This is a genomic window from Bradyrhizobium sp. MV1.5 (genome assembly GCF_055807615.1).
This window is the reverse complement of sequence record NZ_JBVVPL010000013.1, coordinates 3,593-104,743: the sequence shown is the minus strand read 5'-3', so window position 1 is coordinate 104,743 and position 101,151 is coordinate 3,593. Positions and strand designations below refer to the sequence as shown.

Below are 101,151 nucleotides of genomic sequence, written 5' to 3'. Positions count from 1 at the left end.
CCCCTCCGGGTTTTGGGGGTGCGTGCTTCTCCCGGGGGGCGCCCCCCCCCCCCCCGCCCCCCCCCCCCGCGCCCCGGGGGCGGGGGGGGGGGGGGCCCCCCCCCCCCCCCCCCCCGACGCATTGGACGCGCGCAAGGAGACTTGCAAGGAGACTTGGATGACAGACCCTCACGTCGCAGACCACGAACTGGACGTAGCCGGACGCCCGTCCACCGGCTTGCTGTCCCGGATCAATGCTCCCGTCGCTCGGCTAGGGATGTATCTGTCGGTGACCGGGCTGCTCGTCATCGTCACCATCGTCTTCTACCAGGTGTTCGGACGTTACGTGCTCAATTCCAGCCCGACCTGGACGGAGAACCTTGCGTTGGTTCTGATCCTGTATGTCACGTTGATCGGCGCCGCCGTCGGCGTGCGCGATGCCGGGCATATCGGCATGGATAGTTTGCTGGTGATGCTGCCGGACCACGCGCGGGAGAAGATCGAGCTTGTGATCCACGTCCTGGTGGCCGGGTTCGGCCTCGCTATGGCCTATAACGGCTGGATCCTCGGAGCGTCGGTCGGAACCGTGAAGATCCCCAATCTCGGGTTGCCCGAGGTCATCCGTTACGTGCCGCTGATCGCCTCCGGCGTCCTGATCGTCTCCTTTTCAATCGAGCACATCATCGCTCTCCTGCGCGGCGAAGAGGTCGTCCCCTCATGGAACTGATCATCCTCGGCGCCACTTTTTTCGGCTTCCTGGTCCTCGGCGTCCCCGTCGCCTTCGCGATCGGCCTCTCGGCGATTTGCACCATCCTCTACGAAGGCCTGCCGGTCGCGGTCATCTTCCAGCAGATGATGTCGGGGATGAACATCTTCTCCTTCCTCGCCATCCCGTTCTTCGTCTTCAGCGGTGAGCTGATGCTGCATGGCGGCGTCGCCGACAAGATCGTGCAGCTCGCCAAGAATCTCGTCGGACACATCCGCGGCGGGCTCGGCATGTCGAACGTGGTCGCCTGCACGCTGTTCGGCGGCGTGTCCGGCTCGCCAGTTGCCGACGTGTCGGCGATGGGGGCCGTGATGATCCCCATGATGAAGAAGGAAGGTTTCGACACCGACTACGCCGTCAACGTCACCACCCATGCTTCGCTGGTCGGAGCACTGATGCCGACCAGTCACAACATGATCATCTATGCGCTCGCCGCCGGCGGCAAGGTCTCGATCGGCGCGCTGATCGCCGCCGGCCTCCTGCCGGCGCTGGTGCTGATGGTGTGCATGCTGGTCGCCGCTTACGCGGTGGCGGTGAAGCGCGGCTATCCGGCCGGCAAGTTCCCGGGCTGGCCCGCGGTTTTTCGTTCGTTCGCCGCCGCTCTGCCCGGCCTTCTGATCGTCGGCATCATCCTTTCAGGCATCCTGTCGGGCGTGTTCACGGCGACCGAGTCCGCGGCCGTCGCGGTCACCTATACGATCCTGCTGACGTTCTTCATCTACCGCACGATGACCTTGCCGAACTTCCTGGGCGCCGCGGCCAAGGCGGTGAAGACGACGGGCGTGGTGCTGCTGCTGATCGGCGTCTCCACCATGTTCCAGTATCTGATGGGACTTTACGAGGTGGCCGACTTCGCCGGCGAGATGATGAGCAGGGTCTCGACGCAGCCCTGGGTCATCTTCCTGCTCATCAACGTCATCCTGTTCGTGCTGGGCACGTTCATGGACATGGCAGCGACCATCCTGATCTGCACGCCCATCTTCCTGCCGATCGCGATGAAGGCGGGCATGGATCCTGTGCAGTTCGGAATGCTGATGCTGATCAACTGCGCGCTGGGGCTGAACACTCCGCCGGTCGGGACCACCCAGTTCGTGGGCTGCGCCATCGGCGGCATCTCGGTGGGCGCGGTGATGCGCACCATCCTGCCGTTCTACGCCGCCCTGATCGCAGCTCTGATGTTCGTGACCTATGTCCCCGCCTTCTCGCTGTGGCTGCCCCGCCTGCTGATGGGCTACAAGGGCTAGCTGCAACGCAGGGAGAATCTATCCGTGACTGACTATCGCAAGCTCTTCGATCTCACCGGCAAGACGGCCGTGGTGCTCGGCGCCGCCTCTGGAATCGGCAAGTCGTCGGCCGAGGCGCTGGCCGGGCTCGGCGCCCGTGTCGTCTGCGCCGATCGCGCGCTTGACGCCGCCGAAGCGACCGCCGCCGGCATTCGTGAGAAGGGCGGCTGGGCCGAGGCGGCTGGGTGCGACGCGGCGAACGCCGCGGAGGTCAATGCGCTGGCCAAGATCGTGATGCAGAAATTCTCGCGGCTCGACATCGCGGTGACGACGCCCGGGCTCAACATCCGCAAGACCATCCTCGACTACACCGAGGAGGATCTCGACCGCGTCCTTAACCTCAACATCAAGGGCACGGTCTGGTTCTTCCAGGCCTTCGGCCGCATCATGGTCGAGCAGAAGGGCGGCAGCATCATCGCCTGCTCCTCGGTGCGGGCGGTGACCATCGAGCCGGGCCTGGGCGTCTACGGCTCGACCAAGGCCGCGATCGGCCTGCTGGTGAAGGGCTTTGCGTCTGAGGTTGGACGCTCCGGCGTGCGCGTCAACGCGATCGCGCCGAGCATCGCCGAGACCGCGCTGACCGGCCCGTTCAAGCAGCGTCCCGACATCTACAATCTCTACGCCGGCCACACCGTGTTCAACCGCTGGAGCAGCGCCGACGAGGTCGCGACCGCCGTCGACGGTCCGCCGACCGGCCTCACCCAGTTGCACACATAGGGCGGTTATCTAGCCTGTAAATCCGACGCGCTGGCGCAGATCCTTGCGGTCTGCGCCGGTCAGCAAAGCGATCAGCGCCGCCGCCTCTTGCGGATGTGCGGCTCGCATGGTCACGCCGGCCGTGTACATCGTCACGAGCTCGCAGCCCGGCGGCAACGCCCCTGACAGCACGATACCGTCGGTCGCGATGATCTCGGTCGCCTGCGTGCAGCCGATCGGATGCGCGGCGGTGGATGCCGCAAGCTCCCGCATCGAAGTCGCGCCGTTGGGAAAGATCTTGAGGCGCGAAGCGACCTCGTAGGCGATGCCGAGCTGATGCAGCACCTTTGCAACGTGCTGTCCCGCCGTGGAGGCTTTCGTGTCCGGGACGTAGATCGCGTCGGCGCTGCGCAGCGCCTCGCGCAGGTCAGTCTCGGTCTTCACCGTCACCTTGGGATCGCGGCTACGGACCGCCAGCGCGGTCTCGACCCGTCCGACATCCGAGATCGAGGCGGGACTGACGAGCTTCTCCTCGGCAAGCTTTGCAAGCAGCGCCCGCGTCAGGATGACGAGATCGGCCGCCGTTCCCGCGCGCAGCTTGTCGGCCATGACGCCGACCGCGCCGAACTCGCCGTCGATGCCGAAGCCGGTCTGCGTCTTGAAGGGTTCGCTGAGGCCGCGCACCAGGCCTTGCGCCGCGCCTCCGCTCAAAATGCTCACTGTGGTCACGATGCCAGCTCCATGGCTGCAATGATCTTGTCGCGGGTGATCGGCAGGTCGCGCACGCGTACGCCGAGGCAATCGTAAACGGCATTCGCGATCGCGGCCGTCACCGGGCCGTGCGCGGCCTCGCCGGCGCCGACCGGCTCGATCTCCGGCCGCTGGACGATCTCGACATCCACCATTGGCACCTCGCTGAAGGTGAGGATCGGATAGTCGGTCCAGGACGTCGATGTGATGCGCGTGCGGTCGAAGCGGACACGTTCCTTCAGCACCCAGCTCGTCGCCTGGATCGCGCCGCCCTCGATCTGGTTGATGACGCCGTCCGGGTTGATGACCTCGCCGACGTCGACCGCCAGCGTCAGCCGCTTGACGCGGATGTCATCGCTGCCTTCGATCTCCGCAATCGCGGCGCAATAGGCCCCCGTGTTCTTGTAACGGGCGAAGCCGACGCCGTGACCGATGCCGGACTGCTTCTGCGGCTTCCACTGCGCGCGTCGTGCCGCGGCCCGGATGACGTCCTTTGCGCGCTCATCGCGCAGATGACGCAAGCGGACCGCGATCGGGTCTTCGCCGCGCAGGGCGGCGATCTCGTCGAGCAGGGACTCGATGGCGAACACATTGCCTTGTCCGCCGAGTGTGCGCAGTGCCGAGGTTCGCACCGGCATGGTCAGCAGCCGGTGACTCGTGACCGTCCAGGCCGGGAAGTCGTAGAGCGGAACGGAGTTGCGGTCGCCGCCGCCGCCACTGGCCGCGGGCGGATTGGTCGAGATCATGCGCGGCCAGGGGGTCGCAATCTCGGTTGCGGCAAGCAGCGCGGGCTGTGCCGCGCGCCCCGGCCGCGCCGCGTGGCCGTTGCTCCAGATCGCATGGCGCCAACCGACGATCTCGTTGTCCGCATCGAGGTCGGCCTCGATCTCGATCGCCATCGCCGCGCCGAGCGGCGCATGGGACATCTCGTCGTGGCGCGACCATTGCACCCGCACCGGACGGCCGCCGGCAGCTTTCGCCAGCAGCACGGCATCGAGCGCGACGTCGTCGGCGGCATTGTGTCCGTAGCAGCCCGCGCCTTCCATGTGCTCGACGACGATATTTTGTGCCGGCAGCTTCAGCACGATCGCGAGATCGGCGCGCAGCAGATAGACGCCCTGGCTGTGCGTCCAGATATGGACGCGATCGCCACTCCATTGTGCCATCGCACAGGACGGTGCGATCGAGGCATGCGCAATGTAGGGACGGATGTATTGCCGGCGGAGGGTGCGAGCAGCCTTCTTTATCGTTGCCGCAGTGGTCCTGGCGTCGATCACGGTGGTCTCGACCGGCTGGCTCTTCAGGAATCCGGCCAGATCATTTTCATCCGGCAGCGGCTCACCGGCCGACCATGTCGCGCCCCTGCGCAAGGCTTTCAGCGCGGCTTCCGCCGCTGACTCGCTGTCGGCAACCACCCCGGCAAAGCTGCCGTCGCGGACGATCGCGACGAGGCGGGGAACGGCTCGCGTCGCCATCTCGTCGAGCGCGATCAGTTTGGCGCCCGAGGTCTCCGGCCGCAGCACGCGTCCGTGCAGCAAGTCCGGCAGCGGACAGTCATGAATGAAGCGCGGCCGTGCGAACACCTTGTCGGGAATGTCGACGCGCTGGACCGAATGTCCGGCGACGGTGCGCTTGGCGACAATCTTCGCCGTCGCGCCCGCATTGGCGTCCTGGTCGAGCGAGATGTCATCGGCCAACTCCCAATAGCTGGTCCTGACATTGCCGGGGCCCGAGATCGTGCCGTCATGGATCTCGAGCAGCGATGCATCGACGCCGAGACGCTCCGACGCCGCGGCGAGGAAGCGCCGGCGGATTTCGGCACAGGCATGGCGTAGCGCGCGGCCGGATTGCTGGACCGAAAGGCTGCCCGAGGTGACGCCCTCGTTCGGGCTGGCCGCCGTGGAGGCGCGGATCATCTCGATGCGACCAATATCGACGTCGAGCTCGTCGGCTGCGATCTGCGCCAGGGCCGTGACGATGCCCTGGCCGATCTCGACCTTGCCGGGCGAGATCGCCACACGGCCGTCGCCGACGAGCTTCACCCAGGATGACAGCTTGGGATTGGCAGCAAGGCTGACCGGCAGTGTCGGGGCAGGGGACGGCGCACTCATGATGTCGCCATCTCCGCGGCCGCCCGCAGCACGGCGCGGACCATGCGGTTGTGCGATCCGCAGCGGCACAGATTGCGATCAAGCGCCGCTTTCACCTCGGCCTCCGTCGGCGACGGATTGCGCTTCAGCAGCGCCGCCGCGCTGATCAGGATTCCCGATACGCAATAGCCGCATTGCATCGCCTGCTCAGAGATAAAGGCACGTTGCAGCGGATGCGGTTGCTCCGCCGTGCCGAGGCCTTCCACCGTAACGATCTCCTTGTCCGCGACCGACCACATCGGCGTGTCGCAGGAGGCCATCGCGCGATCACCGACCATGACATAGCAAGCGCCGCACTCGCCGGCTCCGCAGCCGAAATGCGGACCGGTGACGCCGAGCCGGCCGCGCAACACATCGAGCAGCGTCTGATCCGGATCGGTATCCACGGCCGCCGCCGTGCCGTTGAGCTGGAATTGAATGGTCGGCATTGTCGCTCTGCGGCCTCAGGACTTGTCGAACTTCTTGACCACGTCGGCCCATTTCTCGATGTCGCCGCGGAGGAATTTGTCGAATTCCTCCGGCGTCATCGACATGGGCACCGCGCCCTGCGCAGTCCAGAGCTTGACGATGTCGGGCCGCTTCACCATTGCGTTCACGGCGGCATTGAGCTTGTCGATCACAGGTTTCGGCGTGCCGGCCGGCGCCATCAGGCCGAGCCAGATCGTGGCTTCATAGCCTGCTATGCCCGCCTCGATCGCAGTCGGCACGTTCGCCAGCACCGCTGAGCGTTGTTTGCCGGTGGTCGCGAGCGCGCGGACCTGGTTCTCGCCGATGTTCGGCGCCATCGCCGGCACCGCGTCGATCATCATCTGCACCTGCCCGCCGATCACGCCACTGCGCGCCTCGCCACTGTTGCGGTAGGGGACGTGGACGAGATCGATGCCGGCCATGGCTTTGAACAGCTCGCCGGCCATGTGATAGGGCGTGCCCTGGCCGGAGGAGGCGTAGTTCAACTTGCCCGGCTGCGACTTGGCGAGCGCGACGAACTCCTGCAGCGTCTTCGCGGCGACTTGCGGGTTCACCACGATGACGAGATCTGAGGAGTTGACCGGCGCGATCGGCGCGAGGTCACGCATCAGCTCGTATTTGCGCTTGTCCGGCGTCAGCAGGGATTCGTTCGCTGTCTGGGTGTTGGACATCATCAGCAGCGTGTAGCCGTCGGCGGGCGACTTCGCCGCTTCGACCGTGCCGATGACGCCGCCCGCGCCGGTGCGGTTCTCGATCACGAAGGGCTGGCCAAAACTCTCCTGGAGTGCATTGCCGATCTGCCGGGCCGCGACATCGGCCGGTCCGCCCGCACCGAAGGGCACGACGATCCGGACCGCATGATTGGGATAGTCTTGCGCCAGGGACGGGGCTGCAGAGCATGCGCTGAGCAGGCCGGCAGCCAGCGCCAGCATGAATTGTCGGGCCGTCACACCCACCTCCCTGATGTCGTTCTTGTTGGCGGCACTGTAGCGGCAGGGGAGGCGGACTGTCGACGCCTCACAAGGCCGATCGTGCCTGGAATATCCTGCGGTTTTCGGTGTGGCGGCGCGGCTTTTCGCGGTCGCGGCAGGAACCGGCGGCGCGCGATTTGAGCAAATCGCATGGGCGTTGCCGGATAAATACCCTCGGCTGACAGGTATTTTGGTGTTACCAAATTGGACATGAACCAGCACGCCAAGATCGAAATCCGCCATTCGACCTGTCCGCATGATTGCCCGTCTGCCTGTGCCCTCGATATCGAGGTGGTCGAGGGACGCAGCATCGGTCGTGTCCGCGGTTCGAAAAAGCAGACCTATACGGCCGGCGTGGTCTGCGCCAAGGTCGCCCGCTATGCCGAGCGCATCCATCATCCCGAAAGGCTGGTGTATCCGCTGCGCCGAACCGGGCCGAAGGGCTCCGGCCAATTCGCCCGGATCACCTGGGACGAGGCGCTGGACGAGATTGCGGATCGCTTCAACCAGGCCGAGCGCGAATTCGGCGCGGAGTCAGTCTGGCCCTATTATTACGCCGGCACGATGGGGCTGGTGATGCGCGACGGCCTCAACCGGCTCACGCATGTGAAGAAATATTCGCGGTTCTATCAGACCATCTGCGCCAATGTCGGCCGCATCGGGTTCGCGATCGGCACCGGCAAGATCGCCGGCGTCGATCCGCGCGAGATGGCGCTGTCCGATCTCGTGGTGATCTGGGGCACCAACCCCGTCAACACGCAGGTCAACGTGATGACGCACGCCGCCCGTGCGCGGAAGGAGCGTGGCGCCAAGATCGCGGCCGTCGACATCTACGACAACGAGACCATGAAGCAGGCGGATATCAAGATCATCCTGCGGCCCGGCACCGACGGCGCGTTCGCCTGCGGCGTGATGCATGTCCTGTTCCGCGACGGCTATGCCGATCGCGCCTATATGGACAAGTACACCGATTGCCCGGACGAGCTCGAGGCGCATCTGAAGACGCGCAACCCCGAATGGGCATCCGCGATTTCAGGCGTGCCGGTGGCGGAGATCGAGGCTTTTGCCAAACTGGTCGGCGAGACCAAGCGGACCTTCTTCCGGCTCGGCTACGGCTTCACCCGCTCGCGCAACGGCGCGGCGCAGATGCATGCCGCCAACTGCATTCCCGCGGTGACCGGCGCCTGGCAATATGAAGGCGGCGGTGCCTTCTTCAACAATTACGCGCTGTGGCACTTCAACGAATCCATCATCGAAGGCCACGACGCCATCGACCCAACTATCCGCGCGCTCGACCAGTCGCAGATTGGCCGCATCCTCACCGGCGATGCCAAGGCCCTGCACGGCAAGGGTCCGGTCAAGGCGCTGCTGATCCAGAACACCAACCCGATGACCGTTGCGCCGGAGCAGGCGCTGGTGCGGCAGGGTTTTGCGCGCGAGGATTTGTTCGTCGCGGTGCACGAGCAGTTCATGACCGAGACGGCGCAGATGGCCGACATCGTGCTGCCGGCGACGATGTTCATGGAGCATGACGATCTCTATTACGGCGGCGGCCACCAGCACATCTCGGTCGGGCCGAAGCTGATCGACCCGCCCGGGGAATGCCGCTCCAATCACGAGGTGCTGCAGGCGCTGGCGCCGCGGCTTGGCGCCAGGCATCCGGGGTTCGAACTGACGCCGCGCGAGTTGATCGACGCGACGCTGAAGCTGAGCGACCACGGCGACATTGCCGGCCTCGAAGCCGACCTCTGGCGCGACCTGCAGCCGGACTTCCGCACGTCGCATTATCTCGACGGCTTCGCCCATGCCGACAGGAAATTCCATTTCAAAGCCGATTGGGCCCATCCGCCGTTCGGCCAGACGATGGGTGACTTCGACAAGATGCCGTCGCTGCCGGACCATTGGGCGGTGATCGAGCATTCCGACCAGGCCCATCCGTTCCGGCTTGCCACGAGCCCGTCGCGCAGCTTTCTCAACACCACCTTCAACGAGACGCCGTCCTCCCAGGCGCGCGAGGGCAAGGCGAGCGTGATGATCCATCCCCTGGATGCGGCCGCGCTCGACATCGCCCAGGGCGACGCCGTGACGCTCGGCAACACCCGCGGCGAGACCACGCTGATCGCCACGCTGTTCGAGGGCGTGCGGCGCGGCGTGCTGATCGCGGAGTCCGTTCAACCCAACAAGAACCATATCGGTAATCGCGGCATCAACATGCTGACGGGGGCGGACACGATCGCGCCGATCGGCGGCGCCGCGTTCCACGACAACAAGGTCTGGATCAGGAAAGCGGTCGCGGCCTGAGCCGCACACGCGCTTCGGTCGCCTTACAAGTTTGTGTCGAGCCGCTAAAGCGGCGCCGCGCCGCAGTTTGCCCTTGCACCTTCCGCCCGAGCTGCCGCAAATGGCCGCTAAACGGGAGCCAAGGAAGCGAGCGTGCCATGACCGACACCACAGCCGTGATCACCGAGAAACGCGGGCAGGCGCTCTGGATCACCATCAACCGGCCCGAGAAACGCAACGCGCTGAATGGCGAGGTGATCGCCGGCATCACGCGCGGCTATCGCGACGCGCATGACGACAAGGACGTCCGCGTCATCGTGCTGACGGGCGCAGGCGACAAGGCGTTCTGCGCCGGTGCGGACCTGCAGAACTCCGGCGCGGCTTTCGCGATGGATCATTCCAAGCCGAATGTCGACTATGCCGATTTGTTGCGCTTGTCGCAGAACGCGACCAAGCCTGCGATCGCACGCGTCGGCGGGGTCTGCATGGCAGGCGGCATGGGCCTGCTCTGCATGACCGACATGGCTGTCGCCGCCGATCACGTCATCTTCGGCCTGCCGGAAGTGAAGGTCGGCGTGTTCCCGATGCAGGTGTTGAGCCTGTTGCAGTCCATCGCGCCACCTCGCCTCGTCAACGAATGGGCGCTGACCGGCGAGCCGTTCGACGCGAAAGCGGCGCAAGGAGCGGGCCTGCTGAACTACGTCGTGCCCACGGCCGAGCTGGACGCCAAGGTCGACTGGCTGATCGGCCGCATCGTCGACAAATCCCCGACCGCGATCCGCCGCGGCAAATACGCGATGCGCGCGATCGCCTCGATGTCGTTCGACGAGAGCATCGCCTACACCGAAAGCCAGATCGCATTGCTCGCCATGACCGAGGACGCCAAGGAGGGCCTGAAGGCGTTCAGCGAGAAGCGCAAGCCGGTGTGGACGGGCCGGTGAGGCGACGATCTCGTGTCCCGGACGCGCTGCAACGCTCTTGCGTTGCTGCGCAGAGCCGGGACCCATGGTGGTACGGGACACGCGGCACGATGCGCCCCGGCTCAGCAGCGCACCGCTGAAGGAGCGCTGCGCTGCGTCCGGGGCACGAGAGTGCTCTCGACTAGCTCAAATTGAATTTTCAAATAGCAGACGCGCTTCGAGCGGCGATCTCACCCCGCGTTGGCCTTCAACCCCGCCGCCTGGATCCCCGCCACCGCACACGCCTCGTCATTGTCCGAGGTGTCGCCGGAGACGCCGACGGCGCCGAGCAGCGTCGCTCCGTCCATGATCAGCACGCCGCCGGGGACCGGCACCAGCGCGCCCTTGGCCATGGTGTTCACGGCATCGATGAAATAGGCCTGCTCCTGCGCGCGCTGGAACAGGGCGCGTGAACCCATGCCCAAAGCGAGCGCGCCATAGGCCTTGCCGTGCGCGATCTCGGCGCGCATCAGGCTGGTGCCGTCCTGCGCCGCGGCGATCTTGAGCACGCCGCGGGCGTCCAGGATAGTGACGACGAGCGGCTTCAGCTTCAGTTCGCTGGATTTCGCGAAGGCGGCGTCGAGGATCTTGCGGGCGGTGTCGAGGGTGAGGTCAGCCATGACTGGTTTCCTTTGCAAGGGGAGTAGTTGTGGATTGGGTCTTCGCACGATCGAGGCTCATCGCCAGCACGCGAGCAACGTGAAGCGCCTCGCGCTGGGCGCCGTCGTGGATCTGGTGCCGGCAGGAGGTGCCGTCGGCCACGACGAGCGTATTTTGGTCCGCGCGCCGCACGGTGGGTAGCAGCGACAGCTCCGCCATCTCGATCGAGGCATCGTAGGTGTCCGCGCCATAGCCGAAGGCGCCGGCCATGCCGCAGCAGCTTGACTCGATGGTCTCGACCTTCAGGCCGGGGATGAGGCGCAGCACCTGCTCGACCGGCTTGAAGGCGCCGAAGGACTTTTGATGGCAATGGCCATGCACCAGGGCTTTGTCTGCGACGGTGCCGAGCGGCAGTTGCAGCCGGCCGGCCTCGGCCTCCCGCACCAGGAATTCCTCGAAGGTCAGCGCGTGGGCGCCGACGGCCTTGGCGTCGTCGTCCTGGCGCAGCGAGGCGAGCTCGTCGCGCAGGGTCAAAAGGCAGCTTGGCTCGAGCCCGACGATCGGGACGCCGCGCGCGACAAAGGGCGCGAATGCGGCGACCAGACGATCGAGCTCGGATCTGGCTTCGTCGACGAGACCGGCGGACAGGAAGGTGCGGCCGCAGCACAGCGGGCGGCTGCCGCTTGCGGGTTTCGGCAGATGCACGCGATACCCGCCCGCCGCAAGCACGCGTAACGCGGCGTCGAGATTCTCGCGCTCATAGATGCGGTTGAAGGTATCGGCGAACAGCACGACCTCGCGGCCGGTTTCCGGCCCGACCGCTTCGGCAGGCGGCACGAACACGTCGCTGCGGAAGGCGGGCAGCGCCCGCCGCGCGCTGATGCCGGCAAAACGCTCGAACAGCTTTCGCAGCAGCGGGCTGCTATTGCGCAAATTCGCCAGCGGCGCGAAGCGCGACGCGAGGCCGGCATAGCGTGGGAGGTAGCCGACCAGGCGGTCGCGCAAGGTCAGGCCATGCGAGGCCGTTCGCGCGGCGAGCACCTCGATCTTCATCTTGGCCATGTCGACGCCGGTTGGGCATTCGTGGCGGCAGGCCTTGCAGGACACGCAGAGCTTCAGCGTCTCCATCATCTCGTCGGAGGAGAGTGCGCCCGCGCCAAGCTGGCCGGAGATCGCGAGCCGCAATGTGTTGGCTCGCCCTCGCGTCACGTCCTTCTCGTTGTGCGTCGCGCGGTAGGACGGACACATCACGCCGCCCTCGAGCTTGCGGCAGGCGCCGTTGTTGTTGCACATCTCGACAGCGCCCTGAAAACCGCCGCCGGCCCCGGGATAAGCTGACCAGTCGAGTTTTGTCTTGAGCTCAGCGACGCGATACTCGGGCTTGAAGCGAAACAGCGAGCGGTCGTCCATCTTCGGCGCATCGACGATCTTGCCGGGATTGAGCACGCCACCGGGATCGAAGCGCTGCTTCACCTCGCGGAAGTCGGCGACGAGGCGCTCGCCGAACATCGTTGCGTGGAATTCGGAGCGCACCAGGCCGTCGCCGTGCTCGCCGGAATGCGAGCCCTTGTATTCGCGCACCAACTCGAAGGCTTCCTCGGCGATGGCCCGCATCGCCTTGACGTCCTTCTCCAACTTCAAATTCAGCACGGGCCGCACATGCAGGCAGCCTTCGGAGGCGTGAGCATACATCGTGCCGCTGGTGCCGTGCTTGGCGAACACCTCGCTCAGCCGCGCGGTGTAGTCGGCGAGATGCGGCAGCGGCACGGCACAGTCCTCGACGAAGGAGACCGGCTTGCCCTCCTGCTTCATCGACATCATGACGTTGAGGCCGGCGGCGCGGAAATCGGCGATCCCGCTCTGCAGCGCGGGCTCGGTGATTTCCACCACGCCGCCCCATTTGCGCTTGTCGTTGTTCCAGCCGAAGCCGAGATCGCCCATCAGCTCGCCGAGCTGCTTCAGGCGAAGAAGATTGTCCGCCTGATCCTCTTCCGCGAACTCGACCACCAGCACCGCATCGGGATCACCCTTGATCGCGGTGGAGATGATGGGCCGGAACATCGCGATATCACGGCCGAGCGCGAGCATGGTGCGGTCAACCAGCTCGACTGCGATCGGCTTCAGCTTGACCAGATGCTGGGCCGCGTCCATGGCCTCGTAAAAACTGCCGAAATGGCAGATGCCGAGCACCTTGTTGCGGATGAGGGGCCACAGCTTCAGCTCGACCTTGGTGGTGAAGGCGAGGGTGCCCTCGGAGCCGACGAGAAGGTGCGCCATGTTGTTGCGCGCATTGCGCGGCACCAGCGCATCGAGATTGTAGCCGCCGACACGGCGCTGCACTTTTGGAAAGCGCGCCGCGATCTCCCCGGCCTCGCGGGCGCCGAGATCGAGCATGTCGCGGAACAGGGCGCGGGCGCTGTCCTTCGCATCGAGATCGGAGAGATCGCGCGACACCTCGCCGTAATGGCTCAGCGTGCCGTCGGCAAGCGCGGCCTCCATCGACAGCGTATTGTCGCGCATGGTGCCGTAGCGCAGGCTACGCCCCCCGCAGGAATTGTTGCCGGCCATGCCGCCGATGGTAGCGCGCGAGGCCGTAGAGACGTCGACCGGAAACCAGAGGCCGTGCTTTTTCAGTTGGCGGTTGAGGTCGTCGAGCACGATGCCGGGCTCGACCACGCAGGTGCGCCCCTCGACGTCGAGCGACAGGATCCGGTTCAGGTGCTTCGAGAGATCGACCACGAGGCCGTCATTGACGGTCTGGCCGCATTGCGAGGTGCCGCCGCCGCGCGGGGTCAGCTTCAGTCCCTCGTCGCGGGCGATCGACAGCACGTTGAGAGCCTCGTCCATGGTGCGCGGCACCACCACGCCGTAGGGCATGATCTGGTAGAAGGAAGCGTCCGTGGCGTAGCGGCCCCGGCTGAAAGCGTCGAACAGGACGTCGCCGGTCACTTCCCGGGCCAGACGTGCCGCGAGGCCATCCTTTTTGGCCGATTCCTGTGATTTCCCGGGCACTTCCGCCGCCATGGTCCGCTCTTGCCTGTTCGCCGCCCCCGTCTTGCCTACGGTCACGGCCCTTGGCAAGGCGAGCCCTGCTTCTTGTGCATTGACGGACCCCGCCCGGCGAGGGACAAGCCCGGCGAATAGTGATATTCGAGCGGCTCGCGCAGCCCCCTTCAGCCAACAGGCTCGAAGTCGAGCTGGGCTCAAGACAGACTCAAAGACCGGGAAGGACGCCGATGACCGTGCACACTGGAAGGCATTTTCTCCAGATTCCAGGACCGACCAACGTGCCCGACCGGGTGCTGCGGGCGATGGACATGCCGACGCTGGATCACCGCGGTCCGGAGTTCGCCGAGCTCGGTTTCGCCGTCCTCGCCGGCATGCAGCGGTTGTTCCGCACCAAGCAGCCCGTGATCATCTTCCCCTCGTCCGGCACCGGCGCCTGGGAAGCTGCGATGGTCAACGTGCTCGCGCCCGGCGACAAGGTCCTGATGTGCGAGACCGGCCAGTTCGCCGTGCTGTGGCGCGGCATCGCCGACAAGTTCAAGCTCGACGTCGACTTCATCCCGAGCGACTGGCGCCATGGTGCCGATCTCGCCGAGATCGAGAAGCGCCTCGCCGCCGACAAGCAGCACGCGATCAAGGCGGTCTGCGTCGTCCACAACGAGACGTCGACCGGCTGCGTGACGCCGCCGCTGGATGTGCGCAAGCTGCTCGACCGGGTCAAGCATCCCGCGCTGCTGATGGTCGACACCATCTCCGGCCTCGGCTCGATGGAGTATGAGCACGATGCCTGGGGCATCGACGTCTCGGTCGCGGGCTCACAGAAGGGCCTGATGCTGCCGCCGGGCCTCGGTTTCAACGCCGTCTCGGAGAAGGCGCTCGCGGTGGCCAAGGCCAACCCCGGCATGCGCTCCTATTGGGATTGGCAGGAGGTCATCGGCTTCAACAAGCTCGGCACCTTCCCCTATACGCCGGCCACCAATTTGCTCTACGGCCTGCGCGAGGCGATCAAGATGCTGGAAGAGGAGGGGCTCGACAACGTCTGGACCCGCCACAAGCGCCACAGCGCGGCGACGCGTGCCGCGATCAAGGTCTGGGGCCTGGAGACGCAGTGCGCCGACCCTGCCGCGCATTCGCCGGCGCTGACCGGCGTGCGCGTGCCTGATGGCCACGATGCCGACGCCTTCCGCAAGGTGGTGCTGGAAAACTTCGACATGTCGCTCGGCACCGGCCTGAACAAGGTCAAGGGCAAGGTGTTCCGCATCGGCCATATCGGCCATTTCAACGATCTGATGCTGATGGGCACGCTCGCCGGCGTCGAGATGGGCCTCGATCTTGCAAAGATCCCGCACCGGAGCGGCGGGGTGTTGGCGGCCATGGACGTCCTGAAGGGACGCGACGCGGTGCAGATGACCAAGGCCCAGGTGGCTTAAAGGCCTAGGTGGCCTGAAGGCTCAGGTTGCCTGAACCAACCTAGAGAAAAGAGAGCGCGCGATGAACGCACCGACGACTGCCAACGAAGACCTGCTCTACTCCGTCACGGACGGCATCGCGCGGATCACCTTCAACCGCCCGCAGGCGCGCAACGCACTGACCTTCGCCATGTATGAGCGCATGGCGGAGATCTGCCACGAGATCAACGCCGACCGCTCGATCAAGGCGCTGATCCTGACCGGCGCCGGCGACAAGGCGTTTGCCTCCGGCACCGACATTTCTCAATTCCGTGCGTTCAAAACCGCGCAGGATGCGCTCGACTATGAAGCCCGCATCGATCGCGTGCTCGGCACACTCGAGCAGTGCCGCGTGCCCGTGATCGCGGCGATCGCCGGAGCCTGCACCGGCGGCGGCGCCGGAATTGCGGCGTGCTGCGACCTGCGCATCGGGACTGAAACGACGCGCATCGGGTTTCCGATCGCGCGCACGCTCGGCAACTGCCTGTCGATGTCGAACATCAGCCGCGTCGTCTCGCTGGTCGGCCCCGCCCGCACCAAGGATATGATCTTCAAGGCGCGCCTCGTCGAGGCGCCGGAAGCACTGGCCCTCGGCCTCCTCACCGAGGTCGTCCCTGATGTCGAGACGCTGCAGCGGCGCGCCGACGAGACCGCCAGGCTCGTGGCGAGCCACGCCCCGCTGACGCTCGAAGCGACCAAGGAGGCAGTGCGCCGCATTCGCCGCACGCTGTCGCGCGAAGAGGGCGAGGATCTGATCCTCAAGGCCTATATGAGCGAGGATTTCCGCGAGGGAATGGACGCCTTCCTCAACAAGCGCACGCCGAACTGGAAGGGCAGGTAGCGCAGATCCCTTGCTTGGTTGCGCCGCTCCAGACGCGGCGCGAAGGTCGGAAGCGATTGCTGACGTCAATCGTCAGCCGTTCGACGCGTTCACCATTGTCACAAATCTTTCAAGCGGTTCCGTCCTCCGGAACCGCTCTGGCGCGTGAGTGCCTGTGCGTTCACGTTGACGGCACGACAAGCCCGGGCTTAAGATCGTACAGGTTGCATGATGCCGTCTCGCATTTTTCGGGGTGGCAGGCCGGCCAGGAAGCGATTTGAGTATCTCGAATTGAGTGGCGTGAGTTGCGTGAACGTTCTGACCGACCGTGCCGCCAACTGATGTCATCGAACTGAAATTGAACTGAAAGTAATCAACTAGGTTTCGACGACGCGAGCCGCGCCAGAATTTCCATTGCTGCTGACCATCCCGAAGCCATGCGCGGCCTTGCGAATAAGCCAACGCTCTCAAGCCAATACCCTTATTCCAAGATCCATAATCCAAGACCCTTAAGCCAGACTCTTCAAGTCAAGACCGTTTGAGTCTCGTCTGATTTCTCAGACCGATTAGTCACGTCGTCGCACCCTCTGCGGCGGCGCCTTCATGACAACGCAGGCAGGGATTTTTCCATGACCAATCACACGCCGATTTTCACCTCGTCATCCGCGACGGGCAGCTTCACCGAATTCGCCAATCTCAACGATTCAACCACGCTGCACACGCTGTCCGGGACGATGAGCTTCAAGGACAGCGACAAGACCGACACCCATACGACGGCCGCAACGCTGCACTCCGCGGTGCTGTCCAGCGGAACGATCATCCCGGCGGCGTCGCTTGCGCATTTCCAGACCGCGATGCAATCGCAGATCCTGAGCGACTCAAACGGCAACGGCCAGCTCAAATGGAGTTTCAGCGACCAGGACCAGGATTTCGATTTCTTGTCCAAGAACCAGACTCTGGTCCTGACCTACGACGTCAAGGTCTCCGACAATCACGGCGGCTTCGCGATCCAGACCGTCAAGATCACGGTCACCGGCACCGACGACAAGCCTGTCATCAACATGGCGACGGTCGCGACCGTCACCGAGCAGGCCAACCAGACGCTGTCGCTTTCGCCCGACACGGTCCACGTCGCGCTCAACTTCACCGACGACGATCTCACCAACACCGGGCATACCGCGACCGTGATCGGCGTATCCGCCTCCGGCGCCACCGCAGGCCTGTTGCCCGGTTCGCTCGGCGACGCCGAGCTGATGGCGTTCTACCACGTCGACAACGTCGTCAAGACCTCCGGATCCGCGACAGGCACCATCAACACCACCTTCTCGGCGCCCGATTTCGCCTTCGACTATCTCGCGGCGGGCCAGCACCTCGACATCACCTACACGGTGCAGCTCGACGACCACGCCGGCGGCATTTCGACCCAGACGGTCAAGGTGACCGTGGTTGGCAGCAACGACAAGCCGATCTTCCTGTCGTGCCCGGAATCGGCCGCGCTCGTCGAGGATCAAAATGTCGATCCGAGCGGCAATCTTACCGCGCATGACAGCCTGTTCTTCACCGACATCGATCTCGCCGACACGCATTCCGTCTCGACATCAGTCACGGCGACCCGTTCGGGCGGCGGTTCGGTACCCCTGACGAATGCGCAATTGCTGGCCGCATTCGGCACCGGGCTTCATGATTCGACAGGTCATCTGATCGGCGAGGTCGACTGGAATTTCGCGCTGGCCAATTCCTCGACCAGTTTCCTCAACGGCGGCGAGAAGCTGACGCTTGTCTATCACGTCGCGGTCACCGACCCCTCCGGTGCCACCACGATCCAGGACGTCACCATCACGGTCCTCGGCACCAATCATCCCGTCGTGATCACGAGCGGTCCGGAATCCTCGACCGCGGTCGAGCAGGATGCCACCACCGGCTCGGCGGTGCCCGACACCACGCCGACGACGCCGGCGGGCACGCTCACCTTCACCGACCAGGACACCAGCGACACGCATGCCGTGACGGTCACGCTCGGCTCGACCTCTGGGCCGACGCCGCCGGCCGTGACGCAGGCCGATCTCGCCGCCGCGCTGACGACCACGCTGCACGATTCCACCGGCACCGGCACGGGCAGCATCGACTGGAATTTCGCGATTGCCGACAAGGATCTCGACTATCTCGCGTTCAACGAGACGCTGACGGTGAACTACGACATCAAGGTGGCCGACGGTTCGACCAGCTCGACGCAGACCGTCTCCGTCGTCATCACCGGCGCCAACGATTCGGTGGCGATGACCAGCGGACCGCAATCGGCTTCGCTGTCCGAGCAGCCCGGCCAGGCCAATTCGTCAACGTCCGACACAACGGCGGTGCAGACGCTGAATTTTGCCGATGTCGATCTGGCCGATGTCCACTCGGTCGACGTGTCGCTCACCTCTGCGGTATGGTCGGCCGATCCGTCTTTCGTCCCCGGTGAGACGCTGAATGCTCTGCAGTCGGCGCTCACAACGGTGCTGCACGATTCCACGGGCTTTGGCACGGGTGGCATCGACTGGAGCTTCAGTCTTCTCGACCAGGATCTGGACTTCTTGGGAATGAACGACACGCTGACGGTGACCTACGACATCACGGTGACCGACGGTGCGACGACCTCGACCCAGCATGTCACGATCACCGCGACCGGTGCGGCCGACGCCATGATCGTCAATCCGGTCACCGCGACCATCAACGACTCGTCGACCACCGACGCCGGCAGCTTCGTTGCCGTGGGCAACGCCATCCACGACGTGGCCGACAGTCCCGGCGACGGCAGCCTGTCGCTCAGCATCACCGCCGTGAACGGGCAAGCGGCCAATGTCGGCACGTCGATCGCCGCCGCGTACGGCTCGCTGTTGGTCGCATCCGACGGCACCTATCACTACACGGCCTCATCGGCGCTCGATCAGCTCCAGCTCGGAGATAGCGCGACCGAACAGTTCACGATCACGGTCACCAACAGCCTCGGAGAGAGCCACGATACGACGCTGACGTTCAACGCTTTCGGTGCCGACGACGCGCCGATGATTACCGCGGCCAATTCGGTGGGAACCCTGACCGAGGACGCGGGCCCGGCGGTCATCGTCAACGGCGGTTTCGAGGCCGGCAATCTGAGTGGCTGGACGGCGGTGGGAGCCTTTGCCAACCATCTGTTGTTGGGCGGCCAGTATGGCGATTACTCCGCGCTGCTCAGTGACGGCTTCCTGACGCAGAACGTCGCCACCGTCGCCGGACAGCACTATACGCTGAGCTTCGAAATTGCCGGCGATGCCGAAGCGACATCCTCCTCGTTCTCGGTCTTCTGGGATGGCGTGCAGATACTTCCATCGACGCAGGTGGAATTCGGGTTCACCAAATTCACGTTCGACGTCGTTGGCGACGGAGGAGGTGGCTCCACACCCCTGCAGTTCGACTTCTCGACCGACGGCGCCGGCCAGTTGCTCGATGCCGTCTCGGTTTCGCCGACACCTGGACCTGCGGTGGAGAGCACCGACGGCTCGATCTCGTTCTCCGACGCCGAGGCTGCGGATACGCATACGGCGAGCTTCACGCCCCAGGGCGGCGGCTATGTCGGCACGTTCTCGCTCGATCCGGTCTCGGAGGTGCCGGGAAGCGGATCCATCGCCTGGCACTACACCGTCGACAACGCCGACATCCAGTTCCTGGCGCAGGGCCAGACGCTGGTGCAGACTTATGCCGTCACCATCCTCGACAGCAACGGCGGCTCCTCCACCGTGCAGAACATCTCGGTCGCCATCAACGGCGCCAACGACGCGCCGACCGCGGTCGGCGAGACCGTGGTCACCGATGTCGGCGCCAATGGCTCGGTCGTCATCCCCGGCTGGGCTCTGGCGCTGAACGACACCGATCCCGACACCACGGACCACCTCGGACTCGGCGGCGTCACGGCAAGCTCCGGCGGCAGCGCCGGGACTGCGTTCGGCTTTGCCTTCTTTACCGACGATGCGACGCTCGGCGGCTCGTTCAGCTATACGGCCTCCGACGGGACGACGACCTCGTCCAACACCGCAACCGCAACCGTCATCAACAGCGCGGCCAACGCGACCACGCTGACCGGCACCGGCGGCGACGACATCCTGATCGCCACCAACGGGACCGAGACGATGAGCGGCGGCGGCGGCAACGACGTGCTGATCGCCACCGCCAGCGGCAATGTCATGAGCGGTGGCGGGGGCAACGACACCTTCGCCTTCCTCCAGCCGTCCGGACCGAGCGTGGTCGGCGACTTCAACAACACCACCGAGCACGACCATATCGCCGTCTCCGCGAGCGGTTTCGGTGGCGGGTTGGCGGCAGGCGTTGACGTGACGTTCGAGACTTCTAGCGACAATGTGTTCTCGGGCTTCTCCCAATTCCATTTCGATACGGGAAACCAGACGCTCTATTACAGCGCCGACGGCACCGATGGCGCGGCCATTGCCGTAGTCAGCCTCCAGAGCGGCGTCATGCTCAACCAGCACGACATATTGGTGGTGTAAACCGCCGCCAACGAACTGGAAAGGCGACGCGCGGGCCCCGAAAGGGGCCTGCTTTTTTGCATTCTGCCCATCTCAGCCCAAAGTCATAAGGAGGATGACAGCGGATGGCTTGAACTCGGCTGGATTCGCCAGCACAATGGGCGCTGAATTCACCTCTGAATTTCCAATCCGAACAAGAACATAGGCAACAACTTGGGGAAGACGCGCGTGGGACATGGAATGAGGGCCGCGATGACGCTTGCGGCCGCGCTTTGCGGCACGCCGGCCTTTGCCGGCTGGGAGCCGGCCAAACCGGTCGAGATCGTGGTCGCGGCGGGCGCGGGCGGCGCTTCCGACCAGATGGCGCGGATGATGCAGGCCGCCATCCAGAAGAACAATCTGATGAAGCAGCCGATCGTGGTCTCGCTCAAGGGCGGGGCTTCCGGCGCCGAAGCACTGATGTACATGAAATCCAGCGAGGGCGACCCCAACAAGGTGCTGATCGCCTATTCGCTGATCTACATGCTGCCGCTGTCGGCGAAGATCCCGTTCAACTGGCGTGAGCTGACCCCGGTTTCGGTGATCGCGCTCGACCAATTCGTGCTGTGGGACAACAGCGCGGGTCCCAAGACGGTGAAGGAGTTCGTCGCCGCCGCGAAGGCGGCAGCCGCGCCGTTCAAGATGGGCGGCACCGGCTCCAAGCGCGAGGATCACGTGCTGACCGTGTTCCTCGAGCAGAAGACCGGCGCGAAGTTCTCCTATCTGCCCTACAAGTCCGGCGGCGAGGCCGCGACCCAGCTGGTCGGCAACCACACCGAATCCAACGTCAACAATCCATCCGAAAATCTCGAAGTCTGGCGTGCGGGCCAGGTGCGTCCGCTCTGCGTGTTCGACAAGGAGCGAATCTCCTACACCAGCAAGGTGACGGACACGCAGTCCTGGGCCGACATCCCCACCTGCAAGGAGGAGGGCGTCGACGTCCAGTATCTGATGCTGCGCGCGACGTTCCTGCCCGGCAAGGCCACGGCGGAGCAGCAGGCGTTCTATGTCGAGCTGTTCCACAAGGTGACGCAGACCGCGGAATACAAGGACTACATGGAAAAGCAGGCGCTGAAGCCAATCTTCCTCACCGGAAAGGACATGGTGCAATTCCTCGAGGAGGACGATGCAGTCAACAAGTCGCTGATGACGGAAGCCGGATTCGTCGCGAAGTGATTGCTTCACCTCGCCCCGCTTGCGGGGAGAGGTCGGATTGCATCGAAGATGCAATCCGGGTGAGGGGGACTCTCCGCGAGTCCAACTCTCACCGTCCCCCGCCGTGACTCCCCCTCACCCTAACCCTTTCCCCGCAAGCGGGGAGAGGGAATCAGCCGCAGCGGTTGTTGTCAGCTCATGCCCCAAACCGATCTTGAAATCGTCGTTGACGATCCGACCGCGCCCGAAGACGACTCGCCTTCCGTCGTCTCCTCCGGCACGATCGAGATATTCGTCTGTCTCCTGTTGCTCGCGCTGGCCGCCACGCTCGGTTACGACAATTGGCGCACCGGCGCCTCCTGGGATTCGACGGGGCCTGAGCCCGGCTATTTCCCGTTCTACCTCTCCGTCATCCTCGGTGGTGCCAGCCTCTACGGCCTGATCGTGGCGCTGGTCGCGCACCGCGCGGCACCCGAGACCTTCGTCACGCGCGCGCAAGCCCGCCGCGTGATGGCGGTGTTCGTGCCGACGCTGCTGTTCTGCCTGGCGACGCAGTTTCTCGGCCTCTATGTCGCGAGCTTCCTGCTGATCGCCAGCTTCATGCGCCTCGTCGGCAAGATCGCGCCGTGGAAATCGCTGCTCACCGCTATCGTATTCACGGCGATCATGTTCGTTACCTTCGACATCGCCTTCGACGTCATCATGCCGAAAGGGCCGCTCGAAGCGGCCTTCGGCCACTAAGGCAGGCCCGCGATGGAAGCTCTCGGCCTGTTGCTTCACGGCTTCGCCGTCTTGCTGACGTGGAAGACGCTCATGCTGATGATGGTCGGGCTGGTGCTCGGCATCTTCGTCGGCGTCTTGCCCGGACTCGGCGGACCCAACGGTGTCGCGATCCTGTTGCCGCTCACCTTCACGATGGATCCGACCTCGGCGATCGTGATGCTGTCCTGCATCTATTGGGGCGCGCTGTTCGGCGGCGCGATCACCTCGATCCTGTTCAACATCCCCGGCGAAGCCTGGTCGGTCGCGACCACCTTCGATGGCTATCCGATGGCGCAGCAGGGCAGGGCGGCGGAGGCGCTGACGGCGGCGTTCACGTCCTCTTTCATCGGCTCGCTGGTCGCGGTGCTCCTGATCACCTTCCTCGCCCCGATGATCTCGTCCTTTGCGTTGAAGTTCGGCCCGCCCGAGTTCTTCGCGGTGTATCTGCTGACCTTTTGCTCCTTCGTCGGGCTGGGGCGCGAGGCCAAGCACAAGACCGTCATCTCGATGTCGCTGGGGCTGTTGCTCGCCGGCATCGGCATGGACACGGTGTCAGGCAATCTGCGCATGACCTTCGGTTCGTCCGAGCTTTTGCGCGGCATCAACTTCCTCGTCGCCGTCATCGGCCTGTTCGGCATCAGCGAGATCCTGCTGACGATGGAGGAGCGCCTGGCGCTGCGCGGACACGCGGCGAGCATTTCGCTGCGCGTCGTGCTGAGTGTGTGGAAAGACCTGCCGAAATACTGGGTGACGCTGCTGCGCTCCTCCTTCATCGGCTGCTGGCTCGGCATTACCCCGGGCGGCGCGATCGCGGCCTCCTTCATGGGCTACAATTTGGCAAAGCGTTTCTCCAAGGATCCCGAGAGCTTCGGCAAGGGCCGCATCGAGGGCGTGTTCGCGCCCGAGACGGCGGCGCATGCCTCCGGCACTGCGGCGCTGCTGCCGATGCTGGCGCTCGGCATTCCCGGCTCCGGCACCGCCGCGATCCTGCTCGGCGGGTTGATGGTGTGGGGGCTCAATCCCGGACCGCTGCTGTTCGTCGAGCACAAGGATTTCGTCTGGGGCCTGATCGCCTCGATGTATCTTGGCAATGTCGTCGGCCTCGTGCTGGTGCTGACGACGGTGCCGATCTTCGCCTCGATCCTGCGCGTGCCGTTCGCCGCAGTGGCGCCGATGATCGTGGTGTCCTGCGCGATCGGCGCCTATGCGATCCAGAACGCGATGTTCGACATCTGGCTGATGCTCGGCTTCGGCGTCGTCGGCTACGTCTTCAAGAAGATCGGCATTCCGCTCGCACCGTTCACGCTGGCGCTCGTACTCGGCAACCGCGCCGAGGATGCCTTCCGTCTGTCGATGATCGGCGCCGGCGGCGACCTCAAGGTGTTCTGGTCGAATGGCCTCGTCGGCTCGATCACGACCCTGGCGATCGTGCTGCTGTTTTGGCCTGTGATCGACGCCTTGCTTGCCCGTGTCGGATTGACGCAACGGTCGAAATCAGCGTGAGCGAGAATACGACCCCAACCCTGATTTAAAACAGCAATTTCCTTTGCTCCTCGGATATAGCCCGAGGAGCACACCCTCAGCGTAGCATCTGGCAACAACCCTGTCCTATGACGGGAACGATGGGTGTGAGCTAGATAACACGTAAAGTTGTAATTGTGTGATATAGAGTGGCGCGTCCGCGGCTCAGTGCGGCCGCGAGACTTATTCTCATCAAATTTTTTAAATTGGAGCGCGGAAATGAAGAGATTACCGAGATTGCTTGGTGTGTCTTTTGCGATCGTGGGGGCGATGATTGCACTCTCCGTCCTGGCAAGCCCCGCCAGTGCTCAAGCGAGCCGCACCTGGGTGTCTGGTGTCGGTGATGACGCCAATCCTTGCAGTCGTACGGCGCCTTGCAAGACCTTCGCCGGCTCTATTTCGAAGACTGCGGTGAACGGTGAGATCAATTGTATCGATCCTGGCGGCTTCGGCGCCGTGACCATCACGAAGTCGATCACGATCGATTGCCACGAGGTCTTTGCTTCCATCCTCAATGCCTCGACGAACGGCATCATCATCGCGTTCGATTCTTTTGCAGGAACCGATGTCCGCAAGACGGTGAACATCCGCAACCTCAATTTCCAGGGATTTGACACCGGCCTGAACGGTATTCGCATCATTGGTGCGGGGGCCGGAAGCTTCGTCAACGTCGAGGATTGCCTGATCAACGGCAATTTCGGCTCCCCCGGCACGGGGATCGCCGACCAGCGCACCAATGGCACGCTGAACGTCGTGAACACCACGATTCGAGATATGGGAGGCAGCGGCTTTACGATCGCAAGCGCGGCTGCGGGCCTGATCAAGGCAACGCTCAGCAACGTCAGGGTGATCAATTCGGCCAGCGGCGTCGCCGTTGGCGCTGGAGCCGCCGTTCATCTCAGCAATTCGCTCGTGTCGAGTAATTCGGTTGCCGGTATTTCGATCTCGGGCGGCGGCATCAACGTGGACGCGACCACGATTTCTTTCAACTTGGTCGGCGTCAAGCAAGCGGGCGGATCGGTCAACCTGTCCAACAACGACCTTTCATTCAACACCACCGGTGTGACGGGTACGGTCAACTCGCATTCGAACAATCGCTTCGACAGCAACGGCGCCGGCGGGACGATCACGCCAATCGGCAGCACGACCAATCCGACCGGGTTGCAGTAACAATCCGGATCGCGCCGACGCGTAGGTCGACGCTCACGCAAGATGGAAAAGCCCCGGCTCGCCGGGGCTTTTTATTTGCAGGACACAAGAAGCCGGGCTTCTCCACTGGCCGACCTCTAATGAACACTCACACCACTTTGGCGTCCCTGAGCTTGGCAATCTCGTCCGCGCCGAAGCCGAACTCCTTCAGCACTTCGTCGGTCTGCTCGCCGAATTCCGGCGGCCGCGCCACCATCCTGCTCGGCGTGCGCGACAGCGTCACGGGCTGGCCGACCAGACGGATGTCGCGACCCTCGTCATTCGGCACCTCCTGCGCAATGCCGAGATGCTTGACCTGCTCGTCTTCGAACATCTGGTCGATGGCGTAGATCGGCCCGCAGGGCACGCCGGCCTCGTTGAGTTCGCAGACCCAGGTCTCGGTGGACTTCGTCAAGGTACGCTTCTCGATCTCTGCATTGAGCGCGTCGCGGTTCTTGGAGCGGGCCGGCGCGGTCAGATAGTCGGGATGGCTGTAGAGTTCCGGCGCGCCGATCGCCTGCGCGCAGCGCTCCCAGATCCGGCCGCCCGTAGTGGCGATGTTGATGTAGCCGTCGGAGGTCCTGAACACGCCGGTCGGAATGCTGGTCGGGTGGTTGTTGCCGGCCTGCTTTGCCACTTCCTTCTCCATCAGCCAGCGCGCCGCCTGGAAGTCGAGCATGAAGATCTGGGCCTGCAGCAGCGAGGTCTGCACCCATTGGCCCTTGCCAGAGACCTCGCGCTCCAGCAGTGCGGTGAGGATGCCCATGGCACAGAACAGGCCGGCGGTGAGGTCGGCGACCGGAATGCCGACCCGCATCGGCCCTTCGCCCGGCGCGCCGGTGATCGACATCAACCCGCCCATGCCTTGCGCGATCTGATCGAAGCCCGGCCGCTTGTGGTAGGGCCCGTCCTGGCCGAAGCCGGAGATGCTGCCGTAGACGAGGCGCGGATTGATCCTGGCGAGGCCCTCATAATCGATACCGAGCTTCTTCTTCACGTCCGGGCGGAAATTCTCCACCACGACGTCGGCCTTGGCGGCGAGGCGCTTGAACACGGCGAGCCCGCGCTCGTCTTTCAGGTTCAGCGTCATCGCCCGCTTGTTGCGATGCAAATTCTGGAAGTCGGAGCCCCGCCGCGGGCCGCCCGGCTGCTCGCCGCCGGCATCCTCGGTCAGCGCGTCGATCTTGATCACGTTCGCGCCCCAGTCTGCGAGCTGCCGCACGCAGGTGGGCCCGGACCGGACGCGGGTCAGATCGAGCACGGTGAAGCGTGACAGGGCTTCCGAGGCGTGTGGAAAGGGCATCTTGATGGGCTCCGGGACAGATTGCGGGCCTACCATAGTGCCGAAAGACCATGCAGCAAGACATCACGCGGCAGGTCTGGGCCGCGCGGATGCCGCCGGTCGAAATGCAACGCCTGAGGGGCGCCGCGAAGGATCAGCGCGCCAGCTGTTTCAGCTCGGCGCGCGCCCGCTCGGCCAGCGGGTCATCGCCGTGGCGCGCAATAAACAGCTCGAACGCTTCCCGCGTTCCCTTGCGACGGGCGGATTCGTACTCCTCCGCGACCGCAGCCGAGGGGTCGCGGGCCATTGGAACGGAAGGCGCGCGCCCCGCTGTGCCGCCTTGCCTGGCGCTTTCCTTGCCGCTCTCATCCGCATTGGCTTTGCCGACCATGACAGGCAGTCCTCCGAGGGGTAGATGGCCCGGCCCGGCGAGCGCCATCAGGGCGCCGAACAGGCCGGCCGAGAGGGAACGTAGTTTCATGATTTCACTCGCAACACGGCAGCTGGTCGGAACCGACGCTCTTGTCCTGGACCGTATGACTACGGGATTTCATGGCTAACACGGCCTTATGGAAGGAGTCCGGACCGGCTCGCCAAAATTAAACCAAACGTTTTAACTCTCAAGCTAGAATCACATGTCCGCCCCCCGAATCGAACTGGGTTTGCTGCTTCGGAGACTCCCTTGGCCACCGCCGTCAACGTAAGTGCCACCAACAACGCCGAGATCGATGGCCTGCTGTCAGGCTATAAATGGACCGGCACGATCACCTACAGCTTTCCGGACGCTGCAAGCGACTACCCCAATCCCTATAGCGGCGGCGACGGTGAGCCGACGACCTCGGGCTTTGCCTCGGCGCCGAGCCAGATGCAGGCGGCGATCAATTACGCGATTGGGCTGATTCTCGGCTACACCAACGCCAACATCCAGTACGCCGGGACGAACGGCGCCGACATCATGGTGGCGCAGTCGCCGGCGGCGAATCCGACATCCTACGCCTATTACCCCGGCAACTACGCGCCTGGCGGGGACGTGTGGTTCGGAACCGCCTACAACTATTCGCTGGCTGCGCTCGGCAATTACTATTTCACGACCGCGTTGCACGAGTTCGGACACGCCCTTGGCCTGAAGCACAGTCAGGAAGCTGGCGGCCCCGCCAATGTCGCGGTGCCGAGCGCGCATGACGACAGCGAATACACCGTCATGAGCTATCGCAGCTATGTCGGTGCTTCCACGACGAGCGGTTATACCAACGAAGCCTATGGGTATCCGCAGACCTATATGGCCAACGATATCCTCGCGCTGCAGACAATGTATGGCGCGAACTACACCACCCAGGGCGGGTCCACCGTCTATACATGGAGCTCCACCACCGGACAGGAGTTCATCAACGGCGTTGGTCAGCCGGCCGACAATGGCGGTGTCGGTGGCTCGGCCAATCGCATCTACGAGACGATCTGGGATGGCGGCGGCGTCGATACCTACGACCTGTCGAACTACACGACGAACTTGAGCATCAACCTCAATCCAGGTGCGTCGTCTCTGTTCTCGTCGGTTCAACAGGCCAATCTCGGCAACGGTCATTACGCGTCGGGCAACGTCTACAATGCCTATCTCTACAACAACGACGCGCGCTCCTACATCGACAACGCCATCGGCGGCTCCGGCAACGACACGATCATCGGCAATGCCATCGCCAACGCACTGACCGGCGGTTCCGGCAACGATACGCTGACCGGCGGCGGCGGCAACGACGCCATCAACGGCGGTTCAGGCACCGACACGGCGGTGTATTCGGGCAACAGGGCGAACTACGCGATAACCTACAGCACGATCACGCAGAGCTTTACTGTGGTTGATCAGCGATCCGGTTCTCCCGACGGAACTGACACCGTGAGCGGTGTCGAGTCTTTCCAGTTCGCTGATGGTGTGACGGCAAGCTCCGTCCTGATGGGGCCTCCTCGGCCCGATCTGTCCGAGTATATCGCCGTCAGCCAGAGTTCCGTTCCGGCCGGAGGTAGCCTGACGGTCGACGCCTACAACATGAATCTGGGTGATGACGTGGCGGGGCCGACCACCGCGCGGATCTATCTCTCCACCGACGCGACGATCACCACGTCGGATACCCTGCTCGCGACCGTGTCGACCTCAATGACCCTCGCGACGGTGAACCAGCCCGGCTACTACGACCATCAGACGATCCTGGTCGCGCTTCCCGGCAATTTAGCGCCTGGCACCTACTACATCGGTGGTATCGCCGACTACAACAACCAGCTTGGCGAGCGCGACGACAGCAATAACACCTATAATGTGGCGCAGATCACGGTGACGGCGGCAGGTCATCCCGACCTGTCCGAATATGTGGCCGTGGACAAGACGACGGTTGCCGCCGGCAGCGGCCTGACAGTCGATGCCTACAACATGAACCTCGGCAACGCCGCGGCCGGGCCTACGACGGCTGGAATCTATATTTCCGCCGACGCGACGATCACAACGTCGGATACGCTGCTCACGACCATCGCGACGTCGTCGACGCTGGCGACCGTCAGTCTGCCCGGCTATTACGATCACCAGACGGTCGCTGTGACGCTGCCGGGTAATCTTGCGCCCGGTACCTATTACATTGGGGGACTTTCCGACTACGCGAATCTGCTCAGCGAGAGCAACGAGACCAACAACACCTACAACGTCGTTCAGGTCACGGTAACTGCCCCGGCGCAGCCTGATCTGTCCGAATATGTGGCTGTGAACAAGACGACTGTCGCGGCTGGCGACAGCGTGACCGTCGACGCTTACAACATGAACCTCGGCAATGGGGTGGACGCGACCCCGACGACTGCCGGTATCTATATCTCGACCGACGCGACGATCACGACGTCAGACACGCTGCTCACGACGATTTCGACGTCGACCACGCTGGCAACGGTGGGCCAGCCGGGTTACTACGATCATCAGACGGTCACGGTAACGCTGCCCGGCAATCTGGCGCCTGGCACCTACTACGTCGGCGGTATTGGCGACTACAACAATCACCTGACCGAGAGCAACGAGACCAACAACACCTACAACGTCGTGCAGGTCACGGTGACTGCGCCGGCGCAGCCTGATCTGTCTGAATATGTGGCTGTGAACAAGACGACCGTTTTGGCCGGCGACAGTTTGACGGTCGACGCTTACAACATGAACCTCGGCAACGCGGTGGCGGCGTCTCCGAACACTGCCGGTATTTATATCTCGACTGATGCGACGATCACGACGTCGGACACGCTGCTCACGACGATTTCGACATCGACCACGCTGGCAACGGTGAGCCAGCCTGGTTACTATGACCATCAGACGGTCACGGTGACGCTGCCCGGCAGTCTGGCGCCAGGCACGTACTACATCGGCGGCATTGGCGACTACAACAATCACCTGACCGAAAGCAACGAGACCAACAACACCTACAATGTGGTGCAGGTCACGGTGGCTGCCGCGAGCAGCCCGGCCGCAACGCAAGCGACAGCGGCTTCGTCACCGCCGGCGCAGACAACGACGAATGTCCAGGATAATTTCGCGCTATCCCAGACGAGCAGTGGGCCAGCGCTCAGCGGAGCGCATTGGGCTGATCATGGCCAACTCACGCAATTCGTCTCGGCGCTGGCGACCAGCATTCAGCAATTGGCGGATACGACGGATGCTCATTTCGCATTCAACAATCTATCCGACGCCGCGCAGCCCCATATCAGCGATTATCACCTGATCTGATCGATACGCGTTCGCACTGCAGCTCTGGATTCTCCGGTTCCCCTGCACTAGTCTGGCGGCCCGGTAGCAAGCGGGCGAGAGGAAGGCCTTCAATCGGGGGCTTAGCCCAGCGGTTTTGCGGGGACGGATGGGCCGTTTGTCTCGACGAGGACTCTGGACGTTGCTGATGCTCGCGCTTGCGCTTGCTGCTCCAGCCCACGCCCAGTCGTTGCGCCAAGGCGTCTCCACCTTCCAGCGCCATGACTATGTAACGGCCTCCCGCATCTTCATTCCGCTCGCCGAGCGCGGCAATGCGGCTGCGCAATCCTATCTCGGCTTCTTGTTCGAGACCGGCCGCGGCGTGCCGCAGAACTACACGGAAGCCGCGATGTGGTACCGGCGGGCGGCGGAGCAGGGCGACAGCCGCGCCCAGTATTCGCTGGGCCTGCTCTACGATCGCGGCCACGGCGTGCCGCAGGACATCGTCGAAGCCTCCAAATGGCTCAATCTGTCGACGGCTGCGGCTCCCCCGCCAGCGCGCGAGGCGCGGGCCAGGATCCGCGATGCCGTGACTTCGAAGATGACGCGCGGGGAGATCGCCCAGGCCCGCCTGCGGGCGCTCGAATGGGCGCCGAGCCGCGAGCATTGATCCGCGGCAGCTTCTCAGAAAATGGTGCGTGATCGACGGCGCTCAGCTCCGGCGGGAAGCCGCTATCGCCATGATGACATCATGCCAGTGTTTTGCCCGACGTGTCAAAGGGTTTTGTAAAATCCGAAGCTGTTCGCACCCCTATCAAGTTATTGATAACGCTGACCCCGTCTACTGTGCATGGGGTTGTTTTCGCGTTTTTAATGAGAGCGCCGTCGGAATGACGATGCACCGGATCATCCTAGCCCGGCCAGCCGCCGAGCCATTTCGCGTACCAGCTCTCGCCCAACCAGCCGATCCAGATCGCCGGCGCCAGGAATAGTCCGAACGGCAGGAATGCCGTGGCGCGGAGCCGCTCTCGTCGCAGCGCGGCGCTGGCGACATAGGCGCCGATCGCGAGCAGCGCAGCAAGCTCGATCACCGCGGCCACCGTCGCGAGATCGAGCCAGGCCCCGGAGACAGCGGCGAGCTTGACGTCACCAAGCCCAAGCCCGTCACGGCCGCGCCAGCGCCGGTAGAGCAGCATCAGCAGCAGGAGCGGGAGCGCGACCGCACCGGCGCGGACGACGGCCCAGAGCAGCGCCTCGGCGCCCGTCTCCGGCGCGAAGGCGCCGGCGCGGAGCAAGGCGAGCGCGAAGGCCGCGCCCGTCAGCTCGTTCGGAATGAGGTAGTGGCGGGCATCGTTCGCAGCGACCGCGACCATCAGGACGGCGAGAGACGCACCGTACAGGCCTTCCGCGCCCGGCGCGGCGATCAGGCTTGCGAACACGCCCAGCAGCAGCGCGAGGCTGAGCGCGAGCACGGGACCCGGCCCGTCATTCGCGCCCCGATCCGTCACGCCGTCAGCGCGCCGCCTTGGGCGGGCTCACGGTGACCACGGGATTGCTGGTGCCGACCAGGCGGCTGTTCATCTTGCTGCGCATCTCCTCGGCGATGACATGCGCATCGACGCCGTCCTTGATGACGGTCGGGCGAATGAACAGGATCAACTCGGTGCGGGCGCGCGTGTTGCCCTGGTGCGAGAAGGCATCGCCTACGCCGGGAATGGAGTCGAGGATCGGAATGCCCTGGCGCTGCCTGCTCTCGGTCTCGCTGATCAGGCCGGCGAGCAGCACGGTCTGGCCGCTCGTGACCGCGATCGAACTCTTGACCTTGCGCTGCGAGATCGTCGGCGTTAGCGAGCCGGAGCTGCCGGCGGCGACGCTTGAGATCTCCTGCTCGATGTCGAGCACGACGTTGCCGTTGGCGTTGGCGCGCGGCAGCACGCGCAGAATGATGCCGGTGTTCTTGTAGTCGATGGTGTTGACGACGGTGTTGTTGGCGGTCAGCACCGTCGCGGTGCCGGTCGAGAACGGAACCTGGTCGCCGACTTGGAGGGTCGCCGCCTGGTTGTCCAGCACGACCAGTGACGGGTTCGACAACACCTTGACGTTGGTGACGCCGTGCAGCGCGTCGAGAATGACGCGCGGCGAGTTCTCCGAGCCGATCAGAAAGTTGAAGCCCGGCAGCACGCGCCCGAGCAGCGCGCCGGCCGCGGCGTTGACGGCGTTGCTCGTCCCCTCGACGCTGCCGATCGTGCTCGAATTGCTGACACCGGAGATGGTGTTGGAGACCGAACCCTGCTTGCTGGCGATGAAGAACTGGACGCCGTAGTTCAACGCGTCGTTCAGCGTCACCTCGGCGATCGTCGCTTCGATCGCGATCTGGCGCTGCGGCCGGTCGATCTGCCGGATCGTCTGCTCGACGACGCGTTGCGAGTCTGCATTGGCATAGACCAGCACTGCGTTGTTGGTGACGTCGGCGGTGATCCGCACGTTCTGGAGGACCGCGTTGTTGGAGGCTTTCGCGCCCGAGCCGAGCAGCGGGCCGGAGCCGTTGTCCTGGCCGGGCAAGCCTGCCGCCGCGGGAGCGGGACGCGCAGCCAGCGACGAGCCGGGAGCACCTGTGACCGGGGTTGCGGCGCCCGCGCCCGCGGTCGGAAGTGCGCTGAGCGAGGCGATCGGATTGGTCCCGGACGAGGACGTCGCCATGCCCGAACCGGGCGAAATCTGGCTCGCGGAATTGTCGAGCGAGGAGCTGCCGTTTGCGCCCTGGCTGAACAGGATCTCGTTCAACAGCGCCACCACCGCTTTGGAATTGCCATAGCGCAGCGGGTAGGATTTCAGGTTCAGGCCATCGGTGTCGGAGCGGTCGAGCCGCGCGATCCACGTCTGCGCGCGCTTGAGATATTCGGGCTTCTGGCTGACGACCAGGATCGAGTTGAGGCGGCCGATCGGCTGGAATTTCACCACGCTCTGGCTCAGGCCGCCTTCGCCCGAATCCATGATCTTTTCCATCTCGGAGATGAGCGGCTCGGGCGTGGAGTTGCGGACCGGGAAGATGCCGACCGATTGGCCGCGCATCCAGTCGGCGTCGAAGGAGAGGATGGTGTCGACCGCGGTCGCCCGGTCGGTGCCGCTGCCGCTAACGATCAGCGTGTTGCGGGCGCCGTCGGGACGCATGGTCGAGGCCTTCACGCCGAAGGCATCGAGCAGCTTGAAGATGTTCTGGGCCGAGACATAGCGCAGCGGCACCACGGTGATGCCCTGGCCGGCCGCGGCATTGGCGGAGCGATCGATACCGCCGGGACCGGCTTCCGGCGCCGGCAGCAGGCGATAGCCGGTGCGGTCGCGCACCAGCGCCACGCCGGACATGCGCAGCGCGTTCTCCAGCACGTAGATCGCGTCTGCCTTGGGGACCGGGCGCACCGAGGCGAGCGTGACGGTGCCCTGCACGCGGGGATCGATGGTGTAGCCAACGTTGAGTACGTCACCAAGGATGACCTTTGCGACGGTGGCGACCGGCGCGTTCTCGAAATTGAGGTCGTAACCGCTGCCGCCGGTGTCATCGCGCTCGGCCAGCGCGCCGCCTTGCGGCGTTGCACCATCGCCAAGGTAGATCGCGGGCCTTGATGCCTTGGCCTGCGCAATGCCGCTCGCCCCTGCATCGGCGGGTTGTCGCGGCTGGAGATCGAGGGAGCGGATCTTGTCGGCGATGTCCTGCGCGCGCGGATCCCTGGGGTCCGCCTCGATCGACTGATCGGCAGTGACGATGCAGGCCGCGAGCAGGAAGGCGGACGACGACAGAACGAGCGTTCCAGTCAACGCTGAGCGCAGGCGCAAAAGCGGCTGGACCACTTCAAACAAAATACGCCTACCAATACCAAGTGAAATAGGCATCCGATCCCCCCTTGGTTCGGACGCGCAATAATTTGCGCCACGATTATGTTTTTGCTAAGAAATAAGTCAAGGGGAAAGGGCCTGCCTTGACCCGCCGAAGTTGTTGCATTCGGGTAACAAGGTCAAAGCTGTGAATGCGATGCGCGACCGCTCCGCAGATAGCTTCCGGCAGCACCTCCTGGAAAAATATTCATTGCCGCCGCGGGCGCATGCCCACGCCCAATCTCATGCCGACAAATCAGCCAATCCCGCGATCACGCGCCCCTTGCGCGAATTGTGGGAGGCCACCGATCTTTCGGCAGCCGAATTCGCCGACGAAGTGTCCGATCATTTCGGCCTGCCGCGGCTGAGCCTTCCGCAGCTGCTCGCGGCCACGCCACGCCTCGACGGGTTTTCGCGGCGCTTTCTGCGCGAGTCCACCATCTTTCCCTTCAGTGCGTCGAATGATTTTTTTCGGCTGGCTGTTGCCGACCCCTCCGACACGGCGGCCATTCGCGCCGCCGAAATCGTGTTCGGAACACCGGTCGACGTCGTCGTGGCGTCCTACGAGGACATCACGACGGTGCTCGATCAACGCGCTGAGGCCGACGACGCAAATGCCAATCGAGGCGGCGGCAGCGTTGCGCAGCAGTCCGACGACGACATCGAGAGCCTGCGCGATCTCGCCAGCGGCGCGCCGGTGGTGCGCGCGCTCAACGATCTCCTGGAGCGCGCGGTGGACTTGCGTGCCAGCGACATTCACGTCGAGCCGTTCCGTGCCGGACTCGCGGTGCGCATGCGTGTCGACGGTTTGCTGCGCGCGTTGCCGTCGCCGCACGGCATTCCGCCGCAGGCGCTGATCTCGCGCATCAAGATTCTCGCCAGCCTCAATATCGCCGAGCGACGCCTGCCGCAGGACGGCGCGGCGCGCGTGCGGGTCGGGCGCAACGAGCTCGACGTCCGCGTCGCGACGATGCCGACGCAGCATGGCGAGAGCGCCGTCATCCGCCTGTTGCCGCGCGACCGCGGCCTGCTGGAGATGAGCAAGCTCGGGCTCGCGCCGCGCGACGAGAGCGCGATGACGCGGCTGCTCGCTATGCCCCACGGCATGATCGTGGTCACCGGCCCGACCGGCAGCGGCAAGACCACGACGCTTGCGACGATGCTGTCGATCCTCAACGAGCCGACGCGTAAAATTCTGACCATCGAGGATCCCGTCGAGTACGAAATCGCCGGCATCAACCAGTCCCAGGTCAAGCCGTCGATCGGGCTGACATTTGCCTCGGCGATGCGCGCGTTCGTGCGCCAGGACCCCGACGTGATCATGGTCGGCGAGGTCCGCGACGCCGAGACCGCGCATATCGCGATCCACGCGGCGCTGACCGGCCATCTCGTATTGACGACGTTGCACACCGAGACTGCGGCGGCTGCAGTGCCGCGCCTGATCGATCTCGGCATCGAGGGATTTTTGCTGAAATCCACGCTGCGCGCCGTGGTGGCGCAGCGCCTGGTGCGCGTGCTCTGCGACCGTTGCAAGGTGCCGCACGCGCTGACCGAGGCCGATCTCGCCAGGGATCCGCGCTTTGCCGTGATCGGTTTCAAGTGCGGCGAGGTCGTGCACGAGGCCGGCGGCTGCGAACGCTGCGGCGGCACCGGCTATCGCGGCCGGAACGGCGTGTTCGAGATCCTGGAAATGTCCGATGAGGTGCGTGCGCTGATCGGCCCGCAAACCGATTCCCACAGCATCGATGCCGCAGCGATGCGCGGCGGCATGACGACGATGCTGGAGGACGCGGTCGCCAAATGCCGGGCCGGCATGACGACCGTGCCCGAGGTCTTCCGCGTCACGACGGTGCGCTAGAATCATGCCGAACTATCGTTACCGCGCGCTCAATGCCAACGGCGAACTGGTCTCCGGCGCCATCGCCGCGCCAGCGCCCGGCGACGTCGCGCAGCGGATCGAGCGTCTCGGCCTGGTGCTGGTCGACAACGTCACGCCGGAAGAGGGCGGCGCGACCGGCAGTGTGTTGAGCCTCTTCAACAGGCCGAAGCCGGAAGACGTCACCATCCTCACCCGCGATCTCGCGCTGTTGCTGCGCGCTGGCGCCCGCATCAACGACGGATTGGAGCTGCTGGCGACCGATCCCGATCTCGGCCGGCTGCGCCCGGTCGTTGCCGACATCCGTTCGCGCGTCGTCTCGGGCGAGAGCTTTGCCGAGGCGCTTGCGCGCCACGAGGGGCTGTTTCCGCCGATGTATATCGCGCTGGTGCGGGTCGGCGAAGCCTCGGGCTCGCTGGATCAGGTTCTGGAGGTGCTGGCCGGCGAACGCGCGCGCAGCGAGGCGTTGCGGCGCCGGCTGTCGGATGCGATCCGCTATCCCCTGTTCGTGCTGGGCGCGGCGGGTTGCGTGCTGCTGTTCTTCCTCACCTTCGTGCTACCGCAGTTCGCCAGCGTGTTGCAGGATTTCGGCGCCAAGGTCGATCCCATCGTCGGAATCTTCCTCAACATCTCGACCTTCCTGCGCGGCAATTCCGATGCGGTGCTGGGCGGACTCGCCGCGGCGATCGCGCTCGTTTGGCTCGTGCTCCGACAGGAGCGCTTCCGCCGCGGCCTCACCAATGCGATCACGCGGCTGCCGGCGATCCGCAACGTGATGAGCGCGTATCGCACCGCGCTGTTCTGCCGCAATCTCGGCCTGCTGCTCGGCAGCGGCGTCAATCTCACGATCACAATGCGCATCCTGATCGACATGATGGCGACGACCGGCCCGTCCGCGGTCTGGAGCGATGCCGCCGACCGTGTCCGCCATGGATCGAAGCTCTCCGACGCGCTCGCCGAGACGGAAGCGCTGCCCGCGATGGCGGTGCGCATGCTCCGGCTCGGCGACGAGACCGGACAATTGCCGATGCTGTCAGGACGCGTCGCGGAATTCTACGAGGTTAAGTTGCAGCGCACGCTCGACCGTGCCGTCGGCATCGCCGGACCGGCGGCGATCATTGCGATCTCGGTGGTGGTCGGCGGCCTGATCACCTCGGTGATGACGGCCCTGATGTCGGTGAGCCAGATTGTCGGTTAGGCCGGATATTGTTGGGACGGATACTGTCAGGCGATATTTTGTTAGATAGCGGGAGATGCTTCAAGTGACCAAACAGCTATCGTTGAGGCGCGACCGGCGACGCGGAGCCTGCGGCGAGGCGGGCTTCACCCTTGTCGAGATGCTGGTCGTCATCACCATCATCGGGATGATCATGGCGCTGGTCGGCCCGCGGGTCCTGAACTATCTCGGCGAGTCCAAGGCGAAGGCGGCGAAGATCCAGATCGAGAGTTTTTCCAGCGCGCTCGATCTCTATTATCTCGATCTCGGGCGCTATCCGACATCCAATGAAGGTCTCGCGGCGCTGGCCCGCAATACCAGCCAGGCCGGCTGGAACGGGCCTTATTTGCGCGGCGGCGTGGTGCCGAGCGATCCCTGGGGACGCATTTATATCTATCGCTCGCCGGGCGCGGGCACGCCTTACGAGATCATCTCGCTCGGATCGGACGGTCAGGAAGGCGGCAGTGGAACGGCAGCCGACATTGTCAGCGGCGCGCGCTGAGGGCATCTGCGATGCGCGCGGCTTCGCGCTGATCGAGATCCTGTGCGTGCTCGCGATCATTGGCCTGCTCGCAGCGATCATCCTGCCGGCGGTTCCGCGCACGACGACGCGCGCCAGGCTGGAGAGCTACGCGGTAGAGACCGCGGCACTGCTGAAAGCGGACCGCAACGCGGCGCTGCGCCGGCAAGTGCGGGTCGCGACCCAGGTTGACGCGGAAGGGCGCTCGATCCGCTCCGGCGTCACCGGTCGGACAATCCGCCTGCCGGGCGACGTGGTCGTGCAGGCGATGCTGGCCTCTCGCTGTGCCGATCGCGCGGCGGGGCGGTCGATCGATTTCTTTCCTTCGGGGATGTCATGCGGCGGGGTCATCGCGCTGGCGCGCCCGGGCATGGGCTATGAGGTGCGCGTCAACTGGTTGACGGGAGGCGTCGAGATTGTCCCGCAGAAGCTGCTCTGACGCCGCCGGCTTCACCCTGATCGAGGCGCTGGTTGCGCTCGCGATCATCGCGGTCGTGCTCGGCACGATCGGCTCGGTCATTGCCACGACGGTGAAAGGCACGCGTGCGATCGACCAGCATTTGGCGCTATCGGGCACGGCCGAGACCCTGCTTGCGGACCTGCCCGCACGCTCCTTGCTGAAACCCGGCCGGCGGAGCGGCGAACTGGCGGGCAGCCGCTGGCGCGTCGACGTCGCGCCGACGAACGTGGCGGGCGGAAATCCCGCCACCGGCCGCTTCGTGCCGTTGGCCGTCAATCTGCGCCTCCAGCGCGGCGACGGCAGCGCGATCCAGATCACCACCGTGAAGCTGGTGCCGAGGACTTCTCAATGAAGAGCCCGGCGATGAAGCGCCTGCGCCGCGCGCTGGCGGACGAAGCGGGATTCACCCTGCTCGAAGTGTTGCTCGCGACGCTGCTGATGACCGTCATCCTGGCGGCGCTGGCGACCGTGACGGCGCAATGGCTGCCGAACTGGAATCGCGGCATCGCCCGCGTGCAGCAGGCCGAGCGTCTCGCAACCGGCCTCGACCGCATCGTCGCCGACCTCTCGGTCGCCGAGCAGATGACGGTCAACGGCGACGCCAGGGCGCCGCTGTTCGACGGCGCCGAATTGTCGGTGACCTTCCTGCGCACGGCGCTCGGCCCGAGCACGCGTCCGGGGCTCGAATTCATCCGCCTGGTCGAGAAGGCCGACGCACAAGGGCTCGCGCTGGTGCGCGAGCGCGCGCCGTTCCAGCCGATGCCGAGCGACGGGCAGATCCGCTTCGTCGACCAGGTCGTGCTGGTCCGCGCCCCGTTCCGCGTGAGCTTCACCTATGCCGGTCCGGATGGCCAGTGGCTGCCAACCTGGCGCGGCCAGGCCCGGCTGCCGGATCGCATCCGTATCACGGTGCGCAACAGTGCCACCGGCCAGGTCCTCTCGGTCTCGGGCGCGGTGACCCCGCACATCACGGCCCCGGCCGAATGTGCGCGGGCGAAGAATCCGACGACCTGCGTGACGGCCCGCCCGCGGCCGCAACAGGCCGACAAAGAGGAGCAGCAGCTGTGAGCGGAGCGATGCACGACCGTGTGAGACTTCGTGACGGCCGCGGCTTTATCGTCGTCGCGGTGCTCTGGATGCTGGCGGCGCTGGCTGGGCTGGCGCTCATCTATTTGACTTATGTCACCAACACCGCCGTCACGGTCGCCGTCAACGCCGATCGGTTGCAGGCGGATGCGCTGGTGAATGCCGGGCTCGAACTCGCGGCCTACCGGCTGACAGCGCAGAACGAGGCCACGCGCCCGACCAGCGGCACCTTCGATGCCCGTGTCGGCGCCGGACGTGTCAGCGTCACCTTCCGGTCGGAAGCCGCGCGCGTCGATCTCAACATGGCGCCGAAGCCGATGCTTGCAGGGCTGATGATGGCGCTCGGCGTCGCAGCGGCGGACGCCCCCGTTTACGCCGACCGGATCCTCGCCTGGCGAGCGTCGACGGAGCCCGGCCAGGACAATCCGGAGGATTCCTACTATCGCACGCTCGGGGCGTCCTATCTGCCGCGCCACGCGCCGTTTCCGCATAGCGACGAGCTCTGGCTGGTGCGCGGCATTCCGGCCGCCGTCGTGGAACGCGCGCTGCCCTTCGTCACGGTGTTCAGCAACATGCGGACCGTGAACGTGCTCGACGCAGCGCCGCAGGTGGTGGCGGCACTGCCGGGCATGACGCCGGGGATGCTGCAACAGGTGCTGCGCGACCGCGCCGATCCCAACGTTGATCCGCGATCCCTGATCGGCCTCGCCGGCACCGCCAACGCGACGATCGAGGGCTCGAGGGCGTACCGGTTGACGGTCACGGTCGAGGTGCCTTCGCATCGGCGCAGCTCGGCCGAGATCGTCATCCTGCTTCTCGAAAGCGGCGATGAGCCGTATCGTGTATTGTCATGGCACAACGCCTATGACGGCTCCGCCGGAAAGTCTCTGTGAGATGAGTTCGCTCCATTCCCTTCGCGCCATGGTCGATGCATGGACCGGCACCGTCGCCGGCACGATCGTTGCCGGCCTGGAGCGGATAGTATCGCCGCGGGTGGTGCGGGTGGTCGAGATCGAGAGCGGCGCGTTCGCGCTGGAGGCGGCGAAGTCGGAGAATGTCCCGAAGGAAATCGCATTCGAGAATGGCAAGTTCATTGGTGCCGATCTCGCGCAGATCGTCCGCGGCAGCCGCATCGAGATCGTGCTGCGGCCGACGCGTTTCCTGTTCCGACCACTGGAGCTACCGGCGCGCGCGGCCGATTTCCTGGACGGCATCGTGCGGGCGCAGATCGATCGGCTGACGCCCTGGAGCGCGAGCGAAGCCGTCTTCGGTTGCAGCGTTCCGGTAGCGCTCGGCAGCGAGAGCATCTCCACGGAGATCGCGGCGGCGCCGCGCAAATTGGCGATGAGCTATGTCGAGGCTGTGTCGTCCTTCCATCCGACGGCGATCGCGATCGTGACGGAGACGCCCGAGGGCAAGCGCATCAAAGTGTTCGAGCAAAGATCGCGCGGGGCGATCGACCCCGTGCGGCTGGGCCGGACGCTGCAAGCCGTGCTGGTTCTTGCCGCGGTCGCAGCGGTGCTCGGATCGGTCGCGGCAAGTTACCTGGCCGACAGCCTCAGCGCGCGGCAGAGCGAGCTCGAACGGCAGATCACCCAGCGTCGCGCCGTGCTTCGCGGCAACGACGGCGGCGAGCGCTCGCCGCTCGCGCTGCTCGAGCGCCGCAAGTACGAGTCGCCGGCGAGCGTTATCGTGCTGGAATCGCTGAGCCGGCTGTTGCCGGACCACACCTATGTCACCGAGCTGCATCTGGCCGGCAACAAGGTCCAGATCGGCGGCGTCACCCGCGATGCGCCCTCGCTGATCCCCTTGATCGAGCAGTCCCAGCATTTTACCCGCGCGACGTTCTACGCCCCGACGACGCGTAGCCCATCCGATCCAGGCGAACGCTTCCACATCGAGGCGCAGATCGAACCGAGGAACGCGCCATGACCAAGATCATGAGCAGCGCCAAGGTCGCAAACGGAAATGCGGTGGAGCGGGCGCTCGTCGGCTCGCCCTTGATCGCGGTCACGCTCTATCTCGCGATCACGGGCGGGCTGTTGCTGATGGCGGGGCTGTCGATCGCCGACGTCAACGCCCATCGCCAGGCGCTGGCGCAGACCTCCGACCTGCTCGACCAGCTGCGCGGTCGCAAGAGCGGCGCCAAGAGCGCCGCAGCTCTCTCTGCCGAGCATCCCGGCACGCCGTTTCTGGAAGGGCCGACCGTAACGGTCGCGGGCGCCAATCTGTTGCAGCGGGTTGCCGCCGCGGTCGCCGATGTCGGCGGCTCGGTCCAATCCTCGCAGGTCGACGTCACAGGCGCGCAGACCAAGGACGGTTTCGTCGGCCTCGTCGTCAGCTGCGAGCTGGAGCAGCCCGCGCTCCAGAGGCTGCTGTACGATCTCGAAGCCGGCATGCCGTTCTTGTTCGTCGACCAACTCGACGTCCAGGTGCCGCAAACGACGGCGCTGAGTGATGCGGCCACCGGCCGCGTCAGGGTGATTTTGGGCGTCTCCGGCCAATGGCAGGCGGGGAAGTAGGGGCCTCGTCAACTTACGACGTCGGCTCACCAAGCGTACTTGAACACGCCCTTGCCGGAATAGCTGGCGACGTTGCCGGAGAACTCGCCGTCGAAGGTGCCGGCGATCGAAAAGCCGCTCAGCCATTTCATCTCGGCGCTAGCGCTGACGAGCGCGGAGTCGGCGTCGACCCGGGCGCCGTTCACGACGAAGCTGGTGCCCGGCAGGGTCTGGAACAGCGCGGTGACGGCGCGGCCCGGATTGTAGTCGTGGGCCCAGGCGGCGCGACCGCGCAGCGTCAGCACGCCGTTCTGCATCGCGTACGACTTGTCGGTGCGCAGGCCGAGCTCGGAGCGGGTGTCGGTCAGCGATTGCGAGGCATAGTTCAATGCGAACAGTCCGCCGCCATTGAGGCTGACTTCGGAGTAGTTGGGGAGGTTGACGTTCGTCACCTGCGCCGCCGCATAGGGGGTGAGGCCGATCATCGGCGTCGCGAAGCGGTAGCCGCCCTCGAAGCGAGCCGAGAAGGTGTCGGCCTTGAAGCGGCCCTGCAACTGGTCGAAGCCGCCGGGCGCCACGGTGCGGTTGGTGGTGACGTCGTGCCAGCCATAGGCGAGCGCGGCGGAGATATAGGCAGGTCCGAAATTGTGCCGGCCGTAGACGCCGGCCTGGAACAGGTCTGCCGAGCCCGAACCCATCGCATTGGCGAGCGAGTAGCTCAGTCCACCGCCGCCGAGCGCAAACCCGACCAGCGTGTCCACCGAAATCCTGTAGTCGGCGCCGGCCGCGCCGCCCCAGACCCGCGCGGTCAGGTCTTGCGAGCCGACCGGCGCATTGCCGCCGACTTGTGCCGATCCGCCATAGCCGGCAGTCCAGAGGCTCCAGCGGCTCGCCGGCTGCGAGGCGAGCAGCGGTGCCTTGGTCGCCATCGCGTAAGCCTCGCGCTCGCGCGCGTTGGCCGGGCGCATGGACGCATAGGCGGCCGCGTCGTCGCTGTCGGCGAATTGCGGCACGCTGCCCGCTTTGGCGAAACCGCCCGAGCGGCCGATGACGGTCGGGTCGAGCATCAGATTGAGGAACTGCCCGTCGGCATTGATCGCGGACTGGATAATGCCGGTTCCGAGTTCGCCCGAGGCCGTCGTCAGCCCGGCCGGCGTCAGCGCAGCGAAGGCTGCCGGAATGCCGCCGGTCGAGTTGAAGAAGGTGGTCAGCGTGTTCGCAACGTTTTGCTGGTTGACGGTGAGGCCGCCGCCGCTCGGCGCGAAGTTGAGGCCGATGTTGAGGAACACATTGTTGGTGCCGTAGCTCAGCGACGCGTTGATCGTCGGCATGTTGGAGACGACGGCTGGGTTGAAGGTGGTGCCGCCAAAACCGCCGGTCGCCGACAGGATCGTGTACTGCTTCTTGATCGTGCCCGAGGCGAACATCGCGCTCACCGTCGCGTTGCCGAGCGTGGCCGCGCCGTTGACATTGGCGAGGCTGGCATTGCTGGAGGAGACCTGCACAAGATAGGTCGAGGCCGCTGTGAAGCTCAGGGGGCCGTTGATCGTTAGTGGCGCGAACGGGGTCGCCGCGCTGCCTGGGGCGAGCGTGCCGCCATTGACCGCAACGCCGGCGACCGTGCCGCTGCCGGCGAGTGTGCCGCCGGAATTGACGGTGGTCGGGCTCAGGATCGACCCATCGACGACCAGCGTGCCGCCATTCACGGTGGTGGGCCCGCTATAGGTGTTTGCGCCGGACAACGTTTGCTTGCCGCCGGCGATCGTCAGGCCGCCGCCCGCGCCGCCATCATCGATCACGCCCGCGAAATTGCCAATGCCGTTGGTGATCGTCAGCGTGTTGGCCCCGATGTTGACATTACCGGAGCCCGCCAGCGACTTGATCGAGGTGCCGGCGCTCAGGGCCGAGATGTCGAAGAAGCCGTTCGCGATGACATTGCTCGAGGTGGCGATGCTGCCATCGCTGCCGCCGAAATTGATGAGATCGAGCTCGCCGCCGCTCGCGATGGTCGTGGTGCCGGTATAGGTGTTGGTGCCGTAGAGCTGCTGGGTCGCGCCGTTGGCGATCACGACGTTGCCACGGGTGCCGCCTGCAATGCCGCCATCTTGAATGACGCCGCCGAAGAAGCTGCCATTGGTGATCGTCAGTGTCTTCGATCCGAGTGCGACGATGCCGCCAGCGGTCAACGAGAACAGAGCGTTCACCGACGTGCCGGAAGTTGTTTGCGAAATGTCGAACGTACCGCCTGCGCCTGGCGTGAACGTCACGCTCGCCGAGTTCGCGATCGATCCGCTGCCTTTCAGCGCTAACGTCGCGCCGGCATCGATCTGCGTCGTATTGGAGTAAGTGTTCACACCGGAGAGGATCTGCGTTCCACCGAATACCTCAAGCCCGCCCGTGCCCTGGATCACGCCGGCGAATTCAGTCGAACCGTTGGTGATGAACAGCCCGTTGCCGCCCATGTTGACGACGCCGCTCGAGCTGCCGGCGAGTGTCGTGATCAGGTTGAACGCAGCCGAGGATGCAGAAATGTCGAACGTCGCATCTACCGTGACGACGCTGGAGCTCGCGACGCTGCCGAAGCCCGAGATCGCCAGCGTCCCCGCCGAGATTGTCGTCGCGCCCGTGTAGGTGTTGGTGCCAGTCAGCGTCATCGTGCCGGTGCCGACCTTGGTCAGTCCGCCGCCGGTGCCGGAGATCACGCCGTCGACCTGGGTCGAGGCGTTGAGGCTGCCTGTGGTGAGGGTCTTGGCGCCGAGCAAGTAATTGCCGGCGCCTTCGATCGAGCCCGCCGTCATGCCGGTGCTGGAAAGGCCCGACATGTCAAAGGTGCCGCCGGTATTGGTGATGAAGCGGGCATTGCCGCCGGTCGCGGTGCCGGTGAAGCTCGTGGTGGCAAGATTATTCGTGGTGATCGTAGAACTGCCCGCGGTGGCGGAACCGGCGAAGCTCAGCGAGCCGTCATTGCTGATCGTCGCCGTGCCTGCCGTGGCGTTGCTGATGAAGGTCAGGAAGCCGGTGGCGGTGTTGGTGATGGCGGCACTGCCTGCCGAACTCGAATCGCTGAAGTTCATCACCGCGTTGTTGGCGATCGTTGCGGTTCCGGCGTTGCTGCTGCCGTTGAATTCCACGTCGCCGTTGTTGGTGATGTTCGCCGTGCCTGCGGTGCTGGTGTCGTTGAAGATCATCGCGGCGCCGCCGCCGACGCTGAACGTGACGGCATTGGTGCCGCCGCTCGCGGTGCTCGAATTCGTGAACACCGTGGTGGAGCCGAGGTTGAACGTCTGGGCGTGGGTCGAATTGTTCGAGATGCCCGCGCCGTTCACCAGGAAGATATCGCTGGTCGTGATCGTGTAGGCCGGGGCGTCGGGCGAAGCGGTGAAGATCACGCTGCCGATATTGACGACGCCGCTGCTGGCGATGTTGGTGTCGGCCGACGTCGAAAAGGTCGCGATGCCGTCCGGCACGAGCGGAGTGGAGGTCCAGTTCGCTCCATCGGTCCACTCGCTGGTGCCGCCCGCCCAGGTGCCGTCGACGGCTTGCGCAGCGACGACGCCGAGCGCAGTGGTCGCCAGCAAGGTCGCCAAGGAGTGGCGCACGACGGATCGCAGCCCGTATCCGATCCGCCCACCAGCCTTTGTCGGTCCAGCCATCCGGTCTTCTCAAATCAGCAAAGAAATCATCGCAAACGTGCAACAGCGGCACGTGGCGAGCCCTCGCGCCATGCGATGATCCCACGGCGCTGCAGCGTGCCGCAATGAACGGATATCCATCTGCGGCGGTTCCTTCCTGTTCCGGCTAGCATTTTCGGCGATCGTGGCCGTCGGGCAACATATTGATGCATTGCAACATTTGCCGTTAGGATGGACGCTAGGAAGCCTCGCTGAGCGAGGCGGGTTGATGACGCTCCCGATCGGAACTAGTTTGGCGGCGACGCCTCGCGGTTCTTTCGAGCGGCCGGTGGTCTGAGGGATGTCGATGGTCCGGTGGTTGAGACCGACAGGATTGGCCGTGCTAGGCGCGGTTCTCGGTACCGCCGGAACCATGGCCGCCACGTCGTCGCGCATCGACATGCTGCCCGACGATGCGCCGGCGGGTAGCCCCGCGGACAATGTCGAGGTCGGAACGATGCGCCCGATCGCACGGCCCGTGCAGCAGGCTCCCGCCAGGCCCGTTCCTCGTGGCAATCCGCTGTGGTCAGTGCCGTTCTCGGCCCTGACCGTGACCCAGGAGCGCCCGATCTTCTCGGCCACGCGCCGGCCGCTGCCGCGCGCGGTCGCGGCATCGCCGGTCGAAGAGATGTCCGCACCGCCGCCCAAATCGGTCGAGGCACCGCCACCGCTGTTGCTGGTCGGGGCCGTGGTGGGTGAGGGCGACGCCATCGCCATTCTTGTCAACCGCGCCGATCAGAAGGTCGTGCGCCTTCGGCAGGGCGAATCGCTCGGCGGATGGTCGCTGACCTCGGTGCAGCCGCGCGAGGTGACGTTCAAGCAGGGCGAGCGCAGCGAGGTACTGGCGCTCCAGCGGCCGGACGCAGCCGCTCCCGCGGGCCCGCCTGCGGATGCGGGCGGCAGGCCGACGATGCCAGGCCCGGTCGATCCGGCGTTCTCGCCGTCCGTGCCGCGCTCCACGCCAAAGAACGGCGAGTCGGACGGGCTCTGAGCGTGCCTTCCCGGGATCCTGGCAAGCTTCGGGCGGAGCCCTGAAACGCCGGCCGAACGGGTCCGGCCAAGCCGGGCCGGCTGCGGTTCCCGCCGGCTATCGACATTCCGTGAACTGACTGCTAGCCCGAATTCGCGATGCCTTGGGAAGGACCCCGATCGGTGTGGGCAAAGGCTTGCTGAGGTGATGGCCGGGTGGCTGGCATGACGTTGAGAAAAACACCGCCCGATCTACTGGGGAATTCCGCGTGGAATGCGATGGCCTTCGTGGTAGCCGTGGTGCTGAACCTGGCCATCCTGCCTTTCGTGATCACCCATCTCGGCCTCGCCGCATTCGGTGTTGCGGGTCTTGTCACCGCATGCATTGCGCCAGCACTGGTGTTCAGCAACGCGCTCGGACTCTCGACATCGCGCGAGCTTGCACAGCGACTGGAGCCGTCCGACCGCGACGATGCGCGACGCCTGTTCGCGACCGCGGTCATGCTCGCGGTCGGCGCGGGCGGGCCGATCGCCATTTTCCTTTTGGTTGCCGGGGCTCCGCTCGCGCGTCTCGGATTTCATCTGGCCGGTCCGGCCGCCGAGGATCTCGCGCTGGCGTTCGCGCTGGCCGGTATCGGCTGGTTGTGCCAGTGTGTATCGGCGGTCTTGATTTCGTTGTTCACCGCGCGGCAAGACTATCGCCGGATCGCCTCGATCGGCATCGTCAGCACCTTGGTCTCGACTCTTTCGATGCTCCTCCTGATCCCCGCTGCACCATACGCATCGACATTCCTGGGTTGCCAAGCGCTGGGGTTGGCGATCGGCCTGCTGCTGGCGCTGGCTTGGTGTAGCGGTCAAATGCGTCAGTGGCTGGCGCCTCCAGCCTTGCATCGCGAGGCGCTTGGCAGGTTGGTTCGGTTCGGCGGATGGCAGGTTGCCGCACAGGGCGGTGCGCTGCTTGCGGGGCAGGCCGATCGATATCTGCTTGGCGCGCTGCTGCAACCGCAGTTCGTCGGTTTCTACGGCGTTGCGCAGCGCCTGCAGGAGGCGACCTATATCGGTATCCTGAAGGTCGGAGAGATCCTGTTTCCCTTCTTCAGCACGCTGCAGAAGGAGAGCGAGGACCGTAAGGTCGATCTGCTGTTCCGATCGTCGTGGATTCTCAACGTTCTGGCCGCAAGCGCGCTCGGCGGATTGATCCCCGTGGCCGGTCCGCTGCTGCATGTTTGGACCGGCGCCGAGGTCGCGGCCGAGGCTGCACAGGTTCTCGTCGTCCTGTCGATTGCCGGGATCCTCGGATCGAGCGCGAACGTCTTCGGCTTTTACTTGCTGGCGCACGGGCGGTCGCGCTCCAACGCGCTCATCGCCTTGATCACGGGTGTCGTCACACTCGTGACCAGCGCGATCGCATTGCCACGCTTCGGATGGCAGGCCGCAGGCTGGAGCGCATGCGCCGGAATGATCGCGCAGATGGCGACCATTGTCTTCCTGTTGCGCCGTAGTTTTGACCTCGCCGGCATGTGGTCGCGCATCGTGCATTGCGTGCTGATGCCGCTCGGCATCGGCATCGCGACGGCGCTGGCGGTGCGATACGGTCTCGACCGCGCGCCATTCCAGCCCGCGCCGTCCTGGTGGTCGGTGGGCGCTGTCTCGTCGGCGACGGCCGCGATCATTTTCACGATCGCGGTTGCGGCGTCGCAATTGGGTCCGTATCGAAGGGCTTGCTGGCAGGATATTCGTTCGATCGTCGGTCGCTTCTTGCCCCTCAAGGCTGTCTAGGACATGTGCGGAATCGCAGGCATCGTAAATCTGGGTGGCAATGCGGTCGAACCGGCCGACATCTCGCGGCTGACCAGCCTGATCGCTCATCGCGGTCCGTTCGGCGAGGGGACCTGGTTCAGCGCGGACCGAAGTCTCGCATTCGGCCACCGCCGCCTGGCGATCATCGATCCCGGCGAGGGCGGCTATCAGCCGATGCTGTCTGCGGACGGCCGCCATGTGATCGTGTTCAACGGCGAGATCTACAACTTCCTCGAGCTTCGCCGCGAGCTCGAGGCGCAGGGCGCGGTGTTCCGCAGCCAATCCGATACCGAAGTGATCCTGGCCGCCTGGCAGGCCTGGCGGGAGGACATGCTGCCCCGTTTCAATGGCATGTGGGCCTTGGCGATTTTCGACACCAGCACCCGCGAGCTGTTTCTTGCGCGCGACCGCTTCGGCATCAAGCCGCTGCTCTATGCCGCGTCATCGGAACGATTCATCTTCGCCTCCGAGCAACGGGCGTTGGTGCGGAGCGGACTGATCGATACTTCCGTCGACATGGAGGTTGCGCGCCGGCTGCTGCTCGATGCCTTCGGGATCGAAGGAAGCGAGCGGACCTTGTTTCGCCAGGTCCGCCGCCTGCAGGGCGGCCACTGCATGTGGCTTCGCCAGGGCAAGGTCAGTGTCAAGCGTTGGTGGCGGACCGTGGATCATCTGCCCCCGGTGCCGGCCACCGAAGCCGAACGTGTCGCGCGCTTTCGCGAACTGTTCCAGGATGCCGTGGCGCTGCGCATGCGCAGCGATGTCCCGATCGGAACATGCCTGTCGGGTGGCTTCGATTCGTCGGCCGTGATTTGCACCATGGCGGCGCATGAGAAGGAAGGCATGGGGCCGCGCGACAGCACGGCATGGCGTCACGCCTTTGTTGCGACGTTCCCCGGGGCCTTGAACGACGAGAGGCCGATGGCCGAGGAGGCCGCCGTCTGGGCCAATGTCGCGCCAACTTTTCTCGAGATCGGACAGGCTGACGCGCTGACGGACCTCGATCAGATTCTCGACGATCTCGATGACGTCTACATCGCGTTGCCGAGCGCCATATGGCTGCTCTATCGGCAATTGACCCAAAACAACGTGACGGTGTCACTCGACGGCCACGGCGCGGACGAGCTGATGGGCGGCTATTTGCAGGAAGGACAAGCGCGCGCGTTTCAAATACGGAACGCGGCAGAGGACCTCGCGTCGCGTTCGAAACTGGCCCGACGTTGTGTGGATGTCCTGCGTGCGTTGGCCCTCAAGCGCAAGGGCGTGTATTTTCTGCGCGGTGGCCTGCGCAATCTTCCCGCCCCGCTCCCGCTGATAGCGGAGGACGATGTGCTGCCGCGTGAATGGGGTGGCTTGAACAAGCGCCTGTATCGGATGTTTCACAGCACGGTGCTGCCCACCATCCTGCGTAACTTCGACCGCCTCTCGATGGCGCACGGCGTCGAAGTTCGCATGCCCTTCATGGATTGGCGGCTGGTGACCTATACGATGGCGCTTCCCGAAAGCAGCAAGTCGGCAGACGGCTATACCAAGGCTGTTGCCCGGCGGGCGATGGCCAATTTGATGCCGGAGTCCATTCGCACCGCGCGCCGCAAGGTCGGCTTCAACTCGCCGATGCCGGAATGGTTGAACGGACCGCTGGCCGGTTGGACGGCCGACCTGCTGGACAAGAATGTGCCGGCGTTTGCAGAACTGGTGGATGAAGCGGGTCTGCGCGCGGCGGTCAGCCGTTTGACGGCCTCGAAGTCATGGGATTGGGAGTCGGTCGGGCGGATCTGGCCGTATCTGAATATGAAATGGATGTTGGCGAGGTACGTATAAGCAATGCGTCTGTTCCAAAATAGCTGTTTCTATCCATCCTACCTGCCGCGGTTGAACCAGCTCGCGGCAGAGGCCGTTAGCTTCGAAGAGCGACGCCGGGTGTTTCTCAACGATCGCTTCGGTGCAATGCATTTTCTGAAACCGGTGCTCGATGGATCACCGGACGCCTTCTTCACCAATGGGGATGACGAGGTCCTGCAGCGCCGCTGGGCGCGCGAGCAGGGCATGTCGGGCGAGCCGACGCTCGAGGCCATTCTCCTCGCGCAGATCGAGCATCACGCCACCGAGGTGTTCTACAATCTCGATCCCGTGCGCTACCCGAGCGCATTCGTTGCCAAGCTGCCGGGTTGCGTGAAGAAGACGTTGTGCTGGCGTGGCGCGCCGTCGGGAAATGCTGACTTTACGGCCTACGGCGCCGTGCTTGCAAACTTTCCCTCGATGCTCGACATGTGGCGCCGGAAGGGATGCCGGGCCGAGGTATTCTACCCGGCGCATGACCCGGTTATGGACGAGTATGGTCACGGAGAACGTCCGATCGACGTCCTCTTCGTCGGCGGCTATTCACGACATCATCGGGAGCGTGCAAAGACGCTAGAGCGAGTCGCGCGCCTAGCCGACAGCCATGATGTCGTATTTTGTCTAGACGCATCGCGCCTGACCAAGCTCGCCGAGAGCGCAATCGGACGATTGCTCCCCCTGCAAAATCACAGGCGTCCTGATGCGATCGCAGCTATTGCTCGGCCGCCGGTATTCGGGAGAGCGCTTTACGAACTGATTGGTTCATCCAAGATCGCGCTCAATGGCTCGATTGATATGGCGGGCGAAGATCGCGGCAACATGCGCTGCTTCGAGTCGATGGGGTGCGGTGCATTGCTTGTATCCGACGCCGGAAGATATATTGACGGCATGCAGGCTGGGACCACGATTGAAACGTACGATACCCCGGAGCAGGCTGCTGAAGTGATCTCGCACAATCTGCAGGATTGGCCGAGGTCGGCCGCGATCGCAGCGCTAGGTCGGGCACGCATCCGTGACATTTACCACAAAGATATGCAGTGGGAACTGTTCGGGAAGATCGTAGGGCGCCTTTGACCACGCGGTCGCTCTGTCGGAGATGTCAATTGAGAAGCCGGGCACGTTGGATTTTGGTACGTGAGAGGATGCGCTGATGTCCAGCCTTTCCACGTTGGTGCGCTGGTGCGCGCGCGCCGTCGACGGCCTCAACTTGCACTACATCGCTCAGCACCTGATCGGGCGGGCGACCTGCCGCTTGCAACCGGGAGCATTCTTGGCCCATTGCGCGCGGATCAGGAATGCACTCGGCGATAGTGACAATATTGTCATTGGTAGCCATTCGCACGTCAGGGGCGAGTTGATGATCCTCGGTCACGGCGGTCGGATCACGATCGGAGAATGGTGCTATGTCGGAGTTGGCACGCGCGTTTGGTCGGGCGCCTCGATCGACATCGGTAATCGCGTCCTAATCTCGCATTCCGTCAACATTTTCGATAATCTCTCGCATCCGATCCGTGCCTCCGAGCGGCACGAACAGGCGAAGCAGATTTTCTCTACCGGTCACCCAAGGCAGCTTTCTCTCGATGACCGCCCGATCAAGATTTGTGATGATGCGTGGATCGGTGCTTGCGCCATAATTATGCGCGGCGTCACCATTGGTGAGGGTGGGATTGTCGCCGCTGGTGCTGTAGTCACCAAGGATGTTCCGGCATATTCCATCGTAGCAGGCAATCCTGCGACTATCGTCAGGGAATTGTCGCCGGACGAGCGATGAGGGAGCGTATGGCAGTATCGATATTGTGCTTGCGAGCCAAGCGAGCGTCTCGTTGGCAAGAGTCAAGGTAGCATCATGTCCACGTGGGTTACCGGTGCGAACGGATTCATCGGACGTCATCTCGTTCGCGAGTTGGCGAGCGCCGGGCATGCGGTCCATGGCGTCGGTCACGGTGCGCTCGATCCGGCCCAGGCACAGGCCCTCGGTTTGCAGACCTGGATCAATGGTGAAGTTGACGCTGCGAATCTGAATGCGCTCGCCGCCTTGCACGGCCTGCCGTCGCACGTCTTCCATCTGGCCGGCGGGTCGTCGGTCGGGCTATCGATCGCGCGCCCGTTCGAGGATTTTTCGCGGACGGTTACGAGCACGGCGCGGCTGCTCGAATGGCTCCGAAGTTTTGCGCCCAGCAGCCGGCTGATCGTGGTGTCGAGCGCCGCGGTCTACGGCGCCGATCACACCGGTCCGATTCCCGAGAGCGCGGCACTTCTGCCGATGTCGCCCTATGGACACCACAAGCTGCTCATGGAACAGCTGTGCCAAAGCTACGTCCAGAGCTTCGGCATTCACTGCATGGTCGTGCGACTGTTCTCTGTCTATGGACCCCACCTCCGCAAGCAACTGCTCTGGGATATCTGCTCTCGGCTGCAGAACGAGGTAGAGGCGTTGAATCTCGGAGGGACGGGGGCCGAGATCAGGGATTGGACCGACGTTCGTGACGTCGTTCGCTTGCTGGCGCGTGTCGCGCAAGCGGAGTGGCAGGATGATTTTTACGTGATCAATGGCGGTTCGGGGCGCGGCGTGAGCGTGGCCGATATTGCCGAGGGACTGATCAGGCATTGGGACAGCAAAACGGTCGTGCGCTTTTCCGGCATCGCGCGGCCAGGAGACCCGACGAGCTTGCTGGCGGACAACGGGCGCGTGCTCGACATGAATTTCGATTGGCGCATCCCGCTGGAGCGCGGTCTGGCCGACTACGTCGAATGGTTCAGGAGCCAGGCTCGTGCCTGAGGGCGCGCCGCTGCGGATTGCATTCACCAACATCCCACGTCGACTATGGGCGGGTGGCTACAACTATCAACGCAACCTGTTCGAGGTGCTCAACCGGCATTCTCCGGGGACGGTGGTCCCCGTGCTGTTTGCCGGAACGGCGGACGATCCCGAGGAGATCGCGGTGCTGGCCGGCGTTCCCGGCGTTGAGGTCGTGCGCTCGCCGGTGTTCGATCACTCCGCGACCGGTCTTGCCCGCGCGACGGACCTCGCCCGCGCGATCGTCTTTGGTTTGGACGCACCTGCCGCCGCCGCGTTCACGGCCAGCAAGATCGACATGGTGTTCGAATCCGCGCGCTTCTTTGGCTGGCGCCTGCCATTTCCGGCGGTCGCATGGTTCCCGGATTTCCAGCATCGGCTACTCCCGCATCTGTTCTCCAGGAGTGCATATTGGCGGCGCGATCTCGGCTTTCGGGTTCAGATCGCATCGGGCCGGCACATCATGTTGAGCAGCGCCACGGCGCTCGGCGATCTCAAGAAGTTCTACCCGGGCAATTCGAACGGCGTCTCGGTCGTCCGGTTTGCGACCGAGCCGCCCGCCAGTCTGCTCGCCACCGAGCCGGCCGACGTGATCGCGCATTACGGCCTTCCGCCAAGGTATTTTTATCTGCCAAACCAGTTCTGGCGGCACAAAAATCACCAGATCGTGGTCGATGCGCTTGATCTGCTGAAATGTCGTGGGCTCGACATCGTCGTCGCGGCATCCGGAAGTACGCAGGACTTCCGTGAATCCGGACTTTTCGAGAGGACCATGAGTGAGGTCAGGTCGCGCGGTCTCGATATGAACTTCAAGCATCTCGGAATGATCCCGCTGGATCACGTCTACGCCCTCCTGCGCGCTTCGATGGCTCTCATCAATCCTTCGGAGTGCGAGGGGTGGAGCACCACTGTCGAAGAAGCGAAGTCGTTTGGGGTCCCAATGATCCTGTCCGACATCGATGTCCATCGCGAACAGACCGAGGGCGGCGCGCGATACTTCGGCATCCGCGACCCCATCTCGTTGGCCGATCACCTGTCGCAGGTTGCGCAAACCGCCGGGCCTGCGTTCGTCCGCAATTTGTTGCCGAACCTGGAGCATCGCGTAGAGGCATTCGTTGCGGATTTCATCCGACTGACCCGGGATGTGATGGCATCACGGCGCGACTAAGCCTGACGAGAAGCGTGGATGCGAGCGGCTTGGTCTCAAGACCTTGGTTTGCTCAGAGCGATCCACCCGCGGCTGCACGGCGACTCGCGCCGGTCCAAGCCGTCGCAGCTGAGGTTGGCGGCGACATTTACAAGTTGATGGCCCAATGCTAGCAGGTACGCTCAGTAACGCGTCGGCGCTCGCCCCGTTGTGTCACGATTGACAGCGATGCCATTGGACTTTTTGCGCTTTGCGTCATAGTTACAAGCTTATTGATCGTCTCGGCGATCGGGTGTCAGCGATCAAACCGATGACGAAGACTTGGTTGACGAACGCAGCAATAGCGGTTTGGATTTCGACTAACTCGATCCTTATCCTCTTGTATGGCCTGAGTGGCACGAAGGGGCATGCAGCCGTAACAGCGGCTGTCATGATTGCGCCGCTGCTCGTCGTATCGGGGAAGTTTCGGCCGCTGCCGGCAGACTATTTGTTCGCTGCATTGGCAGCGCTCATGGTGGCCTCGGTTGTCGTCCACGGTCGAACGACGACTGATCGCGATTATGCGCTGCTCGTCCTTTCGATGGCCGCCTATCCCGCGTTCCGGGCCGTGGGTCATCGTTTTGATCTGTTGCGCTTCTCCTACATCACGGCGGCGCTCGTTTCGGTCGGGACCCTGCTGACGGCCTGGGCGGTGGTTTACGATCGGAGCGGCGAGTACAAGCCGCTGGTCATGGGCTTCCACGAAGGTCCGACCGTGTTTTCGCTGACGTGGTGCTTTCTGGTCTTTGCTTTCCTTTCGATGAACTTATCGTCGCTTCAGTGGCGTGTTGTCGGCGGATTGATCGCCTTGCCTGCGTTCGTGTTTGCCGCAGCAATGGTACGACACCCTTTCATCGCCTTGGCTGTCACGCTCGTCGCGACGGCCAGGATGGGCAGCCGGCGCCAGTTGGTGGTCGTCGGCGTGGTGTGTCTGAGCATTGTCGTTGGTTTGGCTGCTCGTCCCACGATGTCCGGCAAGATCATCGGGCTCGTCCTGGAGAATGCGCAGAAGCCAGTCGTGACGTGCGATACCCGTGATACCTTCGCGATCCGAATAATCCTCACAAAGGAAGCCTTGAACCTGTTGCCGAAGGTTGGTTTTCTCGGCCAAGGTATCGGAACGTTCGCTCAACAATCTTGCTATAAGGCGGAGCCGCACAACGTTGTACTGCAAGCCGCAGTCGAGGTTGGAGTTGCCGCGGCGCTGCTTTTGGCTGCTGCGTTCATTTTGGCGGCGATGTCGGCAGCAAAGTGTGCGCGCTCCAATGCCGCCGCGTCCTTTGTGTTTGCTGGCCTGGTATTCGTCGGGATCGAGTTTTTGATGAGTGGCTCGATGACGAACTCAGCGCTACTGTTTGGATTCATGGGCTGGGCCGTTGGGCTGCCGCAGAATGACGGGAACGAGACAAGCGGTGAACCGCGTCCGCTCGCCGTCCCGTAGCTGATCCCCCAGCCGCAAACCGCGTCCACGTTCGGTAGGCTGGCGGAGCGCTCGTTGCGGAAACTCGTTTGCGGCCGACGGAAGTTGCGAGCGGGATCAGGCCAGTTCGAGCGTACGCTTGAAATAGGCGATCGTCTCCTTCAGCCCGTCCTCGAGCGCGACCTTCGGCTGCCAGTCCAGCGCCGCTTTTGCTTTGGTGAGGTCGGGCTGGCGCTGGCGCGGATCGTCCTGGGGCAGCGGCTGGAAGATCAGTTGCGAGCGTGAGCCCGTGAGCTTGATCACCTTCTCGGCGAGCTCGCGGATGGTGAACTCCGAATTGTTGCCGATGTTGATCGGTCCGGTGATGTTCTCGCCGGTCGCCATCAGCCGCATGATGGCTTCGACGAGGTCGTCGACATAGCAGAACGATCGGGTCTGCCCGCCGTCGCCGAACACGGTGATCGGCTCGCCCTTGAGCGCCTGGACGATGAAGGACGACACCACGCGCCCGTCATTGGGCTGCATGCGCGGGCCGTAGGTGTTGAAGATGCGCGCGACCTTGATCGGCAGGCCGTGCTGGCGCCAATAGTCGAAGAACAGCGTTTCGGCGCAGCGCTTGCCTTCGTCGTAGCAGGAGCGGATGCCGATCGGGTTGACGTTGCCCCAATAGTCCTCGGTCTGTGGATGGATCAGCGGATCGCCGTAGACCTCGCTGGTGGAGGCCTGGAAGATGCGCGCCTTGAGCCGCTTGGCGAGACCGAGCATGTTGATGGCGCCGTGCACCGAGGTCTTGGTGGTTTGTACGGGATCGCGCTGGTAGTGGATTGGCGAGGCCGGGCAGGCCAGGTTGAAGATCGCGTCGACCTCGATGTAGAGCGGAAAGGTGACGTCGTGCCGGACCGCCTCGAACAGGGGATTTGCGATCAGATGAGCGATGTTGCGCCGGCTGCCGGTGAAGTAATTGTCGACAGACACCACCTCGGCCCCCGTATCGAGCAGCCGCTCGCAGAGGTGGGATCCGATGAAGCCAGCGCCTCCGGTCACGAGGATGCGGCTGTTCTTGTAGCTTTCAAACGGCATGATCGGTTCCAGACTGTCCGCAGCGGAGCGCGCTGAGTGGTATCGGCAACGGCCGGACTCGCCAATAGCCAAATGGGATGCTCCAGGGTATTTAAATACCTTTACTGTGCATGGGGTTGTTTTCGATTTTTTCGGTGGGAGCGCTCGTCAGGGCGCCGGTTAGAATTCGCGCCGCTTCAGCCAGGCCCGCGCACCCCAGTGGGCAAAACACCAGCTCGATCTGATCAGGGAGAGGCATTCGACGTTGCGGTAGATATGCCAAACCCATTTGGCGGAGCGCACCGGGCGGCTCGAGACCGAAGAGCCCCTGACGCGATAGCGTGCAAGGTCCTCGTTGAGGCCGTAGGCGGTATGGCCGCGCTTCAGGATCGAGAGCCACAAGCAGAAATCGTCGTAGCCCTCGTTCTTCATCACCACGGGACCGGCGATCTCGCGGTCGACCAGCGCGGTCAGAGTCGCGATCGCGGTGTTCTCCAGGAGCTGGCCATAGGTGAGCGAGGCCGGCACCTCGATCAGGCGGCCGGTGACCGTGTTGCTTTCGTCGATGCGACGGAACGCGGTGTAGCTAAGGGCGGCCCGCTTCTCGCGGGCAAAGGCGAGCTGGCGCTCGAGCTTCCTCGGCAGCCACAAATCGTCGCTATCGAGAAAAGCGAGATAGCGGCCCTGCGCGGCGTCAATCGAGGCTTGGCGGGCGAGCGCCGGGCCGCCATTTCGGGCCTGTCGGATCAGCTTGACGCGAGGATCGCGCTCGCCGATGGCCGCGATGATCGCCGGCGTCCTGTCGGTCGAGCAGTCGTCGGCGATCAAGAGTTCCCAATCGGCGAACGTCTGGTCCTGCACCGAACGGATCGTTTCCTCGATCAGGCCTTCGACGTTCCAGGAGGGAGTTATGATCGAGACGAGCGGCATCATGGATCCGTTCAGTTCACCCGGGCCGGCGCGGCGATTGCCGCACGCAACGAGGCCGCAAACGTGTCGAGCAGCTTGGGATCGCCGATATAGAGCTCGCCCGGATAAGACCGGCGCCAGGCAGACTCGAAATAGGGCGCCCCCCTGGCCGGATCGAATGGCCCGGCGGAGAGCGCTTCGCGCAGCCGTGCCGGCACATCGGCCAGGCGGTCGACCGCATACACCAGCGGGCAGGAGCGGTAGAACGCATCGCCCATCACCACGACCGGCTTGCCGAGCAGCAGTGCTTCGGCGCCCGACTTGCTGTTGACCGAGATGACGGCGTCGGCCCGATTGAGCACGGTGTAATTGTTGGTCTGCGGCGGCAACAGCACGAAATTGTCGAACCGGCGCGCGAGCTCGAACAGGCGCGAAGCTGCGATCGCGCCGATCTGGGCAGGGTGTTCCTTGACCACGAGCACATGCGAATCCGGAATCGTGCGCAGCAGGAAGTCGACGGTGGCGACCTGGTCGAGATAATCCGGCGAGCGCAAAGTCAGCGCCATGTCGGCGGGAACGTGGAAAGGGTAGTAGACGAAGGGCGTGTCAGGAAGCGAGCGATAGAGCTTGCGCAGCCGCGTCGCGTTGAGCGCCATTGCCGCATGAACACGCGCGTGGCGCAGATTGTGCCCGAACTCCTGGTGCTTGCCGAGCGCAAACTGGTCCCAGAGTTTTTCGACAAGACGGTTGGCATTGCGCAGGTTCACGACCTTCTTGAAGGCCGCCGAATAATGGTGCTGGTCCTTCTTGGGGATGACGATCGCACGCTGTGTCAGCGTGTCGTCCAGATAGGCGCGCACTTCTGATGACACCCTCTCTGTTGGCGTCGCCATCACGTCGGGAGCTGCCAGGCTGTCGGGCGTAAAATACATCCGGCCACGGAAGAACGATGGCTCGATGAACCAGTTGCGGATTTTGCGGCGCCTTGCGGCGTAGAAGCTCGCGATGACGGAGAGAAAGCCGCCGAGTTCCTGCACCAGCTCGGTGCGCGTGCCTTGCGCCTCCAGCCGGTCGAGCAGTGCCTCCATGGCGTTGGCGTAGATCATGAATCGCCGGCGCAGCGCGGCCGTGTCGCGGATGCCGAAGGCGAAGCGTTCATGACTGAACAGGAAATTGGTCCCATCGAGTCCGTAGGCAGCGACGCGCGCATCGAACGCCTTGCGGTCGTCGGGTGCAGGGCCGGCCTTGAGGCCCTCGCGGTACATGTTCGTAACCGGCACGCCTGCAGCGGCCGAAATCTCGGCGCTGCGATCGTCGAAGGCGAGCAATTCGACATCATGGCCCGCCGCGCGCAACCGTTGCGCGACCGGAATCCAGAACCGGGTCTGGTATTCGGCGAGGGTCGTGATAAGGAGGGTTTCTGCAGAACGTTGCATAGCTACGGCAACGCAATATAGAATGCCAAGCGATAGCTCAAGTGAGGGTTTCGCGCGAAAAACCGGGCGTTCCGCCGACCCCGGGAAGGGCCGGACATTCCGGGCACCGCGAATCCCGTTCATGAAATCGATGGCACTTCTGAATAGGCACCATGGAACGGCGGGTTGTCATTCGTGTCGACGCTTCGGTCGAGATGGGCATCGGGCATCTGACCCGATGTATAACCCTTGCCAACAACCTCGCCGGTCAGGGAGCCAGGGCAGTCTTCGTCATGCGCGCGAAGTCGGCCGCTTTCTCCGGCCTGGTCGAGGCGGCCGGACACCAATCGATACCGCTGACGGATGCTGAATCCGGGAACCGTCGGCATGGTCCTGCAGACAGTTCCTACGCGAACTGGTTGCCGGTGTCCTGGCAGCAGGATTCGGAACAGACGCGCGAAGCGATCGATAGTGTTGGCGAAGCCGAGTGGCTGGTTGTCGATCACTACGCGCTCGACGCAAGGTGGGAGCGCGCCCTGCAGCGCCCGGGTTTGTGCATTCTCGCGATCGACGATCTCGCCAACCGTCCCCATGATTGCGCTTTCCTGCTCGACCAGAATCTCGTGCTGGGAATGGAGATGCGCTATCGGCCCCTCGTGCCAGCGACCTGCCAATTGCTGCTTGGTCCGAGCTACGCCCTGCTCCGCCCGGAGTTCTCACAGCTGCGTCGATCGCTTGCCGCGCGCAGCGGGGCAGTCAATCGTATCCTGATCTGTTTCGGCGGCACCGATCCCTCGAACGAAACCGGGAAAGCGCTGGGGGCGGTCAGGTATCTGTCACTTGCCACGCTCGCCGTTGACGTCGTGATCGGGCGGGGCAATCCGAACGCCGATCTGGTGGAGCAGCAGTGCCGGGAGATGAATGGGGCCGCACTGCATCACGGTGCAGAGAATATGGCCGAGCTGATGGCGCGCGCGGATCTTGCGATCGGTGCGGGTGGCGTTATGACCTGGGAGCGCTGCTGCCTCGGCCTGCCTACGGTGGCGATCGGCATCGCTGAGAACCAAGTCGGCGTACTGACGGCCCTCGCGGCAACCGGAGCGCTGGTGCACCTCGGTGCAGCCGCGTCAGTGACGGAGGAGGGGATCGCACAGGCCCTGCATTCGCTGTTGTGCAATGCGGGGCAGGTGCGGCGGATGAGCGAAACCGCGCTGGCCCTTGTCGATGGCGACGGCGCGGAGCGTGTCCGCCGCACGGTTTTCCGCTGACTTTGCAATGGGAAGAGAGCCTGAGAGCCGCCCCATCGGTTGACTAATCTGTGGTCCACGCCTATGGCGAGGCTGCTTTGGGATGGGTCGCGATGCCACGTTTTGGGACGATCGGCTATCAAAGATGATGCCGGACTGTTATCGGAATGGAATGCATCGACCCGCCGGGTATTCAGGATCGAGGAACTGCCGAATGGGACGGACGGAACCGCGATTTGTGAGCGTTAGGAGCCATCGATGACGGACACGATCCTGGTTGCAGGGCGCTCGATCGGCCGGTCGCACAAGCCGTTCATCATTGCGGAAATGTCGGGCAATCATAATCAATCGCTCGATCGGGCGTTGGCCATCGTCGAGGCCGCAGCCAAGACCGGCGCGGACGCGCTGAAGCTGCAGACCTACACCGCCGACACCATGACGCTCGATCTCGATCACGGCGAATTCTTCATCGACGATCCGAACAGCCTGTGGAAGGGCCACTCGCTGCACAAGCTTTACCAGCAGGCCTACACGCCCTGGGAATGGCACAAGCCGATCTTCGAGCACGCCCGCTCCCTTGGCATGATCCCGTTCTCGACGCCGTTCGATGTTACGGCGGTGGATTTCCTCGAAGAGCTCGGTGTGCCCTGCTACAAGATCGCGTCGTTCGAGAACATCGACCTGCCGCTCATCCGCAAGGTCGCGTCGACCGGCAAGCCGATGATTATATCGACTGGGATGGCGACGGTGGCCGAGATCGACGAGGCCGTGCGGGCCGCGCGGGAAGCCGGCTGCAAGGATTTGGTTCTCCTGAAATGCACAAGCACCTATCCCGCGGCTCCTTCTGACACGAATCTCCTGACCATTCCGCATCTGCGCGACATGTTCGATTGCGAGATAGGGTTGTCCGACCATACCTTCGGCATCGGTGCCAGCGTGGCGAGCATCGCACTCGGCGCCAGCGTGATCGAAAAGCATTTTACGCTCGCGCGCGCTGATGGCGGGGTGGATTCGACCTTCTCCATGGAGCCTGATGAGATGGCTTCGCTGGTGGTTGAGACAGAGCGCGCTTGGATGGCGCTCGGCGAGGTCCATTATGGCTTGACCGAGAAGGAAAAGGAGTCGCTGACCTTCCGCCGCTCGATCTACGTGGCCGAAGACCTCGCGCCGGGGGACCCCCTGACGGAAAAGAACCTGCGGATCATCCGCCCCGGGCTTGGGCTGCCGCCGAAATATCTATCGACTCTGATCGGCAAGCGCGTCGGACGCCCCGTGCGCAAGGGCACGCCGATGAGCTGGGACCTTTTGACTTCCATCGACGATAACGCTGTGGAGTCGCGACAGGCTGTGTCGGGGAACGCCCGTGCCTGACCAGCCGCATGTCTGCCTGATCGTCGACAATCCGCTCCGCGATCTTGAGGGTTTGGTTTTGCTCGGACGGCAGCTTGCGACGCGAGACGTGAAGGTCACCCTCGTTCCCATGTATGAGCAGGGATTCGACGTTCCGGCGCTGCAACCCGATCTGGTGCTCTTGAACTACACGCGACCGAACAATGCCGATCTGATCAAGCGTTACAAGCGGGCGGGTATCCTGGTTGGAGTACTGGATACAGAGGGGATCGGCGGCAACAATGCCGATCAGTTTGCCGAACTGGTCAAAGCCGCGGGTTGTACTGACCTGGTCGACGTTTATTGTGTGTGGGGACAAGCGCAGCGGGATGCCTTCCTCAAGCACGGGACCGTACCCGCGCATATCCTGCATGCGACCGGGTGTCCGCGGTACGATTTTTGTGCGGGGCCGTGGCGCGCGGCGTTGTCCAAGCCATCGATCGGTTCGGACTATGTGCTGCTCAATACGAATTTTCCGAGCGTCAATCCGCGTTTTTCAAACGGTCCAGGTGATGAGGTAGAGACCATCGTCAACGCGGGTTACTCAAGGGACTACGCAAATCAGGTTATCGTCGAAGCCAAGCATGCCTATCAATCGACGCTCGCGATGTCGATGAAGCTCGCCAGGCATTTTCCCGACGTCCGTTTCGTGCTGCGCCCGCACCCGTTTGAAAACATCAAGTCTTACGATGCATTGGCTGACCTCCCGAATTTCGAGGTGCGGCAGGAAGGTACGTCGATCGAATGGATCAATGGGGCGCGCCTGCTGATCCACCAGAATTGCTCGACGGCAATTGAAGCGACGATGCTGAATGTGGAGCCGCTCAGCATGGAATGGTTCAACACGCCTTCCTTGCGGGTCCAGGCCGCCGCCCAAGTCAGCCGTCCGGTCGCGTCGGAATCCGATCTGATTGCGCTGGTGAAGGAGGCGATGGAAAGCCGGCTGCCGTTGGTTGCTGCGGAAACCGCGCAATTCCGCCGCCAGATCATCAGAGATCTCTTTACAGCCATCGACGGCGCGAGCTCCATCCGCGTTGCCGATGTCATACTCGAGACGATCGCGGCGGCCCGTGGCAAAGCGCGTTCCGGCACCTTGCCGCCACCTTCGTCCCGCGGCCGTGCCGTTGCCATGGCCCGTACCGTGCTTGGATACAAGGCAAGCTCCGCCCTGCGCCGCCGCTTTGGCTCGGCGGAGATCGAGCGTCGCCGTCTGGGCAAGACGTTTGCGTTGGACATGGTCGGTGCCGTACTGGGCAGGATAGATGCTGCTTCCGTGGATGGCCGACGATTTTCCGTCCGCAGAGTCGTCGGTGACACGCGCCGGATGGCCAGGGTTGTGAGCGGCGCCAGCCTGCAATTGACGGAAGCGAGTTGATCGCTCTTCCTCACAAGGAGATGCGGCGGCGCTGCAAGCGCCCGAAGTTTGCCAACCGGATAGCGCAGATGCTTCACCCCGACGGAATCCGGATAGCTTCAATCCACGACCCGATGTCCATTGATCCCTTTCGCGAGTAGCCAATGCAGAAATATCGATGCGTTCCCTCCTTGTATGGTCACTCAGCCGACCCGATGCCCACGATCGAGGAGATCGAGAAGCACTATCGCGAATCCTATTATCAGGACCCGACCGGGCAATATAAGAAGGCGTACGATCAAGCAGAGCTCGACTATTTCGACGATCGAGCAAACGTCGCACTCGACTTCTCGGCCGCTCACGGTGTTGCCAAGGGAAATGCGATTGATCTCGGGTGCGGTGAGGGGTTCTTCCTGAAGTCGGCGCAGCGACGCGGCTTCGACGTCTTCGGTGTGGACCATTCTCTGGTGGGCATCGAACGGCAAAATCGCGATCTGATCGACGGCGATCCTGGCCATTTCGTCGCTGGCGACATCGGATCTCGGCGTCATTTCGAAGGCGTTACATTTGACCTGGTCTACTGCAAGAACGTCATCGAGCACGTCATCGATCCAGACAGCATCATGACGCGCATTGCGTCCTACCTGTCTCCCGGAGGATTGGCGATTATCGAGGTGCCAAACGATTTCTCGAAGCTTCATTCGACCATATTTGGCGATGCCAGCAAGGAAGAGCTTCCCATCTTCGTGCCGCCGGTACACCTGCATTACTTCACGACGAAAACGCTTCCCGAGCTCGGCAAACGTAACGGCTTGTCCGTCATCGACTGCTTTGGCGACTACCCCATTGACCATCTTTTGATGGAAGAGGCGTTCAATTACTACAAGGACAGAAAACTCGGTTCTTCGGCGCATTCATTGCGACGAAAGTTCTTTCGCTATGCGTGTAGTATCGACGTTGACGCCAGGCTGGCATTGTTCAGGTCGATATTCATGGCAGGGCTGGGCAGAGATATCTGCATCGTGGTTCGACAGTGAACGGGCGGGCCGGTGGCAGGCGTGCATGATGGTTCCATGCGTCTGCTCTGCGGCAATAGCCGCTTGATCTTTGCCGACAGGCGCATTGGTCGGCCGATCGAGAAGTTTCAACCACTCAGCCGCGCCATCAGAGCGTCTTCCTTGCTCGGATGGGTTGATTTTGCTAAAGGATCCCCCTGTACCAGGGGGTGCAGACGCTCGGGCCACAGCCCGCGTCGTTGACGCAGAGGATGTCCGAAGATGGGTTTGGTGTCGCGGGTAATTTGGCATGTGAACCGCTCGCCGCTGCGCTACGCGGTGAAAACGGGTTACAGCGCCTTGCATCTCAATGAAAAGCGCGAGCGCCGGCGTCAATTGAAGCTTCTGAACGTCTCTGCGGCCGAACGTGCGAAGGCCGACGATCTCAATCGCGATGGATACGCGATAGTCACCGAATTGATGGATCCATCCATTCAGGTTGAGTTCGCCGAGGCCGGGCGAACCAGGCTCGACAACATTGAAGCCGCGCAAGACAAGCAGACGTCGACCTGGAAGAAGTTCTGGGTCCGTCTGCTGGATGCCGAGATGGAGAACGGTCGCCTGAGGGCCGACAACGTCTTTGTGCGCTATGCGCTGCAGCCTCCGGTCATCAACGTCATTGCCTCGGCTTTGGGTGAAATTCCGTGGCTCGATTATGTGCTGCTATCTTATTCCCGTCACACCGGCGAAGAGCTCCAGTCTTCCCAGCTGTGGCACCGCGACCACGACGACGTTCGCGTGATCAAGCTGTTCAGCTATTTGACCGATGTCGAGACGGATGGCGACGGACCGTTCACTTTCTTGCCGCGTCAATCGACCGACAAGTTCGGTTACCCGCTGCTGGGCAGCCATTTCCCGGACGAGCGAATTTTTCAGAAGGTGCCACGCGAAGACGTCAAGGTGATGAAGGCGCCTCGTCTGACGTCCTTCATGGTGGACACGGCGAAATGCCTTCACATGGGAAGCCGTATGGGACCGGGCCGCGGGCGTCTGCTTTACACCGCCACGTTTTTCGCGTTCCCGATCATGTATCCTTTCGAGAGACCGCGACCATTTTTGGCCACGCCGGAGACAACACCGCTGCAAAAGCTGGTGATGGGACTCTGAGGCGGGCGCCGGCTGCGGATGCACTCCAAGGGATCGCGAGTCGATTCCGAATGCCGCGAATTTCAGCCGATGATAACTTCATCGGCGCTGCGATACATCCGTATGCCGGGTGACGGCGCACGATAGTCTCCGATGGGGAGCCCACGCGACTCCAGTAACGACCAGATGAAGTCGTGAAAGCCTAGCTTGTCACGGAAGCGGACCGTGCTCGAAAAGCGTGGATTGATCTCAAACACCTTCGGGCCGTCGGCGGTTAGTCGCAACTGCACGTTAATCGAACCATTGAGCTCAAGCGCGTCTGCTATCCCATGCAGCAGCGGGCCAAATGGTGTGCTATCGGCGACCACGGCTGCGCCAGTTAGTCCGCCCTGCAACCGACGTCGAAGCACGATCATGCGGGTTTCCCCGGTGCGGCTGCGGTACAGGCCACAGGTGTATTCCTGATCCTCGGGCAGCAACAACTCCTGCCACAAGTCGCCGGCCCGCGTCTGCCTGGTGATCTCGACTTCGTCCTCGGTGGTGACCAGACGTAGATCTTTGCTGCCCTGGCCGCGGCGGCGCTTGAGGATGCACGGCAAGGTTAGTGGCCGGGCCTCCCCAACGATCCGGGTCCACGGCACCCCAAGTTGGTGCGTGGCAAGTCGATTGAAGGTCGCATACTTGTCGAGACCGGTCTCGATGGCGAGCTTGTTTGCAGTAAGGACCGGTACTCCGGCGAAAGTACCCAGGCGTCCGGCGGCGAGTAGGACCGCGATCTCCGCCTCCGACATGGGTACGATCACGTCCACGCCGTGCGCTGCAACGATTCGTTCGAGCCCTTCGACGTAGGTGCTCTCATTTGCGCGTGGCAGCAGTTCGCACGTGTCAAAGAAGGCGGCTCCGGGATGATCAGCATGGATATCGCAACCGATCAGCCGACGGACTGCGTCAGCTTCTCGCGCAATGCGGGCCAGCGCCAAGGCGATATCGCCGCCGCATCCGGTTATCAGCATGGTTTCGTAAATCATCTCGCGGTCCTCAGTCTGCGCCGGCGGCCGTGGGATTTCCTCGTTCGAGGACATCCGCGAGGTAGGGGAGATGGCGGTCCCGCCGTCGTGCTTCTTCAATGAGTGGACGCGTGTCGTAGGGGGTACGCTCCAGCACCACGGCGCGTGTGTCGGTATCGACGCGGCACCAGCACGCAAGTCCACCGCGGTCACGTGCCTGACCCACCGAGCCGGGATTGAGGAGCAGAGGGTTCTCTCCGACAAGCATGGGATAGTGAGTGTGTCCCATCAGCACGAGATCGGCCCCAGCTACTCGACAAGCTTCCAGCGTCGCAGCATTCGCATCGGGGTAGACGTACTCGTCGGGATCGCGTGGCGAGCCATGGCACAGCTCCAGCGCAATTCCGCCGAGCCGCACGCTTGCCCGGTCGGGCAGGCTGGTCAGCCAATTGATATCCTGCGGCTCAAGCGTTGCTTCTGCCAGGTCCAGCGCGCTGCCATATCGTTCGCGGTACGCTTGCATGGAGCTGTCATTCTCGAGGGCTTCAGCGAGCATCCGCTCATGGTTGCCTCGGATCGCAAAGAAGGGCCACTCCCTCAATTGTTCGAGCACTTCGCGGGCGGCATAGTAATAGCCGATAATATCACCGAGCACGATCAGATGCTCAACGCCGCTCTTGCGTGCCTCGACGAGAGCCGCGCCCAGAGCCCTGGCATTGCCATGGATATCGGCGAGCACGGCAATCTTCATAGTAAGCCGGCTCGCGTGAGGATATCGCGGGCAACATCGCGAGGATGTCGCAGTTTGCCTTCGGTCTCGAATTTCAGGAACATTTGGCGTACCGGCAAGGCTGGATCATCGGTGCTGCGCAGCAGGCTTTGCATGTCGGTGTCGAGAACGCCCGGATCGATATGCTCGATAGCGACGTCGGGTCGCTCTTCGGTGAGGCAATCAAAGATCATCGCGGCTGCTGCCTTACTGGCGCAGTATGCGGCAAGTCCCGGCAGCGGGCGGCGCGCTGCCCCCGTGCTGATGTTGAGAATGCGCAACCGTGTCCTTTGCGCGTCGGCCGTCGCGAGAAGCTTGCGTGCCAGGATCGCAGGAGCCAGAGCATTGACCGCGAACGCCTTGACAAGCGACGCGGCATCGATGAGGCCGAGCGTGCCGATGGGTTCAACAACACCGGCATTGCTGATCAGGACGATCTCATCGGCGGCTTGTGGCAAGGAGCCGGCGAGATCGATTTGATCCAGGCTCGGCAAGACGGCTAAATCGGCATGCACGAAAACACAGGCGTTCCTGGCTGTGGCCGCCTCGTGGCGGGGATCAAGACGTCGGCCTAACGCGATCGGTCGTGCGTCGGCTTCAACAAGTAGATCGAGCAGCTCAAAGCCGAGCCCGCGTGAGGCACCGGTGATAATGATAGCGCGCTGTTGATCCATGCGGCCCTCCTTTCGCACATTCCTCGCTATTCTGTCGACAAGAGCCGCTCTGAAATACTCAGTCGCGGTGCTCTGCGGTGAGTTGCCGGGTGTGCTGCAAGACGAGGGGAGGCGTCCATCGTATGGAACACCGCTTCATTGACCGCATGCGAACGGTAGCTCGCGGCCATGTGGGTCTCGGCTGTAAGGGGCACCTGCCACTGAGGGACTTGCTATTCGGGTATTATAATACCGCGAAACGATGCGTGCGTGAGTCGGCCCGAACTGAAATTCCACAAAAGCCACGGAGTGATAGCAAGCTGGAAAAGCTTGATCCTTGCCTGCTTCTCTCCGGCAATGATGCTAAAGGGTGATCGAGTTGGGCGATGCTGGCTGCCCGTTCTGAATAGCTTGCTGACGAGGCGAACTAATCCGTGCCTTGGAAATTCCTGCATAACACAATCGCTTCCGCGATCGCCTACCGCATTGCCGGCGTATCAGGCTTTCTTGCCGTCGGCCGCGCGAGGCTGCTGTCTGCCGAGGCGGACTGAACGTGCTGCGGAGATTTCTTCGAAACACGACGATCTCGGCAATCGCCTATGGTCTTGCCGGTGTCCTGGGATTGTTTGCCGTCGGTCTGATCGCGCGCTCCTACGGTTTGGCGGTCCTTGGCCTGATCGTGCTCGTGCGGGCTTTTCTGCCGACTGGATTTCTGGCGCTGATTGACTTGGGGGTCTCCGAACTCACCACGCAATGCGTGGTTCGGGGTAGGATGGGCGACTGGGGGTCCGCTCGTGAGAAAGTATCGCTGCTCACGGTGATCTCCGCTGCGACGGGGATCATTGCCGGAGTAGCGCTATGGCTGTTTGCCATGCCGCTTGCCGTAGTCTTCAAAGTCACGCCGGATCAGACTCAATCCTTCGTTTCCATCCTGCTTGTCACAGCGATGGTGCTTCCGATTGCCTTCGTGGGACTTGTGGCGGAGGGAGCGCTGAAAGGATTTGAGGAGTACGGATGGTTGCGATTGACTGAAGTCGGAAGCAACGTGGCCTATGTCGCTTCGATCTATGTCGTCTTTTGGTACGGCGGCGCCTTCGATTGGCTTGCCTATTCCTATCTGGCCACGATCGTCGCAAAATATTTTGTGCTCGCTGCTGTCACCCTGCTTCTGACGCGTCGAACGCCGTTGCGATTCTGTGCATGGAGTGCAGACACCCGACGCGATATCGTCCATCGTTGTTGGCTGATGTTCAACAGCCGGATCGTGGGCTCATTTCAACAGACGTTGCCTCCGCTTGCTATCGGGATTCTCTTCGGTCCGGCTGAGGTCGGCGCTTTTGATCTGATTACACGCCTGCCCCGGTTTATCAAAACCACGATGGCGCCGCTGTACTCGGCGATCCTGCCGCTCTCGACCCGAATTGACGAGGCCACCGACACGCGGCGGTTGCAGATCCTAGGGCGAAACGGATTTATTCTTCCCGCCGCCGCCATCATTCCGGCGCTGGTTGTTATGGCCTTGTTTTCGGAGGACATCCTCAAAATATGGGTGGGGCCGCGGCACGCAGACCAGTGGCCATGGCTTGCGATGTCGCTATTTGTTCCTGCCGTTTCGTCGATGCTCGGTGTGGGTCAAGCCGCGTTGATGGTGCGGCCGGATTTCGTTGGTGTGAATAATCGATATCTCTATCTTCAGGTGCTCCTCCAATATGTTTTGACGGCAATAGGCCTCGCTTGGTTCCAAGAGCGAGCCTTCGTCTTGGGATGGGCGATATCCCCTGTCGTCTTCGCGCCGCTCATTGCGCGCCACATGCTGGCTTTCATGGAACTGCCCAAATCGCTGTTCTGGGAACAAGTGGGACGCCAGGCGACGGTCGCGGCCATCATCGTGGCGGGCGTGGTATGCTACAAAACATATTCGACGCCCGAGAGCCTTCCAGGTCTTGCTCTCGTCGGAGGGGCCGGGTGCATCGCGGCGTGGGTTCTCAGCTTCACCCTGATCCTGTCGCGTGGTGACCGCGAGATGTTCGGTAGGCTAGCGAAGGAAATGACCCACCGGCGACAGGGGGTTTGAAGTGAGACTTTGCAAGCCGCGGGGCGATTCGGTCCGGCAGGCGGCCATGCCCTATTCTTGCCCGTACGGGGTAACTTTGCTATGCCATCGGCCAGCGGCGGGAACGGGCCGATGCCGCATTGCAGCTGCAAATTCGGATGTGTTCAATATGGGGATGGTGTCCAGAGCACCTTGGCATGTGAACCGCTCGTCCCAGCGTTACGCGGCGAACACGGTTGCGAACGTGTGGCATCTCAATGAAAAGAGCGAGCAGAAGCTGGTGGTGCGCCTTTGATGCACATTGCCACCTGCCGACTCGATAGCGTAGCCATTTCGAAATGAGCCAATCGAGATTCAGACCCGACGTCCGGCCCGCATCGCGAGTCGATTTGGCGGGGGCCTATACGAAGGATATCGCGCACAGTCTTGCGCGGATGGTGCTGAAGCGTCGGCACCGAACCAGCGATGTCGTCGATTCCGAGTATAACTCCGGCACTTGGAGCAAGATTCTCAAAGATCGCAGCTGGCTTCTTGCACCAACGCTGGAGCAATTTCTGGTTGGGGATAATGCGGACGCGCGCCTTGCGAAGGTGGATGGTCGGATCGTTCAGCTTTCGTATCGTGACTACTACCGCTATCGGATCGATGCGTTGTCTGAATTGATTGCACGGCATGCTGCCGCGACGGACTCGCTGTTGGAAATCGGTACCGGTTTCGGGTATAATCTCTTTGCGCTCAGTCTGGATCCACGATGGCGACGGCTTCGTGGATTGGACATTTCCGCCAACGGAATTGAAGCAGGCCGACAGATCGCGAGCCATTTTCGGCTTTCCGATCGGGTGACCTTTGGCGGAATCGATCTGACAGATTCAGCTGATCCCGGTTTCGCCGAACTCGCTGGCGCGACGGTTCTCACCTATTTCTGCCTGGAACAGATTCCGCATTTAGTTGAAAAAGTCATCGAGAACATCCTGCGGGCGGGGCCGGCGCGCGTCGTGAATATCGAGCCTTCCATCCACATGCTCAGCCTCACGAAGCCCCGCGATTTCGCCAGCCGCGTCTACATCGAGTCGATGGATTATCAGACGCGTCTTTTCAAATTCCTTGATGAACTGAATGACAAGGGTGAGATTCGAGTCGTAGCTCGCGAGCGAATGGAGTTCGCGCCGACATTGCATAATGATGGATTCCTGTATGTTTGGGAGCCCGCCAACATTGTCTCCGCGCGGTAAACCTCTCTACTGCGAATGGCGACCCGTCGATCCCGTCGGGTCTTACATCAAGCGCTTGAAATTCCTGATAAAAATGCCTCTTGCATGCGAAGGCCTTCTTTATCTACAACCTGACGATATCGAACGGGAGTAGCAAGATGTCGATATCCAACCTGGCGAAGAAGTTCCTGGAACCGCCCCGGTATCATTCCGGGCCGGTCGTGGCCAATTTATTGGGCTGGCAGCTTGCGCGCGTCCTGACTCATCACGGCGCACATGCCATGCGACGAGAGCCGGCACCTCTGGCGGAAACGAAAGAACTGATCGGCCAGGGAATCGAAGACGGCGTTGTCATCATCCCGAATTTCCTTCCAGCCGATGAATTCGAAAGACTTCGCAATTACTGCGCTACGCTTCGCTCGGGCCCGGCGACGAGGTATGAGGCAAATCGCGGCGGTACCGGTCTTGATTTTACGACCAGCCCGATTTCCCGGGACGATCAGGGCGATGGTGCCTTTGTGGTGGAAAAGATCGCCAACGATTCCAGGCTGCTCAACGTCGTCTCGGCAATGTCGCGCCATCAAATAAAGCGACCTCCGCAAATCGGCTATCAATTGCTGACGATGAGAGACAATGAGGAGTTCGTGCCGGATGCCGAAACAATCCTGCACGCCGATCGCCACTATCCCACTATCAAGGCCTATTACAGCCTGAACGGCTCCACTCTGGAAAACGGGGCCTATGTTTGGGTGCCGGGGAGTCACAAGCTTACAGCAGCGCGTTTACGCTACGAATACGCCGACAGTATTCGTGTTGCGCGCTCTCCCGTGAAGCATAATCTGGAAATTCCAGAAACACACCTGAAGGACATGGGCGTTGTCGAGAACCATATCCTGACTGAGCCGAACACTTTGGTGATCTCCAACAATTTCGGTTTTCATCGCCGCGGTCATTTCGCGCCGGGGGCAGTGCGTGAGCAAATCAGGCTGGTTTTTCACTATCTTGAGGAGCCGTTCTATGCGACCTGGGCGTGGAACGTTCTGCGCGATTTGAACAAGCGAAAAATGCTTCCTGAGAAGGTGCGGAGAGCCGTCCAGTATCGCCTGACATGAGCTGCTAGGTTGGTGAGGGCACAGAAATGAAGCAAGTCGAACCTTCCTTCGAACGTTCGATGCCTGGAGCGCAGGCGGGGGGGCCGCAACGGAGAGCTGTCGTGGGGCGGCCCATTATTCTGATCAGCGCGGTTGGGACGCGGTCGGGGGAGGCGTTTGCACTTGCTAGGTTCGTGCAGGTCGCCCGCACATCGACATGCCAGAATTGTCGCTGACATCCGATCCAGTCATTTTCGCGTCGCTCAGCGTGTTGGCTGCTTGCCTCGTCCTGTCGGCAATGGCTGCCGTTTTGCTGTTGCGGCCAGCGCTGGGGCTACTTTTCTTTTTTGTTTTCTTCGTCTTCGCGTGGCGGCTCTGTTCGGTACTCTACATCGATATCTGGGGCCCTGTTTTCTCGGAACAGCTGGAGAGAACTATCGGTCCCGGCATTTCTGTGCTGCCGATTGCGCTGGCGGAAGGAATAGTCATCGTCGCGCTGCTTTGCTCGTTTCGGCCCGCGCGGTTACAGAAGCTTTTTGCCAAGGTACGTCCGGCATTTGGCGACGGGACGTCTGCTGGGCGGTTCGATCTTCTTGATGTGGCGTTCTGGCTCGTGATCTCCTTCGTCGCCGCGCTGTGGCTGGAATTGCTGGCGGGGGGGCCGATACCTCTGTTCGCCAGTATGGAGCGCTTCGACTATGCACGTCTGTACGGCGGGCCGCTGCATGGCCTGCTGCTATTTTGGGGACCGATGTTGGCATTTCAACTTGGGGTCTTCCTGGTTGCACCAACCTTTCGTGGACGCTCGTTGGATTGGCGGTTCGGCGCTTTGCTTGCGAGTTTGATCCTTTACCTCTTCCTCGTAGGCCACCGTTTTTCGTCTCTCTATACCTACAGTTTGTTCTTCGCGATGCCGATCGCTATCGCAATTTTGAATCGCGGAACTTCGTCGGGGCGTCCGATCGCTTCGAAGGCCGCGCTGCGCGGTATTGCGTTCGCGGCGGCTGTCCTTTGCCTTCTCGTCATAGGTGCCATCGCTTACTCGTACACAGTCGTCCGCAAATTCGAGGGCGCCGAGCTATTCGCGAAACTATCACAGCGCATCCTCATCCAGCAGGGCGAGATGTGGTGGATGACTTATGAACGAGTATTCCTGCAGGACAATTGGAACGGCTTCCATGCGGCATACAAGTTGTTCGTTGACCCCTTCGATCCCGGCCGTAATTCAACGATGCAGTTCCTGATGGAAGCTGCGCTGCCTCAGGGTCGCGCCCATTTCATTCTTGAGCAGGGCTCGACCTATGCCGGTGGCTGGCCGGAGATCCTTTTTGAACTTGGTGGTCCTGTTGGCGGTTATGTGCTGGTTGTTCTATCAGCGGCTATCTTTTCCGAGTTCATGTTCCTCCTGACACGCTGCATCGTGGAGGAGCGCTTCGCGACATGCTTTTTTCTCACGCCCGTTTTATACGCCTTGTGGGTCAATATCGCAGCAGGGATGGTGAACTCGTTCATTCAGCTCACCTTCATTTTGAAAATCATGATAGCTTTGCTGATATATGTCACCGAGGCACGGTGGCGTTGCGACAAGCCCGTGCTGCAACCACTGAGCCCTCGGCCCACGCCCGTAGTTTGAAGGACTCGTAGTCTATGGCAGACCGGGGTGAGATGGTTTCGGCAGAACGGTATCTGGGCGGATTGGCCATGTTGATATACCGAGCGTGCCGGCCCTACCTGGCTTGGATGCTCCTCTCCGCGTTCGTCGTTGGTGTACTGGTTTACCTCCTCGTTCCAAGAGCGGCGCCGATGTATGGAGCAGAGACCCGCATTCAGCTCGGTGCGGTGGACGGGGTGGCACAGATAAGCGCGGATGCAGGGGCTGACAAAATAAACAGCCCAGAATTCCAGAGGCTCGTGGTGGATGCAGTCGGGGCCAAAGACGCACGTTCAACGCGGATCATCACCGACAGCCTATACGCGCGGCCGCTGGGGGGAGACATGATCGCTGTTCGTGCTCGCGCGCCCACCGAGCAATTGGTTCGGCAAGTTCTCGAGACCGTGCCTCGGCTCCTGGAGGAGAGGCAGAAAAATCTGCGCGAGCAGGCGCTTGCCGGCGTCAATGGCCAGCTGGCGGCGATTGATAACCTTCTTGCTGGCTTGTCGAACATCGAGAGGCAGCTTTCGGATCTGGCAAAGGCCTCTGCAGCGGACGCGTCGCCTTCGCTGGGAGCCGCGCCGCTCCTGGAACTTCTGTTCAAGATCCAGCAAGAGCAATCGACCACGAGGTTGAAGAAGATTGATTTAGAGACGCGACTGGGCCCGCAGAAGACTTACCCTACGAGGCTTGGCGAGGAGAACATCAAGGTGGCGCTGGTGGCCGGGCCAGGACGCCCCTTGCGTTCGGCCGCACTCGCGGCGGGAGTCGCGCTCCTCGCATTCATGTTGTTCGCGGTGTCATTCGGTCAAAGGACTGCCGGCTAGAACGGGCTGACCCCAGGCCAAGGTGGTGGTCACATTGCGGAGATCGCGGGTCCTATGATACTCATCGCCTCGATATCAATGAATTCGACTTGAGATCTTCACGTTATGTGTGGTCATTTGGTCTTTAGCCTCGTCAAGAGGGCTCTGTGCTGAGGCAAGCCGTCATTCTGGTCGGCGGACTTGGGACGCGACTGGGGGAGCGGACAAAGCTTCTTCCCAAGCCGCTATTGGAAGTGGGGGGAAAATCCTTTCTGGACTATCTCCTCGACGAGGTGTCACGCTATCCCAGCATCGAGAAGATATTGCTGCTGGCGGGTCACCGCGCCGATCAGGTGGTCGAGCGCTACGACGGCAAGACCTGGCGTCATGCTGCGGTCTCGGTCGTGTCCGAGCCGGCGCAACTCGGCACCGGCGGGGCGCTGAAGCACGCGGGCGCGCAACTGGAGCCGCAGTTCCTTCTGATGAACGGCGACTCCTTCTTCGACTTCAACCTGCTCGACCTTGCAGCGTCTGGCTCGTCGGCGATGGTGCGCATCGCCTTGAAGAAGGATCATCCCGGCGATCGCTATGGCCGCGTTCTACTCGAGCGCAACAGTGTGAAGCGCTTTCTGCCGCCGGGAATGCAATCCATCGGGCCGATCAACACGGGCGTCTATCGCATCGATCGCAGCATCCTTGACCTGATTGACGAGCTACCCTGCTCACTCGAGCAGTCCGTTTTTCCGCGGCTGGTCGAGATGGGGCAGCTGGAAGCCGCCCTCTATGACGGCTTCTTCATCGATATCGGTATTCCCGAGGATCTGGATCGCGCGCAGCGCGAGCTTCCCGCAAAAATGCGGCGCCCTGCGGTGTTCTTCGATCGCGATGGCGTGCTGAACGTCGACAAAGGGTATGTGAGTAAGATCGAGAATTTCGACTGGATCCCCGGCGCGCGCGAAGCCATAAAGCTGTGCAACGACCGCGGCTATCTCACCTTCGTGGTAACCAACCAGTCAGGTGTTGCCCGCGGCTACTACGGCGTCGATGCGGTTCACCGCCTGCACGATTGGATGAGCCACGAGCTGGCGGAGGCCGGCGCTCATATCGACGAGTTCCAGTATTGTCCTTATCATCAAGACGGAACCGTCGAACAGTGGCGCCGTACCAGCGACCGACGCAAACCGGCGCCCGGCATGATCCTGGACTGCCTCGGCGGCTGGCCGGTCCAAATTGAATCGAGCTTTTTGGTCGGCGACAATGCGCACGACGTCCAAGCGGCGGTTGCGGCCGGGATAGCAGGGCATCTGTTCAAGGGCCCAGATCTCGAAGCTTTCGTCCGGCCGCTGCTCGGCGTCGGTTAAGAGGTTGTCGAGGAAACCTCTGCGACGGCGCGGAACATGAACTCCGCTTGCTCCCAGTCTTCCTCCGTGTCGATGTCCTGCACCAGCACGCGCGGTAGCACCACGCCGATCGATCGTGGCGAGAACACGGGCACGTCGTCGAGGAAGGCGCGCGCGGTGCCCCAGTAGAACTGACCCGCATCGTGAAAGGCCGGCTCGAGGTCCTGCGATCGCGTCATGCGGTGTTCCGGATAGAGCGAGTCGACCCGGCCGTCAGAGGTCAGACGCACAGCGCGTTGAATCGGAAACGCATAATGAGCGATGGAGAAAGCGAACGCGGCGTCGGAGTCGATCAGGCGTTCATAGCCCTCGCGGATGAACCGGTCCTGGATCAGTGGTGCGGTCGCATAGATGCAGCAGGCATGCGTAACATCGGTTCCTCGCTCCGCGAACCAGCCGATCGCATGCCTGATCACGGAATTGGTTCCCGTGAAATCGTCGGCGAGTTCGCTCGGCCTGACGAACGGCGTCGTGGCGCCCAAACCGCGCGCGACCGCGGCAATTTCCTCGTCGTCGGTCGAGACGACGATCTCGTCGAACAGCGCACTCTTTTTCGCCGCGGCAATCGAATAGCCGATGATGGGCTTGCCGCAGAACGGCCGGATGTTCTTGCGCGGGATGCGCTTGCTTCCGCCGCGCGCCGGGATGATCGCGATCTTCACGCGAGGATCTTCGTGAGTGCCGCGACGACGGCGTCTTGCTCGGCATCCGTCATCTTCGAGAACAACGGCAGCGTGATGGCGTCCTGGTAGTAGCTCTCTGCCTCCGGGAACATGCCGACACTGAATCCAAGGCGCTGATAGTAGGGCTGGGTGTGTACCGGAATGTAGTGCACGTTGACCCCGATGCCTGCGGCGCGCAACGCCTCGAAGACCTGGCGCCGACTGTGCTTGATTTCGTTCCGCCGCAGCCGGATCACGTAGAGGTGCCAGGCCGAATTCGTGTCCGGATGTTGCCATGGGCAGATCACCGGCAGTTTCGCAAGAAGCGCGTCGTAACGCGCCGCGAGCTCGCGCCGGCGCGCGACAAAGGCATCGAGCCGGTCGATCTGGCTGGCGCCGAGCGCGGCTTGGATGTCGGTCATGCGGTAGTTAAAGCCGAGCTCGACCTGCTCATACATCCAGGGACCATAGCGGTCCTCGTTCGAACGCCGCGCGTCGATCGGATCGCGCTGCACCGGGCGGACGATGCCGTGAGTGCGCAGGTAGCCAAGGCGCTCCGCCAGTCCCCGATCGCTGGCGAGTATCATGCCCCCTTCGCCGGTCGTGATGATCTTTACCGGGTGAAAGCTAAAGATCGCCATGTCGCTTAGCTGGGCGGCACCGATCTTTCGTCCCAGATATTCGCCGCCCACCGCGTGCGAAGCGTCTTCAATGATGCGAAAGCCGTAGCGGTTCGCGAGGGAACGGATCTCTGTCATCTCGCAGGACTGGCCGGCAAAATGCACGGGAATGACGATCTTTGGCAACCGTCCCTGGGTGCTTGCCTGCGCGAGCTTCTCCGTGAGCGCCGTGACGCTCATGTTGTAGGTCCGGGGATCTATGTCGACGAAGTCGACGCTGGCTCCGCAATAGAGCGCGCAATTGGCCGAGGCGACGAACGTGTTCGGTACGGTCCACAAGATGTCGCCGGGACCGAGATCAAGCGCAAGGCAGGCAATATGAAGCGCTGCAGTCGCATTCGAGACCGCGACGGCATGTTCTGCGCCGCAGTAACCGGCCATTGCCTGCTCGAAACGTGGCCCAGCCTGCCCTTGGGTGAGCCAGTCCGACTTCAGCACCTGAGTGACAGCATCGATATCCTGTTCAGAGATATCCTGGCGCCCATAGGGGATCATTGCACGGCAATCTCGTTGAATTCCCTGATCTCGGCAACGTCGAGGAAGTGATCGTTCTTGCCGGAGTTATATTCGAATCCGTCAGACACCGCCTCGCCGCGCTCACCGATCGCGTTGGCGAGATAGTCGACATCCCGGCGGAAAAACTTGATCGTCGGTTTGATCACGAAGTGATCGTGGAATTTCAACGTCAGGTGCGAGTCGTCGGTCGGGCACATGACTTCATGGAGCTTCTCGCCCGGGCGGATGCCGATCACCCGGGTTGGAAGTGCGGGGGCCATGGCCTTCGCCAGGTCGGAGATGCGAACCGAAGGGATCATCGGAACGAAGATCTCGCCGCCCGACATGCGCTCAAAGCTCTTGGTGACGAAGTCGACACCTTGCTGCAGCGATATCCAAAAGCGCGTCATGCGCGGATCGGTGATCGGCAGATGATCGGCACCGGCCGCGATCAGCTTGTTGTAGAGCGGTACGATCGATCCACGGGATCCGACGACGTTGCCGTAGCGGACGACGCTGAACATTGTACGGTGACCGCCGGCCATGTTGTTGGCAGCGATGAACAGCTTGTCCGATGCGAGCTTGGTCGCGCCGTAGAGATTGATCGGCTGCGCGGCCTTGTCCGTCGATAGCGCGATCACCTTCTCGACGTCCGACTCCAAGGCCGCCTGGATCACGTTCTCCGCGCCATGAATGTTGGTCTTGATGCACTCCATGGGGTTGTATTCGGCAGCGGGAACCTGCTTCAACGCCGCGGCATGGACAACGAAGTCGATCCCCTTCATTGCGGTGCGAAGACGCTCGCCGTCCCGTACGTCGCCGATGAAATAGCGCATCTCAGGCTGATCGAATTCCTGCTGCATCTCATATTGCTTCAGCTCGTCGCGCGAATAAACGACGACGCGACGCGGCTTGAACTCCTTGAACAGGCAGCCGACGAACTTCTTCCCGAACGATCCTGTACCTCCGGTGATCAGAATAGCTTTATCATTGAACATGTTAGCTCTTGCGCCAGACCGGTTTTTCAGAAAATGGGGGAATGGCGGTGGTTACCACACACTCCTGCCGCCGTCTATGACCAGGTTCTGACCGGTCATGTAGCTCGATGCGTCCGAGCAGAGGAACTGCACGGCGGAGCGGTATTCGTCGACCTCGGCCATGCGCCCCATGGGGATCAGGCGCGTCAGCCGATCGACGAAAGCGGGGTCCTGGTTGTTGAAAACACCGCCCGGCGAGATCGCGTTGACGCGCACGCCGTGGTCGGCCCAGTAGGTCGCCAGATATTTCGTCAGCCCGATCAAGCCGTGCTTGATCACCGAGTAGGTCACGGGTTTCACCGGCTGTTCTTCTTCGCGCGTCACTTGTGGCTGCCGATAGAGCCGCTGATCCGGCGCGATCACGCCGAGATCGGAGGCGATGTTGAGGATCACGCCGCGCCCGTGTTTGGCCATCTCGCCGCCGAACACCTGCGCGCACAGCATCGCGCCGGTCAGGCCGACGGCGATCTCGGTCTGCCATTGCGGCACCGGGAACGCCTCGAAGCGCGAGGAGTGCATGACGCCCGGACTCGACGTCACCTTCGGGTCGATGGCGGCGTTGTTGACGAGGATGTCGACGGTGATGCCGCGGCCTGCGAGCTGCTCGTTCGCCGCACGCACCGAGTCGAGCGAGGTGACGTCGATCGCAAGCGCGATCAGATCGGCTGAAGCGGCGATCTGCGTCAGCGCGGCGACGGCGGCTTCGGCCTGCGCCAAGCCGACATCGGTGACGACCACGCGCGCGCCGGCTTCGCTGAGCGCCGCAACATGCTGCTTGCCTAATAGGCCGCCGGCGCCGGTCACGAGTGCGGTCCGTCCGGTCAGGTCGTAGCGGGAGGAGGGGTTTGCCATCGGAGGCTCCTGTTCAGCTTCTGAGCTGGCCGCCGTCGGCCACCATCACGCTGCCGGTGATAAAGGCGCTACGGGGCGAAGCAAGGAAGGCGACGACATCGGCGATCTCCTCGGGAGTGCCGAGCCGGCGTAGCGCCACCTCGCGCTGGAGCATGTCGTCGACCGCCTGCTTGTTTTCGGCGATCTTGCGCGCCCAGGTACCGTCCGGGCTCATGATGTTTCCGGGCGCGACAGCATTGATACGAATGCCTTCCAGCGCCAGCGGCCGCGCCAGCCCGCGCACGGTCGCATTCAGCGCCGCTTTGGCGGCGTAGTAGGTGACCGGCGCGCCGAGTGCAGCCATGCCTGCGATCGAGGAGATGCAGACGATGGCGCGGTCGCCGCTGCCACGCGCCATCAGCGGCCGGGCCGCCTCGATCATGTTGGTGGTGGCGAAGAGATTGAGGTCCATCACCCGCGACCACTCCGTCGCGGTTTCCTGGCCCGGGGGCACGGACGCGCCGCTACCGACATTGCAGACGAGGATGTCGAGCCGGCCCCACTGCTTTTCGACGTCCTGAACAAGGCCCGTGGCGGCGGCGGGATCGGTGACGTCGGCAACGTGAATAGAGTTCCGCCCGCCGACGGCCGCGCGCGCGGCGTTCAGTACATCGGCGCCGCGTGCCGCAAGCGCGACCTTGGCGCCTTCTGCAGCGAGCGTTGTCGCGATTGCAAGCCCGATCCCGCGGCTGGCGCCGGTGACGAGAGCGACGCGATCGTCGAGCTCGAGCTTCATCGCGCCGCGTCCTCGATCCAGCGAACCGTCATGTCGCGGTATTTTGCCAGCGCGCCGGCGTGGTCGCCGTCGGCGGCACGCGCGGTTTGCAGGATGTATTGGCCCTTGTAGCCGGATCGCTCGATCAGCCGGATCGTCTTGGCAAGGTCTGCGTTGCCGGTGCCGAGCGGCACGGTCGTGCCGCCGCGAACGCGGTCTTTCACGTGCACATTGAGGATGCGCGGCGCGTAGGCGCCGATTTCCTCGTCGCTGTCATAACCGAGCGAGGCGCTGTTTCCGCTATCGTAGTTGATGCCGAAGACGTCGGCTGGATATGCCTCCATGAACCGGGCGAGTTCGCGCGGCGGCAGATCGGATTCGAAGACGATCTTGACGTTCCGTCTTGCAAGCTGCTCGGAGCGAGCGAGCAGCACGCGCTTCAACGTATCGCTGTCGCTCTCGCGCTCGATCTTGCCGTTGTCAACCAGCGGGATCACGACGAATTCGATGCCGATGCGGCTGCAGGAAGCGATCAGCAGATCTAGGTCGGCGACCAGCGCGTCGCGCACGACGGCATCGACCTTCCAGAACGGCGCCTGCATGAAGCAGTCGCCGGTCAGGCTCGGTATCCGCACGCCGTTCTCGCGTGACAGCGCCAGAATGTCCTGTTGGCCCGGCTCGGTCGTCAGCGGGTTCTCGCGCAGCCGTTCCTGATCGATGGTCCATTCCATCCGCGTCAGGCCGAGCGCCTTCGCACGCGAGAATTCCTCGCGCCACTCGTCCCAGGGGAATGCCTGGATCTTGCCGTCGACGAGAGCCGAAAGCCTGCCTTGCATGAAGCCGATGCGTTCGAGCGTTGCGGTCACGGTTGCTTGTCCGAGTTGATGGCGAGGCCCTTTGTGGTCCAACCGCCGTCGATGAAGAGTTCCTGTCCGGTCACATAGGCGGAGGCTTCCGACGCCAGGAAGACGGCGGCTCCCACCATGTCGGCGGGCTGTCCCCAACGGCCGAGCATCGTGTGGCGGCGCCTCGCCTCGTGCATGTCGGGATCGGCAAAACTCTTCGCGGTCATCTCGGTCGCGACATAGCCGGGTGCCAGCGCGTTGACGCGGATGCCGTCGGGCGCATAGTCGGCAGCGAGCGCACGGGTTAACCCGGCAAGACCGGCCTTCGCCGCCACGTAGCCGGGATTGCCGGGAAAGCCCCGGACCGAATTGATGCTGGTGACGTTGATGATCGCGGCAGAGCCCGCGTTCTTCAGAAGCGGATGGGCGGCAAGGATGGTAGCGTAGACGCCGGTGAGGTCGGTTGCGACCGTGGCACGGAAGCGCGTGAGCTCGCTCCCGGCGCTCTGGGCCGGCAGGCTGATACCGGCGGCGTTGACCAGCGCGTCGATGCGTCCGCCTTGTGCGGCCACTGTGCGGAATGCGCCCTCGATCGCCTCGTCATCGGAGAGATCGCAGGCAATCGCGCTCACGCCCTGTGGTGCGGTCCCGGAACGGCTGAGGCCGAACACTGTAGCGCCCGCATCCTGCAGGCCCGTCGCGATCGCAGCGCCAATGCCGCGGGAGGCGCCGGTGACGACCGCGATCTTGCCGGCGAGAGAGAAGGCGCTGAGGTCAGGCATATCCGTAACTACGCATGATGGCGGCGCAAAGCTTGACGTCCTCGGGACGATCGATCTGGAACATCTTGTGACGATCCATCACGTGAAAACCGATCTTGCCGCCGAGACGATTGTTCTGCTCGCGCAGGAGTGATGGGATCAGGACGTAGAACGAGCCGTTCTCCAGGTAGCGTTTCTCGATCTGCTGCCGCATGCGCCGATTGTGATAGTCGTAGTTGATCGGCTCCGGCCCGCTCGCGCCGATACGCCAGTTGAAGTAATCCTCGACCTCGCAAACCGAGAGCAGGCTGTCGAGATGGTCGCGATCGAAGGTCGCAAGCGCGTCCTCGATGTCGCTGGACTCGCGGATCGGCGACGTCGCCTGGAGCGCAACGATCCGCTCGAACCGTCCCATCCGCTCGTCGATCGCGTTGAGCGCGTGCAGCCAGGCGGATTCGGAGGAGGCGAGGTCACCCGAGATGTCTTCGGGGCGCCGCACGCCGACGGCGCCGGCAGCTTCGGCCGCGGCAAGGATGTTGTCGCTGTCGGAAGAGACTGCCACGACGTCGACGCCGCGCGCCGCGCGTGCCTGCTCGACCGTCCACGCGATCAACGGCTTGCCGCAGAGATCGAGCAGGTTTTTGTGCGGAATGCCCTTGGAGCCGCCGCGCGCAGCGATCACGGCCAGTGTCTTGCGCGCCATCAGATGTGCCCCTCTAGACGCTCGAGCGCGATCCAGAAGCCTTCACCCATGTTCTTGTGGCCCTGCCAGATTTCGGGAATGAAGGACGCTGTCGGCGCATGCTTGCGCAGCACCCGTCCGATCTCGTCGAAATCGATCTCGCCTTCGCCGACCTGGAGCCCTTCGCCGTCGAGCCCCTTGGCATCCCCGAAATGCAGATGCGCAGTGTGCGGCCCGAGCTGCGCCAAGCCTTGTGCGAAGTCGAAGCCGAAATGGTTGGCGGCGAGCTTGGTGTGGGAGATGTCAACGCACATCCGCAGATCATGTTTGGCGCAAAACGCGGCGGATTCCTCTGGGAAGATAAAGATGTTCTGGTGGCGCTGGCCGCCGAAATGCCAGGGGAACGGTGCCATGGTCTGCGGCGTCAGCTCGACGCCGTCCATGTCGAGCTCCTTCAGGCTTTGGGCGAAGATGCGGTAGCGCTCGGCCTTCTGCTCCGGCGGCAATGGCTCGTCCATGGTGAAACCGCCGATATTGGCGACGATGGGCGGGCGCTTCGTCTTGGGAAAGAATTTCTTCAGGCCGCGAGTGATGTCGATCACGGCCTGGGTCTGCTCAAGCGAATACCGCCGCAGCGCCTCGTCGGGGGTTGCGAGGTCCATCAGCTTGGAGCCGGCAAACAGCTCCGGCGCATGCACGACGAAGCCGAGATCATAGGTGCCGGAGAGATACGTTGCTGGATCGCGCTCCATGTCGCTGTAGCTGAGATGGAACTCGATGATATCTGGCTCGCAGATCTCCAGGAAGCGCTCGGTGTCGTGATAGCGCACCGGCACGCCCCAGGGGCGGTCGAAGCGGTAGCGCCGCGCTTTTGCGATGCCTTCATCGAGGTCGCTCTGGAAGAAATAGTCATCGGCCGCCATCGTCCGTGTCAGCTTGCGGCCGAGCAGGGCCGGCATCTTCAGCGGCGACAGCCCTTGCCCCGGGCTCTTCACGGCGATGTCGCTGTCGGAGATCACGGTGCCGGCCGGAAGGTTGCGGGCGGCCACCAGGCTCTTGGCAAGGTTTTCACGGTTGATCAGCTCACCCTGGCTCAGCGCGCGCTCTGCCAGTTTCTCGCCGCGCGCCGCCTCCACCTCGCGGATGCCCGAGACCAACGTCTTGAATTCCTCCGGCTCGAGGCTCGCGGCGTGGTCCGGACCTTCCATCCCGCGGTCGAGCGTAATGTGGCGTTCGATAACGACGGCGCCAAGCGCCACCGCGGCCGTCGAAACTGCGACGCCGCGCTCGTGCCCCGAATAGCCGACGACCGGATGGATCTCGCGCAACGTCTCCATGAAACGCAGATGGATGTTGTGGAGCGCGGCCGGATAGGTGCTCTGGCAGTGCAGCAGCACGTAGCTCGCATCGCGGTCGTCGAGGAATTTCGCCGCGGTCTTGATTTCGTCCGTCGTGCTCATGCCGGTCGAGACGATCAGCGTCTTGCCGGTGGCGGCAAGGCACGCGAGCAGCGGCAGATTGGTGAGATCGGCGGAAGCGACCTTGTAGGCCTGCACGCCGAAGCCTTCGAGCACGGCGACGCTCTTTGCGTCCCAGGGCGTGCAGAGATACTGGATACCTTTTGCCGCGCAGTACTCGGCGATCTTCTTCTGCTGCGCGGTCGGGAGTTCGAAGCGGCGCAGCAGATCGAGCGTATATTCGACGGCGAGGTCGTCGTCCTTTCCGGACAGGCTCGAAGCGCGATAGACCTCGTCGAGCTTGCGCATCTGGAATTTGGCGCAATCGGCACCGGCCGCGACCGCGGCATCGACCAGCGCAATGGCGCGATCGAAGTCGCCATTGTGGTTGTTTCCGATCTCGGCGATGACATAGCAGGGTTCGCCATCGCCCAGAAGACGGTTGCCGATGCGGACGGGGGCAGGCTGGTTGGGCGGTGTCATCAACATTCTCGTCTCATATCGTCAGGCGAATCGCGCGGGAAAGCGCGATTTCCACGTCCGCAGCCCGTTTTCTTCGAACATGATGCGCGAACAGCTGTGCCCCTGCTGTTCCAGTGCGGCAATGAGCTGGTAGCGCTCGAACGGACGCACGAAGAACATGAAGTAACCGCCGCCGCCGGCGCCCAGTAGCTTGCCGCCGACCGCGCCGTGCTGTTTGGCGAAATCATAGATCGCGTCGATCGCGTCCGACGAGATCTTCGAGCTCAGTTTCCGCTTGGCGTGCCAGGCGTCGTCGATCAGCCGACCGCATTCCAGCAGCTGGCCGCGCAGCAGATGCCGCCGGATGTCGCGCGTCACTTCCTTCTGCTTGGCGGCCGCAGCGACGGCGTCGCTGGTCTCGTGCTGCGCCTTCTGGTCGCGGTGGATGGCGCCGGAATCGCGGCCCGAGCCGGTGTAGCAGAGCACGAGGCTCTCCTCGAGTTCGGCGATGATGTTGGGATCGAGACGAAGCGGCACGATGGTGTTCTGGTCGGAGAAGAACTCCATGTGATTGAAGCCGCCGAACACGGTGGCGTACTGATCCTGCCAGCCGCCGGGAATGTTGAGCATCAGCCGCTCGGCCTGGAACGCCATCTCGGCGACCTCGTGACGGTCCCACTGGTCGCCGCGAAATTCGTTGAAGCAGCCGATGATGGCGGACGAGACCACCGCCGAGCCGCCGAGGCCGGAGCCGACCGGAAAGTCGGCGGACACTTCGAGTTCGAAGCCGTAAGTCGGCTTGATCAGGCGGACGACCGACTTGATCAGTGCGAGCTCACCGCCCGAGCCGAGTTCCGCGAGATCGTCGACCTCGATCGTACAGCGGAAATCATGCGAATAGATCCGGATGCTAGGATCGCTCCGTCGTCGCAGCGTCGCATGAGCGTACATCTTGATCGTGGCGTTGATGACGGCGCCGCCGTCATTTGCCACGAAATAATGCGTCAGGTCGGTGCCGCCGCCGGAGAAGCTGATCCGCACCGGCGAGCGCGCGCGCGCGAACACTTCGCTCTCTTCCGACAGGTTGAACAGCTCGCGGCTGAACACGTCGACCAGCCTTCCCTCGCCATCGAGGATCGGCACCACGTGCACGCGCTGGTCGAGCAGCTTGAGAATCTGTTCGCGCGGCCCGCCGGCATGCGCCCAGGCGAAGTTGCGATTGACGCAGGTTGCTACCCGGTCGTGGATCGTGACGCCGGTCAGCATGCGCCTGCGGATGTCGCCGTCGGTCACCGCGCCCACGATCCGCCCGCCGGCATCCTGAGCAAACAGGATGCCGAGCATGTTGGCGTTGAGGCGCCGAAACGCTTCTTGAATCGTCTCGGTCTCGGCGATGATCACGAGGCTCGTGTCTATCAAGGTCGCGGATCCAAAAAGGTTAGGTAATTCCGGTCCTTATCCCGGCCGAGCCGTTAGAAAAGGTCTGAACCACGGCCTTGATACGCCAAGGTGGGCAGACGACGCAAGTTGCCCCTCAGGCGCAACTCATGATTGCCGCAGAGGGTGTCGATCTGAGTGGTACAAGCCCGACCTTCCAGGTGTTTTTCGGAACGGGCACTGGTCGCAGTGCCCGGAATTGGCTATTCGGCGTCCCGTGTCGTTCCACGATTAAGCGCCTCCCAAATCGGCATGTTGAAGGGTCGAGCCTGCATGTTTTCTCCCGCGGTCCCACAGGAAGTGCTGGATCGGGCTTCCGGGCCGAGCCAGGCCTCGTCTGAAGCAGTTGCCATTTGCTTCGCGGCGATCTTCACATGCGTGATGTCAGCGACATCGGCCATGGCATGCGCAATCGTGCGTTGGCCATTGGGAAGTCCCCACGGGTTTGTGTTTGTGAAGGCGTTTCTGCTGTTGGCGGCGGCAGTCTCCTGCCTGATGATCCTGACCACGAAACGCCGGCATCAGCTCCGCACGAGCCATGCCAAGGTGGTTCTCTCGGTTATTGCGATCATTTTTCTGCCGTGCCTCGCCTGGTTCGGTCCCGTCTTTGCCGACATCATCGTCTATCCGATTTTGCTTGGAACGGTGTTCCTGGGCCTGCAGCGCACCATCGTGCTGGTGCGCGACATGGCACGACCCACGTCGATACTAGCCGTTGTTTGCGGTTGCGGTGCGGGGATCGGTTATTTCTTCGTAGTGAACTCAAAGGGGTACGCCACTGTATTCACGCCGGAACAGGCATTGACGGGCCTGCAGCACCTCGACACGCTTTTTCATGCGTCGATTGCCAATATGCTCGTCAACGGCGGGCATTTGAGCACGGGATTGGACGGTTTCGTGCCGATCAAGTACCACGTGCTGTCCCACATATGGATGGCATGTGTCGGCCTGTGGCTTGGCGTCACGACGCTTGAGGCCTACTATCTCGCAGCGCAAATCATAGCCATCCCGTTGTTGTTCTTCGCCTTGATCATGGCAGGCTTGCTGCTGCGGCGTCGGGCAGGGGGATTGACTGACAGCGCGCTCGTCACGTTGGTCCCGCTCCTGCTCTTGATGGTTGCCGATCTCTGGGGGGCGACTTCGTATCTTGTTTCTGAAAGTTATTTGGTCTCTCTCCTTTTGCTCTTGCTTGCGATGCCGCTGCTTGCAGAGCTTGCCGATGAGAGGTCATCGCTCGGGCCTCCCCTGATAGCCTTGGCGATCGCGGGAACGGTGGTTCTCTTCGCAAAGATTTCAGTCGGCGTGATCTTTTGGGGAGTCGTGGGATTCTTGCTGTGGCGACGATTAGGATTGACTCTTCTGAATTTCATCAAAGTTGCGGCACCCATTGCGCCACTGGTCGGGCTTGCTAGCGTCATCAGTTCCCCCGACGCCGGCACTTATGTCCTTGCGCTGAGTCCGCTCAGTTTTGTGCGTGAGTATCCGCGCGCAGCGCTTCCAAACATCGCGGCCAATCTGGTACTGCTTTATGGTGCCGCGCGCCTTTGGCTCGCCGGGTCGCTGGGCGAGAAACGGCTGGCGGAAGCGTTTGCACTCTTTGCGATGGGAAGCCTCGTTCCAGCTCTCCTGCTCGACATTGCGGGCGGCTCGGCGTTCTATTTCGCGAATGTCGGGACCTTTGTCTGTATCGCCTTCTTGACGGCCTATGGCGCTCCAATGCTCGAAAGGCTGCAGCTTCGGGTGTTGACTCCCGGCATGGTGCTGGTCGTGATCATCTTGGTGGCTCTCGCCACGAATGAGAAGAGACGCAGTCCTGTCGAGTTCGCGAAACAGTTTCAGGAGTTGCGCGCTCGGGCCCATGTGCTCGCCGGAAGGGGCGATGCGGCGCCGTTGCCGGCCCTGCGTGCGATGGCGGCGCTGTTTTCGCCCGCCGGTAGCGTTCGCCGAGAGATCGGCGATGACGTGAGGCATACGCCGGGAGCGCAGTCGATACAGACGTTGCTTTCATTGAGTGCAGGGCAGACGCACCGTACCGCCGTGTTCGTCGCGCCGGATGATCGGTCGTTTTGGACGAACAATATCGACTGTCGAGGGGACCCGTTCTTCGTTCCGGCAATCCTCGGCCTGCCGATGTTGAAGGGGCTCAGCCCTCCAGAATTCAAGTGTGCAAGGGATATCTATTACACGACCAGCTTCTACCAAAACGATGCGATTTCGGAAGTCGCTGGCGACGCGCAGCTTTGCGCGAGGGCCTCGAGATTCGGGCTGAATACGGTTCTGGTCCTGTCGGCTCCGCGCGAGGGTCGGAGAATGAACTGCCCCGTCTCGAAACAGTAAGCTCCGCGGACGTTAGCGTCCGCCTTTTACGATAATTCTGACCATTCCGGTGTTCCTTGCGCAAAGCCCCGCCGCGCGGGATGCCGGGATCGGCGACGCCTGCTCGTCGGACACAGCGCCGGAACTCGCAACACGCGCGACACCTGCGACGTGGCTTGCCTCAACCAGCAACCAATTGCACGTCGAGGAGGGAATGTTGTTCAGGTCGATAACGAACTGGTCAGCGGCTTTCGCTATCGAAACCGGCCCCCAGAACGAGAAGACATACTGCTTGCGCCGCATGGAATCTGGAACATGGATTCCTCCGCGCTCCAGGGCAGGTGCGTCGAGAGGCCCGTCGGAAACCGGCCCCTTCGCATCACGCATCCGCCCGATCAGTTCGGCGAGCGCCGCCATCTCGCCATGCTCCGCCATACCGGGATGCGAGCCGTCGTCGGGACGATCCGCGCAAGCTTCACCGGGCGGAGGCTCGCCGTGTCGCCAAAAGCGATAGCCACTCACCTCTGTGCCGCCAAGCCCGACGTAGCAGAGGCGGCCGTCTGCCCGCAAACGACTGAGGATTCCGCTTTCGATTGCGCCGAGGCCGGAAGGGTCGCGCCGCAGCAGCACGAGATCGCCTGTCGCGGCTCTCACGGGTGCGGCGAGGATCCGCTCAGCCAGCGCGGGGACCAATTCGTCGGAGAAGGTGAAAGACCGTGGCCACGTATGCCACTTCCGCGCATACATGAGCGCGATGTCGCTGAGCATCTGATGTCCGCCGGAACTTGCACCCAATAGTACGGTGATCTTTGCCCCGGCACCCGAAAAGCGTTCGATAAGGTTGCGCGCTTCGGTGACCATCCTGCGGTCATAGTCGGTGAGCGCCCAGACATTGGTGCCGGGCGGTAGTGTCAGTTCCTGGCGCGTTGCGTCCGCTATACGGCGCCCAAGTGCGGAGGGCGTGCAGCGGCCCATGTCGCGGCACTCGTGAACCAGCAGCGAATAGGGCGAATCGACACGAAACACATAGAGGCAGGAGAAGATCGAGGCCCAGAACACTGTCGCAGCGGCGAGGGCCGCCAACCAGGTTGCCACACGATCCCCACCAAGCGCGCGGCCTGCCAGCCAGAGCGCAGTGGGCACGAACAGGAGGGCGAACGGCAAAAGTGCGATGACGACGGTGAAATCGACCGACCGGCCGGCGAAATAGGAGCCCGTAATGGCCGTGAGTATCGCCGCAGGTAGCGCGTGGCTCAACCAGGCATCGCTCGTGGCCTGCAACGAGCCGCGCTTGTTGTCGATCACCAGCAGCCAACAGCCGGCGACCGCGATCGCGACCGCGGCCAGGATAGGCATCCAGCCCCAGAAAATCGCATCGAAGGGCACGGACCAGAATTGCGCAACCGGATTATAGCTCGACAGAAAGCTGAGATAGATATTGAAGGCCGGCCACTTGCCCGCCGCCAGCAGAGTGCCGATCGAGAGCGCAGCAGGCCCCGAAATCATAGGCAGCGCCGCGATGGCAAGGTCTTTCGCTAGCTTGGCGTAGGTGCGGTCGCGGAAATTGCGCAGGGTGAGCGAGCCGGCATAAAGGGCAAGCGCTCCGATGAAGGCCTCGATGCTCCACACGCCGGAAAGAAATCCGGCCAGGAACACCAGCGGCGAATGCCTGGCACCGCCTCGCGCGCCGAGTCCGACGGCCATAAGCAGGATAGGAAGATAACGGGCTCCCAGCACCGAAGGCGCAGTATTCACGTTGCCTTGGCCGCTGCCCCACCCGGACAGCCAAAACAGGATGAACACCAGGCCAAACCAGACCGCGCTCATCCGAGTTCGACTGGATTGCCACAGCGCGAAGATGAAGAGGGCGTAGAATATCAGGTTGCAGACCTGGATGGCGATGTTGGCGGCGGCGAAGGACGGTGGCCCAAGCTGGAACGCGAGGTATGCAACGAGGACGGGACCCGGTCCGTACTGAGAGAAGGTGTCGACCATCAGCGTGCCGCCATGCATGAGATGCAAGGCAGGACCAACAACAGTCATGTAGTGAAACGGATCGCTGGCGAGCGAGAAGTCGAAACTCAGGACGGAGCTGGCAAGGAGGGCGATGGCCAGTGCGGCCCGCTGAGCGGAAGGAAGTCGGGCAGGACGGCTGGCAATAAGCCGCCGTTCGAAGATCAGAAGGCCTGCGCCGACCGCCACGAGGAGGCCTGCGCCCAATGTCGCGAGCAGCAGGCTCGACCGATCCGGAAATCCTCCGGGCAGGCTCGGAAAGAAGAAGCTGAAGACCGGATTGAAATGGCGATTTCCCGGCTCGATCTTGAACAGAGCGATCAGAGCGGCTGCAAAAGCGAACGTGAGCGCAACCGTTTGCGTCGATCTTGAACTCCATCGCGTAAGGACGGCGCTAGCCCGATCAAGGAAGCCTTCCTTTCGGCACGCGGAGCGCAGCCACGCGATGAGCACGATATACCCGACACCCGAGGCCTCGGCTACGTGCAGCGCGGCTCTGCGCCAGAATTCCACGCCCCCCTTGCTGGCCCAGGCTGTGATGGCGACGAGAGCGAGGCTCACCAGCGCGGAGACAGCGCACCAGACATTTGCGGCCTCCAGCAGACGACCTGCCTCGGGCGAACGACGATCGAGCCCGTGCTGCAACGTCACGGTACATACCGGCAGGATCGAAATGCCCGAAATGAAGACCAGCATGGTTCGCAGTCGGGATTCAGCGCCTAACTGCTTGGCAAGCGCGATTTCGAACAGAAGAACAAGCAGCGTCAGAGCTGCGCTCGACAGCAGCGGGGCCACGTCGTCGAGCCAGGCGCCCGATCGTTGCCGCACCACCTCGTGGCGATGCTCATGCGTGGCTGATGTCATGACATCGTCCCGAAAGCCTCAGACGGGCGAGGCGAGACGGTGATGGACCGCGCACCTTGCCCCGACTCTGGGCGACGCGGGCTACTGCCGCGCTGTGCTCGGCTGATGTACGTCACGAGGGCACATGAGCGGCCATGCAATATTGCGCGCCGAGCGGCAGCCAGCCGAAGCTGGCATCCACCTTGTGGAAAAAGGGTGTGTCGAACGGGGTGAATATGATGAACTGCCGTTCCAGATCGACCATGCCGGCGGCGCGAAACAACTTGGCGAGCCGACCAGGGCGGAGCAACACGGCGTTCTGGTCGAACGGGCAGCTCCTGACGATCTTCTGCGTCAGCGGATTGAGCGGATTGTGCTCGATGATGACGACGAGGCCTCCCGGCCGGACCACGCGAGCGGCTTCGACGAGAAAGGACTCCCAATCGTCGGGCGGAACGTGATGCATGACGGCTATCGCGTAGGCGATGTCGAAGCTACGATCCTGGTAGGGAAGCCGCGTGCCTTCATAGACATCGTAGTGGACGTCCGGATTGGTGGCTTTTGCTTCTTCGATGACCGTACCGGCGACGTCGATTCCGGTCAGCTTGATGCCGGATTGCGCAGGCCTCAGGTGCGGATGAATCAAACCCTGCCCACAGCCGATATCCAGGACGTCGAGCGGTCGCAACGAAATATCGCTCTGCGAGCGGAACTTGGAGAACGCATTCAGCAGGTAGCGCGCCTTCGCGCGGGTGAAGAAATCCTGCGGCTGGCCGCTGAAGGCGATCGCGCTGTCGATTTGCGTGCTGTAGCCGTCACGATACTGGTCGAATTCCGTCATGATGGCTGCTCCGTCCCGGTTCGGCGGGAGATCTCGGCTGGTGCTTTTCGGACGCCCGCCGCCGCCGGCGCTTGTAGTGCAAGACGTTCCAGGGATGCATCCGGCAGATTGACGCTGAATTCAATGACCGTCGTCGGCCGGGAGCGTACCTGATTGTAGATGCGTCCCACATACTCGCCGATGATGCCAAGAAAGATGGCATTGAGACTGATCCCGAACAGCAGCAGCACTGTTGTCGTGGCGAAGCCCGCCGGCCAGTTGATGCCGAAGATTAACCGCGAGAAGATGTAGAAAAAACTCGCGAGGCAGGTCAGTACCGAGATTCCCAGCCCAATGAAGGCGGCGAGGCGAAGCGGGAAAATCGAGTGCGTAATCAACCCGTCCACTGCCAGGGATATCAGCTTTCCGAGCGGAAATTTGCTGACGCCGGCTTGCCGCGCGTGTCGGTCGTAAGCCACGCCGATCTGCTTGGTCGCGAGCAGCGACGTCAGACCGCGCGTATAGGGCGCGACGTCGTTGATCAGATGAAGCTGATCCAGCACGCTGCGGTCGATCAACCTGAAATCGCCGCTGTCGAGCATCAGATTATCGTCGGATAGGCGCCTGAGCAGCCGGTAGTAGACCCGTCGCGCCCACTGTAGCAGCTTGCTTTCCTGCCGGAAGCGCCTGATACCCACGACCACGTCGTGACCCTGCTCCCACAGCTCCAGAAATCTAGGGAACACTGTCGGTGGATCCTGGAGGTCGCAGTCGATCTGGATCGCGGCGTCTCCGGAGGCCAGACGATAGGCCGTGAGCACGGACCTCTGGAAGCCAAAGTTTCGGGCAAATCGTACCGCGCGAACGCGCGGATCGGCTGCCGCCAGTTCGGAGATGATAGCACTCGACTTGTCGGTGCTGTGGTTGTCCGTGAAGATGATTTCGAACGTATAGCGATCATTCATTTGTTGGAAGACATGGCAAACGGCGTCATAGGCCCTGCGGATGTTGCCTTCCTCATTGAAGACAGGAATCAAAATGGAAATGAGCTTGCGTTCCGTGTCGGCGGGCTTTCCGCGCATTTCGTTTGTTGTCCTGTCCGTGTAATCGGTATTCGTCGAGGGTTGCTGTCAGCTGAAAAATGCTAGTACCAGATGCGGCGCATCGCGCAAAGCCGCCCGGACCTCTCGCGGGCAAATTACGTAGTATTCCGAAGGGCATATGCTTGATTAATGGGGGGCTTTCCAGTAAGGCTCGCCCGGCGCGTTCCATGTCGCGCCACCGCTCGGGGGGATCGCCTCCCGTGAATCGGCTGTATCTCGTTGTTGCAATTAAGGTTCCGAATGCCCCACGCCTCATATCATGACATCCCAACCGGGAAGCTGACGCGCTGTCAGGTCTGCGGCTCCGAGCGGCTCGAGCTCGTCATCGACCTTGGACATCAACCGCTGTGCGACTCGCTGCCGTCGAAGGCGCAGCTCGACGGTCCCGAAACGAGCTACCCGCTTCGTCAGGTGTGGTGTCGCGATTGCTCGCTGTCGCAGATCGACTACGTCGTTCCGCCGGAAGTCGTATTCCACCCCGAATATCCGTACCGCTCTGGCATCACCAAGGAGCTCGCGGTCTATCAGGACGCGTTCGTGCAGGATGCGGTGGCAGACCTCGGGCTTAAGCCGGACGAACTCGTTGTCGACATCGGGTCCAACGACGGAACGCTGCTCTCAGGATTCAAGCGGCGCGGCATGCGCGTTCTCGGCATCGAGCCGACCAACATCGGACGCATCGCGCAGGAACAGGGCATCGACACGCTGCAGGCGTTCTTCGACGAGGAAACTGCCCGCAAGGTCGTGGAGACGCACGGCCATGCCAAGGTCGCCACCGCCACAAACGTCTTCGCGCATGTGGCCCAGCTCGGTGCCTTCATCCGCGGCCTGGAGCGCCTGCTTGCGCCCGACGGCGTCTTCATCCTCGAAAACCATTATCTGCTCGATGTCATCGAGGGCGGGCAGTTCGATACGATCTATCACGAGCACCTTCGCACTTATTCGCTGAAGTCGATCGTCAAGCTGTTCGAGTTCTTCGATTTCACCTGTGTCGACGCGCAGCGCGTCAGCCGTTACGGCGGCAATATCCGCGTGTACGTGGCCAAGGGCAGGGGGCGTCCGGTCAAGCCCGCAGTCGCTCAACTTCTGAAGGCCGAAGATGATTTCGGCCTCTCGAACCCCGAATGCTACGCGGCTTTCCGTGCACGCGCCGAAAAGGTCAAGCGCGACCTCCTCGAGCTCGCCCTCGACTGCAACAAGAAGGGCCTGAGCTTCGTCGGCAATTCGTGCCCTGGCCGTTGCAGCACGCTGCTGAACTATGTCGGCATCGATCGCACGCTGATGCCGTATATCTGCGAGCAACCCACCTCGCTCAAGCTCGGCCTGCATTTGCCCGGAAAGCAGATTCCGATCGTCGACAACGAGCGCCTGATCCGCGAACAGCCGGATTACGTAGTACTGCTCGCCTGGCACTATGGTCAGCCGATTGCCGAACAATTGCGGGCAAGAGGACTGAAGTCGAAACTGGTCATGCCGTTGCCCGAAGTCCGCATACTTCCGGATTGAGCGTGGACCGGACGTCAAGCCGGCGCGCCGGGCCGCCCTCGGTAGGAATGGTGTCATGAAAGCGATGATTCTGGCGGGAGGCCTCGGCAGTCGCCTCAGCGAGGAGACCTCCGTTCGACCGAAACCGATGGTCGAGATCGGCGGTCATCCGATCCTCTGGCACATCATGAAGATCTACTCGTCGTTCGGCATCAACGACTTCGTGATATGCTTGGGGTACAAGGGCTACCTGATCAAGGAATATTTCTCACACTACCTGCTGCATACGTCCGACGTCACGATCGATCTCAAGAACAACCAGATCGACTTTCACGCTAGCCGGTCGGAGCCGTGGCGCGTGACGCTGGTCGACACCGGCGCCGAGACCGAGACGGGAGGCCGCATCAAAAGGGCGCTCCCCTTCGTGCAAGACGACGATGCGTTCTGCCTGACCTATGGCGATGGCGTCGCCGATATCGACATCGCGAAGCTGATCTCGTTTCATCGTTCGCACGGCAAGCTTGCGACCGTTACCGGCGTGCGTCCGCCAGGTAGGTTCGGCAGTCTCGAACTCGAGGACAGCGTCGTGAAGGGTTTCAACGAAAAACCCCTCGGCGACGGCGGATGGATCAATGGCGGGTTCTTCGTGCTCGATCCACGCATCGCCCGGCTGATCGCCGGTGACTCCACGACCTGGGAGCGGCAGCCGCTCGAGCAACTGGCCCAAAGCGGCGAACTGCGTGTGTTTCGCCACGAAGGGTTCTGGCGATCGATGGATACTCTGCGAGAACGCAATTTGCTCGAGGCGCTCTGGAAGGAGAACAACCCGCCGTGGCGTATGTGGACGTAAACCCGGAGTTCTGGCGTGGCCGGCGCGTTCTGGTGACAGGACACACCGGTTTCAAGGGCGCCTGGCTCAGCCTGTGGCTATCCGCCATGAATGCCCGAGTTTTCGGTTTCTCGCTAGCTCCACCGACGACGCCGTCCTTGTTCGACCGGGCAGAGGTCGCGGCCGTCGTGGATGACGCGCGCGGCGACATCAGGGATATAGGGGCACTGTCGCATGCGTTGGCGACCACCCGGCCTGAAGTGGTGTTTCACCTCGCCGCGCAATCCGTCCTGCGCGAATCCTATGTCGATCCGATCGGCACTGTCTCGACCAACGTGATGGGTACGGTGAACCTGCTCGAGGCGGTGCGTCAGTTCAATCTCAAGGCAAAGGCGGAGGGGACGGGTGACGGCGTCCGTTCGTTCGTCATCGTCACCAGCGACAAGTGCTATGAAAATCGCGAGTGGGTGTGGGGTTATCGCGAGAATGAGGCGATGGGGGGCCACGATCCCTATAGCACGAGCAAGGGATGCGCCGAGCTGCTGCTGACGTCGTATAATCGCAGCTTCGCGGAGCCGCCGGCGGCTTCGGGACGTGCGGGCAATGTGATCGGCGGTGGCGATTGGGCGAAGGATCGCATCGTGCCGGACGCGATCCGCGCCTTTGCGACGCAACGTGCACTGGAGGTGCGGCGCCCGCGAGCCATTCGCCCCTGGCAGCACGTGCTTGAGCCGCTTGCCGGATACCTGCTCCTGGCCGAGGCTTCGTTCAGGCAAGGCGCCGCCATGGCTGAAGGCTGGAACTTCGGCCCAGGGCCGGAAAGCGAACAGCCGGTGGCGCGCCTCGCCGACACGCTGGCCGCGATTTGGGGCAATGGCGCGCAATGGCAGCATGTGGGCAGCGACGACTTGCACGAGGCGACCTTCCTGAAGCTGGATTCCTCGAAGGCGCGAACACTGCTTGGCTGGCGGCCCCGGCTCGGATTTGACGACGCGTTGAAAATGACAGTCGATTGGTACAAGGCCGATTTGGAGCGGTCGGCCTCCTCAATGCGTGATTTCACGCTCGGTCAGATCCAAGACTATTGCGGCGCGACCTGACCGGACGTTTCCGACAGCTCACTCCGTGCGGAGGTGAGGAAAGTTTCGATGAGCGGGCTCACGGTGGCTTTGGTCGGTGGCGGACGATGGGGGCGTACGCACGCTTCCATCTTGGCACAGCTTTCCGACCGTGTCGGTTGTGTGCTGTGGGTGTCGCGCCACAATAGCGAAGCCCTCAATGCGTTTCTCGCTGAGCGCACAGGAGCGCCTCCTCGGTTCACGCTGCTCGCGAGCCTTGACGCTGCGCTGGCTCTGGGTCCCGACGCCGCCATCGTCGCGACACCTGCCGCCGATCACGCCGCGACTGCCGAGAGCCTGTTGCGCGGGGACGTGCCAACCCTGGTCGAGAAGCCGCTTGCGCTGAGCATCGACAGTGCAAAGCGCCTGGTCGATCTGGCGGCTGAGCGCAACATCCCGCTCCTTGTCGGCCTGCATCTGCTCAGTGCGCCGTTCTTGCGTCATTTCCTGGGTTTGTGCGCAGGGCGTGAAGTCGCTGCCATCGAATTGGAGTGGCTGGATGCTGAGCAGGAGGTCTGGCACGGCATGGCCAAATTGTCCAACGTCACGACGCATAAGGTCGACGAGATCATTCCTCATCTTTGGTCGATGCTGCATCTGATCGACGACGGCGCCGAGCCGCAATTGCGCGAGGTGAGGCCGTTGCCGCAAGGTGCGGTCGAGGTGGAGCTGGGCTTGAGGCAATCGCTTGCCGTGCTTCGGTTCGGACGGAGGGCTGTGGCGCGCAAGCGATTGATCCGCCTCGAATTTCGCGATGGCGGTAGGGCCGAGCTTGATTTCACCATCGAGCCCGGCGGGATCTTCATCGACGGCGTCGAGTTGCCAGGCTTGGAAGTCAGCGGCAAGCTCGGGCCGCTTGCGACAGAGCTGGCTGGCTTTTTGGACCTTGTCCGCGCGGGTCGGGAGTTCGCGTCATCGCCCCAGCTGGCGTCCCGTTGCATCGGTGCCGTCGAGCTGGCTGATGCGGTGCGGCCCCGCTTGATTGCAGAGGAGGCGAAGGCAGTGTCAGCCCGTCTCGCGCGCGGGGACACGATGGGGGATCCAGACGTCTTGGCCTGGATCATCGATAATGTCGCCCCGCTCCTGGATATTCAGGAACCGCGTACCAGCGACCTGAGACGGGAGCTTACAGACGTTATCGTCGATGCGCTCGAAGCGGTTGACTCGACGGCTCACGTCCACGACGACAGGCTGCGCGCCGTGATCGCAACGATACGGCAATCGGACTTCTTCGCGCATCTGACGCTGGGTCGGTCGGCTTGAGCGGCACGGCTCACGTTAGGCTAAGGCCGCTGCGGTTTCTGGATTGAAGCGCGAACACCCCGTCACGAAACGTCGCGGATAGACTTTGGGCACCAACGCGGCCTTCGCCTGATTGCATCGTCATCGCTCGTCCGCGATCACCTTGCCGTCGTTCGGTAGCGCACCGGGCCTCACCAGTTCAACCTCGCCTCCAAGTTTCGTCACGGCGCGCAAAGTGCCTGCAATCTCCTCGCGCAACGCATCGTTCGCGGCCGCGGTCTCCGCTTTCAGCGTCATTGCATCGGCCTCGCCTCGGCGCGTGACGACGAGGCGTAATCTTCCGAGCGCGGAATGGCGCTTGCCGATCTCGGCGACCTGCTCGGGGCGGACGAACATGCCCTTGATCTTGGTGGTCTGGTCGGCGCGGCCCATCCAGCCCTTGATGCGCATGTTGGTGCGCCCGCAGGGGCTGGTGCCCGGCATTGCCGCGGTGAGGTCGCCGAGAGCGAGCCGGATCCAGGGATGGTGCGGGTCCAGTGAGGTCACGACGATCTCGCCGACGTCGCCGGGCGCCACGGCCTCGCCGGTCCCAGGCTTGACGATCTCCATGATGAGATCCTCGTTCACGACCATGCCGTCGCGCGCGCTGGTCTCGAAGGCGATGAGGCCGAGATCGGCAGTGCCAAAGGCTTGGTAGGCATCGATGCCGCGCGCCTTGATCTCGGCCTGGAGCGAGGGCGGGAAGGCGGCGCCCGAGACCAGCGCGCGCTTGATCGAGGAGACGTCGCGGCCCGAGCTTGCGGCAGCATCGAGCAAGATCTTCAGGAAGTCCGGCGTGCCGCTGTAGCCGACGGGACGGTAGGCCTCGATCAGTTCGAATTGCTGCTCGGTATTCCCTGGACCAGCCGGGATCACGGCGCAACCCAGCGCGCGGGCCGAGGCATCGAAGATGAAGCCGCCGGGGGTGAGATGGTAGCTGAAGGTGTTGAGCACGATGTCATCGGGCCGGAACCCGGCCGCGAACAGCGCCCGTGCGCCGCGCCAGGGGTCGGCCTGCCGCCCCTCCGGCTCGAAAATCGGCCCGGGAGAGGTGAAGAGGCGGGCGAACGAGCCGGGCGCCGCCGCGACGAACCCTCCGAAGGGCGTGGAGGCCTTGTGCAGGGCCGGCAGTTCCGACTTGCGCAGCACCGGCAGGCCCGCCAGTGCCGCCCTGGAGGTCACGGCAGCCGGATCGACGCCTTTCAGCCGATCGGCATAGGCGGGCGCGGTCATCGCAGAGCGCAGCACGCCGGGCAGGCGGGCGAACAGATCGACCTCGCGCGCGGCTTGCTCGCGCGTCTCGAGGGCGTCGTAATGGGCGGTCATGGCTGGTCTTTCCGGGTTGGCATCCGTTGCGCGCCGCCGCCGGCATGGGTATCAGACGGCCATGGACGAGGTTTGAAGGGGACGCGATGGCGGACGAGGGAATCAGTGCGGCGGACGAGGCGGCGGACGTCGTCGCGCGCCTGAAGCGCCGCATGATCGACGAGGCGCTGCCGCTGTGGTCGACGGTCGGCTGGGACCATGGGGCGGGTGGTTTCATGGATCGGCTGCACCGCGACGGCACGGCGGACGTGACCGCGCCGCGCCGGGTGTTCGTGCAGGCCCGCCAGATCTGGTGCTACGCCAAGGCTGCGCAGATGGGCTGGTACCCTGACGGGCGCGCCATCGCGCTGAAGGGGCTCGAGCATCTGCTCGCCAAAGCAAAGACGCCCGACGGCCGGCCCGGCTACGTGCACCGGCTGACGCCGGAGGGCGCGGTGCTGGACGGCCGGCGCGACGCCTACGACCACGCCTTCATCCTGTTTGCGCTCGCGGCCGTCTATGCGCTCGACCAGGACGCACAAATTCGCGCCGAGATTGATGCGCTGCTCGCCTTCCTCGATGGCCATCTGCGCTCGCCGCACGGCGGCGTCCACGAAGGCCTTCCGGTCTCGCTGCCGCGCCGGCAGAACCCGCATATGCATCTGTTCGAGGCGATGATCGCGTGCTTCGACGCAACCCACGATTTGTCGTTCCAGAACCGTGCCGGCGAGTTCTTCGCGCTGTTTCTCGCCAATCTCTACGACAAGCGGACGCGCGCGCTCGGCGAATATTTCGAAGAGGACTGGTCGAAGATCGCGCCGGTCAGCGTCGAGCCCGGCCACCAGGCGGAATGGGTCTGGTTGCTGAAGGGGTTCGAACGCATCACGGGCTGCCCGACCGGACAGCGGCGCGCCGAGCTGCTGGAAACCGCGCTGCGCTATCGCGACGAGGCCACCGGCTGCCTGATCGACGAGGGTGACGATGCAGGCAACATTCGCCGCACTACGCGCCGGCTGTGGCCACAGACCGAGATTGCGAAGGCGTGGATCGCTCAGGCCGAATCCGGCGAGGCGGGCGCGGCGGACGAGGCGCGCATGGCGCTGGCGCGGCTCGAACGCCATTATCTCAGCCATCCCGTGCGGGGCGGCTGGTACGACCAGTTCGAGCGCGATGGCAAATCGCTGATCGACACCATTCCTGCGTCGTCGTTCTATCATGTTCTCTGCGCAGTCACGGAAGCGGAACAGGTATTGGAAGGCTAAAGCCAGCGCTTGCGCCGCTTGAAGCTCTTGAGGTTCTTGAAGCTCTTGCGCTGGTCGCCGGCGCCGCCGAGGTAGAATTCCTTGACGTCCTCGTTGTCGCGCAATTCATCCGCGGTGCCGTCGAGCACGACCTTGCCCTGCTCCATGATGTAGCCGTGGCTTGCCACCGACAGCGCAGCGCGGGCGTTCTGCTCGACCAGGAGAATGGTGACGCCGAGGTCACGGTTGATCTTCTGGATGATCGAGAACACCTCTTTGACCAGCAGCGGCGACAGACCCATCGAGGGTTCGTCCATCAGGATCATCTTCGGGCGCGCCATCAGCGCGCGGCCGATCGCGAGCATCTGCTGCTCGCCGCCGGAGAGATAGCCGGCCAGTCCGGTGCGCTCCTTCAGGCGCGGGAAATAGTTGAAGACCATATCGAGATCGGCGCCGACCTCGCGGTCCCTGCGAGTGAAGGCGCCGAGCTTGAGGTTTTCCAGCGAGGTCATGTCGGCGACGATGCGTCGGCCCTCCATGACCTGGAAGATGCCGCGGCGGACGATTTTGTCGGGGTCGATGCCATTGATCCGCTCGCCTTCGAACACGATTTCGCCACGCGTGACTTCGCCGTCCTCGGTCTTGAGCAGCCCCGAGATCGCTTTCAGCGTCGTCGACTTGCCGGCGCCGTTCGCGCCCAGCAGTGCCACGATCGCGCCTTTGGGCACGTCGAGGCTGAGGCCGCGCAGCACCAGGATGACGTCGTCATAGACGACCTCGATGTTGCGCACGCCAAGGAGAGGCGGCGCGGGTACGACGGTCGGGGAGGGGCGAGCTGCTGCTTCGTGAATTTCGGTCATGCCTCATACTCCGCTGTCGTGGGGGGGGGGGGGGGGGGGGGCCCCGCGCGGGGGGGGCCCGGGGGGGGGGCGGGGGGGGGGGGGGGGGGGGGGTTGGTGTATTTTTTTAAGTAAGGTGGGGT

At 63.1% G+C, this 101,151-nt stretch carries 81 protein-coding genes; 48 read left to right on the top strand and 33 right to left on the bottom strand.

The annotated features are described in order from the left end of the window. Window positions 1-157 precede the first annotated feature (157 nt). Genes AC0L2J_RS15080 through AC0L2J_RS15070 form a run of 3 tightly spaced genes read left to right on the top strand, consistent with a single transcriptional unit; the run spans window position 158 to window position 2,745 of the window. On the top strand, window positions 158-706 hold the full coding sequence (locus tag AC0L2J_RS15080; protein ID WP_007612645.1) for a TRAP transporter small permease: 549 nt from the start codon (window positions 158-160) through the stop codon (window positions 704-706). After that, window positions 697-1,989, top strand: a complete 1,293-nt coding sequence (locus AC0L2J_RS15075) for a TRAP transporter large permease (RefSeq protein WP_063995550.1) — start codon at window positions 697-699, stop codon at window positions 1,987-1,989. The genes AC0L2J_RS15080 and AC0L2J_RS15075 overlap by 10 nt, the downstream gene beginning before the upstream one ends. Before the next feature lie 24 nt (window positions 1,990-2,013). Beyond that, complete coding sequence (locus AC0L2J_RS15070; protein WP_473391325.1) at window positions 2,014-2,745, top strand: SDR family NAD(P)-dependent oxidoreductase; 732 nt, start codon at window positions 2,014-2,016, stop codon at window positions 2,743-2,745. Window positions 2,746-2,754: 9 nt separating this feature from the next. On the opposite strand, the gene AC0L2J_RS15065 is transcribed toward AC0L2J_RS15070, so the two are convergent. From AC0L2J_RS15065 to AC0L2J_RS15050, 4 genes are read right to left on the bottom strand one after another with little or no spacing between them, the layout of a single operon-like run. Next, on the bottom strand, window positions 2,755-3,453 hold the full coding sequence (locus tag AC0L2J_RS15065; protein WP_473391322.1) for a molybdate ABC transporter substrate-binding protein: 699 nt from the start codon (window positions 3,451-3,453) through the stop codon (window positions 2,755-2,757). After that, on the bottom strand, window positions 3,450-5,585 hold the full coding sequence (locus AC0L2J_RS15060; protein ID WP_473391320.1) for a xanthine dehydrogenase family protein molybdopterin-binding subunit: 2,136 nt from the start codon (window positions 5,583-5,585) through the stop codon (window positions 3,450-3,452). The genes AC0L2J_RS15065 and AC0L2J_RS15060 overlap by 4 nt, the downstream gene beginning before the upstream one ends. After that, complete coding sequence (locus AC0L2J_RS15055; RefSeq protein ID WP_473391316.1) at window positions 5,582-6,052, bottom strand: (2Fe-2S)-binding protein; 471 nt, start codon at window positions 6,050-6,052, stop codon at window positions 5,582-5,584. The genes AC0L2J_RS15060 and AC0L2J_RS15055 overlap by 4 nt, the downstream gene beginning before the upstream one ends. A gap of 15 nt (window positions 6,053-6,067) precedes the next feature. Further along, complete coding sequence (locus AC0L2J_RS15050; protein WP_473391475.1) at window positions 6,068-7,024, bottom strand: tripartite tricarboxylate transporter substrate binding protein; 957 nt, start codon at window positions 7,022-7,024, stop codon at window positions 6,068-6,070. 249 nt (window positions 7,025-7,273) lie between these two features. On the opposite strand from AC0L2J_RS15050, the gene AC0L2J_RS15045 reads away from it, so the two are divergent. Both AC0L2J_RS15045 and AC0L2J_RS15040 read left to right on the top strand, forming a co-directional pair. Beyond that, window positions 7,274-9,364, top strand: a complete 2,091-nt coding sequence (locus AC0L2J_RS15045; RefSeq protein ID WP_473391314.1) for a molybdopterin-dependent oxidoreductase — start codon at window positions 7,274-7,276, stop codon at window positions 9,362-9,364. Window positions 9,365-9,501: 137 nt separating this feature from the next. Beyond that, window positions 9,502-10,284, top strand: a complete 783-nt coding sequence (locus AC0L2J_RS15040; RefSeq protein ID WP_473391311.1) for an enoyl-CoA hydratase/isomerase family protein — start codon at window positions 9,502-9,504, stop codon at window positions 10,282-10,284. Between the two features lie 209 nt (window positions 10,285-10,493). Here AC0L2J_RS15040 and AC0L2J_RS15035 read toward each other — a convergent pair whose 3' ends face one another. Both AC0L2J_RS15035 and AC0L2J_RS15030 read right to left on the bottom strand, forming a co-directional pair. Beyond that, on the bottom strand, window positions 10,494-10,922 hold the full coding sequence (locus tag AC0L2J_RS15035) for a GlcG/HbpS family heme-binding protein (RefSeq protein WP_473391308.1): 429 nt from the start codon (window positions 10,920-10,922) through the stop codon (window positions 10,494-10,496). Continuing rightward, window positions 10,915-13,926, bottom strand: a complete 3,012-nt coding sequence (locus AC0L2J_RS15030) for an FAD-binding and (Fe-S)-binding domain-containing protein (protein ID WP_473391305.1) — start codon at window positions 13,924-13,926, stop codon at window positions 10,915-10,917. Before AC0L2J_RS15030 ends, AC0L2J_RS15035 begins: the two co-directional genes overlap by 8 nt. Before the next feature lie 212 nt (window positions 13,927-14,138). On the opposite strand from AC0L2J_RS15030, the gene AC0L2J_RS15025 reads away from it, so the two are divergent. The 7 genes from AC0L2J_RS15025 to AC0L2J_RS14995 all read left to right on the top strand — a co-directional run bounded on the left by AC0L2J_RS15025 (window position 14,139) and on the right by AC0L2J_RS14995 (window position 25,322). Then, the gene (locus AC0L2J_RS15025) at window positions 14,139-15,338 is read left to right on the top strand and encodes a pyridoxal-phosphate-dependent aminotransferase family protein (RefSeq protein WP_473391301.1); all 1,200 of its coding nucleotides are present in this window, start codon (window positions 14,139-14,141) and stop codon (window positions 15,336-15,338) included. Window positions 15,339-15,399: 61 nt separating this feature from the next. Next, window positions 15,400-16,197 (top strand): enoyl-CoA hydratase/isomerase family protein, encoded by a 798-nt coding sequence (locus tag AC0L2J_RS15020; RefSeq protein ID WP_473391297.1) that lies wholly within the window; start codon window positions 15,400-15,402, stop codon window positions 16,195-16,197. 608 nt (window positions 16,198-16,805) lie between these two features. Further along, on the top strand, window positions 16,806-20,696 hold the full coding sequence (locus tag AC0L2J_RS15015; RefSeq protein ID WP_473391293.1) for a beta strand repeat-containing protein: 3,891 nt from the start codon (window positions 16,806-16,808) through the stop codon (window positions 20,694-20,696). A gap of 219 nt (window positions 20,697-20,915) precedes the next feature. Next, window positions 20,916-21,890, top strand: a complete 975-nt coding sequence (locus AC0L2J_RS15010; protein ID WP_473391290.1) for a Bug family tripartite tricarboxylate transporter substrate binding protein — start codon at window positions 20,916-20,918, stop codon at window positions 21,888-21,890. Window positions 21,891-22,067: 177 nt separating this feature from the next. Continuing rightward, on the top strand, window positions 22,068-22,610 hold the full coding sequence (locus AC0L2J_RS15005; protein WP_106946170.1) for a tripartite tricarboxylate transporter TctB family protein: 543 nt from the start codon (window positions 22,068-22,070) through the stop codon (window positions 22,608-22,610). A 12-nt stretch (window positions 22,611-22,622) separates the two neighbouring features. Further along, entirely contained in the window at window positions 22,623-24,134 is a 1,512-nt protein-coding gene (locus tag AC0L2J_RS15000; protein WP_473391285.1) for a tripartite tricarboxylate transporter permease, read from the top strand. Between the two features lie 237 nt (window positions 24,135-24,371). Next, the gene (locus AC0L2J_RS14995) at window positions 24,372-25,322 is read left to right on the top strand and encodes a right-handed parallel beta-helix repeat-containing protein (RefSeq protein WP_473391282.1); all 951 of its coding nucleotides are present in this window, start codon (window positions 24,372-24,374) and stop codon (window positions 25,320-25,322) included. Window positions 25,323-25,449: 127 nt separating this feature from the next. Here AC0L2J_RS14995 and AC0L2J_RS14990 read toward each other — a convergent pair whose 3' ends face one another. Both AC0L2J_RS14990 and AC0L2J_RS14985 read right to left on the bottom strand, forming a co-directional pair. Beyond that, the gene (locus tag AC0L2J_RS14990) at window positions 25,450-26,643 is read right to left on the bottom strand and encodes a CaiB/BaiF CoA transferase family protein (RefSeq protein ID WP_473391277.1); all 1,194 of its coding nucleotides are present in this window, start codon (window positions 26,641-26,643) and stop codon (window positions 25,450-25,452) included. A gap of 133 nt (window positions 26,644-26,776) precedes the next feature. Then, window positions 26,777-27,103, bottom strand: a complete 327-nt coding sequence (locus tag AC0L2J_RS14985; RefSeq protein ID WP_473391274.1) for a hypothetical protein — start codon at window positions 27,101-27,103, stop codon at window positions 26,777-26,779. Between the two features lie 201 nt (window positions 27,104-27,304). Here AC0L2J_RS14985 and AC0L2J_RS14980 point away from each other — a divergent pair, with 201 nt between their 5' ends. Further along, a complete protein-coding gene (locus tag AC0L2J_RS14980; protein WP_473391269.1) occupies window positions 27,305-30,367 on the top strand; it encodes a CARDB domain-containing protein in 3,063 nt (1,020 codons plus the stop codon). A gap of 166 nt (window positions 30,368-30,533) precedes the next feature. Next, window positions 30,534-30,995 (top strand): tetratricopeptide repeat protein, encoded by a 462-nt coding sequence (locus AC0L2J_RS14975; RefSeq protein WP_473391265.1) that lies wholly within the window; start codon window positions 30,534-30,536, stop codon window positions 30,993-30,995. A 241-nt stretch (window positions 30,996-31,236) separates the two neighbouring features. On the opposite strand, the gene AC0L2J_RS14970 is transcribed toward AC0L2J_RS14975, so the two are convergent. Both AC0L2J_RS14970 and gspD read right to left on the bottom strand, forming a co-directional pair. Continuing rightward, a complete protein-coding gene (locus AC0L2J_RS14970; RefSeq protein ID WP_473391261.1) occupies window positions 31,237-31,833 on the bottom strand; it encodes a prepilin peptidase in 597 nt (198 codons plus the stop codon). A gap of 4 nt (window positions 31,834-31,837) precedes the next feature. Then, window positions 31,838-34,213: a type II secretion system secretin GspD gene (gene gspD / locus AC0L2J_RS14965; RefSeq protein WP_473391257.1), complete on the bottom strand. Its 2,376-nt coding sequence runs from the start codon at window positions 34,211-34,213 to the stop codon at window positions 31,838-31,840. Between the two features lie 139 nt (window positions 34,214-34,352). Here gspD and AC0L2J_RS14960 point away from each other — a divergent pair, with 139 nt between their 5' ends. The 9 genes from AC0L2J_RS14960 to gspM are packed head-to-tail and all read left to right on the top strand — an operon-like array spanning window position 34,353 to window position 41,875. After that, complete coding sequence (locus tag AC0L2J_RS14960) at window positions 34,353-36,053, top strand: GspE/PulE family protein (RefSeq protein ID WP_473391254.1); 1,701 nt, start codon at window positions 34,353-34,355, stop codon at window positions 36,051-36,053. A gap of 4 nt (window positions 36,054-36,057) precedes the next feature. Then, on the top strand, window positions 36,058-37,269 hold the full coding sequence (locus AC0L2J_RS14955; RefSeq protein ID WP_473391252.1) for a type II secretion system F family protein: 1,212 nt from the start codon (window positions 36,058-36,060) through the stop codon (window positions 37,267-37,269). 55 nt (window positions 37,270-37,324) lie between these two features. Then, window positions 37,325-37,789 carry a type II secretion system major pseudopilin GspG gene (gspG, locus tag AC0L2J_RS14950; protein WP_473391248.1) on the top strand — a complete coding sequence of 155 codons (465 nt, stop codon included), beginning with the start codon at window positions 37,325-37,327 and terminating at the stop codon, window positions 37,787-37,789. Then, window positions 37,752-38,246: a prepilin-type N-terminal cleavage/methylation domain-containing protein gene (locus tag AC0L2J_RS14945; RefSeq protein ID WP_473391244.1), complete on the top strand. Its 495-nt coding sequence runs from the start codon at window positions 37,752-37,754 to the stop codon at window positions 38,244-38,246. Before gspG ends, AC0L2J_RS14945 begins: the two co-directional genes overlap by 38 nt. Next, a complete protein-coding gene (locus tag AC0L2J_RS14940) occupies window positions 38,224-38,619 on the top strand; it encodes a PulJ/GspJ family protein (RefSeq protein WP_473391239.1) in 396 nt (131 codons plus the stop codon). The genes AC0L2J_RS14945 and AC0L2J_RS14940 overlap by 23 nt, the downstream gene beginning before the upstream one ends. Beyond that, complete coding sequence (locus AC0L2J_RS14935; protein WP_473391237.1) at window positions 38,616-39,335, top strand: hypothetical protein; 720 nt, start codon at window positions 38,616-38,618, stop codon at window positions 39,333-39,335. The genes AC0L2J_RS14940 and AC0L2J_RS14935 overlap by 4 nt, the downstream gene beginning before the upstream one ends. Next, on the top strand, window positions 39,332-40,246 hold the full coding sequence (locus tag AC0L2J_RS14930; protein WP_473391233.1) for a type II secretion system minor pseudopilin: 915 nt from the start codon (window positions 39,332-39,334) through the stop codon (window positions 40,244-40,246). The genes AC0L2J_RS14935 and AC0L2J_RS14930 overlap by 4 nt, the downstream gene beginning before the upstream one ends. Before the next feature lies 1 nt (window position 40,247). Continuing rightward, window positions 40,248-41,285 (top strand): PilN domain-containing protein, encoded by a 1,038-nt coding sequence (locus AC0L2J_RS14925; protein WP_473391229.1) that lies wholly within the window; start codon window positions 40,248-40,250, stop codon window positions 41,283-41,285. Then, on the top strand, window positions 41,282-41,875 hold the full coding sequence (gspM, locus tag AC0L2J_RS14920; RefSeq protein WP_473391225.1) for a type II secretion system protein GspM: 594 nt from the start codon (window positions 41,282-41,284) through the stop codon (window positions 41,873-41,875). The genes AC0L2J_RS14925 and gspM overlap by 4 nt, the downstream gene beginning before the upstream one ends. Before the next feature lie 26 nt (window positions 41,876-41,901). Here gspM and AC0L2J_RS14915 read toward each other — a convergent pair whose 3' ends face one another. Next, the gene (locus AC0L2J_RS14915) at window positions 41,902-45,507 is read right to left on the bottom strand and encodes an autotransporter domain-containing protein (protein WP_473391222.1); all 3,606 of its coding nucleotides are present in this window, start codon (window positions 45,505-45,507) and stop codon (window positions 41,902-41,904) included. A 358-nt stretch (window positions 45,508-45,865) separates the two neighbouring features. Here AC0L2J_RS14915 and AC0L2J_RS14910 point away from each other — a divergent pair, with 358 nt between their 5' ends. The 8 genes from AC0L2J_RS14910 (at window position 45,866) to AC0L2J_RS14875 (ending at window position 55,557) form a co-directional block, all read left to right on the top strand. Next, window positions 45,866-46,516 carry a hypothetical protein gene (locus AC0L2J_RS14910; RefSeq protein ID WP_473391218.1) on the top strand — a complete coding sequence of 217 codons (651 nt, stop codon included), beginning with the start codon at window positions 45,866-45,868 and terminating at the stop codon, window positions 46,514-46,516. A 203-nt stretch (window positions 46,517-46,719) separates the two neighbouring features. After that, a complete protein-coding gene (locus AC0L2J_RS14905; protein WP_473391473.1) occupies window positions 46,720-48,273 on the top strand; it encodes a lipopolysaccharide biosynthesis protein in 1,554 nt (517 codons plus the stop codon). A gap of 3 nt (window positions 48,274-48,276) precedes the next feature. Further along, window positions 48,277-50,115, top strand: a complete 1,839-nt coding sequence (gene asnB / locus AC0L2J_RS14900) for an asparagine synthase (glutamine-hydrolyzing) (protein ID WP_473391213.1) — start codon at window positions 48,277-48,279, stop codon at window positions 50,113-50,115. 3 nt (window positions 50,116-50,118) lie between these two features. Then, window positions 50,119-51,207 (top strand): glycosyltransferase family protein, encoded by a 1,089-nt coding sequence (locus AC0L2J_RS14895; RefSeq protein WP_473391210.1) that lies wholly within the window; start codon window positions 50,119-50,121, stop codon window positions 51,205-51,207. A gap of 76 nt (window positions 51,208-51,283) precedes the next feature. Then, a complete protein-coding gene (locus AC0L2J_RS14890) occupies window positions 51,284-51,904 on the top strand; it encodes an acyltransferase (RefSeq protein WP_473391206.1) in 621 nt (206 codons plus the stop codon). Window positions 51,905-51,979: 75 nt separating this feature from the next. Further along, window positions 51,980-52,912 (top strand): NAD-dependent epimerase/dehydratase family protein, encoded by a 933-nt coding sequence (locus tag AC0L2J_RS14885; RefSeq protein WP_473391203.1) that lies wholly within the window; start codon window positions 51,980-51,982, stop codon window positions 52,910-52,912. Next, on the top strand, window positions 52,905-54,098 hold the full coding sequence (locus AC0L2J_RS14880) for a glycosyltransferase family 4 protein (RefSeq protein WP_473391201.1): 1,194 nt from the start codon (window positions 52,905-52,907) through the stop codon (window positions 54,096-54,098). Before AC0L2J_RS14885 ends, AC0L2J_RS14880 begins: the two co-directional genes overlap by 8 nt. 289 nt (window positions 54,099-54,387) lie before the next feature. After that, window positions 54,388-55,557, top strand: coding sequence for a hypothetical protein (locus AC0L2J_RS14875; protein WP_473391186.1), 1,170 nt, complete (start codon window positions 54,388-54,390; stop codon window positions 55,555-55,557). Window positions 55,558-55,653: 96 nt separating this feature from the next. Here AC0L2J_RS14875 and AC0L2J_RS14870 read toward each other — a convergent pair whose 3' ends face one another. The 3 genes from AC0L2J_RS14870 to AC0L2J_RS14860 all read right to left on the bottom strand — a co-directional run bounded on the left by AC0L2J_RS14870 (window position 55,654) and on the right by AC0L2J_RS14860 (window position 58,940). Next, window positions 55,654-56,616, bottom strand: a complete 963-nt coding sequence (locus AC0L2J_RS14870; protein WP_473391182.1) for a UDP-glucuronic acid decarboxylase family protein — start codon at window positions 56,614-56,616, stop codon at window positions 55,654-55,656. A gap of 159 nt (window positions 56,617-56,775) precedes the next feature. Then, window positions 56,776-57,528, bottom strand: coding sequence for a glycosyltransferase family 2 protein (locus tag AC0L2J_RS14865; RefSeq protein ID WP_473391179.1), 753 nt, complete (start codon window positions 57,526-57,528; stop codon window positions 56,776-56,778). A gap of 8 nt (window positions 57,529-57,536) precedes the next feature. After that, window positions 57,537-58,940 (bottom strand): capsular polysaccharide export protein, LipB/KpsS family, encoded by a 1,404-nt coding sequence (locus AC0L2J_RS14860; RefSeq protein WP_473391176.1) that lies wholly within the window; start codon window positions 58,938-58,940, stop codon window positions 57,537-57,539. A gap of 152 nt (window positions 58,941-59,092) precedes the next feature. On the opposite strand from AC0L2J_RS14860, the gene pseG reads away from it, so the two are divergent. The 5 genes from pseG to AC0L2J_RS14835 all read left to right on the top strand — a co-directional run bounded on the left by pseG (window position 59,093) and on the right by AC0L2J_RS14835 (window position 65,071). Then, window positions 59,093-60,187, top strand: a complete 1,095-nt coding sequence (pseG, locus tag AC0L2J_RS14855) for a UDP-2,4-diacetamido-2,4,6-trideoxy-beta-L-altropyranose hydrolase (RefSeq protein ID WP_473391174.1) — start codon at window positions 59,093-59,095, stop codon at window positions 60,185-60,187. 237 nt (window positions 60,188-60,424) lie between these two features. Beyond that, window positions 60,425-61,537 (top strand): pseudaminic acid synthase, encoded by a 1,113-nt coding sequence (gene pseI, locus AC0L2J_RS14850; protein WP_473391170.1) that lies wholly within the window; start codon window positions 60,425-60,427, stop codon window positions 61,535-61,537. Further along, entirely contained in the window at window positions 61,530-62,930 is a 1,401-nt protein-coding gene (locus tag AC0L2J_RS14845; RefSeq protein WP_473391167.1) for a surface carbohydrate biosynthesis protein, read from the top strand. The genes pseI and AC0L2J_RS14845 overlap by 8 nt, the downstream gene beginning before the upstream one ends. 143 nt (window positions 62,931-63,073) lie before the next feature. Continuing rightward, the gene (locus AC0L2J_RS14840) at window positions 63,074-63,946 is read left to right on the top strand and encodes a class I SAM-dependent methyltransferase (protein ID WP_473391165.1); all 873 of its coding nucleotides are present in this window, start codon (window positions 63,074-63,076) and stop codon (window positions 63,944-63,946) included. 240 nt (window positions 63,947-64,186) lie between these two features. Continuing rightward, window positions 64,187-65,071: a hypothetical protein gene (locus tag AC0L2J_RS14835; RefSeq protein ID WP_473391161.1), complete on the top strand. Its 885-nt coding sequence runs from the start codon at window positions 64,187-64,189 to the stop codon at window positions 65,069-65,071. Window positions 65,072-65,133: 62 nt separating this feature from the next. On the opposite strand, the gene AC0L2J_RS14830 is transcribed toward AC0L2J_RS14835, so the two are convergent. The 3 genes from AC0L2J_RS14830 to AC0L2J_RS14820 are packed head-to-tail and all read right to left on the bottom strand — an operon-like array spanning window position 65,134 to window position 67,500. Next, window positions 65,134-66,078: an ATP-grasp domain-containing protein gene (locus tag AC0L2J_RS14830; RefSeq protein ID WP_473391157.1), complete on the bottom strand. Its 945-nt coding sequence runs from the start codon at window positions 66,076-66,078 to the stop codon at window positions 65,134-65,136. Between the two features lie 10 nt (window positions 66,079-66,088). Then, window positions 66,089-66,808 carry a metallophosphoesterase family protein gene (locus AC0L2J_RS14825; RefSeq protein ID WP_473391154.1) on the bottom strand — a complete coding sequence of 240 codons (720 nt, stop codon included), beginning with the start codon at window positions 66,806-66,808 and terminating at the stop codon, window positions 66,089-66,091. Then, window positions 66,805-67,500 carry an SDR family NAD(P)-dependent oxidoreductase gene (locus tag AC0L2J_RS14820; protein WP_473391150.1) on the bottom strand — a complete coding sequence of 232 codons (696 nt, stop codon included), beginning with the start codon at window positions 67,498-67,500 and terminating at the stop codon, window positions 66,805-66,807. Before AC0L2J_RS14820 ends, AC0L2J_RS14825 begins: the two co-directional genes overlap by 4 nt. Before the next feature lie 532 nt (window positions 67,501-68,032). Between AC0L2J_RS14820 and AC0L2J_RS14815 the strand changes: the two genes are divergently transcribed. The 6 genes from AC0L2J_RS14815 (at window position 68,033) to AC0L2J_RS14790 (ending at window position 75,652) form a co-directional block, all read left to right on the top strand. Beyond that, window positions 68,033-69,553, top strand: a complete 1,521-nt coding sequence (locus AC0L2J_RS14815; RefSeq protein ID WP_473391146.1) for a lipopolysaccharide biosynthesis protein — start codon at window positions 68,033-68,035, stop codon at window positions 69,551-69,553. Between the two features lie 368 nt (window positions 69,554-69,921). Beyond that, complete coding sequence (locus tag AC0L2J_RS14810) at window positions 69,922-70,764, top strand: methyltransferase domain-containing protein (RefSeq protein WP_473391143.1); 843 nt, start codon at window positions 69,922-69,924, stop codon at window positions 70,762-70,764. A 137-nt stretch (window positions 70,765-70,901) separates the two neighbouring features. Next, complete coding sequence (locus AC0L2J_RS14805; RefSeq protein ID WP_473391139.1) at window positions 70,902-71,855, top strand: phytanoyl-CoA dioxygenase family protein; 954 nt, start codon at window positions 70,902-70,904, stop codon at window positions 71,853-71,855. A gap of 196 nt (window positions 71,856-72,051) precedes the next feature. Continuing rightward, window positions 72,052-73,467 (top strand): DUF6418 domain-containing protein, encoded by a 1,416-nt coding sequence (locus tag AC0L2J_RS14800; RefSeq protein WP_473391135.1) that lies wholly within the window; start codon window positions 72,052-72,054, stop codon window positions 73,465-73,467. A 170-nt stretch (window positions 73,468-73,637) separates the two neighbouring features. Next, window positions 73,638-74,312: a hypothetical protein gene (locus AC0L2J_RS14795; RefSeq protein ID WP_473391131.1), complete on the top strand. Its 675-nt coding sequence runs from the start codon at window positions 73,638-73,640 to the stop codon at window positions 74,310-74,312. A 146-nt stretch (window positions 74,313-74,458) separates the two neighbouring features. After that, complete coding sequence (locus AC0L2J_RS14790) at window positions 74,459-75,652, top strand: HAD-IIIA family hydrolase (protein WP_473391126.1); 1,194 nt, start codon at window positions 74,459-74,461, stop codon at window positions 75,650-75,652. Here the strand turns inward: AC0L2J_RS14790 and pseF are convergent. The 11 genes from pseF to AC0L2J_RS14735 all read right to left on the bottom strand — a co-directional run bounded on the left by pseF (window position 75,649) and on the right by AC0L2J_RS14735 (window position 86,216). Continuing rightward, window positions 75,649-76,353 carry a pseudaminic acid cytidylyltransferase gene (pseF, locus tag AC0L2J_RS14785; protein WP_473391123.1) on the bottom strand — a complete coding sequence of 235 codons (705 nt, stop codon included), beginning with the start codon at window positions 76,351-76,353 and terminating at the stop codon, window positions 75,649-75,651. The genes AC0L2J_RS14790 and pseF overlap by 4 nt on opposite strands. Next, window positions 76,350-77,528 (bottom strand): UDP-4-amino-4,6-dideoxy-N-acetyl-beta-L-altrosamine transaminase, encoded by a 1,179-nt coding sequence (gene pseC, locus AC0L2J_RS14780; protein ID WP_473391118.1) that lies wholly within the window; start codon window positions 77,526-77,528, stop codon window positions 76,350-76,352. Before pseC ends, pseF begins: the two co-directional genes overlap by 4 nt. Then, window positions 77,525-78,526, bottom strand: coding sequence for a UDP-N-acetylglucosamine 4,6-dehydratase (inverting) (gene pseB / locus AC0L2J_RS14775; protein ID WP_473391115.1), 1,002 nt, complete (start codon window positions 78,524-78,526; stop codon window positions 77,525-77,527). The genes pseC and pseB overlap by 4 nt, the downstream gene beginning before the upstream one ends. A 51-nt stretch (window positions 78,527-78,577) precedes the next feature. Beyond that, window positions 78,578-79,417: an SDR family oxidoreductase gene (locus tag AC0L2J_RS14770; RefSeq protein ID WP_473391111.1), complete on the bottom strand. Its 840-nt coding sequence runs from the start codon at window positions 79,415-79,417 to the stop codon at window positions 78,578-78,580. A 13-nt stretch (window positions 79,418-79,430) separates the two neighbouring features. After that, window positions 79,431-80,192: an SDR family NAD(P)-dependent oxidoreductase gene (locus tag AC0L2J_RS14765; RefSeq protein WP_473391108.1), complete on the bottom strand. Its 762-nt coding sequence runs from the start codon at window positions 80,190-80,192 to the stop codon at window positions 79,431-79,433. Continuing rightward, complete coding sequence (locus tag AC0L2J_RS14760) at window positions 80,189-81,037, bottom strand: sugar phosphate isomerase/epimerase family protein (protein WP_473391104.1); 849 nt, start codon at window positions 81,035-81,037, stop codon at window positions 80,189-80,191. Before AC0L2J_RS14760 ends, AC0L2J_RS14765 begins: the two co-directional genes overlap by 4 nt. Next, window positions 81,034-81,798: an SDR family oxidoreductase gene (locus AC0L2J_RS14755; protein ID WP_473391100.1), complete on the bottom strand. Its 765-nt coding sequence runs from the start codon at window positions 81,796-81,798 to the stop codon at window positions 81,034-81,036. The genes AC0L2J_RS14760 and AC0L2J_RS14755 overlap by 4 nt, the downstream gene beginning before the upstream one ends. Beyond that, the gene (locus AC0L2J_RS14750) at window positions 81,791-82,480 is read right to left on the bottom strand and encodes an acylneuraminate cytidylyltransferase family protein (protein WP_473391096.1); all 690 of its coding nucleotides are present in this window, start codon (window positions 82,478-82,480) and stop codon (window positions 81,791-81,793) included. The genes AC0L2J_RS14755 and AC0L2J_RS14750 overlap by 8 nt, the downstream gene beginning before the upstream one ends. After that, on the bottom strand, window positions 82,480-84,399 hold the full coding sequence (locus AC0L2J_RS14745; protein WP_473391092.1) for an N-acetylneuraminate synthase family protein: 1,920 nt from the start codon (window positions 84,397-84,399) through the stop codon (window positions 82,480-82,482). The genes AC0L2J_RS14750 and AC0L2J_RS14745 overlap by 1 nt, the downstream gene beginning before the upstream one ends. 21 nt (window positions 84,400-84,420) lie before the next feature. Next, window positions 84,421-85,797, bottom strand: a complete 1,377-nt coding sequence (locus AC0L2J_RS14740; RefSeq protein ID WP_473391088.1) for a GHMP family kinase ATP-binding protein — start codon at window positions 85,795-85,797, stop codon at window positions 84,421-84,423. 221 nt (window positions 85,798-86,018) lie between these two features. Then, a complete protein-coding gene (locus AC0L2J_RS14735; RefSeq protein WP_473391083.1) occupies window positions 86,019-86,216 on the bottom strand; it encodes a hypothetical protein in 198 nt (65 codons plus the stop codon). Window positions 86,217-86,268: 52 nt separating this feature from the next. Here AC0L2J_RS14735 and AC0L2J_RS14730 point away from each other — a divergent pair, with 52 nt between their 5' ends. Next, window positions 86,269-88,152 (top strand): hypothetical protein, encoded by a 1,884-nt coding sequence (locus tag AC0L2J_RS14730; protein WP_473391078.1) that lies wholly within the window; start codon window positions 86,269-86,271, stop codon window positions 88,150-88,152. Window positions 88,153-88,164: 12 nt separating this feature from the next. On the opposite strand, the gene AC0L2J_RS14725 is transcribed toward AC0L2J_RS14730, so the two are convergent. The 3 genes from AC0L2J_RS14725 to AC0L2J_RS14715 form a co-directional block, all read right to left on the bottom strand. Next, a complete protein-coding gene (locus AC0L2J_RS14725; RefSeq protein ID WP_473391075.1) occupies window positions 88,165-91,008 on the bottom strand; it encodes a hypothetical protein in 2,844 nt (947 codons plus the stop codon). A gap of 112 nt (window positions 91,009-91,120) precedes the next feature. After that, window positions 91,121-91,828: a class I SAM-dependent methyltransferase gene (locus AC0L2J_RS14720; protein ID WP_473391071.1), complete on the bottom strand. Its 708-nt coding sequence runs from the start codon at window positions 91,826-91,828 to the stop codon at window positions 91,121-91,123. After that, complete coding sequence (locus AC0L2J_RS14715; protein WP_473391067.1) at window positions 91,825-92,889, bottom strand: glycosyltransferase family 2 protein; 1,065 nt, start codon at window positions 92,887-92,889, stop codon at window positions 91,825-91,827. Before AC0L2J_RS14715 ends, AC0L2J_RS14720 begins: the two co-directional genes overlap by 4 nt. Before the next feature lie 261 nt (window positions 92,890-93,150). On the opposite strand from AC0L2J_RS14715, the gene AC0L2J_RS14710 reads away from it, so the two are divergent. From AC0L2J_RS14710 to AC0L2J_RS14695, 4 genes are read left to right on the top strand one after another with little or no spacing between them, the layout of a single operon-like run. Beyond that, a complete protein-coding gene (locus AC0L2J_RS14710; RefSeq protein ID WP_473391063.1) occupies window positions 93,151-94,416 on the top strand; it encodes a class I SAM-dependent methyltransferase in 1,266 nt (421 codons plus the stop codon). A gap of 55 nt (window positions 94,417-94,471) precedes the next feature. Next, window positions 94,472-95,245: a glucose-1-phosphate cytidylyltransferase gene (gene rfbF / locus AC0L2J_RS14705; protein ID WP_473391060.1), complete on the top strand. Its 774-nt coding sequence runs from the start codon at window positions 94,472-94,474 to the stop codon at window positions 95,243-95,245. Next, window positions 95,227-96,324: a CDP-glucose 4,6-dehydratase gene (rfbG, locus tag AC0L2J_RS14700; RefSeq protein ID WP_473391057.1), complete on the top strand. Its 1,098-nt coding sequence runs from the start codon at window positions 95,227-95,229 to the stop codon at window positions 96,322-96,324. The genes rfbF and rfbG overlap by 19 nt, the downstream gene beginning before the upstream one ends. A gap of 48 nt (window positions 96,325-96,372) precedes the next feature. Beyond that, window positions 96,373-97,605 carry a Gfo/Idh/MocA family protein gene (locus tag AC0L2J_RS14695; RefSeq protein ID WP_473391054.1) on the top strand — a complete coding sequence of 411 codons (1,233 nt, stop codon included), beginning with the start codon at window positions 96,373-96,375 and terminating at the stop codon, window positions 97,603-97,605. 120 nt (window positions 97,606-97,725) lie between these two features. On the opposite strand, the gene AC0L2J_RS14690 is transcribed toward AC0L2J_RS14695, so the two are convergent. Continuing rightward, window positions 97,726-98,949 carry a phenylacetate--CoA ligase family protein gene (locus tag AC0L2J_RS14690; RefSeq protein ID WP_473391052.1) on the bottom strand — a complete coding sequence of 408 codons (1,224 nt, stop codon included), beginning with the start codon at window positions 98,947-98,949 and terminating at the stop codon, window positions 97,726-97,728. An 86-nt stretch (window positions 98,950-99,035) separates the two neighbouring features. Between AC0L2J_RS14690 and AC0L2J_RS14685 the strand changes: the two genes are divergently transcribed. Beyond that, on the top strand, window positions 99,036-100,190 hold the full coding sequence (locus AC0L2J_RS14685) for an AGE family epimerase/isomerase (protein WP_473391050.1): 1,155 nt from the start codon (window positions 99,036-99,038) through the stop codon (window positions 100,188-100,190). On the opposite strand, the gene AC0L2J_RS14680 is transcribed toward AC0L2J_RS14685, so the two are convergent. Continuing rightward, a complete protein-coding gene (locus tag AC0L2J_RS14680) occupies window positions 100,187-101,029 on the bottom strand; it encodes an ABC transporter ATP-binding protein (protein WP_007612531.1) in 843 nt (280 codons plus the stop codon). The two genes, AC0L2J_RS14685 and AC0L2J_RS14680, sit on opposite strands and share 4 nt — an antisense overlap. Window positions 101,030-101,151 lie beyond the last annotated feature (122 nt).

Bases quoted from the DNA above. Each gene is read 5' to 3' on its own strand.
- AC0L2J_RS15080 (WP_007612645.1), top strand. From the start codon at position 158: ATGACAGACCCTCACGTCGCAGACCACGAACTGGACGTAGCCGGACGC.
- AC0L2J_RS15075 (WP_063995550.1), top strand. From the start codon at position 697: ATGGAACTGATCATCCTCGGCGCCACTTTTTTCGGCTTCCTGGTCCTC.
- AC0L2J_RS15060 (WP_473391320.1), bottom strand. From the start codon at position 5,585: ATGAGTGCGCCGTCCCCTGCCCCGACACTGCCGGTCAGCCTTGCTGCC.
- AC0L2J_RS15055 (WP_473391316.1), bottom strand. From the start codon at position 6,052: ATGCCGACCATTCAATTCCAGCTCAACGGCACGGCGGCGGCCGTGGAT.
- AC0L2J_RS15050 (WP_473391475.1), bottom strand. From the start codon at position 7,024: ATGCTGGCGCTGGCTGCCGGCCTGCTCAGCGCATGCTCTGCAGCCCCG.
- AC0L2J_RS15045 (WP_473391314.1), top strand. From the start codon at position 7,274: ATGAACCAGCACGCCAAGATCGAAATCCGCCATTCGACCTGTCCGCAT.
- AC0L2J_RS15040 (WP_473391311.1), top strand. From the start codon at position 9,502: ATGACCGACACCACAGCCGTGATCACCGAGAAACGCGGGCAGGCGCTC.
- AC0L2J_RS15035 (WP_473391308.1), bottom strand. From the start codon at position 10,922: ATGGCTGACCTCACCCTCGACACCGCCCGCAAGATCCTCGACGCCGCC.
- AC0L2J_RS15030 (WP_473391305.1), bottom strand. From the start codon at position 13,926: ATGGCGGCGGAAGTGCCCGGGAAATCACAGGAATCGGCCAAAAAGGAT.
- AC0L2J_RS15025 (WP_473391301.1), top strand. From the start codon at position 14,139: ATGACCGTGCACACTGGAAGGCATTTTCTCCAGATTCCAGGACCGACC.
- AC0L2J_RS15020 (WP_473391297.1), top strand. From the start codon at position 15,400: ATGAACGCACCGACGACTGCCAACGAAGACCTGCTCTACTCCGTCACG.
- AC0L2J_RS15015 (WP_473391293.1), top strand. From the start codon at position 16,806: ATGACCAATCACACGCCGATTTTCACCTCGTCATCCGCGACGGGCAGC.
- AC0L2J_RS15010 (WP_473391290.1), top strand. From the start codon at position 20,916: ATGAGGGCCGCGATGACGCTTGCGGCCGCGCTTTGCGGCACGCCGGCC.
- AC0L2J_RS15005 (WP_106946170.1), top strand. From the start codon at position 22,068: ATGCCCCAAACCGATCTTGAAATCGTCGTTGACGATCCGACCGCGCCC.
- AC0L2J_RS15000 (WP_473391285.1), top strand. From the start codon at position 22,623: ATGGAAGCTCTCGGCCTGTTGCTTCACGGCTTCGCCGTCTTGCTGACG.
- AC0L2J_RS14995 (WP_473391282.1), top strand. From the start codon at position 24,372: ATGAAGAGATTACCGAGATTGCTTGGTGTGTCTTTTGCGATCGTGGGG.
- AC0L2J_RS14990 (WP_473391277.1), bottom strand. From the start codon at position 26,643: ATGCCCTTTCCACACGCCTCGGAAGCCCTGTCACGCTTCACCGTGCTC.
- AC0L2J_RS14985 (WP_473391274.1), bottom strand. From the start codon at position 27,103: ATGAAACTACGTTCCCTCTCGGCCGGCCTGTTCGGCGCCCTGATGGCG.
- AC0L2J_RS14975 (WP_473391265.1), top strand. From the start codon at position 30,534: ATGCTCGCGCTTGCGCTTGCTGCTCCAGCCCACGCCCAGTCGTTGCGC.
- gspD (WP_473391257.1), bottom strand. From the start codon at position 34,213: ATGCCTATTTCACTTGGTATTGGTAGGCGTATTTTGTTTGAAGTGGTC.
- AC0L2J_RS14960 (WP_473391254.1), top strand. From the start codon at position 34,353: ATGCGCGACCGCTCCGCAGATAGCTTCCGGCAGCACCTCCTGGAAAAA.
- AC0L2J_RS14955 (WP_473391252.1), top strand. From the start codon at position 36,058: ATGCCGAACTATCGTTACCGCGCGCTCAATGCCAACGGCGAACTGGTC.
- gspG (WP_473391248.1), top strand. From the start codon at position 37,325: ATGCTTCAAGTGACCAAACAGCTATCGTTGAGGCGCGACCGGCGACGC.
- AC0L2J_RS14935 (WP_473391237.1), top strand. From the start codon at position 38,616: ATGAAGAGCCCGGCGATGAAGCGCCTGCGCCGCGCGCTGGCGGACGAA.
- AC0L2J_RS14925 (WP_473391229.1), top strand. From the start codon at position 40,248: ATGAGTTCGCTCCATTCCCTTCGCGCCATGGTCGATGCATGGACCGGC.
- gspM (WP_473391225.1), top strand. From the start codon at position 41,282: ATGACCAAGATCATGAGCAGCGCCAAGGTCGCAAACGGAAATGCGGTG.
- AC0L2J_RS14915 (WP_473391222.1), bottom strand. From the start codon at position 45,507: ATGGCTGGACCGACAAAGGCTGGTGGGCGGATCGGATACGGGCTGCGA.
- AC0L2J_RS14905 (WP_473391473.1), top strand. From the start codon at position 46,720: ATGACGTTGAGAAAAACACCGCCCGATCTACTGGGGAATTCCGCGTGG.
- asnB (WP_473391213.1), top strand. From the start codon at position 48,277: ATGTGCGGAATCGCAGGCATCGTAAATCTGGGTGGCAATGCGGTCGAA.
- AC0L2J_RS14895 (WP_473391210.1), top strand. From the start codon at position 50,119: ATGCGTCTGTTCCAAAATAGCTGTTTCTATCCATCCTACCTGCCGCGG.
- AC0L2J_RS14890 (WP_473391206.1), top strand. From the start codon at position 51,284: ATGTCCAGCCTTTCCACGTTGGTGCGCTGGTGCGCGCGCGCCGTCGAC.
- AC0L2J_RS14885 (WP_473391203.1), top strand. From the start codon at position 51,980: ATGTCCACGTGGGTTACCGGTGCGAACGGATTCATCGGACGTCATCTC.
- AC0L2J_RS14875 (WP_473391186.1), top strand. From the start codon at position 54,388: ATGACGAAGACTTGGTTGACGAACGCAGCAATAGCGGTTTGGATTTCG.
- AC0L2J_RS14870 (WP_473391182.1), bottom strand. From the start codon at position 56,616: ATGCCGTTTGAAAGCTACAAGAACAGCCGCATCCTCGTGACCGGAGGC.
- AC0L2J_RS14865 (WP_473391179.1), bottom strand. From the start codon at position 57,528: ATGATGCCGCTCGTCTCGATCATAACTCCCTCCTGGAACGTCGAAGGC.
- AC0L2J_RS14860 (WP_473391176.1), bottom strand. From the start codon at position 58,940: ATGCAACGTTCTGCAGAAACCCTCCTTATCACGACCCTCGCCGAATAC.
- pseG (WP_473391174.1), top strand. From the start codon at position 59,093: ATGGAACGGCGGGTTGTCATTCGTGTCGACGCTTCGGTCGAGATGGGC.
- pseI (WP_473391170.1), top strand. From the start codon at position 60,425: ATGACGGACACGATCCTGGTTGCAGGGCGCTCGATCGGCCGGTCGCAC.
- AC0L2J_RS14840 (WP_473391165.1), top strand. From the start codon at position 63,074: ATGCAGAAATATCGATGCGTTCCCTCCTTGTATGGTCACTCAGCCGAC.
- AC0L2J_RS14835 (WP_473391161.1), top strand. From the start codon at position 64,187: ATGGGTTTGGTGTCGCGGGTAATTTGGCATGTGAACCGCTCGCCGCTG.
- AC0L2J_RS14830 (WP_473391157.1), bottom strand. From the start codon at position 66,078: ATGATTTACGAAACCATGCTGATAACCGGATGCGGCGGCGATATCGCC.
- AC0L2J_RS14825 (WP_473391154.1), bottom strand. From the start codon at position 66,808: ATGAAGATTGCCGTGCTCGCCGATATCCATGGCAATGCCAGGGCTCTG.
- AC0L2J_RS14820 (WP_473391150.1), bottom strand. From the start codon at position 67,500: ATGGATCAACAGCGCGCTATCATTATCACCGGTGCCTCACGCGGGCTC.
- AC0L2J_RS14805 (WP_473391139.1), top strand. From the start codon at position 70,902: ATGTCGATATCCAACCTGGCGAAGAAGTTCCTGGAACCGCCCCGGTAT.
- AC0L2J_RS14800 (WP_473391135.1), top strand. From the start codon at position 72,052: ATGCCAGAATTGTCGCTGACATCCGATCCAGTCATTTTCGCGTCGCTC.
- AC0L2J_RS14795 (WP_473391131.1), top strand. From the start codon at position 73,638: ATGTATGGAGCAGAGACCCGCATTCAGCTCGGTGCGGTGGACGGGGTG.
- pseC (WP_473391118.1), bottom strand. From the start codon at position 77,528: ATGATCCCCTATGGGCGCCAGGATATCTCTGAACAGGATATCGATGCT.
- pseB (WP_473391115.1), bottom strand. From the start codon at position 78,526: ATGTTCAATGATAAAGCTATTCTGATCACCGGAGGTACAGGATCGTTC.
- AC0L2J_RS14770 (WP_473391111.1), bottom strand. From the start codon at position 79,417: ATGGCAAACCCCTCCTCCCGCTACGACCTGACCGGACGGACCGCACTC.
- AC0L2J_RS14765 (WP_473391108.1), bottom strand. From the start codon at position 80,192: ATGAAGCTCGAGCTCGACGATCGCGTCGCTCTCGTCACCGGCGCCAGC.
- AC0L2J_RS14755 (WP_473391100.1), bottom strand. From the start codon at position 81,798: ATGCCTGACCTCAGCGCCTTCTCTCTCGCCGGCAAGATCGCGGTCGTC.
- AC0L2J_RS14750 (WP_473391096.1), bottom strand. From the start codon at position 82,480: ATGGCGCGCAAGACACTGGCCGTGATCGCTGCGCGCGGCGGCTCCAAG.
- AC0L2J_RS14745 (WP_473391092.1), bottom strand. From the start codon at position 84,399: ATGACACCGCCCAACCAGCCTGCCCCCGTCCGCATCGGCAACCGTCTT.
- AC0L2J_RS14735 (WP_473391083.1), bottom strand. From the start codon at position 86,216: ATGGCCGATGTCGCTGACATCACGCATGTGAAGATCGCCGCGAAGCAA.
- AC0L2J_RS14725 (WP_473391075.1), bottom strand. From the start codon at position 91,008: ATGACATCAGCCACGCATGAGCATCGCCACGAGGTGGTGCGGCAACGA.
- AC0L2J_RS14720 (WP_473391071.1), bottom strand. From the start codon at position 91,828: ATGACGGAATTCGACCAGTATCGTGACGGCTACAGCACGCAAATCGAC.
- AC0L2J_RS14715 (WP_473391067.1), bottom strand. From the start codon at position 92,889: ATGCGCGGAAAGCCCGCCGACACGGAACGCAAGCTCATTTCCATTTTG.
- AC0L2J_RS14710 (WP_473391063.1), top strand. From the start codon at position 93,151: ATGCCCCACGCCTCATATCATGACATCCCAACCGGGAAGCTGACGCGC.
- rfbF (WP_473391060.1), top strand. From the start codon at position 94,472: ATGAAAGCGATGATTCTGGCGGGAGGCCTCGGCAGTCGCCTCAGCGAG.
- AC0L2J_RS14695 (WP_473391054.1), top strand. From the start codon at position 96,373: ATGAGCGGGCTCACGGTGGCTTTGGTCGGTGGCGGACGATGGGGGCGT.
- AC0L2J_RS14690 (WP_473391052.1), bottom strand. From the start codon at position 98,949: ATGACCGCCCATTACGACGCCCTCGAGACGCGCGAGCAAGCCGCGCGC.
- AC0L2J_RS14685 (WP_473391050.1), top strand. From the start codon at position 99,036: ATGGCGGACGAGGGAATCAGTGCGGCGGACGAGGCGGCGGACGTCGTC.
- AC0L2J_RS14680 (WP_007612531.1), bottom strand. From the start codon at position 101,029: ATGACCGAAATTCACGAAGCAGCAGCTCGCCCCTCCCCGACCGTCGTA.